Origin of the sequence: Vibrio sp. ABG19 (assembly GCF_029962385.1) — a bacterium.
GTDB classification, from domain to species: domain Bacteria; phylum Pseudomonadota; class Gammaproteobacteria; order Enterobacterales; family Vibrionaceae; genus Vibrio; species Vibrio ostreae.
Genome location: NZ_CP071708.1, coordinates 2821170 through 2936512, shown reverse-complemented (window position 1 = coordinate 2936512; position 115343 = coordinate 2821170). Strand labels below are relative to the sequence as shown.

General features: G+C 48.3%; 96 protein-coding genes, 1 pseudogene and 1 riboswitch (2 of these 98 cut by a window edge). Of the genes and pseudogenes, 41 read left to right on the top strand and 56 right to left on the bottom strand.

What is annotated here, in order from left to right:
- The 6 genes from J0X00_RS19560 to cobB all read left to right on the top strand — a co-directional run.
- Positions 1-1199 carry the 3' end of a formate dehydrogenase subunit alpha gene (locus J0X00_RS19560; protein ID WP_136486421.1) on the top strand. 1657 nt of this gene lie to the left of the window's left edge, so the window shows 1199 of its 2856 coding nt (coding positions 1658-2856); its start codon lies beyond the left edge, outside the window; its stop codon occupies positions 1197-1199.
- A gap of 11 nt (positions 1200-1210) precedes the next feature.
- Positions 1211-1819 (top strand): formate dehydrogenase FDH3 subunit beta, encoded by a 609-nt coding sequence (gene fdh3B, locus J0X00_RS19555; protein ID WP_136486423.1) that lies wholly within the window; start codon positions 1211-1213, stop codon positions 1817-1819.
- 5 nt (positions 1820-1824) lie between these two features.
- Positions 1825-2883, top strand: coding sequence for a formate dehydrogenase subunit gamma (locus tag J0X00_RS19550; protein ID WP_136486425.1), 1059 nt, complete (start codon positions 1825-1827; stop codon positions 2881-2883).
- Complete coding sequence (locus tag J0X00_RS19545; protein ID WP_136486427.1) at positions 2870-3292, top strand: hypothetical protein; 423 nt, start codon at positions 2870-2872, stop codon at positions 3290-3292. The genes J0X00_RS19550 and J0X00_RS19545 overlap by 14 nt, the downstream gene beginning before the upstream one ends.
- A gap of 423 nt (positions 3293-3715) precedes the next feature.
- Positions 3716-4936, top strand: a complete 1221-nt coding sequence (locus tag J0X00_RS19540) for an ammonium transporter (RefSeq protein ID WP_136486430.1) — start codon at positions 3716-3718, stop codon at positions 4934-4936.
- Positions 4937-5151: 215 nt separating this feature from the next.
- The gene (gene cobB, locus J0X00_RS19535) at positions 5152-5889 is read left to right on the top strand and encodes a Sir2 family NAD+-dependent deacetylase (RefSeq protein WP_282477529.1); all 738 of its coding nucleotides are present in this window, start codon (positions 5152-5154) and stop codon (positions 5887-5889) included.
- A 99-nt stretch (positions 5890-5988) separates the two neighbouring features.
- On the opposite strand, the gene J0X00_RS19530 is transcribed toward cobB, so the two are convergent.
- The 5 genes from J0X00_RS19530 to potA form a co-directional block, all read right to left on the bottom strand.
- Entirely contained in the window at positions 5989-7026 is a 1038-nt protein-coding gene (locus tag J0X00_RS19530) for an extracellular solute-binding protein (RefSeq protein ID WP_136486434.1), read from the bottom strand.
- Between the two features lie 124 nt (positions 7027-7150).
- Positions 7151-8182: an extracellular solute-binding protein gene (locus J0X00_RS19525; RefSeq protein WP_136486436.1), complete on the bottom strand. Its 1032-nt coding sequence runs from the start codon at positions 8180-8182 to the stop codon at positions 7151-7153.
- Positions 8183-8270: 88 nt separating this feature from the next.
- Positions 8271-9041: a spermidine/putrescine ABC transporter permease PotC gene (potC, locus tag J0X00_RS19520; RefSeq protein WP_282477528.1), complete on the bottom strand. Its 771-nt coding sequence runs from the start codon at positions 9039-9041 to the stop codon at positions 8271-8273.
- Positions 9041-9898 (bottom strand): spermidine/putrescine ABC transporter permease PotB, encoded by an 858-nt coding sequence (potB, locus tag J0X00_RS19515; RefSeq protein WP_206208419.1) that lies wholly within the window; start codon positions 9896-9898, stop codon positions 9041-9043. Before potB ends, potC begins: the two co-directional genes overlap by 1 nt.
- Complete coding sequence (gene potA, locus J0X00_RS19510; protein WP_136486442.1) at positions 9882-10997, bottom strand: spermidine/putrescine ABC transporter ATP-binding protein PotA; 1116 nt, start codon at positions 10995-10997, stop codon at positions 9882-9884. The genes potB and potA overlap by 17 nt, the downstream gene beginning before the upstream one ends.
- A 352-nt stretch (positions 10998-11349) precedes the next feature.
- On the opposite strand from potA, the gene J0X00_RS19505 reads away from it, so the two are divergent.
- Genes J0X00_RS19505 through J0X00_RS19495 form a run of 3 tightly spaced genes read left to right on the top strand, consistent with a single transcriptional unit; the run spans position 11350 to position 13596 of the window.
- On the top strand, positions 11350-12147 hold the full coding sequence (locus tag J0X00_RS19505) for a hypothetical protein (RefSeq protein WP_136486444.1): 798 nt from the start codon (positions 11350-11352) through the stop codon (positions 12145-12147).
- Complete coding sequence (locus J0X00_RS19500; protein ID WP_136486446.1) at positions 12140-12934, top strand: glucosaminidase domain-containing protein; 795 nt, start codon at positions 12140-12142, stop codon at positions 12932-12934. The genes J0X00_RS19505 and J0X00_RS19500 overlap by 8 nt, the downstream gene beginning before the upstream one ends.
- Positions 12934-13596 (top strand): DUF2987 domain-containing protein, encoded by a 663-nt coding sequence (locus J0X00_RS19495; protein ID WP_282478324.1) that lies wholly within the window; start codon positions 12934-12936, stop codon positions 13594-13596. The genes J0X00_RS19500 and J0X00_RS19495 overlap by 1 nt, the downstream gene beginning before the upstream one ends.
- Before the next feature lie 170 nt (positions 13597-13766).
- Here the strand turns inward: J0X00_RS19495 and ttcA are convergent, their stop codons facing one another.
- The 11 genes from ttcA to ccoN all read right to left on the bottom strand — a co-directional run bounded on the left by ttcA (position 13767) and on the right by ccoN (position 23837).
- The gene (ttcA, locus tag J0X00_RS19490; protein ID WP_136486450.1) at positions 13767-14699 is read right to left on the bottom strand and encodes a tRNA 2-thiocytidine(32) synthetase TtcA; all 933 of its coding nucleotides are present in this window, start codon (positions 14697-14699) and stop codon (positions 13767-13769) included.
- Between the two features lie 140 nt (positions 14700-14839).
- Positions 14840-15787 carry a universal stress protein UspE gene (gene uspE / locus J0X00_RS19485; RefSeq protein ID WP_218563097.1) on the bottom strand — a complete coding sequence of 316 codons (948 nt, stop codon included), beginning with the start codon at positions 15785-15787 and terminating at the stop codon, positions 14840-14842.
- Positions 15788-15922: 135 nt separating this feature from the next.
- On the bottom strand, positions 15923-16675 hold the full coding sequence (locus J0X00_RS19480; RefSeq protein ID WP_136486454.1) for an FNR family transcription factor: 753 nt from the start codon (positions 16673-16675) through the stop codon (positions 15923-15925).
- Positions 16676-16765: 90 nt separating this feature from the next.
- Positions 16766-17440, bottom strand: coding sequence for a sulfite exporter TauE/SafE family protein (locus J0X00_RS19475; RefSeq protein ID WP_218563098.1), 675 nt, complete (start codon positions 17438-17440; stop codon positions 16766-16768).
- The gene (ccoS, locus tag J0X00_RS19470; RefSeq protein ID WP_218563099.1) at positions 17437-17676 is read right to left on the bottom strand and encodes a cbb3-type cytochrome oxidase assembly protein CcoS; all 240 of its coding nucleotides are present in this window, start codon (positions 17674-17676) and stop codon (positions 17437-17439) included. The genes J0X00_RS19475 and ccoS overlap by 4 nt, the downstream gene beginning before the upstream one ends.
- Positions 17677-20049: a heavy metal translocating P-type ATPase gene (locus J0X00_RS19465; RefSeq protein ID WP_282477527.1), complete on the bottom strand. Its 2373-nt coding sequence runs from the start codon at positions 20047-20049 to the stop codon at positions 17677-17679.
- Between the two features lie 4 nt (positions 20050-20053).
- The gene (locus J0X00_RS19460; protein ID WP_282477526.1) at positions 20054-20533 is read right to left on the bottom strand and encodes a FixH family protein; all 480 of its coding nucleotides are present in this window, start codon (positions 20531-20533) and stop codon (positions 20054-20056) included.
- A gap of 83 nt (positions 20534-20616) precedes the next feature.
- Positions 20617-21594, bottom strand: coding sequence for a cytochrome-c oxidase, cbb3-type subunit III (ccoP, locus tag J0X00_RS19455; RefSeq protein ID WP_136486465.1), 978 nt, complete (start codon positions 21592-21594; stop codon positions 20617-20619).
- Positions 21594-21767: a cbb3-type cytochrome oxidase subunit 3 gene (locus J0X00_RS19450; RefSeq protein ID WP_218563102.1), complete on the bottom strand. Its 174-nt coding sequence runs from the start codon at positions 21765-21767 to the stop codon at positions 21594-21596. Before J0X00_RS19450 ends, ccoP begins: the two co-directional genes overlap by 1 nt.
- Before the next feature lie 9 nt (positions 21768-21776).
- Positions 21777-22397, bottom strand: a complete 621-nt coding sequence (ccoO, locus tag J0X00_RS19445; RefSeq protein ID WP_136486469.1) for a cytochrome-c oxidase, cbb3-type subunit II — start codon at positions 22395-22397, stop codon at positions 21777-21779.
- Between the two features lie 12 nt (positions 22398-22409).
- Positions 22410-23837 (bottom strand): cytochrome-c oxidase, cbb3-type subunit I, encoded by a 1428-nt coding sequence (ccoN, locus tag J0X00_RS19440; RefSeq protein WP_136486471.1) that lies wholly within the window; start codon positions 23835-23837, stop codon positions 22410-22412.
- Between the two features lie 259 nt (positions 23838-24096).
- Between ccoN and J0X00_RS19435 the strand changes: the two genes are divergently transcribed.
- From J0X00_RS19435 to J0X00_RS19420, 4 genes are all read left to right on the top strand, one after another.
- Complete coding sequence (locus J0X00_RS19435; protein WP_136486473.1) at positions 24097-24453, top strand: hypothetical protein; 357 nt, start codon at positions 24097-24099, stop codon at positions 24451-24453.
- A 104-nt stretch (positions 24454-24557) separates the two neighbouring features.
- On the top strand, positions 24558-25748 hold the full coding sequence (locus J0X00_RS19430) for an FIST N-terminal domain-containing protein (RefSeq protein ID WP_136486475.1): 1191 nt from the start codon (positions 24558-24560) through the stop codon (positions 25746-25748).
- Positions 25749-25754: 6 nt separating this feature from the next.
- On the top strand, positions 25755-27506 hold the full coding sequence (locus J0X00_RS19425) for an ATP-binding protein (protein WP_136486476.1): 1752 nt from the start codon (positions 25755-25757) through the stop codon (positions 27504-27506).
- Between the two features lie 1480 nt (positions 27507-28986).
- Complete coding sequence (locus tag J0X00_RS19420; RefSeq protein ID WP_136486478.1) at positions 28987-29226, top strand: hypothetical protein; 240 nt, start codon at positions 28987-28989, stop codon at positions 29224-29226.
- 84 nt (positions 29227-29310) lie between these two features.
- On the opposite strand, the gene J0X00_RS19415 is transcribed toward J0X00_RS19420, so the two are convergent.
- Both J0X00_RS19415 and matP read right to left on the bottom strand, forming a co-directional pair.
- Positions 29311-29628 (bottom strand): DUF3634 family protein, encoded by a 318-nt coding sequence (locus J0X00_RS19415; RefSeq protein ID WP_136486480.1) that lies wholly within the window; start codon positions 29626-29628, stop codon positions 29311-29313.
- Between the two features lie 11 nt (positions 29629-29639).
- Positions 29640-30089 carry a macrodomain Ter protein MatP gene (gene matP, locus J0X00_RS19410; RefSeq protein WP_136486482.1) on the bottom strand — a complete coding sequence of 150 codons (450 nt, stop codon included), beginning with the start codon at positions 30087-30089 and terminating at the stop codon, positions 29640-29642.
- Positions 30090-30354: 265 nt separating this feature from the next.
- On the opposite strand from matP, the gene J0X00_RS19405 reads away from it, so the two are divergent.
- From J0X00_RS19405 to J0X00_RS19395, 3 genes are all read left to right on the top strand, one after another.
- Positions 30355-32004, top strand: coding sequence for a Lon protease family protein (locus J0X00_RS19405; protein WP_218563104.1), 1650 nt, complete (start codon positions 30355-30357; stop codon positions 32002-32004).
- Between the two features lie 65 nt (positions 32005-32069).
- On the top strand, positions 32070-32588 hold the full coding sequence (gene fabA, locus J0X00_RS19400; RefSeq protein ID WP_136486486.1) for a bifunctional 3-hydroxydecanoyl-ACP dehydratase/trans-2-decenoyl-ACP isomerase: 519 nt from the start codon (positions 32070-32072) through the stop codon (positions 32586-32588).
- 137 nt (positions 32589-32725) lie between these two features.
- On the top strand, positions 32726-33919 hold the full coding sequence (locus J0X00_RS19395; RefSeq protein ID WP_282476786.1) for an ISL3 family transposase: 1194 nt from the start codon (positions 32726-32728) through the stop codon (positions 33917-33919).
- A gap of 127 nt (positions 33920-34046) precedes the next feature.
- Here J0X00_RS19395 and rmf read toward each other — a convergent pair whose 3' ends face one another.
- From rmf to J0X00_RS19325, 14 genes are all read right to left on the bottom strand, one after another.
- Positions 34047-34220 (bottom strand): ribosome modulation factor, encoded by a 174-nt coding sequence (gene rmf, locus J0X00_RS19390; RefSeq protein ID WP_136486488.1) that lies wholly within the window; start codon positions 34218-34220, stop codon positions 34047-34049.
- Between the two features lie 165 nt (positions 34221-34385).
- Positions 34386-36092: a DUF3466 family protein gene (locus tag J0X00_RS19385; protein ID WP_282477525.1), complete on the bottom strand. Its 1707-nt coding sequence runs from the start codon at positions 36090-36092 to the stop codon at positions 34386-34388.
- Positions 36092-38008 carry an ABC transporter ATP-binding protein gene (locus J0X00_RS19380; protein WP_136486492.1) on the bottom strand — a complete coding sequence of 639 codons (1917 nt, stop codon included), beginning with the start codon at positions 38006-38008 and terminating at the stop codon, positions 36092-36094. Before J0X00_RS19380 ends, J0X00_RS19385 begins: the two co-directional genes overlap by 1 nt.
- Entirely contained in the window at positions 37986-38228 is a 243-nt protein-coding gene (locus J0X00_RS19375; protein ID WP_206208420.1) for a glutaredoxin family protein, read from the bottom strand. The genes J0X00_RS19380 and J0X00_RS19375 overlap by 23 nt, the downstream gene beginning before the upstream one ends.
- Positions 38229-38254: 26 nt before the next feature.
- Positions 38255-40378 carry a bifunctional 23S rRNA (guanine(2069)-N(7))-methyltransferase RlmK/23S rRNA (guanine(2445)-N(2))-methyltransferase RlmL gene (gene rlmKL, locus J0X00_RS19370; protein ID WP_282477524.1) on the bottom strand — a complete coding sequence of 708 codons (2124 nt, stop codon included), beginning with the start codon at positions 40376-40378 and terminating at the stop codon, positions 38255-38257.
- Between the two features lie 529 nt (positions 40379-40907).
- Positions 40908-41453 (bottom strand): cell division protein ZapC, encoded by a 546-nt coding sequence (locus J0X00_RS19365; protein WP_282477523.1) that lies wholly within the window; start codon positions 41451-41453, stop codon positions 40908-40910.
- Between the two features lie 209 nt (positions 41454-41662).
- Positions 41663-42673, bottom strand: coding sequence for a quinone-dependent dihydroorotate dehydrogenase (gene pyrD / locus J0X00_RS19360; protein WP_136486500.1), 1011 nt, complete (start codon positions 42671-42673; stop codon positions 41663-41665).
- Positions 42674-42746: 73 nt separating this feature from the next.
- Entirely contained in the window at positions 42747-47588 is a 4842-nt protein-coding gene (locus J0X00_RS19355; protein WP_282477522.1) for an NAD-glutamate dehydrogenase, read from the bottom strand.
- 185 nt (positions 47589-47773) lie between these two features.
- Positions 47774-47995: a DUF2835 domain-containing protein gene (locus J0X00_RS19350; RefSeq protein WP_136486505.1), complete on the bottom strand. Its 222-nt coding sequence runs from the start codon at positions 47993-47995 to the stop codon at positions 47774-47776.
- A gap of 110 nt (positions 47996-48105) precedes the next feature.
- Positions 48106-50712, bottom strand: coding sequence for an aminopeptidase N (gene pepN / locus J0X00_RS19345; RefSeq protein WP_282477521.1), 2607 nt, complete (start codon positions 50710-50712; stop codon positions 48106-48108).
- Positions 50713-51017: 305 nt separating this feature from the next.
- A complete protein-coding gene (locus J0X00_RS19340) occupies positions 51018-51692 on the bottom strand; it encodes a hypothetical protein (protein ID WP_136486666.1) in 675 nt (224 codons plus the stop codon).
- Positions 51693-52000: 308 nt separating this feature from the next.
- On the bottom strand, positions 52001-54001 hold the full coding sequence (gene prc / locus J0X00_RS19335) for a carboxy terminal-processing peptidase (protein WP_282477520.1): 2001 nt from the start codon (positions 53999-54001) through the stop codon (positions 52001-52003).
- A gap of 17 nt (positions 54002-54018) precedes the next feature.
- Positions 54019-54642: an RNA chaperone ProQ gene (gene proQ / locus J0X00_RS19330; protein WP_136486512.1), complete on the bottom strand. Its 624-nt coding sequence runs from the start codon at positions 54640-54642 to the stop codon at positions 54019-54021.
- Between the two features lie 99 nt (positions 54643-54741).
- Positions 54742-55215 carry a GAF domain-containing protein gene (locus J0X00_RS19325; protein WP_136486514.1) on the bottom strand — a complete coding sequence of 158 codons (474 nt, stop codon included), beginning with the start codon at positions 55213-55215 and terminating at the stop codon, positions 54742-54744.
- Positions 55216-55302: 87 nt separating this feature from the next.
- Here J0X00_RS19325 and J0X00_RS19320 point away from each other — a divergent pair, with 87 nt between their 5' ends.
- From J0X00_RS19320 to rsmF, 4 genes are all read left to right on the top strand, one after another.
- The gene (locus J0X00_RS19320) at positions 55303-57099 is read left to right on the top strand and encodes an ABC transporter ATP-binding protein (protein WP_218563111.1); all 1797 of its coding nucleotides are present in this window, start codon (positions 55303-55305) and stop codon (positions 57097-57099) included.
- Between the two features lie 111 nt (positions 57100-57210).
- Positions 57211-58467, top strand: a complete 1257-nt coding sequence (locus J0X00_RS19315; protein ID WP_282477519.1) for a paraquat-inducible protein A — start codon at positions 57211-57213, stop codon at positions 58465-58467.
- Complete coding sequence (locus tag J0X00_RS19310) at positions 58460-61096, top strand: MlaD family protein (protein ID WP_282477518.1); 2637 nt, start codon at positions 58460-58462, stop codon at positions 61094-61096. Before J0X00_RS19315 ends, J0X00_RS19310 begins: the two co-directional genes overlap by 8 nt.
- 148 nt (positions 61097-61244) lie before the next feature.
- Positions 61245-62669: a 16S rRNA (cytosine(1407)-C(5))-methyltransferase RsmF gene (gene rsmF, locus J0X00_RS19305; RefSeq protein ID WP_282477517.1), complete on the top strand. Its 1425-nt coding sequence runs from the start codon at positions 61245-61247 to the stop codon at positions 62667-62669.
- 335 nt (positions 62670-63004) lie between these two features.
- On the opposite strand, the gene J0X00_RS19300 is transcribed toward rsmF, so the two are convergent.
- Positions 63005-63841, bottom strand: coding sequence for a S1-like domain-containing RNA-binding protein (locus J0X00_RS19300; protein WP_282477516.1), 837 nt, complete (start codon positions 63839-63841; stop codon positions 63005-63007).
- 102 nt (positions 63842-63943) lie between these two features.
- On the opposite strand from J0X00_RS19300, the gene J0X00_RS19295 reads away from it, so the two are divergent.
- Complete coding sequence (locus J0X00_RS19295; RefSeq protein WP_136486526.1) at positions 63944-65293, top strand: hypothetical protein; 1350 nt, start codon at positions 63944-63946, stop codon at positions 65291-65293.
- Between the two features lie 128 nt (positions 65294-65421).
- Here the strand turns inward: J0X00_RS19295 and J0X00_RS19290 are convergent, their stop codons facing one another.
- Together J0X00_RS19290 and J0X00_RS19285 are read right to left on the bottom strand one after the other, a co-directional pair.
- Positions 65422-65904, bottom strand: coding sequence for a DUF4442 domain-containing protein (locus tag J0X00_RS19290; RefSeq protein ID WP_218563115.1), 483 nt, complete (start codon positions 65902-65904; stop codon positions 65422-65424).
- Between the two features lie 165 nt (positions 65905-66069).
- Positions 66070-66957 (bottom strand): putative PEP-binding protein, encoded by an 888-nt coding sequence (locus tag J0X00_RS19285; protein ID WP_218563116.1) that lies wholly within the window; start codon positions 66955-66957, stop codon positions 66070-66072.
- A gap of 205 nt (positions 66958-67162) precedes the next feature.
- Here J0X00_RS19285 and J0X00_RS19280 point away from each other — a divergent pair, with 205 nt between their 5' ends.
- Positions 67163-68221 (top strand): 3-deoxy-7-phosphoheptulonate synthase, encoded by a 1059-nt coding sequence (locus J0X00_RS19280; protein WP_282477515.1) that lies wholly within the window; start codon positions 67163-67165, stop codon positions 68219-68221.
- Between the two features lie 37 nt (positions 68222-68258).
- The gene (locus tag J0X00_RS19275; RefSeq protein WP_136486535.1) at positions 68259-68741 is read left to right on the top strand and encodes a YajQ family cyclic di-GMP-binding protein; all 483 of its coding nucleotides are present in this window, start codon (positions 68259-68261) and stop codon (positions 68739-68741) included.
- A gap of 77 nt (positions 68742-68818) precedes the next feature.
- On the opposite strand, the gene msrB is transcribed toward J0X00_RS19275, so the two are convergent.
- From msrB to J0X00_RS19260, 3 genes are all read right to left on the bottom strand, one after another.
- Positions 68819-69265: a peptide-methionine (R)-S-oxide reductase MsrB gene (gene msrB, locus J0X00_RS19270; RefSeq protein WP_218563117.1), complete on the bottom strand. Its 447-nt coding sequence runs from the start codon at positions 69263-69265 to the stop codon at positions 68819-68821.
- A 177-nt stretch (positions 69266-69442) separates the two neighbouring features.
- Positions 69443-70174: a chromosome partitioning protein ParA gene (locus tag J0X00_RS19265; protein WP_136486540.1), complete on the bottom strand. Its 732-nt coding sequence runs from the start codon at positions 70172-70174 to the stop codon at positions 69443-69445.
- A gap of 19 nt (positions 70175-70193) precedes the next feature.
- Positions 70194-70352: a hypothetical protein gene (locus J0X00_RS19260; protein ID WP_168797035.1), complete on the bottom strand. Its 159-nt coding sequence runs from the start codon at positions 70350-70352 to the stop codon at positions 70194-70196.
- A 304-nt stretch (positions 70353-70656) separates the two neighbouring features.
- Positions 70657-70761: riboswitch (glycine riboswitch) on the top strand.
- A 102-nt stretch (positions 70762-70863) separates the two neighbouring features.
- On the opposite strand from J0X00_RS19260, the gene J0X00_RS19255 reads away from it, so the two are divergent.
- Positions 70864-72246, top strand: coding sequence for a sodium:alanine symporter family protein (locus J0X00_RS19255; protein ID WP_218563119.1), 1383 nt, complete (start codon positions 70864-70866; stop codon positions 72244-72246).
- A gap of 86 nt (positions 72247-72332) precedes the next feature.
- Here J0X00_RS19255 and J0X00_RS19250 read toward each other — a convergent pair whose 3' ends face one another.
- From J0X00_RS19250 to J0X00_RS19240, 3 genes and pseudogenes are all read right to left on the bottom strand, one after another.
- Positions 72333-72971: a LysE family translocator gene (locus tag J0X00_RS19250; protein WP_282477514.1), complete on the bottom strand. Its 639-nt coding sequence runs from the start codon at positions 72969-72971 to the stop codon at positions 72333-72335.
- Positions 72972-73225: 254 nt separating this feature from the next.
- A pseudogene (locus J0X00_RS19245) lies at positions 73226-75127 on the bottom strand (type VI secretion system tip protein VgrG); the annotation flags it as partial.
- Positions 75128-75319: 192 nt separating this feature from the next.
- Positions 75320-75838: an Hcp family type VI secretion system effector gene (locus tag J0X00_RS19240; RefSeq protein WP_136486549.1), complete on the bottom strand. Its 519-nt coding sequence runs from the start codon at positions 75836-75838 to the stop codon at positions 75320-75322.
- Between the two features lie 346 nt (positions 75839-76184).
- On the opposite strand from J0X00_RS19240, the gene J0X00_RS19235 reads away from it, so the two are divergent.
- On the top strand, positions 76185-77669 hold the full coding sequence (locus tag J0X00_RS19235) for a carboxypeptidase M32 (RefSeq protein ID WP_218563122.1): 1485 nt from the start codon (positions 76185-76187) through the stop codon (positions 77667-77669).
- Positions 77670-77742: 73 nt separating this feature from the next.
- Here the strand turns inward: J0X00_RS19235 and J0X00_RS19230 are convergent, their stop codons facing one another.
- The 3 genes from J0X00_RS19230 to hrpA all read right to left on the bottom strand — a co-directional run bounded on the left by J0X00_RS19230 (position 77743) and on the right by hrpA (position 82815).
- The gene (locus J0X00_RS19230; protein ID WP_136486554.1) at positions 77743-78072 is read right to left on the bottom strand and encodes a hypothetical protein; all 330 of its coding nucleotides are present in this window, start codon (positions 78070-78072) and stop codon (positions 77743-77745) included.
- A 224-nt stretch (positions 78073-78296) separates the two neighbouring features.
- Positions 78297-78773, bottom strand: a complete 477-nt coding sequence (locus J0X00_RS19225; RefSeq protein ID WP_218563123.1) for a porin — start codon at positions 78771-78773, stop codon at positions 78297-78299.
- A 118-nt stretch (positions 78774-78891) separates the two neighbouring features.
- Complete coding sequence (gene hrpA / locus J0X00_RS19220) at positions 78892-82815, bottom strand: ATP-dependent RNA helicase HrpA (protein WP_282477512.1); 3924 nt, start codon at positions 82813-82815, stop codon at positions 78892-78894.
- A gap of 183 nt (positions 82816-82998) precedes the next feature.
- Between hrpA and J0X00_RS19215 the strand changes: the two genes are divergently transcribed.
- The 4 genes from J0X00_RS19215 (at position 82999) to J0X00_RS19200 (ending at position 86827) form a co-directional block, all read left to right on the top strand.
- Complete coding sequence (locus J0X00_RS19215; protein WP_282477511.1) at positions 82999-83586, top strand: FMN-dependent NADH-azoreductase; 588 nt, start codon at positions 82999-83001, stop codon at positions 83584-83586.
- Positions 83587-83920: 334 nt separating this feature from the next.
- On the top strand, positions 83921-84289 hold the full coding sequence (locus J0X00_RS19210) for a hypothetical protein (RefSeq protein ID WP_136486562.1): 369 nt from the start codon (positions 83921-83923) through the stop codon (positions 84287-84289).
- Between the two features lie 9 nt (positions 84290-84298).
- On the top strand, positions 84299-86236 hold the full coding sequence (locus J0X00_RS19205) for an alkaline phosphatase D family protein (protein ID WP_282477510.1): 1938 nt from the start codon (positions 84299-84301) through the stop codon (positions 86234-86236).
- 147 nt (positions 86237-86383) lie between these two features.
- Positions 86384-86827, top strand: a complete 444-nt coding sequence (locus J0X00_RS19200) for a TerB family tellurite resistance protein (protein ID WP_136486566.1) — start codon at positions 86384-86386, stop codon at positions 86825-86827.
- A gap of 215 nt (positions 86828-87042) precedes the next feature.
- Here J0X00_RS19200 and J0X00_RS19195 read toward each other — a convergent pair whose 3' ends face one another.
- Entirely contained in the window at positions 87043-87573 is a 531-nt protein-coding gene (locus tag J0X00_RS19195) for a 3'-5' exonuclease (RefSeq protein WP_136486569.1), read from the bottom strand.
- Between the two features lie 450 nt (positions 87574-88023).
- Between J0X00_RS19195 and J0X00_RS19190 the strand changes: the two genes are divergently transcribed.
- From J0X00_RS19190 to J0X00_RS19180, 3 genes are all read left to right on the top strand, one after another.
- The gene (locus J0X00_RS19190; protein ID WP_136486571.1) at positions 88024-88656 is read left to right on the top strand and encodes a DUF2760 domain-containing protein; all 633 of its coding nucleotides are present in this window, start codon (positions 88024-88026) and stop codon (positions 88654-88656) included.
- The gene (locus J0X00_RS19185) at positions 88656-90581 is read left to right on the top strand and encodes an Hsp70 family protein (RefSeq protein ID WP_136486573.1); all 1926 of its coding nucleotides are present in this window, start codon (positions 88656-88658) and stop codon (positions 90579-90581) included. The genes J0X00_RS19190 and J0X00_RS19185 overlap by 1 nt, the downstream gene beginning before the upstream one ends.
- Before the next feature lie 134 nt (positions 90582-90715).
- Complete coding sequence (locus tag J0X00_RS19180; RefSeq protein ID WP_282477509.1) at positions 90716-93529, top strand: Hsp70 family protein; 2814 nt, start codon at positions 90716-90718, stop codon at positions 93527-93529.
- 132 nt (positions 93530-93661) lie between these two features.
- Here J0X00_RS19180 and J0X00_RS19175 read toward each other — a convergent pair whose 3' ends face one another.
- Entirely contained in the window at positions 93662-94627 is a 966-nt protein-coding gene (locus J0X00_RS19175) for a GGDEF domain-containing protein (RefSeq protein WP_282477508.1), read from the bottom strand.
- Between the two features lie 780 nt (positions 94628-95407).
- Between J0X00_RS19175 and J0X00_RS19170 the strand changes: the two genes are divergently transcribed.
- A complete protein-coding gene (locus J0X00_RS19170; protein ID WP_282477507.1) occupies positions 95408-95956 on the top strand; it encodes a hypothetical protein in 549 nt (182 codons plus the stop codon).
- Here J0X00_RS19170 and J0X00_RS19165 read toward each other — a convergent pair whose 3' ends face one another.
- The 6 genes from J0X00_RS19165 to queE all read right to left on the bottom strand — a co-directional run bounded on the left by J0X00_RS19165 (position 95957) and on the right by queE (position 102596).
- The gene (locus J0X00_RS19165; protein ID WP_282477506.1) at positions 95957-97300 is read right to left on the bottom strand and encodes a diguanylate cyclase; all 1344 of its coding nucleotides are present in this window, start codon (positions 97298-97300) and stop codon (positions 95957-95959) included.
- Positions 97297-98316, bottom strand: a complete 1020-nt coding sequence (locus J0X00_RS19160; RefSeq protein WP_282477505.1) for an ABC transporter substrate-binding protein — start codon at positions 98314-98316, stop codon at positions 97297-97299. Before J0X00_RS19160 ends, J0X00_RS19165 begins: the two co-directional genes overlap by 4 nt.
- Positions 98317-98594: 278 nt before the next feature.
- Positions 98595-98819 (bottom strand): hypothetical protein, encoded by a 225-nt coding sequence (locus J0X00_RS19155; RefSeq protein WP_218563131.1) that lies wholly within the window; start codon positions 98817-98819, stop codon positions 98595-98597.
- A gap of 201 nt (positions 98820-99020) precedes the next feature.
- Entirely contained in the window at positions 99021-100964 is a 1944-nt protein-coding gene (locus J0X00_RS19150; RefSeq protein ID WP_282477504.1) for a sensor domain-containing diguanylate cyclase, read from the bottom strand.
- A gap of 263 nt (positions 100965-101227) precedes the next feature.
- Positions 101228-101917 (bottom strand): 7-cyano-7-deazaguanine synthase QueC, encoded by a 690-nt coding sequence (queC, locus tag J0X00_RS19145; protein WP_218563133.1) that lies wholly within the window; start codon positions 101915-101917, stop codon positions 101228-101230.
- 10 nt (positions 101918-101927) lie between these two features.
- Complete coding sequence (queE, locus tag J0X00_RS19140) at positions 101928-102596, bottom strand: 7-carboxy-7-deazaguanine synthase QueE (RefSeq protein ID WP_206208415.1); 669 nt, start codon at positions 102594-102596, stop codon at positions 101928-101930.
- 255 nt (positions 102597-102851) lie between these two features.
- Here queE and yidA point away from each other — a divergent pair, with 255 nt between their 5' ends.
- Positions 102852-103676 (top strand): sugar-phosphatase, encoded by an 825-nt coding sequence (gene yidA, locus J0X00_RS19135; RefSeq protein ID WP_136486594.1) that lies wholly within the window; start codon positions 102852-102854, stop codon positions 103674-103676.
- Positions 103677-103748: 72 nt separating this feature from the next.
- On the opposite strand, the gene J0X00_RS19130 is transcribed toward yidA, so the two are convergent.
- Entirely contained in the window at positions 103749-104690 is a 942-nt protein-coding gene (locus J0X00_RS19130; RefSeq protein ID WP_282477503.1) for an NAD(P)-dependent oxidoreductase, read from the bottom strand.
- A gap of 462 nt (positions 104691-105152) precedes the next feature.
- Here J0X00_RS19130 and J0X00_RS19125 point away from each other — a divergent pair, with 462 nt between their 5' ends.
- From J0X00_RS19125 to J0X00_RS19100, 6 genes are all read left to right on the top strand, one after another.
- Positions 105153-106181: an amino acid ABC transporter substrate-binding protein gene (locus J0X00_RS19125; RefSeq protein ID WP_136486598.1), complete on the top strand. Its 1029-nt coding sequence runs from the start codon at positions 105153-105155 to the stop codon at positions 106179-106181.
- 88 nt (positions 106182-106269) lie between these two features.
- On the top strand, positions 106270-107478 hold the full coding sequence (locus tag J0X00_RS19120; protein WP_136486601.1) for an amino acid ABC transporter permease: 1209 nt from the start codon (positions 106270-106272) through the stop codon (positions 107476-107478).
- A gap of 1 nt (position 107479) precedes the next feature.
- The gene (locus J0X00_RS19115; protein WP_282477502.1) at positions 107480-108577 is read left to right on the top strand and encodes an amino acid ABC transporter permease; all 1098 of its coding nucleotides are present in this window, start codon (positions 107480-107482) and stop codon (positions 108575-108577) included.
- Between the two features lie 22 nt (positions 108578-108599).
- Positions 108600-109355, top strand: coding sequence for an amino acid ABC transporter ATP-binding protein (locus J0X00_RS19110; RefSeq protein WP_136486605.1), 756 nt, complete (start codon positions 108600-108602; stop codon positions 109353-109355).
- A gap of 413 nt (positions 109356-109768) precedes the next feature.
- Positions 109769-110431, top strand: a complete 663-nt coding sequence (locus J0X00_RS19105; RefSeq protein WP_136486607.1) for a Bax inhibitor-1/YccA family protein — start codon at positions 109769-109771, stop codon at positions 110429-110431.
- Positions 110432-110701: 270 nt separating this feature from the next.
- Entirely contained in the window at positions 110702-111031 is a 330-nt protein-coding gene (locus J0X00_RS19100) for a TusE/DsrC/DsvC family sulfur relay protein (protein WP_282477501.1), read from the top strand.
- A gap of 37 nt (positions 111032-111068) precedes the next feature.
- On the opposite strand, the gene yccX is transcribed toward J0X00_RS19100, so the two are convergent.
- Positions 111069-111344: an acylphosphatase gene (gene yccX / locus J0X00_RS19095; RefSeq protein ID WP_136486669.1), complete on the bottom strand. Its 276-nt coding sequence runs from the start codon at positions 111342-111344 to the stop codon at positions 111069-111071.
- Positions 111345-111610: 266 nt separating this feature from the next.
- Here yccX and J0X00_RS19090 point away from each other — a divergent pair, with 266 nt between their 5' ends.
- Positions 111611-112804, top strand: a complete 1194-nt coding sequence (locus J0X00_RS19090; RefSeq protein ID WP_282477500.1) for a class I SAM-dependent methyltransferase — start codon at positions 111611-111613, stop codon at positions 112802-112804.
- Positions 112805-112947: 143 nt separating this feature from the next.
- Here the strand turns inward: J0X00_RS19090 and J0X00_RS19085 are convergent, their stop codons facing one another.
- Positions 112948-113868: an EamA family transporter gene (locus J0X00_RS19085; protein ID WP_282477499.1), complete on the bottom strand. Its 921-nt coding sequence runs from the start codon at positions 113866-113868 to the stop codon at positions 112948-112950.
- A 367-nt stretch (positions 113869-114235) separates the two neighbouring features.
- Positions 114236-115343 carry the 3' portion of a catalase/peroxidase HPI gene (gene katG, locus J0X00_RS19080; protein WP_282477498.1) on the bottom strand. 1067 nt of this gene lie beyond the right edge of the window, so only the last 1108 of its 2175 coding nucleotides appear in the window; its start codon lies off the right edge, out of view; it ends in the stop codon at positions 114236-114238.

The window sequence follows — 115343 nt, the reverse complement described above, 5'->3', positions numbered from 1 at the left end:
TGTTTGACTCCAAACCAGACCATGAAATCATGTATCTGATGGCGAAAAAACTCGGTATCGATGAGCAGTTGTGTAAGCACATCCGGGTTGAGAACAACCAACCCGTTATTGAAGACATTACCCGTGAGTTTAACCGTGGCATGTGGACCATTGGTTACACCGGCCAAAGCCCTGAGCGCCTTAAAGCTCACCAGCAAAACTGGCATACCTTCCACAAAACCAGTCTGGAAGCGGAAGGCGGCCCGGTCAACGGAGAAACCTATGGTCTGCCTTGGCCATGCTGGGGTACACCGGAAATGAAACACCCTGGCACCCATATTTTGTACGACACGTCGAAAACAGTCGCACAAGGTGGCGGTACGTTCCGTGCCCGTTATGGTGTTGAGTTTGAAGGTAAAAACCTGCTGGCAGAAGACAGCTTCTCGAAAGGCAGTGAAATTGAGGACGGTTATCCGGAGTTCAGTGATAAGTTGCTGAAACATCTGGGGTGGTGGGACGATTTGACTCCGGAAGAAAAAGCGGCGGCCGAAGGTAAAAACTGGAAAACCGATATGTCCGGCGGCATTCAGCGCGTTGCGATTAAGCATGGCTGTATTCCGTTTGGTAATGCCAAAGCTCGAGCCATTGTCTGGACCTTCCCGGATCGCGTGCCGCTGCACCGTGAGCCTCTGTACACGCCGCGTCGTGACCTGATAGCTGATTATCCGACTTGGGATGACGCGGAGTCTATCTACCGTCTGCCGACCCTGTATAAATCGATTCAGGACAAAGATGTTTCACAAGAGTATCCGATTATCCTCACCTCTGGCCGCCTGGTCGAATACGAAGGCGGGGGCGATGAAACCCGCTCCAACCCTTGGCTAGCCGAGCTGCAACAGGAGATGTTTGTTGAAGTGCACCCGAAAGATGCCAACGATCTTGGCTTTAAAGACGGTGAATACGTTTGGGTAGAAGGCGCTGAGAAAGGCCGTATTCATGTAAAAGCCATGGTGACACGCCGCGTGAAACCGGGCATGGCGTTTATTCCGTTCCACTTTGGCGGCATCTTCTCAGGTGAAGATTTGCGCGATAAGTATCCGGAAGGCACTCAGCCTTACGTTGTTGGTGATTCTGCAAATATCGCCACCACTTACGGTTACGATCCAACCACCCAAATGCAGGAAACCAAAGTCACTCTGTGTAACATCCGTAAGGCGTAAGGAGCTCAATCATGGCAAGAATGAAATTTATGTGTGACACCAAGCGCTGTATCGAATGTAACGGCTGTGTCACGGCATGTAAAAATGAAAATGACGACGCGTTAGAGTGGGGGATTCAGCGCCGCCGCGTTGTAACACTCAATGACGGTGAACCGGGCGAAAACTCAATCTCTGTTGCCTGTATGCACTGTACCGATGCGCCGTGTATGGCAGTGTGTCCGGCCGACTGTTTTGTTCATACCGAAGATGGCATTGTGCTGCACAACAAAGATCTGTGTATCGGTTGCGGTTACTGTCTGTTTGCCTGTCCGTTTGGTGCGCCGCAGTTCCCTAAAACCTCAGCGTTCGGCGAGCGTGGCAAAATGGACAAATGTACCTTCTGTGCCGGTGGTCCGGAGACAGAACCTGGTTCTGAGGAAGAGCGCAAGAAATACGGTGCAAACCGCATTGCCGAAGGCAAGTTGCCGATGTGTGCTTCACTGTGTTCAACCAAAGCTCTGATGGCCGGCGATGCCGAAACCGTTTCTGACATTTTCCGTCAGCGTGTGGTTGAGCGTGGCGCAAAAGGCGCGGGTTGGAGCGATGGAGAAGATCTGTCTTACGACGCAACAAGGAGTTAATGGTGATGCGACATTTGATGACGCGCGCCATGCATTTTGTGCTGCCTTTGCTGACAGCACTGATGTTTTTTGCTGTTCAGCCTTCGTTTGCTGAGCAGCAAAGCAAACCTGATGTGGCGCAAAGAGAGTTCACGCAACTGGCCGGCGCAGATTACTGGCGTCAGATCCGTAATGGTGAAGCGGGCTATACCACTTCGCAAGGCCCGGAACACGGCGTGTTGATCAGTGCTCCCGGAGAAGCCTGGTACATACTGAAAGAGAAGTGGATGTCACCGGCGGGTGCGATTGCGATCTTTGGCAGTATCGCGATGGTCATCCTGGCCTACGTGCTGATGGGGCCAATCATGCTGAGTAAGCCTCGTACCGGGCGTAAAATTAAACGCTGGTCGCGGCTGGATCGTGCGATGCACTGGAGCATGGCGTTTACTTTTCTGACTCTGGCGTTCAGCGGACTGACTTTAGTCTACGGTAAACATTTTTTAAAACCTTATGTGCCGTCTGAAGTGTGGGGCTTTATTGTTTATTCCGCGAAGCAGTACCACAACTATATGGGGCCGCTTTTCTTCCTGCTGCTGTTATGTATGTTGTTCAAATGGTGGAAGAAATCCCTGTTTGATAAAGTGGACTTGCAATGGTTTATGAAGTTCGGCGGTATGTTTGGCAAGCATAAGGGCACGCATCCTTCCGCCGGCTTCTCTAACGGCGGTGAAAAAATCGTCTACTGGATGCTAATTTTCGTCGGCGCGTTTGTCGCAGCGAGTGGTCTGATCCTTGATTTCCCTATTTTTGGCCAGACCCGACGTGATATGGAGCTTTCTAATCTGGTGCATATGATTTCTGCACTGGTGCTGATTTGCGGATTCATTTTCCATATCTACATCGGTTTGTTTGGTATGGAAGGGGCGTTGGAAGGCATGGTGACCGGTAAAGTCGATGAAACCTGGGCTAAAGAGCATCATGACTTGTGGTATGAAGAGATGAAAGAGCAGGGACAGATTGAACCTGCGGAAACCTCTGTCAACGCATCAACGGTTGATAAGGAGCCAAAGCATGAGACCCGCTAGCCAGAATAATTCGGTGTGGTTTGTTTATATTGCCAGCCTGCTGACACCCTTTACCTGTCTGCTTTCAGGTGTTATCGGGATTATTTACGCGGGCTATCGCCTGGACAAGAATGAAGATGGTGACGTGGCGAATTCACATTACTATGGCCTGATTCGTACCTTCTTCTTGTTTTTGACCTTCTTTGTGGTACTGATTGTCTCGGTGGCGACCACCAATGGACTAATTATGGGGGTTCACCGATATTGGTACGCCCACAGCTGGCTGACGACAGTCGGGTCATTAATCCCATATTTAGGTGCTTTAATCGCCTTATTTGCGATTACGATTTGGGTGGTACGTATGTTCCAGGGCATGCAGCAGCTCAAAAGTAACATTCCTCACAAGCCGTCTAAAGGGCCAAACCTGTAAGGTATGCTTACATCCCAGTCAAACACCCGGCCTTGTCCGGGTGTTTTTTTTTACCTAGTTACGATATCTGTTGCTCAAAATGACATGGCTCGTAAGTGGCAGCCATTTAGCAAACAAGCCAGGTTATTAACTTTATTGCTACATATTTGTGCGCTCGAAATTGGTGCCAGAGATCCAATATGGTGCATTTAAGCTATGGCAATTAAGTGGCAACGCGATATTCGTGCCACTGACTTATTCATTTAAAGCATTATAAAACAATGAATTATCATGTGATTTATGATTATTAACTGAATTGTTTATAGTTGGAACACATTTTGCTCTATGTAACGAAAATTATAATTCGCTCACCAAAATGGTGAGATAAAAATTGAGTAGCACTTGTTTTGTGCGCGTTTATTTTTGCTATGGAGTATTACGAGAATGAATGAAACAGTAAGTCAGGTACATGGTGCCGTACAAACCCTGACCCAAAGTTCAGATACCTTATTTCTACTGCTTGGCGCCATTATGGTGTTTTTGATGCATGCAGGTTTTGCATTTCTGGAAGTAGGGACCGTACGTAAAAAGAATCAGGTCAATGCACTGGTCAAGATTCTGGCCGATTTTGGTATTTCGACCGTTGCCTATTTTTTCATCGGTTACTGGATCGCTTATGGAGCTAACTTCTTTGCTGACGCAGAAACACTGGCTCAGGGGAATGGCTACGAACTGGTGAAGTTCTTCTTTCTGCTGACTTTTGCGGCGGCGATTCCGGCTATCGTCTCTGGCGGTATTGCCGAAAGAGCACGTTTTTATCCGATTTTGCTGGCAACCTTTTTCACCGTCGGTCTGGTTTACCCGTTTTTCGAAGGCATTATCTGGAATGGCAACTATGGTATCCAGGACTGGTTTGCAACCAGTATGGGGGCAGGGTTCCACGATTTTGCCGGCTCGGTTGTGGTGCACGGTGTTGGCGGCTGGATTGCATTGGTTGCGGTGATCTTCCTGGGCATGCGCAAGGGGCGTATCCGCGCGGGTAAACACACTAACTTTGCGCCCTCTAATATTCCTTTCCTGGCGTTGGGTGCCTGGATTTTGTGTGTTGGCTGGTTTGGCTTTAACGTGATGTCAGCACAAACACTCAATGGGATCAGTGGCCTGGTTGCGATGAACTCGCTGATGGCAATGGTCGGCGGTATTCTGGCAGCTCTGATCGCAGGCAAAAATGACCCGGGCTTTATCCACAACGGTCCGTTAGCCGGTCTGGTTGCGGTGTGTGCCGGTTCTGATCTGATGCATCCGTTGGGCGCTCTGGTAACGGGCCTCGTTGCTGGTGCACTGTTTGTATGGCTCTTTACTTACATACAGAATAAAACCAGGATCGATGACGTACTGGGCGTGTGGCCGCTGCATGGTGTGTGCGGTGCCTGGGGTGGCATTGCTGCGGGTATCTTTGGCCAGCAAGCGCTTGGTGGCCTGGGCGGCGTGAGTCTTTCCGTTCAGGTGATGGGTACGTTGATGGGCATTGCGGTTGCACTGATCGGTGCGTTTGCGGTGTACGGTACTCTGAATGCTGTGATGGGCTTACGCCTGTCTGAAGAAGATGAATTCAATGGCGCAGACCTGGCTATTCACAAGATCTCATCGATTAACGAAGAGTAAACGGGAATAGATGATAGAGTCAGTGACAAAGTGCTGTTATGACAAGATAAACGATAAAGAGCAGGCATAGCCTGCTCTTTATCGTTTAAGGCACGTTGACAGTCACAGAACAGGCGAGGGCCACGATAAATTCCGACTATGGTCTAATCCGCAACTCTAGGGTTGTCGGTGTATCGGTGCTAAGCTAGCAGAAAAGTAAAATAAAAGGATGTTGTATGAATTTTCCGTATCGCAACGTTGTCATTCTGACTGGCGCTGGTATCTCGGCAGAATCGGGTATTCAAACTTTTCGTGCTCAGGATGGATTGTGGGAAGACCACCGCATCGAGGATGTCGCCACGCCGGAAGGCTTTGAGCGAAACCCGGAGCTGGTCCAGGATTTCTATAACCAACGCCGGCGCAAGCTGCAATCCGCAACTATCGAGCCCAATGCTGCCCATATCGCCCTTGGCCGGCTGGAAAAAGAGCTGGACGGCAAAGTGACCGTCATCACTCAGAATATCGACAATCTGCATGAGCGGGGCGGCAGCGAACATGTGATCCACATGCACGGTGAACTACTTAAAGCACGCTGTGCGGTGACCAATCAGGTGATCGAACAGAAAGACGACCTCGTCAGTGGCGACTTATGCCATTGCTGCCAGATCCCGTCTCAGTTACGTCCTCATATTGTCTGGTTTGGCGAGATGCCACTGCGTATGGGTGAAATCTATGAGGCGTTAGAACAAGCCGATCTGTTTATTTCGATTGGCACATCGGGCGTCGTCTATCCTGCAGCCGGTTTCGTACATGATGCGAAAATGCATGGTGCACATACAATTGAAATTAACCTGGAACCCAGCGCGGTTGAAACGGAATTTGCTGAGAAACGCTACGGTAAAGCCAGTGTTGAGGTACCACGTTTGGTGGATGAACTGCTTGCCCTGCAGGCGTCCGATTGCAAGCACGCCTGATAAGAGCATCGGGTGACAGATGTAAAAAAGCGGCTCAATCGAGCCGCTTTTGTTTGATAAGCATGAGCTGTCTGACGTGGCCAGACACATCGAAAAGGATCAGTTATTTACTTTTAGCTTCTGGAAGTACTCTTCGTACAGCGCAGCCGCTTCACCAACTTCGTCTTGCCATTCACCACTTTCCATGACCGATTGTGGCGGGAAGATGTTCGGGTCGTTAGCAAACTCTTTTGGCAGCAGTGGGTAAGCCGCTTTTACCGGCGTCGGATAACCAATTTCCATTGCAATTTTCGCGGCATTATCCGGGCGAAGCAGGAAGTCGATCATCTTATGAGCGGCCTCAAGGTTTTTAGCACCGGATGGGATAGCCAGGCTGTCCATCCAGAAAATTGCCCCTTTTTCCGGCCAAATGATTTCAATCGGTGCGCCTTCTTCGCGAGCCATGTACGCAGAACCATTCCACAGCATACCCAGCGACACTTCGCCCGCCAGATAAGGGTTAGCCGGGAAATCTGAGTTGAATACCAATACGTTCGGCATCAGCTTCTGCAATTCGTGGAACGCCGCTTCAATCTCTTTTGGATTGGTGGTATTCGGTGAATAGCCCAACTTACTCAATGCGATGTGGAACACTTCACGTGAATCGTCCATCATCATCAACTGGCCTTCCCACTTGCTATCCCACAGATCGCCCCAGTTTTTCACTGAAGATTTATCGAGCATATCTGTGTTAATACCGATACCGGTCGCGCCCCAGATATACGGAATAGAGTAGTGGTTATCCGGATCGAAAGATTTGTTCAGATAGTTAGGATCCAGGTCTGCAAAATGACTCAGTTTGGAGTGGTCGATCTCCTGCAGCATCCCTTCTTTACGCATTTTTGAAACAAAATAGGTCGAAGGTACTACCAGATCGTAACCCTCGCCCTGAGTTTTCAACTTAGCGTACATGCTTTCGTTGGACTCGTAGGTCGAGTAGATTACTTTAATACCGGTTTCCTTAGTGAAGTCTTCCAGAACTTCATTAGGAATATATTCAGACCAGTTGTAGAAATACAGTTCTTGGTCTTCAGCCATCACGTTACTTGTGAATAGAGTCGCAGCACATAAAGCGCCAGCATACAGTTTACTTTTCATGAGATTTCCATGTTTGCTGTAAGAGCCTAGCCAGGCAAGAGCATGTTTATGCATAAGCGACGATTATAACAGCTCAAACAAAAATAGGCAGCTTAAGCTGCCTATTTCATTCATTTTATTGGGATTATTGACCCGCTTTAAGCTTCATGAAGTAATCTTCATAACGTACAGTTTTGTCGCCAACAGCAGCTTGCCATTCAACACGGTCCAGATCTTCCTGAGACGGGAACAGGGGTGCGATGTCTTTAAACTTGTCGTTTGATGCTTTTACGCCAGTCAGGTAACCAGTGTCGCGAGAAATCTGCTCCGCGATTTCCGGACGTAGCAGGAAGTCGATCATCTTATGCGCGGCGTCGACGTTTTTCGCACCTGATGCGATAGCAAAGTTATCTACCCAACCAATACCGCCTTCTTTAGGGAATACCAGTTTAAGTGGCAGACCTTCTTTTTGCGCTGCCGCTGCAGAACCGTTCCACAGCATACCCAGACCTACTTCACCAGACAGGTAAGGTGCTGCCGGGTTGTCTGAGTTGAATACCAATACGTTTGGCATCAGCTTCTGTAGCTCAGCGTATGCTTCATCAATCTGCTTGTCGTCAGTGGTGTTACCAGAGTAACCCAGTTTACGCAGCGCGATGTGGAACACCTCACGGGTGTCATCCATCAGCATCAGTTGGCCAGCCAATTCAGGCTTCCACAGATCGCCCCAGCTTTGGAAATCATTCGGATCGTACATATCTGTATTGACAGCAAGGCCCGTAATTGCCACTACGTGCGGAATCGAGTAATCGTTGTTTGGATCATAAGGTTTGTTCAGATAGTTTGGATCCAGGTTACCCAGATTCGACAGTTTGGACTTGTCGATTTTCTGCAACATGCCTTCATCACGCATTTTAGATACGAAATAAGTTGATGGAACAACCAGGTCGTAACCTTCATTGTGTGTTTTCAGCTTGGCGTACAAAGTTTCATTTGACTCATACGTTGAGTAGATCACTTTGATGCCGGTTTCTTTTGTAAATTGTTCCAGAATACCGCTGTTGATGTACGGTCCCCAGTTCATAAATACCAGTTCATTGTCTTCTGCCGCGACATTTGTTGAGATCAGCGACAGCGCACACATACTACCTGCCAAAAGAGTAGTCCATTTTTTCATTGACGTTAGCTCCAAACCAGACGTTGCCCAATTAAGGCGTTAGATGAAGATGAAGCAGGAGGAAAGCGCTCTTCCTGCTTCGGTGCTTTTACTTGACTTTTTCCCGGGTCAGAACCTGGGAAAGAATTACCAACGCAAGAGACACAATCAGCATGACCGTTGCAAGTGCGTTGACTTCTGGTGAGATACCGACTTTGACCATTGAATAGATCTTAAGTGGCAGGATCTCATAAGTTGGGCCGGTGACAAATGAACTGATAATCACGTCATCCAGTGACAGCGTGAAGCTCAGCAGCCAGCCAGCCGCAACGGCAGGTTTGGCCAAAGGCAGGATAATCTTTTTCAGAATTACCCATTCGCTGGCGCCCAGATCCTTGGCCGCTTCCAGCATCTGGACATCAAACCCGTTGAGGCGACTGTAAACAGTCACCACAACAAACGGTAAACAGAACGTAATGTGTGCAATCAGCAGGGTAAAGAACCCCAGATTCGCACCCAGTACCAAAAACAGCGCTAACAGCGCAATTGCCATCACGATATCCGGAGACATCATGACGACAAACAACATGCCGTTGACCAGCCCTTTACCCTTGAACTGGTAACGGAATAGGGCCACTGCCGTCAAGCTGCCAATCAGCGTTGCTGCAGTGGCGGAAAACACGGCCACATTCAGCGAGTGCCAGGCGGCTTGCATCAAACTGTCGTTAGCGACTAATGCATGGTACCACTTGGTGGTAAAGCCTCCCCATTTAATGCCGAATTTATTGTCATTAAAAGAGTTAGCAATCAATACGATAATTGGCAAATACAGGAACAAGTACACCAAGCTCATAAAGCTAAATCTAACTGTCTTACCCATTAGTCTAGCTCCACTTTCTTATTCAACAATTTACCGGCACGGTAGTAAGCGTAAAGCATGACCGCCATTGCCAGTGTCAGGGCGATACTGGTCGCCGCACCAAATGGCCAGTCACGAGCATTGAGCACCTGGCTCTTAATCACGTTACCAATCAGCAGGTTCTTCGCACCACCCAGCAGGTCGGCGATGTAGAACATACCCAGCGCAGGCAGCAGAACCAGTAGACAACCACCGATGATGCCAGGCATGGTCAGCGGCAGAATGACCTTGGTCAGGGTCTGCAGTTTATTTGCTCCCAGATCTCGCGCTGCTTCAATGTATGTGCCGTCGAGTTTCTCGATAGCGGAGTAAAGCGGCAAAATCATAAACGGCAGCAAAATGTAAACCAGGCCAATCATCACTGCGGTTTCGGTATACATAAGACGTAACGGAGCATCGATCAAACCAATGCCAATCAGCGCTTTGTTTAAAATGCCCTGGGTCCCAAGCACAATTTTCAGACCATAAGTACGAATTAACGAGTTGGTCCAGAATGGCACGATGACCAGAAACAACATAATTGGGCGCCAGTTCGGCGGCATCTTCGCAACAATGTACGCAAACGGGTAACCGATGATCAGACAAAGAATCGTTGCCACAATCGCCATATAAAACGAATGCAGCATCACTTTGCCATACAGGGGATCCAGCAAGCGGGCATAGTTATCTAACGTGAAAGTCATATCGATTAGATTGGCTTCATCACGAGTCAGAAAACTGGTACCGATAATCATCAGGTTAGGGATGAGTACAAACAGCACCAACCAGCCGACGATTAAGGTGATAATCGCGTTCTGAAGATTAAACTTTTTGCTCATCATTGAGTACCACCTCCCAGCTTTCAACCCAAGTGATCGCGACTTTCTGACCGATGGAGTGGTCCACGTCCGGATCGTCTTCGTTAAAGAATTCGCTTACCAGCACTCGCATGCCGGATTCGAGTTCGACCATGGATTCCAGCGTCATACCTTTGTAGGTACGATCGGTGATATGACCAACAATGCCGTTTGACTCCGATTCTTTGATTTCTTCGATACGCAAATCTTCCGGACGCAGCAGAACCTGCAGCTTAGTACCGTTATTGACCGGTTGATCGAAATAAACCACAGAGTCAACGCCTTCAATCTCAACGCGTACACGTTTGTCATCCAGGCGTTCCCGCATCACAGTGTTAAACACGTTAATTTCGCCGATAAAGCGAGCCACAAACAAGTTCTTCGGTTCTTCATAAATTTCACGCGGCGAGCCGTCTTGTTCGATGACACCATCACGCATCACGATGATACGATCAGACATCGACAGGGCTTCTTCCTGGTCGTGGGTCACGAAAATGAAGGTGATGCCCAGCTGACGTTGCAGTTGCTTCAGCTCGGTTTGCATCTGTTTGCGAAGTTTGTAGTCCAGTGCCGACAGTGATTCATCAAGCAGCAGAACTTTAGGTTTGTTCACCACAGCTCGGGCAATCGCGATACGTTGCTGCTGACCACCAGAAAGCTGATGAGGTTTACGCTGCGCCATTTCTGCCAGACGAACCATCTTCAGCGCTTCCATTACACGCGGTTCAATGTCTGCAGAAGGCACTTTTTGCATGCGCAGACCAAAGGCGACGTTTTCAAATACCGTCATATGCGGGAACAGAGCGTAGCTCTGGAACACGGTATTTACGTGTCTTTGCTCTGCAGGAACCGACGTGACATCTTGATTATCCAGTAGAATTTGCCCAGCATCTGCTGTTTCAAAACCTGCGATTATCCGAAGTACGGTTGTTTTACCACATCCTGACGGGCCCAGAATCGTCAGGAATTCACCGTGATTCACATCAAGATTGAACTCACTGATGATCTCTTTGCCATCAAAACTCTTGCTTATACCAGATAGACGGATAACTGGTGTATCTACTGAATGTCGTTCGTTCAACGTCTGTTTTTCTCCCTATTAAAACCAAGGATTGCTCATTGAGAAATGCTCTATATGCATAGGCTCATAATCGCCGAATCATAATCATCAAAACTACGAAATCAAAGTGTTTTCTTATTCTGAAACAGAAAAAATTTTGCACCTAAAAGTAAAGATTAATTACCATAGGCTTTGCGTGAACTTTGAATGCTTTCAAACGGTTAATTATCAACCATAATGTACAGAAAGCAACACTCATTTGTTACTCAGAGTTTAGACTCTGTAGCATTTCAGTATAATGACTAAAAAATGTATCTGACTTGCTGATTTATTATGTTGACTCGTGTTTTAGCAAGCCAATCTAGGGCCAATTATGAACAATGATATCGAAAGAGATTTCAATTTAGGGGGAACGGTTGAGCAAGCTCTGTCGGGCCAGTATCAACTGAAAATCGGTGATGTACTCAAGGAAGCCTGGAGCCACACCATCAAGCATTTTCTTTCTTTTTCACCTGCGATTGTCATGCTGATTGTGGCTCAACTTGCCATATTTTTCATCGCACTTAAGCTACAAATTGGTGATCTTTCGATTATTAGCGATGTTTTCACCGGGCAAGCCGAGTTCCCGGAAGGGCTGGGGCAGGCTATTTTTATCGCGAATTTCAGTTACGAAGTTGTCAGCGCGCCGATCTATGCAGGGGTGTCACTGATGGCGATGAGTCATGCTGCTGGTTTGGCGACGAAAACACGTCATATCAGTAAAGGGCTGCAGTTTACTGTACCTGTTATTATTGCCACGCTGTGTGGATTGATGCTGCAGGGTATTGCCAGTGCGTTGTTTCCAATCCTGTCTATGTATATTTCTCTTGCTTTTAGCAACTCAGTGCTGCTGATTTGTGAGAAGCACATATCTCCGCTTCAATCGCTGTGGTTGTCACTGCGTGCGGTAAACAAAAAGCTGTTACAACTGGCGGTGATTTATGCGCTGATGATGATGATGTTTATCGCTGCCGTGTTGTTCTACGGTATTGGCCTTGTCTTTGTGTTACCATTTTTCTTCCATGTTAAAGGTATTATTTACCGTAACATGTTTGGTATCCGTTTAAAGATCGTTGCCTCTAATCATAGCGACGATGACCAGAACCAGAATCCACAGGTGTTTGATGCGTAAGATTCTTGCTTTATTGACCGTTGTTCTCATCGCCAGTTGCAGCGTTTATTACGTCAAGCAACATGAGAGCGACACCGTCGAGATGTCGGTAAATTCGGGACAGGCCGTCAGTGATGCGCCGGATTTTAGTGCAATCAGTAATGTGACAGAGAAAAAGCAGTCGTTTTTCTCTTATCTTAAACCGGGTATTGAACTGGAAAATGCCCGAATAGTGAAAGAACGAAAAACTCTGAAACGTATCCAGACCCACTTCGATCAGAATAATGTCACCACCAAAGATAAGCAGGATGCGAAGCACTTGGCATCACTATATAAAGTGGACATGAATGACAACAAAGTCACTGCGAAGTGGCTGAGTGTCATGCAACGCCGGGTGGATGTGTTACCACCTGCGTTGGTGCTGACCCAGGCGGCGAATGAATCTGCCTGGGGGACATCACGCTTTGCAGTGGAAGGTAATAACTATTTTGGTCAATGGTGTTACTCTAAAGGCTGCGGATTAGTGCCTTTGGCTCGTCAGGAAGGCATGACCCACGAAGTCGCTAAGTTCAGATCGGTGCAGGAATCGATTCACCGCTACTTTATGAACGTCAACCGCAACGCGGCATATTATGAGCTGCGTAAAATTCGTCAGCAGCTGCGTCAGCAAGAGCAGGATTTGCTCAGCACAGATACCGCTGAGGCTTTAACCCAAGGCTTGCTGAAGTACTCTGAACGCGGAGCGGATTATGTGACCGATTTGCAGACCATGATTCGCCACAATGAGACTTACTGGCAAAGCGAATGATCAAAAAATCCATATCTACTATTCTCCTGGCCGGGTTCTGTAGCAGTATCCCGGTTACGAGCTGGGCTCAGGAATATATGTTCACTTATTCCAAGCTCTTTTCACAAATGAAAAATAACGTCGAAGATGATCACAAAGATGTCAAAGTGGGATTTTTCTTCGTCAATGCGGATAACAAAACGCTCTGTCGCATAGACAAGGCCTGGATGGAGAAAGAAGCGCACTATGAAGAACTTCATCCTTCCGCGATTAATGAATTGATTGTTCCGTTGGATAACAACTTACGCCAGGCGAATCCTTTGGTGTTTGTCGACACACCCAATGACCAACGTTGTGATTTTTCGATGGTTGTCATGACCAAACAGCCGCTCCAGGGCCGTGTCAGTTACAGTGAAATTGAATCTTTGCTGCCGCAAATGCAGAGCATGTTGGAAGACTTAGGTGGCATGTTTGCCAGTTGGTTTACGCCAGATGTTAGCGGATTAACGCTCGAGTTTGCCAATCACCTCAACAGTGAAATCCAACTGAGTGATGGTGGCGTGGTGCCGATTGTTAACGGTAAAGCGCAGGTCGGACTTGAGCAGATTGGGGAAGAAGGGTGGATGGAATTGCCGCAAATGACCCAGCGGGTATTACCGTACTTACCTAAAGCTCAAAAGTGAAGCCACAAAGTGGTTACTGTTGAGGTCAGTCTGAATGAGTACATGTCAGGTCAAGTGAACTGAACTCGGCTTATCATCAGGTTGATTTATAAAATTTTTCGACAAAAAAGGCTGCATTCGCAGCCTTTTCCATTCATCAGAATGCTAAATCTGATGTTCCGTTTACGGAATCAGATATTAGTGACATCCAGCTTCAGGCTTGGATCAAATTCCATCACTAAATCTTCATCTTCAACCTGTTGTACCGGCATGTCTTCTTTATCAAAGCCGATATCTCCGCCATTGATAACGCCAGATTCACTGTTGATCGATTTGAAGTCAAACAGATCGAAGTCCGCCAGGTGGCTAGGCACTACGTTTTGCATTGCGCGGAACATGGTTTCAATACGACCCGGGAACTGTTTGTCCCAGCCGTTTAACATTTGCTTAATGTTCTGACGCTGCATATTTGGCTGAGAGCCGCACAGGTTACATGGGATAATCGGGTAGCCACGTAGTTCAGAATATTTAATGATGTCTTTTTCACGGCAATAGGCCAGTGGACGAATCACAACGTGCTCGCCGTTGTCAGACACCAGTTTTGGTGGCATGCCTTTCATCTTGCCGCCGTAAAACATGTTCAGAAACAGGGTTTCGAGGATATCATCGCGGTGGTGGCCCAAAGCGATTTTGGTTGCACCCAGCTCTTTTGCGGTGCGGTATAAAATACCGCGGCGCAGACGTGAGCACAGAGCACAAGTCGTTTTCCCTTCCGGTACTTTGTCTTGAACAATCGAGTAGGTGTCTTCTTCAACAATCTTGTACTCAACACCCAGTTCCTGCAGATATTCCGGCAGAATATGCTCAGGGAAGCCTGGTTGTTTTTGGTCGAGGTTAACAGCAATCAGCTCGAAAGAGACCGGCGCACTTTTTTGTAAGCTCATCAGAATATCCAGCATGGTAAAACTGTCTTTACCTCCGGATAAACACACCATGATGCGGTCACCATCTTCAATCATGTTGAAGTCAGCAATCGCCTGACCTGTATTGCGACGAATGCGCTTTTGCAATTTGTTGAAATTGTATTGTTGAGCTTTGGTCAACTCTTGGGTTTGCTCTGTCATCAGCTTGCGGTCTTAATCTTCAAAACAAAATGAAGTGCGTATGATACGGATAAATTTGTCAGATGCTAGTGCTATCGGAACCTGAAAGCAAAAATCCTCAGGGAAACCTGAGGATTTCGGATTATGCAGCGAGATGTAGATTAACTGGCGTGGGTAGGATCCAACGGGCTGATATAACCGCGCGGTTTCAAGGCCAGAACGTCACAGTTAATTTTGTCGATCACTTGTTCCGCCGTGTTGCCGATAAATACCGCTGATAAGCCGGTGCGACCGGTCGTACCCAGAATCACCATCGCGGCATGCAGTTCTTCTGCTGCCTTGGGAATGACATCTTCCGGTAAGCCTTGTTCGACAATCGTGTGCTCTTCATCAATACCATGTTTCTGGCGCAGAGCCTTCATCGATGTGAGATGATGGCCGCGTACGGCATCGGTATATGTCGTCGGGTCAAACTCCGGCAGCTCAATGGTGATGTTTGCTGGCGTAAGCGGATAAGCATTTACCAGATAAGGCGTCGCACCAAGCCGTGAGGTCAGGTTCAGCAACTGATCAACCATGATATCGTTCAAATCGAGATGAGCCTCGACTTCTGAACCAACATGTACCGATGCGATGATATTAGCATCCAGAGGCCACTCAGCATTTTTCACCAACAACACGGGAGTCGGGCACTTGCGCAGCAGATGCCAGTCGGTAGGCGTGAAGATAACTGACTCCAACGCATCGTGTTTACGGGTACCTTTGATCAGAATATCGTGTTCGCCAGCAAAGACTTCGCCAATAATCGCTTCATAAGGGCGATTATGCCACACCACTTTGACTTCAAAGATTACCGAATCGTTAACATAAGGTTGGGCGACTTTGTGCATCCACTGTTCGCGCTGATGAATCACACCTCTGCGCATAGCATCCCGTTCATCTATTGAAAGCATCGATGTCATGTCATAGGAAAAGTCATAGATAGAAAGGAAGAAGGTAACACGGCTTTGCGACTTACTTTTTGCGGCGAGTTGCATAGCGCGGGCAAGAGCAGGCTGTTCATCGTGATTGATGTCAGCGACAACTAAGATCTTGTTATAGATACTCATAACAAAACTCCTTATTGAGTGAGGAGACTTCTTAGATTTACTTTAGCGCACTTGAACAGAGAGGTTGAAGAAATTTAGACAGGAAAGTGGGAGAAGTATGATGTAGCTCATTAAAGAGCTACATCATTGATTTTATTACTTAGAATCTGAAGATACGCCAGCCAGTTCTTTCAGGGCATCATGATTCAGAATAGTGATGTATTTACCTTTCACACTCAGGATCTCTGATTTCTGGAAGCGACCCAGCAGGCGACTGATCGTTTCGACCGTCAGGCCAAGGTAGTTACCAATATCACCACGTGTCATCGTCAGACGAAACTCACGCGGGCTGAAGCCACGTTGCGAGAAACGAGTCGACAGGTTGTATAGGAAGGCTGCCAGACGCTCTTCAGCGTTTTTCTTCGATAGCAGCAGGATCATCTCCTGGTCACCTTTGATTTCATTACTCATCAGGCGCATGATTTGTTGACGCAGTTTCGGCATTTTACCTGACAGGTCATCAAGAATCTCGTAAGGGATCTCACACACCATGGATGTTTCCAGCGCCTGAGCGAAGCTAGGGTGAGAATCTTCAGTAATCGCGTCAAAACCGACTAAATCACCAGCCAGGTGGAATGCAGTGATCTGCTCATCACCTTGCTCTGTAATGGTGTAGCTTTTGATTGTACCTGAACGAATCGCGTACAAAGAACGCAAATCGTCGCCAGCTTTAAACAGTTCCTGACCTTTTTGAATGGGCTTCTTACGCTCGATGATCTGGTCAAGCTGATCCAACTCTGCTTCATTCAGAGTAAATGGGATGCAAAGCTGACTAATACTGCAGTCTTGACAGTGAATGGCACAACCACCGGATTGAACGCGTTTTGCAGCATGCTTTTCAGAAATCATAACAACCTTCACTATTTGATATACATCAATATTTTAGCATCCCTCAATCGCAAAGGATAGATAAAATAAACGTATAGCTAAATCAATCACCTAAATTAAGGTAATCAGCATATTTATGGCACCGTAGCCGGTATAAAAACCATAAGTGATAATAAATACTGCCGCTATATGACGAAATATTTTAGACTGTTGCAACTGTTTTATTTTTGTTGCACCAAATCCGACCAATAACATCGCGGGCAAAGTACCTAATCCAAAGGCCCCCATGATTAATGCGCCCTGCAAAAATCCACCAGAAACCGCGGCCCAGGTCAAAATGGAATAAACTAAACCACACGGCAGCCAACCCCAGATAAAACCGAAGGGTAGAGCGTACCAGCTTTTTTTGAGTGGTAACAGCGCTGTGCCGGCCGGAGAAATGTGTTTCCATACAGATTGTCCAAGCCGTTCCAGTTTCAGAATACCAAACCACCAACGCCCGACATACAGACCAAGACCGATCATAAGCAGTGCCGCCAACAGGCGAAGCCATACCAAAACATGATTCAGAGCTGCCAGGGTAGATAAGGATGCGACGAGACCGCCGATGATGGCACCAAACAGCATATAACTCAGGATTCGGCCTGCATTATATAACAGTAACGGAGTGGCCTGTCTGCCGGCCTGATTGAGAGTCAGTAGGGAAGCGATGCCACCACACATCCCCATACAGTGACCGGCACCGAGTAACCCGATCACAAATGCACCGAGAAAGTCCGGCGTCATTGTTTATCCTCATCTTGTCCCTGTTTTGCGCAGGCGGATGTTTTTTTCTGGTGAGAAAGTGGTGGCGAGGCATTAACTGTAGAAGAATGTGTTTCTTGTTCATCTTCAAATAAAATATTGTGTCCCTGGCGTTCTAAATCTTCAAATTGTTCACTTTTAACCGCCCAAAGAAATATTGCCACTGCCACACAAACCAGCACAATGGCGATAGGAATTAATATATACAAACTTTCCATTTACTTACCTGAATCTTTTAATAAGCGCAGCGAATTGGATACTACTATAATCGAACTGGCAGACATACCCACAACCGCGATATAAGGTGCGACCAACCCCGCAACCGCTAAGGGCAGAATTAACAGATTGTAACCTAACGACCAGGCCAGGTTTTCGCGAATGACACGCCGGGTCTGTATGGCCAGTTTGCGCGCTTCAAGTAACTTATCCAGTTTGTCGCCCAGTAACACCATGTCTGCAGACGCTTTGGCGACATCAGTCCCTCCTCCCATCGCTACAGAGATGTGCGCGCCGGCCAGAGTCGGCGCATCGTTGATGCCATCTCCGACCATCATGGTGATATCATGCAGATTTATCTGATTCAGGCTGGCTAGTTTATCTTCAGGTTTCGCCCCCGATATCACCTGATCAATCCCTAGTTGATCGGCAACAAGTGCCGCATTAGCCTGAGAATCACCGGTTAACAGAGTGATTTTGATGCCTGCCTGATGGAGTTGCTCGATAAACGGACCGGCCTCTTTACGAATCGGATCCTGGTAATAGAAGGTCGCGGCATGTTCACCGTTAATCGCCAGATAAACCGCATTTACGTCCTGGTGATTGTCAGTGCCGAGGACAAAACGGGCGTTACCAATGGCGACTGGCTGGCCATCAAACAGACCTTGCAGTCCTGAGCCAATGACATTACCGACGCCAGTGACAGTAACGTTCTCATCGCGGTAAGGATGGAATGCTGTGGCCAGCGGATGATTCGCGTGTTGCTCTAGCGCGGCCGCAATCGCCAGGCACTGCTGTTGTGACCAGTCCGAATACACGCGGGTATCACGCAGCTCAATTTTACCCCGAGTCAGGGTGCCGGTTTTATCGACGACCAGATGATTGACCTTACACAGGGTTTCAAATACATGGCTTTTACGCAGTAAAAGACCAAAGCCTCCCATGCGGGAAGTCGCGCAGGTCAAGGCGGTGGGTGTCGCCAGTGACAGGGCACACGGACAGGTCGCTACCAGAACCGATAACATGATCCAAAACGCATCCTCGGGATGAGCCTGATGCCAGAATAACCAGGTTGCCGCCGCAATCAGTAAAATAATCGCAACGAAATAGCGCGCGACGATGTCGGCGAGCTCCGCAATTCTGGGTTTCGATGACTGCGCGGCGTCCTGCAAGCGCACAATATTCGAGATCACGGAATCATTTTTTGTCGCGGTCACTTCCAGTTCAAACGCCTCTTCACCATTGAGCGTGCCGGCAAAGACCGAATCACCAGGCTGTTTTACCACCGGGAGTGATTCACCGGTCAACATGGACTCGTCAACGTGGATGCGGCTGGTGAGGATTTTTCCGTCAGCCGGGATATGCTCACCGGGTAAAACCCGAATTTGCTCGCCGGGTTGCAGCGTTTTTACCGGAACCTGTTCCCCATCAAGCCGATTGGCGATAGCCGGTATCAGTTTAAGCAGATTCCCGCTCGCGGCCGCGGCTTTACGCCGCGCACGCATTTCCAGAAAGCGGCCAACCAACAGAAAGAAGGTAAACATGGAGATAGACTCAAAGAATACTTCTCCTTGCCGGGTGACCGTAGCGATGAGACTGGCCACATAAGCAAATATCAACGCGATTGAGACAGGGACATCCATGCCCAGAGTACGGCCACGAAGACTGCGCCAGGCATTGAGATAAAATGGCAAGGCAGAGTAAAGCAGCACAGGAGTGGCAAAAATCAGACTGACCCAACGAAAGTAGTTTTTGAATTCCGGGTCGAGATCGCCAAACGCTTCAAGATAAAGCGCAACAGCCAGCATCATGACCTGCATGGTTGCCAGTCCGGCAATACCAAGACGATAAAGATACTGTTTCATCGTGGCGTGATAAAACGCCTCCTGTTGATCGGCCTCAAACGGGGCGGCTTTATAACCCAACTGGTGAATCCGGTTCAGAATACGGCTGAGCTTAGTTTTTGAGTCATCCCAGCACAGCAGAGCCCGATTAGTGGTGGTATTGACCCGAATCGTCGTCACACCGGTTTCGCTGTTAAGTTGCTTTTCAATCAACCAGGCGCAGGCAGCGCAAGAGACACCATCTAGTGACAATGTCACTTCTTTATGATCGCCATCATCACGTACGAATTCTGCCTGAACATCGCTGTTGTCGTAATGGATCAGTGCCTGCAATTGCTCCGGTACCAAATCCACTTTTTCGGCCGGCGCGGTGCGGAACTGGTAATACGAAACCAGGCCGCTGGTAACAATCGTTTCGGCCACGGTCTGACATCCGGGGCAACACATGTCACGTTGCTCACCAAGAATCTCGACTTTAAAGTCCGTGCCCGCCGGGACATCTTCACCGCAGTGATAACACGAATGACTCATAGCATTAATTCATTAACTGGGTAGGCGATGCGGAAGGGAACGTCACTCGTCCCTGGACCAGCCACTCGCTGTTATGCGGTGTTAATTCAATAAACCACGGTCCCTGTAGTTCACTGTCACGTTTAATACGATAGCGACCCTTCGCATCTGAAGTCAGCAGTATTGAAAAATCACGGTCTGGCAGGGTTCGGTGGGCAAACATCGCTTGCAATGCCGGGAAATGTTCCAGCTGACCTTTATTCAGCTCGATGACAATATCGCTGCCGTCGGAGTATACCGACGCATTAAGGCCCAGTTGTTTGGCAACCTGAATCTTGCTGAGATCGACATTAATGCCTTTGCCTTTTTTATAGTAATCCTCAGTGACCAGGGATACGGAGTTATTGGAAAAAATGATAACAGTAATGACAGTCCAGATAACAACCGTAAGAGGAAGGATAATCAGAAACCACGGCCAGAATTGTTTATACCAAGGCTTTACCATAAAAAAGTTCTCTACAACGTAAGGGAAAGTAATAACTTAAGAGAAAGACAGCCCCTTGAAAAGGGGCTGTGATGTGTTGTTACTTATTGGTCGGAATTACTCAGGCTCCAGACATAAGCAGCAACTAACTGCACCTTATCTTCACCTAAGATATCCAACCAGGCTGGCATAACACCAGAACGACCATTCATGACCGTTTCTGTCACTGCTGCGCGCGAGTCTCCAAATAACCAATCCTGGTCAGTTAGATCCGGAGCGCCGACAGCCGGGTTACCTTTACCGTCTGTACCATGACAAGCTGCACAGACCACGAAGCGTGCTTTACCAGCTTCAGCTTCACGAGCATTCACAGAACGACCAGAAAGGCTCAGCGCATAGCTCACCACTTCCTGTACACCTTGTTCGCCCAATGCATCTTTCCAAGCTGGCATCTGACCGATACGGCCATGACGAATCGTAGTCACGATCGCAGCAGGCTCACCGCCATACAACCACGCATTGTCAGTCAGGTTAGGGAAGCCGGTTTGACCGCGCGCGTCGGAAGCATGACACTGGGAGCAGTTCTGTAGGAACAGACGCTGGCCAACTTTGAGCGCATCCGGATCAGCGGCAATATCTGGAATCGGACGTAATTCAGAGCCGCCTTCCTGATAAGCCAAACGTTTAAACGCTTCACCAAAGTACGCATCGGCGTCATCGAGCTCTTTTGCATACTGCACCAGCGTTTTGCTTTCCTGGGCCGCCGCAATCGACGCTTTAGACTCTTCAAGAGTGCGAACGCGCTGATCTGAACTCTGCCAGCCCAAAACACCTTTGAAGCTACCCAAACCCGGATAGAGAGTCAGGTATATCGCCGCAAATATGAATGTGCTGATAAACAGATAAGTCCACCATTTTGGTAGTGGGTTGTTGATTTCGCGAATACCGTCGTACTCGTGCCCCATATCAACGCCTTCTTCCACGCCCATTTTGTCTTTAAGACACCAAAAGAGCAGGAAAGCACAGCCAAACAGGGTTCCGAGTGTGATGACAGTAATCCAAAGACTCCAGAATGTAGTCATTACTTAGTCACTCCTTGTTTTTTTGCAGGGGGCTGCTGTTCATCAGCAAAAATCAGATTGGCTGCTTCATCAAAGCGAGCCTTACGTTTTTTTCCGTAAGCCCACCAAACAACGCCGATAAAGCAGACAAATAGCACTATGGTCCAAATACTGTGAATAGTACCGATATCCATAATTACCCCTTATTTCATTGCGTGACCAAGAGACTGAAGGTAGGCGATGATGGCATCCATCTCCGATTTACCCTCGACATCTTTTGCCGCATTCGCGATTTGTTCGTCTGTGTATGGCACACCAAACTGATTACGGAAGACTTCCATTTTCTTCTGGGTGTATTGTCCATCCAGTAGGTTGTCTGCCAACCACGGGAAGCCCGGCATGTTAGACTGAGATACCAGTTCACGCGGATCCATCAGGTGCACGCGGTGCCACTCATCCGAGTAACGACCGCCCACACGCGCCAAATCCGGACCAGTACGCTTAGAGCCCCATAAGAACGGATGCTCCCATACACTTTCACCCGCCACCGAGTAGTGACCATAACGCTCTGTCTCAGAGCGGAAAGGACGAATCATCTGACTATGACAAACGTTACAACCTTCGCGAATATAGATATCGCGACCTTCAAGCTGCAGGGCAGTATATGGCTTGAGATTTTCTACCGGCTCAGTGGTTTGCTTTTGGAAGATCAACGGTGTGATCTCAACTAAGGCGCCCCAACTAATAGCGAATACGATGAAAATAGCCAGCAAGCCCACATTGCGCTCAATAATTTCATGGCGATTATTAGAATTAGAACTCATTCTTCAATCTCCTTAAGCCGGTTGCTGGATAGCTTTCAAGCTATGTTTCGGTGCAGAAATCGTCTTATACGCGTTGTACGCCATCAGGAACATGCCTGACAGGAAGATAAAGCCACCAATAAAGCGTATGGTATAGAACGGGTAAGAGGCCTGAACTGACTCGACAAAGCTGTAAGTCAGTGTGCCGTCGGAGTTAACGGCACGCCACATCAGGCCTTGCATTACACCAGAGATCCACATCGCGACGATGTACAACACGGTACCGATCGTTGCCAGCCAGAAGTGAGCATTGACCAGACCCATAGAGTACATACGTTCCTGGCCGAACAGGCGAGGAATCAGGTGATAAACCGAACCGATCGAAACCATCGCAACCCAGCCCAACGCGCCAGAGTGAACGTGACCAATCGTCCAGTCAGTGTAGTGAGACAGAGCATTGACCGTCTTAATTGACATCATCGGGCCTTCGAAGGTCGACATGCCGTAGAAAGACAGTGATACGATCAGGAATCGCAGAATAGGGTCATAACGTAACTTATGCCATGCTCCGGACAGGGTCATGATACCGTTGATCATGCCGCCCCATGAAGGTGCGAACAGAACAAGCGACATCACCATACCCAGAGACTGAGTCCAATCTGGTAGTGCCGTGTAGTGTAGATGGTGAGGGCCTGCCCAGATGTACAGCGAGATCAGGGCCCAGAAGTGAACGATTGACAAACGGTAAGAGTAAACAGGACGCTCAGCTTGTTTCGGAACGAAGTAATACATCATTCCAAGGAAACCCGCTGTAAGAAGGAATCCTACCGCATTGTGGCCGTACCACCACTGAACCATTGCATCGACAGCACCGGAATAAATCGAGTACGATTTACCCATGGACACCGGAATAGCCATACTATTCACGATATGCAGAACGGCAACAGTAATAATAAACGCACCGAAGAACCAGTTTGCTACGTAAATATGAGAGGTCTTACGCTTGACCAGTGTGCCAAAGAACACCACCGCGTAAGAGACCCATACGAGCGCAATCGCGATATCGATAGGCCATTCAAGTTCCGCATATTCTTTACCTGAGGTATAACCCAAAGGCAGAGTAATTGCGGCAGACACAATGATTGCTTGCCATCCCCAAAACGTAAACGGGACAAGCGCGCCACCAAAAAGACGAGTTTGACAGGTGCGCTGAACAACATAATAAGATGTTGCGAACAGTGCACTGGTACCAAACGCGAAAATAACCGCATTAGTATGCAGAGGACGTAAGCGACTGTACGTCAACCACGGCGTATCAAAGTTTAGCTGTGGCCATACTAATTGAGCGGCGATCAAAACACCCACACCCATGCCGACAATGCCCCAAAGAATGGTAACCAGGGTAAACTGACGGACGACTGTATAGTTGTAGTTTTGCTCAAGCTGCTGTTCTTGGCTCATTTTGCATGCTTCCAATGTCTAATTAACTACACTTTACTTCCAACACGACATATGTCGTAATGCGCCCCAAGTTAACAATAAAAATTAAAGCATTTTCATGACCTTAATCACTATTGTTGGCTTTAAAAAAAGGTGCATTTTCAAGCAATAACTATACTGCAATTAACAATTCAATGACAGCGCAGTAACCTTACTATCCGTCTGGATTTGGCCTTTTATTTCAAAACTTTGAAGTTTGTTGCACGAGGAACTCACGAATATGGCAGCTGAAAAGCTCACTAAGCTCAGACTGACTCAAATCGTCATCACATTAGCTATTTTGACCGTGGCTTTTTTTTGGCGAACGATCACATTTCAGGATGTATCTACCCAAAAATGCATTGCGACGCCACAATGTTCACTTTTTGTCGATGGAAGACAAATAACTGTTACAAAAAGTGAAACGGAGCAGGGTGTGTATATTATTCAATCGATCCCGTCCGATTGGAGTGTGACATCGGATCAAAAAATCATCCGCGAGGGCGAAAATATTGAGTTAAAATTTTATGACAACAATTCCAATACAACTGGTGTAATTAATATTAATGATTCTGTAACGATAGAAATCAGCGATTAATTAGTTATAGGATAGAAAAGATATTTCTTTCCATTAGGGTATTTAATTTAATATCATCGCAAGTTGATGTATAAAGAATAAATAACCCTATAACGTATTCGTTCATGCGATTAAAAACAGCATTCACTCATATTTCTAACCCTGCCTTAGCAGTTCAGTACCTGAAAGAGGCATTATTCAGCCCAGAACTTTCAAGTTTAGTCTGTTATTATACTGACGAATATCCGGCTGACATCCTGACGACAGAGTTTGGCAAAGCATTTGCAGATGTTCCTCTTGTTGGTTGCTCATCTTGTAAGGGAGTGATGACAGAGCACGGTTTCCATGCCGGACCGGTGATCGCTTTGATGGCTATTTACGACGGTCCCAACAGCGCATACGGAAGTGCGCTGTTGTCGCTGGACAACGCGTTAACCGATTACAAAACCGTCACGGCAGAGGCCATCAATCAGGCGCTGAAGTCGGCAAACCGGATAGGTGAAATCCCCAGTTTAGTGATTTTACATGCTACTCCCGGCAATGAAGAACTTTGTATTCAGGCAATTGATGAAACCTTTGGTACACCTGTTCCAATCATCGGTGGCAGCCCGGCAGACAGTTATATTCAGCGGCAGTGGTCAGCGATAACTGAACGCGGCACAGTAAAAAATGGCTTATCGCTTCAACTGATGTTTCCTTCCAAGCCCAATACCACCGGATTCAGTGCCGGCTATTCACCGACGGAATTTACCGGTACCGTCACTCGCGCTACCGGCCGCTATATTCACGAAATAGACGGAGAACCCGCAGAGCAGATTTATAAAGAATGGGTCAGTGATCATTCAAGCGTGCAAATATCCGAGCACTACTTGTTTAAACATGTCACACGTTTTCCACTTGGACGAATAGCCGGTTACGTACATAATCGTCCTTACTATAAATTATCCCACCCGGTGCGTATGACGCCAGATGGTGCGATGGAGATGTTCGCGACCATCTCACAGGGAGAGGAAGTGACACTCATGACCGGCTCCAGAGAACAGTTAATTCAGCGCGCATCGCGTGTCGTTGATCAAGCGAACACACAAAACTACCAATCGTCTCAATTACTAGGTTCAATCATTATTTACTGTGCTGGCTCCATGTTGCGTTTAGGCGACGACATTGTGGGTGTACAGGAAAAAATCAAAGCTCAGATGAACGGACAACCCTTCATCTGTCCGTTTACTTACGGAGAACAAGGTCGCTTTACCGGTGGTGAGACAGCTCATGGTAATCTGATGATTTCATCCGTCATTTTTTACGAGTCCGAGTAATCGAACATGGAACAAGAGATCATCGAACAGTTTAATGAAGCATTACTAGAACTGAAACGAAGTAAGGAACGAGAGCAACGCTTAGCGGAAGAAAACCGGGTTATTCTCGCGGCACTGTCAGCGTTCAGTCATGCCGACAACAAGTATCAGATTTTCGAGGAATTGAAAAAGGTACTCAGTCGTTATATTGAGTTCGATGATTTCATTGTGATTTCGAAGCCCAAACATCGTCAGGTATACCTGACGTTTCTTGCGTCTAATCTTGCCTTCCAGGGCAAGGAATGGCTCAATGGCGACAAGTTTCAGCGTGTCCTTGATGGTGAAAGCATTATTTTGTTTGAACCGGGCAAACTTGATGAATTCCAAAATCTGAACGCCTTCCTTAAAGACCAGATTCAGTCGGCATTGATCGCCGGAATCCGTGCACAAACCAGTGACTCTGTTTTGCTGCTACTGGGGAATAGGAAAGGGCAGTTCAGCCTCGAAACCCGCTCAACTTTACTGCGTTTCCGGCCGCTTCTCGAACGAGCCATCAACGATATTGAGCATAAAGAAGAGCTGCAAAAGCTGGTTGATTTAAGAACCCAAGAACTGCAAATTGCTCAACAACAAGCGGAACAGGCTAACCAGTCCAAATCAAAATTCCTGGCCATGATGAGCCATGAACTGCGAACCCCACTTAACGCCGTGTTAGGCCTTATCGATATTTTACGAGAAAATTCAGAGATCTACCAATTGGAAATGCTAGAGCAGATGGAAAATTCTGCCGAGCTTTTGCTGGTGATCATTAACGATATTCTTGATTTTAGTCGCATCGAGTCCGGTCACTTCTCGTTACACTGTCACTGGATTAACCTACGTAAGAAATTGCACCAGGCTCTGGAACATCATCATCAGGTCGCAACTGCAAAAGGCATTCAGTTCAACCTCCAGGCAACCATCCATGATGGCTACGAATACTGGGTGGATGAAGTTCGTTTAACGCAAATATTGTTTAACGTTGTGGGTAACGCGATCAAGTTCACCCAACACGGCAGTGTTGATGTACGTTTGGTCACGACTCGGGATGGGCTCGAGATTAATATCGAGGATACTGGTATCGGCATCGACAGTCAGCGTATTGATAATCTGTTCTCGCCATTTATTCAGGCCGACGATTCTATTACACGTAACTTCGGTGGCACCGGGCTTGGATTAGCGATTACCAAACATCTGGTCGAGTTGATGCAGGGAAAAATCAAAGTCGAGAGCGAGCTTGGTCAAGGCTCTAAGTTTTCTATCATTCTGCCATTAAAATCACGCTCAAGTGATCAGGTCACAACAGTGCTAGTGCCAGACAATGAGCTATCAACCAAAGCTGTTGTAGCAAACGTCGGACAACATATCTTGGTCGTTGAAGATACCAAAACCAACCAGATGGTCATCAAACTGTTGCTAAATCGCATGGGTTACAACGTCACGATTGCGGAAAATGGCCAGCAAGCGATAGATATCGTCACAAGGGAACCGGCGTTTGATCTGATCTTCATGGACATTTCTATGCCAGTGATGGATGGAATTGAGGCGACTCGTATGTTGCGGGCTAAGCAGATATCAGCACCAATCATCGCTTTAACTGCACATTCGATGCATAGTGACCATGAGGTTTGCCTTAGCGCTGGCATGAACGACATCATTATCAAACCAATTCGCAGTAAAGAATTACAGCGAATCACAGATCGTTATCTGCAGTCACGTAATGTCATCAATCCAGTTTAACTCAATGAGAATGAGTCGATCACAAATTTAATTAATTACCATATTGCTAAAAGTTAGAGACTTTTATCAATATGGTAATTATATACTTTATGGTAAATTGGTTATGTTCAATAGAAATCATGCAGATAAGAGGAAAGGGAAGCTACATCAGTGCCGTACCTATATCCATACATACTTAATTTAACATAATACATATAATGCGCACTATGATTGTAAGGGCAACGTTGCTAGTTCTTGCTTGATCTTCGGTAAATTTTAGCCAAATTACCGCTAGTTCGCGGTGAACTACGCACCTGATATTACTTAATCAATTAATGTTGCTAACGATTCAAAATCAGGATTACATCCGTATTCATTACTCTTAATACGATGAGATGCGCCGCTGTGCTTTCTGTGTTTTTAACTCGTGACTCTTTGTTCAAATTCATAACTACAACCCGTGGCTCGTTGTATACCGACCAGGACTTTTGTCTGATCGTTTGTCATGATCACTCATGTTGTCCTCGACGTTGAATCTTCTACTTTTGACTTAATCTGGGTATCTGCCAATCCGACATCAACTCGGTCGCTAAGTTTACGGTTTGCGCTAATCTTCCATTCAATTCTTAATTCGTTCCATCGTGTACAACAGTCTTCAAAACATTGGCCCAGAGTGACCGGTTGCTGCGTTGCTCTAATAACCAACAACGGGTTGTTTTGAATAGATTGAAGTCTTATCTTTTTGTTGGTCTTAGTCATTCTGCTACATAAAGCCTGAACTATTGTGGTTGGCTGATTTTTTCTGTCGGTATCGCTGATAGATCCTAGCGTCATATGCCTGGACGGATTCTTGTTTGTGTCAGATTAGCCTGGCTTGTTATTTGGCGTGAGAGAACCGCTGTGAATATCACATCTGATTTTAAATGCCGAAGTGTTGGCATTCATCTTTCTTAACTTCAGATCTACTCTGATAGCGGAGAAGCAGCAGTCTTAGCTACACAACCAACACCGAAATTAACAATATACATAAAAGTTACAGTGTCATGATTACAGATAAAGCCATCTTCTTTATCCGGATTTTAAACTGGCAACTTCCCTACTTTATTCGCTTGGTTATGGCCAAGTCAGTGACGTTGGGACCGTGTCTCGTAACAATGAAGTTCGGACGGTTTGGCTAGTGGATTCACGGACTGAAACACCTCCTAAACTAAGCAATTTACAACGATGATATTGGGCAGTTGTGTGAGGCGTATTGAGATACGATGTGTTGTTGTTTTAGATTCGACCTTAAAAATAGTTATAGTGCGTCAGATATGGCTATTTAGGTCATATTCATGCTTTTCCAGATAAACCTCTGATAAGCGATTTCACGCCATTTGCTATCATATTGAACAAATCAAAAGTATTTACCCTAGGAGCCTTGCAATCATAGTTGGTTATACTTTTGATATATAATGAATTTTGCTATCATAGCCAGCCACATAGATGATATGAAATTACCATGGCAATAACCATCCGCGATATAGATAACCACCAACTGATGTTATCGCAACTCAAAGAGCTGACTGAGCTCCCTACTATGTCAAAAAGCCTGATTCAGGGCGGCTACCTGGCTTTGCAGTATCACCAACTTTACCAACAGCAACAAGAAGAGAATCAACAGCTGCGCGCAGAGCTAGAAACCTTACGTGCCAAAGTCGATGGTTTTGTCGATGCATTTGAAGCCTTGAAACGACGTTAGACTAAGCTTTCGTCACCCAAAGAAAAACGGCTGAACACAGAAGTGCTCAGCCGTTTAGCATAAATATGTGACCTGGTAACTTAATCAGCGCCCTTTCTTGGTATTGCCGTTACTGCTCTTAAAGCCTTGATGCGGAAAGACATTACGAATGCGCTGCTGAATTTTTTTCGGAACCTGATTCGAGAAGACCAGTTTCATTCCAGTGCGTTGTTGGTAGACTTTCAATTCCCCATCAAAGGGGGTCACCTCACCGATTTCACTAACATTATGTTTAAATGCCGGCGGAAAATGGCCTTTCACATTTTGAATGGCACCATCTTTAAATTTCACTTTAAGTACCGGTCGGTCAACCGCAACCAGCCAGAAAATCACAATCGCAGCTACTAAAATCACATACAGCATATTGCTTACTCCTAGTCAGACAGCAACTTACTCAGGTCTTCTTTCAAGTTAGATACAGTGCGGCTGGCCTTTTCGCTGCGCGATGCTTCACTCAGCAGATATTCAATCGCGTCCGATAAAGTACAGCCTAAGTCATTAGCGCGAACCGACAATTTTTCCCACACACGGTAGTCCAGATCGATCGACTTTTTGCGCGTGTGTAGCTGCTCAGCATTGAAATGGCGTTTACGCTTGGCACGAATAGCCTGCTTGAGTTTATTCTCAAGCTCGGGAGCCATATGCTGTTCAATCCACTCGAGCACCAGGGTTGGCTCATGTTCGATGGACTTCAAGTTCTGAACGGCGGCATCCGCTTCACTGCGATCGATATGGCATGTGATTGCTTCGCCATCTTTCCACTTTTTAATGAGATACTGCCACTTCCAACCACATTCAAGGTTTTCAAGTTGTTGATATTTCATGCCAGGCAATTCCGGTTAACGTTAGGGTGACAGCGTAACCCAGAAGTGACTTAACTTTCAATTCAATCCGCAAAAAACACGACTGGGATCATCAAACTTTCAGTCAGTTACCTTAGATTAAAACGGTGCTGTATGCTGAAGAGTATAGCGTGAGTTCGCTGGCTATTGAGACAAATCGAAAATATCCACTCTGTGTTCATCTTAGCTATTCGTGCATCCGGTTTTTCTATATAATTTGGCTCTTTTTCATCATTTCGACGATTCAATGACACAAGATATCTGGCGTCTGGCGACGCCTCAGTATGACCAGTTCAGCGCTGACTTTTCTCAATACCCGAGCCTGCCATCTGTTTCTCTGTTTGAAACCCAGAGCAGACTTTCTCTCGCACTTGAACGATTCATACATATCAAGGGTTTTAGTCGCATTCTGCTGGTGAACGGGCCTGACAACTCGATTTACCGGACATTAATCAAAGAGCAGCTAGAGCATGCTAATCCGGCCCTGCCGATCATCACTACCGAAACGCTCGACATCAGTGCCATATTCGGTCAGGTGAAAGCGCAACGTGGCGAAATCATCAGTCAAATTCCGGGGTTACTGGATAAAGCCAATCATGGCTATCTGATTGTTTCAGCGAATTTATTGCTGGCAAACCCTCTGGCGTGGCCAATGCTTAAGTCTGCCGTTCTTGGCGACCCGATCTCTCCGATCAACTGCGATCCTAAGTCACCATTGCACACCACGATCAGTAAAAATTACAACATCAAACTAATCGTACTTGGCGATCGCACCCAACTCGGTGACATCGATTATCTTGATGCTGATATTCACTCAGGCCTTTGTCTGTTTAGTGAACTAGAGATGGACATTAAAATCGATACTGATTCAATTCAGAATTACCTCGGCTATCTGCGTTGGATTACTAAGCGTTACACACTGCCTGAGCTGGACAGCGGCGCCATTATCGCGCTGATGACGGCCGGCGCACGTTATACCGAAGATCAGCACTATGCCCCGCTATGCGTGATGTGGCATCGTTCACTGCTGGAAGAAGCGGCCCTGCTGAGCCAGGGACAATTGATTAACAAAGCGCACATTGAACAAGCGCTTGACCAACGCTACTACCGTGAATCTTATCTGCCGCAGCGCGCACTGGATGATATTCTCGATGGCCAGGTCATTATCGAAACTCAGGGCGAACAGATTGGCCAGGTGAACGGCCTGACCGTGATTGAAGTGGCCGGCCACCCAGTTTCGTACGGTGAACCGGCGCGCATCTCCTGTGTTATCCACTTTGGTGATGGCGATATTTCTGACGTGGAACGTAAAGTGGAGCTTGGTGGTAACCTGCACGCCAAAGGCATGATGATTATGCAGGCGTTCGTCAGCAGCGCGCTGGATCTGGATATGCCATTGCCATTCTCCGCTTCGGTCGTATTCGAGCAGTCTTACAGTGAAGTCGATGGCGACAGCGCATCTCTGGCAGAACTATGTTCACTGGTCAGTGCCCTTTCTGAATACCCGATTGACCAACAGATTGCGGTAACTGGCGCAGTCGACCAATTTGGCCGTGTGCAGGCCGTTGGCGGCCTTAACGAAAAAATTGAAGGCTTCTATCGAGTATGCCAGCATAATGGCTTTACAGGTAAACAAGGTGTCATTCTGCCCAAAAGTAATCTAAAACATCTTGCACTTCATCAATCTGTCGTCGAAAGTATTAAGAATGGAGAGTTCAACATCTGGCCAGTATCCAATGTGGATGAAGCGATACCTGTCCTGATGAAGAAGCCGTTCCGTGGTGATGATGAAGAAAGTGTCATCAGCCGAATAGCGGAACGAATTGATAACTTTGAAAAACACGTTCAGCCACAAGGATTTGTGGAACGCGTCAAAAACTGGTTTGTTTCGAACTGATCGGAGTTGTTTGGCGTACACGTGTTCACTAACATGCACCCTATCAAAAATTGGAGTAATTGATAATGCAGAACAAACGTGACTCTTATAATCGTGATGACCTTCTAGCCTCTAGCCGTGGCGAGCTGTTCGGTCCTGGATACCCTCAACTTCCTGCGCCTAACATGCTGATGATGGATCGCGTGACTAAGATGTCTGAAACAGAAGGCGATTTTGGTAAAGGCCTTATCTTAGCTGAGCTGGACATCACTCCTGATCTTTGGTTCTTTGACTGTCACTTCCCCGGCGATCCGGTCATGCCTGGCTGTCTTGGCCTGGATGCGATGTGGCAACTTGTTGGTTTCTTCCTTGGCTGGGTTGGCGGCAAAGGTAAAGGTCGTGCACTGGGTGTTGGCGAAGTGAAATTCACTGGTCAAATCCTGCCTACAGCGAAGAAAGTGACTTATGAAATCCATATGAAGCGTGTTGTTAACCGCAAACTGGTTATGGGCCTGGCTGATGGTCGTGTTCTGGTTGACGGCAAAGAAATTTATGTGGCTAAAGACCTGAAAGTTGGCCTGTTTACAGACACTTCAGCGTTTTAAGCACCTGATTTTATCAAAACCGCTCAAATGAGCGGTTTTTTTAGGTTCATCGCGGATTAGCGGGAACTTAAAACAAAAACGGTAGTAAGTGATAAGGTTACATCGCCAAACACAACCTTACACAAACTACCGTTTTCATGCCGAATCATACTTTCCTATCATCGTTCTGGGAAGGCTTTCATGTCGTAAAGTCTGTACAAACGTCTTCTCTCATCACGATTACTCTCCAACCCAGCACAACTGCTCGATGTTCATGTGGGCAACATGTTCAAGCCATACATGATTATCAGTGGCGCACGATTAAGGAAGCGATGATTCTCGGCGTACCCGTCGAGCTATCCCTACAAACAAGGCGTATCAAGTGCCCTGACTGCGGTATCAAAACCGAATCTATTTCTTGGCTTGAACCTTTTGCTCGCCTGACTAACCGCTTAAGAAGTTACATTGAGCAGTTGTTGCCTCTTCTTCCTATCAAACATATTGCCCAGATGACGGGGGTTCATTGGCATACGATTAAGGCGATAGATAAGCGTCGGCTGCAACATGTGGTGCCAGAGGTTAACTGGGCAGAGCTGAGACAACTGGTCATGGATGAGTTTGCTCTCTTCAAGGGACATCGTTATGCCACTGTTATCGCGGATGCTAAGACGCATCAAGTGCTTTGGATAGGCGTCGGACGCAGCCGAAAAGATATCCGTCCCTTCTTTGAATTACTCGGTGAGCATAGCCAGAACATAGAAGCGGTTGCAATGGATATGAATACGGCTTTCGACTTTGAAGTGCAGCAACATTGTCCTAACGCCCGCATTGTGTACGACTTATTCCACGTGGTCGCCAAATTTGGCCGGGAAGTGATGGATAGAGTCAGAGTTGACCAAGCTAATCAACTCAAACAGGACAAGAAAACGCGCCAATGGGTGAAACGTTCACGCTGGGTTCTCCTCAAAAACAGAGCTAATTTAGACGGTAAGCAGGAGAGCTATCTGAGTGAGATACTGAGCATGAACAAGGACTTAATGGTGACGTATTTACTTGGCTCTCAGCTTAAAGAGTTATGGAGGTGCCAGTCGGAAAGAGAAGCGGAAGACTTATGGGACGTATGGTGGGAGCAAGTTCAAGAAAGCGGGATCAAGCCGCTTATGGACTTCGCGAGAAAGCTCAAACCGTATCTTCATGGCATCGTTGCTTCTGCAAGCTACCCACTCAATACCTGTACGCTCGAAGGGATAAACAACAAAATAAAGTTAATCAAACGAATGGGCTACGGTTACCGAGATATCGATTACTTTTTTTTAAAGATAAAAGCGGCTTTCCCCGGAAAGCCGCGATGAACCTTTTTTTATAGTCAGAACACTTAGTTATAGTGCATTAGATTATACGTATTGAAGTCAAACCCAGTCATTGTGCAAACAAATAAAAAGCCCCTTTCGGGGCTTAACTTCCTGAGTATGTGGAAAATTATTTATAGAGACCTAAAGTTTTATCTTCTCTAGCTTCTCGCCAACCACCTAGCCAATTAGATCGGGCATCCATCTGCTGATACGGGCATTCTTCTTGTGAACGGCCGTTAAGACCCGCTTTGTACCCTTGAGATTGAGCTCGTTCCAGGCGATCACGCTTCTGTCTCTTCATAGTGCAGTCCTCATACAGTAACTTGTGTCTAACTTACAACTATTAAAATAGTGTGGCATTTACATGACCACACTAATAAGAATTGCTCAAAAAACGCACTTTCTCAAGGTAAAAAAAAGCACAAGTCCAGATCTGTGAACTTGTGCCTCGTTTGACAAATTTTTGCTATTTTCTACGGAACCCAAGCAAGCCCAGAACCGCCAGCATCCACAACCCGAAGCTACCACCACTGCGTTCTGTGGTCATCTCGTCTGTGCCACGCGCGCTGATGTCTGCGCTGGTTGCACCAGGGATTGGCATCAGCTTCACCGCAACCGTGGTCTCAGTACCGTCACAGCTCGCATTATACGCCGTGGTTGAGTAGCCACCGTCACACTTAATCGCTGTTGCAGCAATCACGCCCGCATCGTTAATATCAGATGCATCGATAATGCGATACTGGTTGTTGTCACTTGAGTAGGTGCCGCCGTTGGTCAGGTTATCCAGCCACCACCCTTGGTCGTTAAAGAGCGCTCGGCGCTCTTCTACGGTACCAGTACCATTATACGGGTAGATGAAGGCACGCTTACGACGCGGTTTACCGTTCGCTTCACGCACATTCTCCGCGTCAACCTGGCCGACGATTTCGTTGTAGTTATTAATGCCACCCGCTTTACCGCCCGCTCCGTTGAAGAAGATGTCACCACTCAGATAAGAAGCCGATGGCGAAGTCACATCATCCACCACAAACACCCGACTACCGGTCAAACCATTGTCTCCGGTCACACTACGCTTGGATTCGCCAATCGCGACCAGGTTACTGTTCACGCCGGTCAAAATGGTGTTACTGTAAATATAGTCACCACTTCGCAGATTATTTTTACGCACCGTCGCTCCGGAAACAGAGCTGGATGACCAACTCGCTGAATCGGAGACATTCGCGGTATTGACTGAGAACACCGTGGCATTGAGTAGGTTATCGTTTGAGTCCACATCATAAGTATTGTAACCAACCGCATACAGGGTTGAGCCACTAACGACAAAATCTCGCAAACTACCCTGGGCTAAATAGTTGTCCACTTCAGCGCCGTCGACCTGCTCTCCCCAGTTCAGTTGCACCGCCGTTGTTCCATTCCACAGTGCCGCTTTGGACGAATAGTACGTCCCCTCATCATTTGTTGCAGATGTGGCGATGCTACCCACCGTATACGTGCCGTCTGTCTTCCATACTCGGGTCTGCAATCCATCACTGTATTCCGTACCACCGACAAATCCGATTACACTATTACGTCGATATTCTGTGACATTACCAGGTGTAGATGCGATCCCCACCGGTTCACCCGTATCAGTCAGGCTGTTAACCACCACGTTTTGTGTCTCGTCCACCGGCGTCCCCGTGGTCGAGCTGCCAGTAAAGGCGATCGAATTTGGTGTTGTGTTACCGCTCAGTTCGTTGTACCACTGATTCCAGCGTACTGAAGCCCAGGACTCACAAATGGCAAATCTGAGTTCATTATCACAGTAGTTCTCAAAATCATCACGATCCTGGATGTACAGGAATCGGTTATCCATACCAAACGGCACCTCCTCACGGTAGCTCAGGCCATCAACTGCTTCACCGGCACTGGCATTAGACAAGCGCGTTTCACCTGCCAGCGTGAAGTCGTCTGCTGTACAATTGGTCGCATCCGAGTCAAAACAACCTAATGCGGCCTCTGAACCACCGGTCGCCGTTCCGGGCTGAATGGCAACACCAAAGCTGCTTTGATAGTCAAAGGTGGTACTTGGTTCGACTTCCACCACCTGATATAGCGCAGCAGAGGCTGTGCCGGAAGACAGAATCGCGGCGGTAATCAGTGTCAGTTTAAACTTGTTACTTATCATCGGTTTCATTAACTTTCCTGTTGCATTGCCTCGAGCTCTTCCCAGCGCTCGAAAGCAACTTCAAGCTCCTGCTCAGTCGCAGCTAACTTGTCTAAAATGGGTTGTGTCTCTTCGACAGGCCGACCGAAAAACTCCGGGTTATTGACCTGCTGTTGCAGAGCTTCAATCTCCGCTTCTAATTCTTCGAGTTTGACAGGCAACGTTTCCAGTTCGCGCTGCAGTTTATAGGATAACTTCTTCGACTTCGGCTTTGCAGCCGCCGTTTTGGGAGTTTCCTCAACCACTTTCTCTGTCTTGACGGTTTTTTCAACACTGCGCGTCTGGCGTACTTGCTGACGTTGTTGCTGAGCGTCATGGTAGCCGCCAACAAACTCTTCTATCACACCGTCGCCTTCGAAAATCCAACTGGAGGTCACGGTATTGTCAACAAACTCACGATCGTGACTGACCAACAATAACGTACCCTGATAATTGGCAAGCAATTCTTCTAAAAGTTCCAGAGTTTCGATATCTAAATCGTTGGTTGGTTCATCAAGCACCAATAAGTTGTTTGATTTAAGGAAAATCCGCGCCAATAACAGGCGGTTTTTCTCACCACCTGACAATGCTTTGACCGGGGTACGTGCGCGTTTAGGCGCAAACAGGAAGTCTTGCAGGTAACTCAGAGCGTGGCGTGGACGCCCGCCGACCATCACTTCCTGTTTACCGTCTGCCAGGTTATCAATCACCGATTTTTCCGGATCGAGCATTTCACGATACTGGTCGAAGTAAGCTACTTCCAGCTTGGTACCGCAATGGAGGCGGCCGCTGTCCGGTTGCAGTTCTCCCAGCAGCAGTTTCAGCAGCGTACTCTTACCACAGCCGTTTGGCCCCACCAGCGCAATACGATCACCGCGCATAATGTTAAAGCTGAAATCACTGACAATCGCTTTACCATCGATGGCATATTGCAGGTGTTCCGCTTCGAACACAATTTTGCCTGAACGCGCGGCATCATCGATTTGCAGATTAACTTTACCCTGCACTTCGCGACGTTCACCACGTTCTTCACGCAGCTTTTTCAGTGCCCGAACCCGGCCTTCGTTACGGGTACGACGCGCTTTAATACCCTGACGAATCCACACTTCTTCCTGAGCCAGTTTTTTATCGAACTCCGCATTTTGCATCTCTTCAATTCGCAGTTGCTCTTCTTTATCCACCAGATACTTGTCATAGTTACCCGGGAAAGAATTCAACTGGCCGCGGTCCAGATCGACAATGCGGGTCGCCATAGACTTGATAAACGCGCGGTCGTGGGAAATAAAGATAATCGAACCACGAAAATCTTTCAGGAAGCCTTCCAGCCATTCGATGGTGGTCACGTCCAGATGGTTGGTAGGTTCATCAAGCAACAGCACATCCGGATCGCACACCAGCGCGCGAGCCAGCGCGGCTTTACGCTGCCAGCCACCGGACAATTCGGTCAGCTTAGTGTGGCCATCCAGATTAAGTGCATTGAGCACGTTGTTGATGCGGTCTTCAAAGCGCCAGGCACCTGAGTGCTCCAACTGCTCTTGAATGCGCGCCAATCGGTTGATATTCGATTCGGTTGGCTCGACCGCCACCAGATCCAGCAGATCCTGATAGATCTTGAGCTGATGTCCCACTTCTGCCAGGCCACCAGCCACGTAATCATACACATTGCCCTGTTGGTCGCGCGGCGGATCCTGCTCGAGACGTGACACGACGACATCCTGGGTGACCTGCATTTTCCCGTCATCCATTTGGACTTCGCCGGCTAACACTTTCATCAGCGTAGACTTGCCTGCCCCGTTACGGCCTACCAGACAGACGCGCTCATTTTCCTGCAGCGCAAAATCTGCATGATCAAGCAAAGGGTGATCGCCAAATGCGAGTAAACCGTTATGAATGGTAATTAATGCCATTATCTTCTAACCATTGAGTTAATTCGTTGAGATCAAAAGGCCAATTCAGCTCTGAATGTTGATATGCGAGGACAGGAATAGTGACCCCGTAACGAGAAAACAGAGCGTCGTCGAACGCAATGTCGACGACCTCTACATGATGAGCTGCATTAGCCTGCGTTATTAATTGATATGCCATTTCACAAAGGTGGCAGCCTTCCGTACTGTACAGTGTAATCATATCCATTGTGCCAACCTTCTGAGCTGTTATTGCTGATGAGTCACCAGCCAGCAGTTGTGAATGTGTTTGTTGCGTTCAAAGTCCAGCGGCAGTGTCTGAGAAGAGATGTTATTCGCTTCCAGCCCCAATGCTGCCAGCTGTTCCAGATCCATCTTAAAATGGCGCTTGTTGTTGGAGAACACAATGGTTCCGTTCGGACGCAGAATGCGCTTCAGGTGTGTCATCAACTGGATATGGTCGCGCTGAACATCAAAACTCTGCTCCATACGCTTGGAGTTAGAGAATGTCGGCGGGTCAATAAAGATCAAATCGTACTGACCAGTTGCTTTCTCCAGCCATTGCAGGCAGTCAGCCTGAACATATTGATGCTGACGCCCTACCTGGCCATTTAATGCCATGTTCTCTTTTGCCCAGTCCAGGTAAGTTTTCGACATATCGACCGTCGTGGTCGATTTCGCACCACCTACAGCAGCATGCACTGTGGCAGAACCGGTATAAGCAAACAGGTTAAGGAAGTCCTGACCTTTGGCCATCTGGCCCAAACGACGGCGAGTCAGTTTGTGATCCAGGAACAGACCCGTATCGAGATAGTCGTACAGGTTAACAATCAGCTGTACGCCATATTCGTGCGCATGCATCTTCTCGGCCTGCTGACCCAGTTTCTGATACTGATTCGTGCCTTTTTTCTTCTCACGAACTTTCAGCACCACACTATTGGCGTCAACGCCGGTAACCTGAATCGCTGCACGAATAATATCGGTCAGACGACGTTTGGCTTTCTCTTCCGGAATATTCTTCGGCGCCGCGTACTCCTGAATCACCAGGTGATCAAGATAGACATCAATCGCCACGTTGTATTCCGGCAGGTCCGCATCGTAAATACGGTAACAATCCAGCCCTTCACGTTTAGCCCACTTACCAATTTTGCCGATGTTCTTCTTCAGGCGATTAGCAAAATCCGGCGCAATCAGGCTCTGTTGTTGCTCGCCCTGTTGTTGAGACGCTTCACGTGCAGAAATACTGTAGTTCTTCTGATGACATGGCAGTGCACCGTTATTCATCTTGAACTGTTTCTCAGCCCGCATACGCAAGCAGCTTAGCAACTCATCGGAACTGGAGAAAATCGATGCCTGACAGCCGCCAAACTCCGCTTTCAGTTGGGCACCAAAGGCAGTATACAGCGCAATCAGGCCCGGATGAGTACCAAGTCGCTCACCATATGGCGGGTTACACACAATCACGCCTTGCTCGAAACCGGCCGGACGTTTAACCGTCGCAGCATCGCCTTCCGCAAATTCAATCAGCTCACTGACACCAGCGCGACGTGCGTTGTCTTTAGCAACCTGTACAACACGCGGGTCGTTATCGAAACCAAAAAACTTAGCGTCAACTTTCTTGACGCCTTTACGTGCCTGAACGTTAGCTTCGGACTTAATGGTCGCCCAAAGCTCCGCATCAAAATCTTCCAGTGCTTCAAAGCCCCATTTTTCACGCTTTACACCGGGTGCAATATTGGCGGCCATCATTGCCGCTTCAATCAGCAAGGTACCAGAGCCGCACATCGGGTCGAGCATTGACTTGGTCGCATCCCAACCGCTACGCAAAATAATGGCAGCAGCCAGAGTTTCACGCAGCGGTGCTTTACCCGACTCCGGGCGATAGCCACGTACATGCAGGCCGCTACCAACCATATCGATCCCCAGCAGGGCTTTGTCTTTATGCAGGCGAACGTGCAGACGAAGATCAGGTTGATCTTTACTGATCGACGGACGAGGCAGATTTTTCTTCTCGAAACAATCAACGACCGCGTCTTTGACTTTCATCGCACCGTATTGGCTGTTACGAATCTCGCGGTTGGTACCATTGAAATCAACCACGAATTTCTTCGAACTGTGGAAATGGTTAACCCAGTTGATTGCAGTCGCCGATAGGTAGAGATCCATATCGTCCTGACAAGTGAACTCTGCAACCACACGTACGAATCGAGAAGCGAGGCGGCTCCATAAGCAACAACGGTAAATTTGCTCCTTTGTCGCCTTAAATTTCACCCCTGCCTGGACTGGCTTGGCGTCGGATATGCCTAAATTTGTTAATTCTTCGACTAACAGGTTTTCAAGACCGTTCGAAGTCACCGCTAGATACTGATTCATAGTGCTCTTTAACTGGTAAAAATGGTTTCAGATTATAACTGACATTAAAGGTCATGCCTAAATCTAAACGAATCATTTCTTTAAAAACCTGCCTGGTTGGCGAATAGAGCAGCAATAACTCCTTTCGTTATCCAACAACCACTCTGCCTTCCAATCGAGCATTATTTGACCTGGTTATCAGCCTTAAAGCGATAGTGAGTATTTATTCACGCCCAACTTGGTCTATACCAAACAATAAATATGACTGTAATTTAGTTACAAAAGCAGGGAAAACCGGAATAAACTGGTGAATTTACACTCAGTATCAGGCAGAAAAGACGTCACTTCAGCCTTGCAGACGGGAAACTAATTAGTGAAAAGTTTGAACTTGAGCCCAATTTTTTGGCAGCACTAAGTCAAGATAAGTGAACGAAGACGGGTCAAAGCAGGAATTTCAGGCAAAAAAAATCGGCCTGAAGCCGATGGGAAATATAAAAAGAAACGAAATAAAGTAGGGAAACGTTTGTGATGCGGAGCTAAGGGTAGCTGATTAACCAACCAGAGCCATGGTCGGTTCCGCAACAAAAATATGGTTGGCGTTGGCCATGCGGTCATGCATGACTTTAATCACCTGACCGAATTCAAGCTGTTTACTTCCATTCAGTACAAAGGCATCTAAATCAGCTAAAGCACACAAGCTGGCACTCTCTCCGACTTCCAGAACAATGAAATAGCCCTGATTATAACCGTTAACCAGGCTGACGATGTCCCCTTCCTCAGGTACAGACTCCTCGCCCTGGTAATCAAAGAACCAACTCTTAGGCTGAACCGGTTTATGAAAACGCTTGGCCGCCACACAATACAGGGCGAGTTCAGCTTTACGTGGTTCGCTTAAATCAAGGCCGCTGATGCGTTCCTTGTATGTTTGATAGTCTGATGCGTCATCAACACTAAAGTGATTATCGGTGAACCCGCAGTCCACCAGCAGGTTGCGACTGAGATTGGTACGGAATACCATCTCCTCGCCCAGGTCCAGCATCAAATAGCCTTCGCTATCTGAATAGTACCAACTCCATTTGTCACTTGGTTTAAGCATTGTTCCGATTCTCAATTTATTAATTTTCAAACGATTAGGTAAAACGCTTAATTACCTTTGCCAACGAATTACTCTAATTCTAAGAACGCAACAGTAAAAAAAAAGAGGAAATGATTATCTCATTCCCTCTCTCGTCACCTTGTCACTTCTGACAAAATGATCTTGCGTGTCAGTATCTTGCTAAGATTGGTTGTGCCAGCTTGACTTGCTCACAGATTCTTAACGATGTTGCTGACCAGTTTCGGACCGTGATAAATAAAACCACTGTAGACCTGAACCAGTTTTGCACCCGCCATCAGTTTCTCTTTAGCGGCAACAAAAGAATCAATACCACCCACACCAATGATCGGAATCTCATCACCCAGTTCTTTATACAGACACTTGATCACTTCCGTACTGCGCGATTGCAGCGGACGACCACTCAGGCCCCCTGCTTCATTGGCATTCTTCATCCCTTCCACTACGGAACGATCTAAGGTGGTGTTAGTTGCAATCACACCATCAATCTTATTCTTCAACAGTGACTGACAGATTTGCTTAAGCTCTTCATCGGTGGAATCCGGTGCGATCTTCAGTGCCAGCGGAACATATTTGCTGTGCTGAGTCGCCAGTTGTGCCTGACGCACTTTCAATGCCGCCAGCAGTTCATCCAGTGCTTCACCATATTGCAGTGTACGCAGTCCCGGTGTGTTCGGGGATGAAATGTTAACGGCGATATAACCTGCGTGCGGGTAAACCTTATCCATACAGATCAGGTAGTCGTCTACCCCTTTCTCGATTGGCGTGTCTTTGTTCTTACCGATGTTGATACCGATGATGCCGTCGAAGTTGGATTTCTTTACATTCTCAACCAGGTGATCCACACCTTCGTTGTTGAAACCCATACGGTTGATGATGCCCTCTGCCGGGATCAAACGGAACAGACGAGGTTTGTCATTACCAGGTTGAGCGCGCGGAGTGACCGTGCCTACTTCAACAAAGCCAAAACCCATTGCGCCAAACGCATCGATACATTCACCGTTTTTATCCAGACCAGCTGCAAGGCCTACCGGGTTTTTGAAGGTCAGTCCCATGCATTCGACAGGACGGTCAGGAAGGTGTTGACGATAGAAGAGATCGAGAGGTGTACCAGTGAAACGTTTGAAATTTTGAATGGCGAGTTCATGCGCCTTTTCAGCATCCAGTTGAAAAAAGCCAGCTCTGGCTAAGCGGTAAAGCATTGTGCCTCCGAAAGAAAAAAGCCCCGATTAAACGGGGCGTTATTATTGACGTATTTGTCTGACAATTCAATTGTTATTCGGTTGCCTGACAGTTTAAGTTGAGCAGCATCAATTCCCGCATCGCTACAGAGAACTTAGCAAACTCATGCACAGTACCGACTTTGAACTCATTAAGTATGTTTTCCCACCGGTGCAACGACATCTCGTTCGCTTCGATCCAGCCGTCCAGCAGGGTCATCACATCATTACACTCGGTATCACAGCCACAATTAAGTACCTGAGCCGTGAGCTGGCGTTGTTGCCAGTCAAGATCTTCGCGGAACGCCGCACGGGCAAGGGCCTGCCAGTTATTGTCGACCGCCTGACCATTGATCTGTTTCAGGAACCAATGCAGTGAGAGTCGATCGCCAAGGTTGAAGTAAAGTTTGGCTGTTTGCTCAACACTTTTACCACTTTCACGGGACACTGTAGATATATCCAGTACTGAGTAGAGGCTCGACAGACGGGCAACATAATGGGCCAGTTCAGACTCTACGCCCTGTTTCACCCAAGCTTCTGCCATTGCACTGTGTTCAGCCACTTCATCAGCCACCAGCAATTGGTCCAGTTGTTTGGCGATGGCTTTTACATCGGCCTGATAACTGTCAATCAACATCTGCACGGAAGGCTTCGCGGTCCGGTTACGCAGGAACCAGCGCGACAAGCGACGCAGGGTGCGGCGTACATGGAACATCACATCATACTGTGCTTCACTGCTCGCTTTGTTATCCAGCTTGCGCGCTTTATCCAACACAGAATCGAGTTGGTAAATTTCGCGTGCGGCTGCATACGCATTAGCAATATCAACGACGTTAGCCCCTGTCTCTTCCTGCAAACGGGTAATGAAGTTACAGCCCATCTCATTGACCATCTGGTTGGCCAGAGCAGTCGCAATGATCTCTTTACGCAGCGGATGGTTGTTCATCTGCTGAGAAAAGTCACGGCGTAACGCAGATGGGAAGTAACGAACCAGCTGAGTGGCATGAAATGCATCATTGGCGATGTCGTCACACGCCAGTTCGTCTTTCAGCACCATCTTACCGTACGCAACCAGCACGGCCAGTTCCGGACGAGTCAAGCCCTGACCCTGTTTTTCACGCTCAAGCAGAGTTTCATCGTCCGGAATATATTCCAGACCGCGATCCAGGTGACCGGCTTTTTCCATATGATGGATAAAGCGAATTTGCTCTTTTACTGCGGCAACACCTTGCTGCTCTGTCACAGAAATCGACTCAGACTGGGTGTAGGCGTCTTCAATTACAATCTCACCCACTTCCTGTTCCATCGATTCCAGGATCTGGTTACGCTGCTTAATAGTCAGATCGCCATTCGCTACTAAGCCGTTAAGGAAGATCTTGATATTGACTTCGTTATCCGAACAGTCCACGCCACCAACGTTATCAACAAAGTCGGTGTTAACCCGGCCGCCGTTCAGCGCATATTCCACCCGGCCTAGCTGGGTCATACCCAGGTTACCGCCTTCACCAACAATCCTGGCTCGCAATTCGCCGCCATCAATGCGCAGCGCATCATTGGCACGGTCGCCAACATCAGTATTGGTTTCCCGTGATGATTTCACATACGTACCGATACCGCCGTTCCAGAGCAGATCAACTTCCATTTTCAGGATCATCTTGATCAGCTCATTTGGCGCGGCACTGGCTTTTTTCGTACCGAGCATTTTCTGAATTTCTGGTGTCAGGCTAATCGACTTCGCTTTGCGCGAGAAGATACCGCCACCTTTAGAAATCAGCTCTGCGTTGTAGTCTTCCCAACTGGATCGCGGCAGATTAAACAGGCGCTGACGCTCATGCCAGCTTGATGCTGAATCCGGATCCGGATCAATAAAGATATGCAAGTGGTTAAACGCAGCCTGCAATCGGATATGTTGTGACAACAGCATGCCGTTACCAAATACGTCACCGGCCATGTCGCCGATACCCACAGCGGTGAAGTCTGTGGTTTGGCAATCGATACCCAGTTCACGGAAGTGGCGTTTGACTGATTCCCAGCCACCTTTCGCGGTTATCCCCATCGCTTTGTGGTCGTAACCGTTTGAGCCGCCCGAAGCAAATGCATCACCAAGCCAGAAGTTATATTCTTCCGATACCGAGTTCGCCAAATCAGAGAAGGTCGCTGTACCTTTATCAGCGGCGACAACAAGATACGGGTCGTCTTCATCGTGGCGCACCACATTCTTCGGTGCGATCAGCTCGCCTTCGATAATGTTGTCAGTGACATCCAGTAAGGCGCGAATAAAGCGTTTGTAACAGCGCTGACCTTCCGCGAAGATCTCATCACGGGTCGTCATCAGGTACTGTTTCTTACACACGAAACCGCCTTTTGCTCCCACCGGCACAATCACGGTATTTTTAACCTGCTGAGCTTTCACCAGACCAAGAATTTCGGTACGGAAGTCTTCCTGACGATCAGACCAACGCAGACCACCACGCGCCACTTTACCGCCACGCAGGTGGACACCTTCAATGTCCGGTGCATAAACAAAGATTTCAAACGCAGGTACCGGGGCAGGAATATCCGGGATCTCGCTTGGTTTCATTTTCAAAGCCAGCCACGGTTTCGGCTGTTTGTGCTCGTCGGTCTGAAAATAGTTGGTACGCAGCGTGGCACTGATCATCTCCATATAACGACGCAGAATACGATCATCATCCAGGCTTTCGACGTTATCGAGTTGTTTGGTCAGTCTGGTCATTAAATCGGCCTGACCTTTAGCTGCGCCTTTGAACTTCGGATCAAAGCGGCGCAGGAACAGATCCACCAGCCCCTTGGCCAGTTCCGGATAATGATTGAGTGTTTCTTCAATGTACTGCTGACTGAACGGGAAACCGACCTGACGCATATAACGTGCGTAAGCGCGCAGAATCGACACTTCACGACCGGTCAGTGACGCACCAAGAACCAGACGGTTGAAACCGTCATTTTCCAGGTTACCATTCCAGATCGCCGCAAACGCCTGTTGGAAACGATCGCGCGCTTCACGTAGATCAACCTGCTTGTCGCTCTTATGCAGCATAGAGAAATCAAGGATCCAGTAGGTCTGACCGTTTGATTTAACGACCTCATACGGTGACTCCCCGATCACGCGCAACCCCAGATTTTCCAGCATCGGCATCACATCCGACAGATGGATAGGTTCATCGCGATGGTACAGTTTCATGCGTACCGCTTTAGAATCCTTGCTCTCTTCCTGCGGTCGATAGAACAACATACCGAGCTTGTTATCTTCATCCAGAGATTCCAGCGTCTCAATATCCGCCACCGCTGAGCCGGGCATCATGTCTTCTTTATACGAGCGCGGGAACGCATGCAGGTATTGCTTCGACAGAGGCAGACCTTTACTTTCGCCCAGATTCGCCACGATCGCTTCGGACAAGCGATCATCCCAACTCGTAGATGCTTCCATTAAGTTTTGCTCTATTTTCTTCACATCAACGTTCATGTTGTTGTTGTCCACACGAACAATGTAATGAGTACGGGCCAGCGGGCTTTCTGAGAAATAAGTGGTGAACTCCACTTCTTGCTGACAACCGAAATAATGTTTGAGAATGCGCTGCGTATGGCGACGCAGTTCGGTGTTGTAACGCTCTTTGGTCACATACACCATGCAACTGAAGAAACGGCCAAACGGATCTTTACGCACAAACAGACGGATCAGGTCGCGATCCTGCATCTGGACCACACCCATACCCACTTCAAGCAGCTCTTCTTCACGCGCCTGCAGCAGTTCATCACGCGGGTAATTTTCCAGAATATTATGCAGCGCTTTGTAAGCGTAGGAACCCACCCGATAACCACTGGCTACCAGTATCCGCTCGACCTTTTCGCGGATCAGAGGAATACTCTCGACTGCCTGGTTATACACGGCTGAGGTGTAAAGGCCGGTAAAACGGTGTTCGCCAATCACTTTGCCTTTGTCATCAAACTTTTTAATGCCGATATAGTCGGTATAGGCCGGACGGTGAATACGTGACTGTTTGTTGCCTTTGGTCAGAATGAGCAGAAACGGCTTTTTCGCTTCCAGACGTGCCGAATCCGGGAAATTCGACAACTTCACGCAGCGCACCCGACTGGCCAGAGAGAACAGGCCAAGGCCCGCTTCTTCGGTCGGACGTAGCTCGGTATCACCTTCTGCATTGACCAGGTCATACTCTTTGTACCCCATGAAGGTAAAGTTGTGATTACCCAACCAACGCAGAAATTTGAGCGTTTCTTCATAACGATCAGCGTCAACCGGAATACGATCTTTCTGCTGCTCGAGAGAATGGATGACCTGTTCCAGTTTCGTCGCCATGGGTTTCCAGTCCTGAACCACCAAAGCGGTGTCATTCAGAATGGCCAGAATCTCATCCTTGAGTGCATTCATTTCTTCCTTGCTGCTCAGCCGGTCCACCTCAATGTGAAACAACGACTGCAGTGGCCCTTCGCCCTGATTGATGTTGTCAATCGAACCATCTGCTTTGCGGGCAATTTGAGTCGGGCCATTGAGCATCAGGTGAGCCGTCAGTTCCAACCGGCTTAACGCCATCTTAATCGAATCAACCAGAAACGGGCTGTCCGGCACCACAATCTCAACGATGGTATGCGTGGACTGCCAGCCCTGCTTACTGACGGTTGGGTTAAACACCCGAACCGAGCGCTGCGAAGGCGATTGTTCACTGATGTGATGCCACAGGCTGACTACAGCACCATAAAGGTCGGATTCATTACGTTCAATCAGATCGTCCTGAGCGACGTTACTGAAGAGATGTTGGGCGAGTTGGGTGACGAGGGGTTGATGAGCAAGCTCAAGTTTGTCTTGAATCAGTTGATACACTTTTTCAAGCAGAACCGGCATTAAACTTTCACGCGCGGTCATAGGCGACTCCAGATATTAGAATTATATGCTTGTAAGGTATGCAGTAAGCATAGTGCTTACACTTGGTGATGCATGGACTATTGTAAAAGTTTTATTGATAAAACGTTAATGGTTTTAGGGCCAGAGCGCGGTGAAATGTTTGAGAATGTGACTGATGTACCTGTTTAAATAACTACAAAAATCCTTTATGGCAGAACTTCTAGCTTTACGAACTTATTATTGTGGTCAGTTGTCAGACGGAATCGACCTTTTACTCCAATCTGACTCAGAAATGGTCGGAAACGACTGGCCGGTAATTGCAGACGCAACCCCTGTTCTGTCACAACCAGTACCTGGCTGGCGGCGCCGCTGTAATGGGAAAGAAATGCCTGATAGGAAATATTGAGTGAAAAAAAATAGTGCTTCACGTTCAGAGCTCTACGGATACCAATGGATTAATAAACTAAGCAACAAAAACAAGTGGCACCGTAGTGCCACTTTTCATCTCAACCGGCGGCAAACAGAGCCGGATTAACGCTTACTGTTCCAGCGCCTTGGTCACTTTCTCGTACAGATCACGCGCCAGATTATCCATCGCTTTCAGCCCTTCCAGCTCGGCTTTGATTAATGCCTGACGTTCTTCATCATAACGACGGAACTTCAGCAGCGGATCGATAAGACGCGAAGCGACTTGAGGATTACTGCTGTTCATTTCACGCAGAATCTCACCGGCAAAGCGGTAACCTTCGCCGCTCTTAGCATGGAAACGGACCGGGTTCATGTTCAGGAAAGAGCCAATCAGGCTGCGAATCCGGTTTGGGTTCTTCATGCTGAACGCTTCATGACTCATAGTGGCTTTAATCACTTCAAGCGCGTTATCTGCCGGGTTACAACCTTGCAGCGCAAACCATTTATCCATCACCAGACCATCGTGTTTCCATTTAGCGCTGTAATCCGCCATCAGAGTTTCACGACACATCAGGCCGGCAATGTTGGCGGCTGCCATCGCGGCCATGGTGTCGGTCATGTTGTTGGCTTGCTGATATTGCGCTTCGGCCAGGGTATTACCCTGCTCAGTAAAGGCCAGATACGCCAGACACGTATTGCGCAGTGCACGGCGACCAATCGCGGCATGCTCAATCGAGTACTCGTCTTGTTTGAGCACATGATAGGTCGCGCTGAACTCATCCTGCATTTCTGTTGCCAGAATCACTTTCAGTGCTTTCAGTACGTTCGCAATCGCATCCACGTCAACACGCTTGTACCAACCCGACACTTCATTATGGCTTGGCAGGGACAGCATTTCCGCAACAAACGCCGGCTCAAGTTCATCACTGAGCAGAACGCCACGAAATGCATCCACAACTGACTCAGGCAGAGTGACGTTGTCACCATTTTGCACACGCTCGATGTTGGCGCGGATATATTTCGCCAGCAGCATCTGACCGGCATCCCAGCGGGCAAACTCATTGCTGGCGTGAACCATCAGGAAGGTCAGTTCGTCATCACTGTATTGGTAATTCAGTTTCACCGGTGCGGAAAACTCACGCAGTAAAGATGGAATCGGCTGCTCTTGCACATTTTCAAACACAAAGGTCTGTTTGGCCTGTTTCACATCCAGGACATGTCCAACCCGCTCGCCATTACATTGTAACGGAATGACCCGGCCATTTTTTGCATACAGTTCAACGTCAAATGGAATATGCAGCGGCTGCTTCTCCTTTTGATCCTGTGTTGGCTCAGTGACCTGCTCTACCGTCAGGGTGTAAGTCTGTGCCGTGGCGTCATACTCACTGCTAACCGTCAGTTCCGGTGTTCCGGACTGGCTGTACCACAAACGGAACTGCTTAAGATCCACGCCAGACGCGTCTTCCATCGCCGCGACGAAATCTTCACAGGTGGCTGCGGTACCGTCATGACGTTCAAAGTACAGTTTCATCCCTTTCTGAAAGCCTTGCTCACCCAGCAAGGTGTGCATCATACGAATCACTTCGCTGCCCTTTTCATAAACGGTCAGGGTGTAGAAGTTGTTCATTTCAATCACTTGATCCGGACGAATCGGATGTGACATCGGGCTGGCGTCTTCCGCAAACTGCGGCCCACGAATAATACGGACATTATTAATGCGGTTTACTGCCCGTGAGCCCAGATCAGACGAAAACTCCTGATCGCGGAATACCGTCAGACCTTCTTTAAGGCTGAGCTGGAACCAGTCACGACAGGTTACGCGGTTACCAGTCCAGTTATGGAAATATTCATGACCGATAACCGCTTCAATCCCCAGATAATCGGTATCGGTTGCGGTTTGCTCATTCGCCAGTACGTATTTAGAGTTAAACACGTTCAGGCCTTTGTTCTCCATCGCGCCCATGTTAAAGAAGTCAACCGCGACCACCATATAGATATCTAGGTCATACTCGAGATCGAAACGCTCTTCATCCCATTTCATCGCGTTGATGAGTGACACCATCGCATGATTAGCACGATCCAGGTTACCTTTGTCGACAAAGATTTCCAACGCTACGTGACGACCGGATTGAGTGGTGTACTGGTCGCGCAGCACGTCAAAATCACCGGCAACAAGCGCAAACAGGTAAGCAGGTTTGGGATGCGGATCTTGCCACGTCACCCAATGACGGCCATTATCACTGCTACCTTCAGCAATTTTATTACCATTGCTGAGCAGGAACGGATACTGGGCCTGGTCTGCTATCACTGTGGTGGTGTATTTCGCCAGCACATCCGGACGGTCGAGATAATACGTAATACGACGGAAACCTTCGGCTTCACACTGAGTACAGAAAGCACCTCCGGATTTGTACAAACCCTCCAGTGCGCTGTTCGCTTCGGGATTGATCAGCGTAACAATCGTCAATTCACATTCGGCCGGTAGCGAGCGAATTTCTAAACCTGCTTCCAGCAAGGTGTAATCCTGCCAGTCAGCGCCATTAACTTGCAGCGCTTTTAATTCCAGTCCTTCTCCATCAAGTGTCAGCGTCGTAGTCTGACCCATTTGTTTGACTTGAGACACCGCGCTCACTGTGGTTGCAGTATCATGCAGATCAAACGTCAATGCGATATCAGTAATGGTATGAGAAGGCTCTTTATAATCGGTACGATATTTGGCCTGTGGATTTTGAGCCATGGTCGGAATCCTTTTGACGTAATAAGATGTGACTAATTGAGGGGCCAGAACGCGGGTTAAGCAATGCACTATCCACCCTGAAAACAATCGTCGCTGCCCATAACGATATCGATCTTAGGCCTGTCAGCGCCAATAACAACCCCCACAATGCAAAAACGAGGTATTTTCACCAAATACCTCGCTCTCTTCAGGCTAATCCCTGCCCGGATGCTTTATTTTTAGTCAACCCGCTTTGTTGCAGTCCAAGTAAGCACACGCCGCTTAACCGCATCACCATCGGCAAGCTAAGTGCCTCGTATCCCACATTATCTGACCCTATCCAGTACGGCGAAGACAGACCCGTTTTCCACTTCCAGCGTCAGTTGGTCATGGTTAAGGGTAAACTGTGTATCGTGTTCACCATCTTCAAACATCAACACAAGATGATCGCCTTCCGTATAGAACACACCCTGATGGAGAGCTTCTCCCCCTTTGCCGCCACTGGCCCGAAACAGAAAGACGAAATCCGGTTGGAGAATTAAATCAATACTTTGCAGGTCTCCGGCAGACAAATCATTACCAGATAACGAAGTACTCGACCAGATTCCCGCCAGAGAGTTAGACAAGGCTTTCGTAAATAGCACCCCATTCAGATGAAGCAGATTATGGCTGCTTTTATACTGGTAAACTTGCGGCTCGTCAGAGTTAAGACCGAGAATAATGGTATCGTTACTGGCCGAATACAGGCCTTCCCAGTGGTCGACACTGTAGTCTTTCTTCTGGATATCAATCGAAAAGGTATAGTCAGATTCAAAATTGAGCCGAATAGCCAAGTAGTTCTCTTTTGATTCCTGTGGATTAGGATTAATCAGATACCAGTCACCCAGCAAAAACGGCTGGTCAAACTGAGTTAAATCCCGGTTGTCTGAATCGCGCACGCTAAAGGCTGAGCCAGAAAACAACAAGCTCAGACAAGCGATCATTATCGCTAACCATTTCATCACGCTTCCCCTCACTTAAAAATATACTTTTCTTTAAGCTTAGGATCGCTACAGTAATAACGCGAAATTATTTGATGTAAATCACAATTACAACCAGATTCAATACTTTACCGACCGTTTTATTGAGCAGGTAACCAATTTGATTTTGTCTTAGTTGAAATTCGTCAACTCTATCCATCAAACCCTAGTGGTTCTTTGGTAAATGCAAATTGCGACATATGAAAACTCTGCCATTTGCCGTCACCTGGCTTTTTGACAATAAAAAAGCGGACTCGAAAGCCCGCTTTTCATTTTATTGTCACCGTCAATTAAGACTGCTTAATCATATCTACCATGATGGAGACAGATTCATCCAGATACGCATCTGGTGCTTCATAATCCTTCGGCACATCTTCGAGTTTCTTGTATTCAGGTTTACCCAGCGCTTTCTGGCGAACGTTAATGCGATCCAGACGTTCCTGATCCGCTTGCTCACTCTCCTGCTTACGTACTTTTTCATTCAAAGACAAACTATTATCGTCTTTTTCAGCTTTGTACTTAGCGATATCTTGCTGAATAAAACCAAACTCGCGGTCGGTCGCGATACGCTTCTGGTGCTGTACATTGAGCGCTTCAATCTGCTTATGGAAATCATGTAACGGGCTGTATTTAGCCTGATCAATGCTATCCCATGGCAGCGCGTTATCTTCCACGCTCTCACCGGTATCTGCAGCGTCGATAGCCGTCGGGAACGCAATGTCCGGGATCACGCCTTTGTTCTGAGTACTTCCGCCATCGATACGGTAGAACTTCTGAATGGTATACTGGACGTAGCCCAATTCTTTATCGAACAAATCATAGATATGATTGAGCGAACGATGCTGTTGTACCGTGCCTTTACCATAAGAGTTTTCGCCCAGGATAATCGCACGACCGTAATCCTGCATCGCCGCGGCAAAAATCTCAGAAGCCGAAGCACTGTAACGGTTTATCAATACCGTCATCGGACCGCTGTAGCTGATTTTGCCATCGGTATCGCTGTTCACATTTACCCGACCATAGCTGTCACGAACCTGTACAACCGGGCCACTGGTGATAAACAGACCAGATAATGCCGTTGCTTCGGTCAGTGCGCCGCCGCCGTTATTACGTAAATCGACGATGATGCCGTCCACATTTTTCTCTTTCAGCTCAGCGATCAACTTGTCCGTATCCTGAGACAGACCAACGTAGAAACTCGGAACTTCAAGCACACCGATTTTCTCACCGTCTTTGTCGATGATCTTCGATTTCACCGCACGGTCTTCAAGACGAATTTTATCACGAACAATTGTGACAACGTGACTTTTCGCTTCCTTACCTTCCGGCAAGATCTGCAGCTTCACCTTGGTACCTTTCGGCCCTTTGATAAGCTCCACCACATCGTCCAGGCGCCAACCGATGACGTCAACCATCTCCTCGCCATCCTGACCGACACCGATAATGCGGTCACCTTCTCCCAACTGTTTACTGTTAGAAGCAGGCCCACCAGCCACGAGCGAGCGAATCACCGTGTAGTCATCGGTCATCTGCAGCACAGCACCAATGCCCTCCAGAGAAAGATTCATCTCTGACTGGAACTGCTCTGCATTGCGTGGTGACAAATAACTGGTGTGCGGATCAACCTGGCGGGCAAACGCATTCATGTACAACTGAAACACATCTTCACTATGGGTCTGGGTCAGACGCTTAATCGCGTTGTTATAACGTTTTTCCAGCGTCTCTTTGATCTCAGGCCAGGTCTTGCCTGCCAGTTTCAGATTGAGTGCGTCATACTTGACGCGCTTACGCCACAACTCGTTGATTTCTGCCAGATCTTTCGGCCAGGCCTCTTTCGAGCGATCGAGCTCAATGGTCTCATCACCATCAAACTTGATTTCGTTATCGAGCAGAGACAGTGCGTACTGAAAACGTGCAAAACGTTTCTCCATCGATAAGTTATACAAGTCAAACGCGATCTGGTTATCGCCCGCTTTCAGTTGATCATCAAGTTCGACGGACCAGGTTTTGAACGAATCAATATCCGCTTGAGTAAACAAGTTGCGATTGTAGTCCAACATCTCAAGATAACGTTCAAAAATTGCTTTAGAGAACTGATCGTCGAGAGTGAAATGCTTGTAGTGAGAACGAGTAAATCTGGATGTGACTCGTTTACTCGCCGTTTCATGCTGAACTTCTGGAGCAAGAAGAGGAAGGTCTTCTTTATGGAGTTTGGCTTCGAGAGCCTGAGCTGAAGACGCTGCCAGCCAGAGGCCAGCAGCGATCAGAGTTAATTTTGAACGGCATTTCATGCGTAGGAGATTCTCCTTTATGCGCGCAGGTGCTCCGCTTTCACAACCATTTGCAGGCCGTTGCCGAGTTGAACACGCACATCTTCCTTATTGATTTCAACAATGGTCGCAGCCATGTTGCCTTTACCCATGTTCACGTTCACTTCTTTACCGACATTCAGTTCATCAGCATTCAGAGCACGTGTCTCTACTGGTTTTTTGTCTGCTTTTGGTGCTTTAGACTGAGGTCGACGTGCCTGAGGCTTCTTCGCCTTAGGTTTTGCTTTCGCATCATCACGCGCCTGTTTAGCCTGCTCTTTACGACGAGCTTCTACACGAGCCTTGCTCTCAGCTAACGCAGCTTTCGCGTGTTCTACATGTTGCTCTTCTAGTTCACCACATGCATTACCATCGAGATCGACACGAACCGCACCAGCTTTAACGCCGTGCAGGTAACGCCAAGATGACGTGTACTGTCTTAACGCTGCACGAAGTTGAGTTTTGCTTACTTTAGGGTCATCGCTGAGACGATCAGCAAGATCTTGAAAAATACCAATTTTAAGAGGCTGTGCCTCACCTTCTAAAGTAAAGCATTTAGGGAAACATTCAGCAATGTACGCAATTACTTCTTTGCTGTTTTTTAACTTTTCAGTGTTTTCCATGAGGATTCCTGGTTATTGCGGCTGGTCCGCGAAGCATTAAATTCAAATATTTCGGTATTATAGTGACCTGAATACGAAAAACCACAGGCAACAACTAAATTATGCCTTGTTCGCGTGTGAATTAAGCAGCTTTTCTACTTCAGTCATCAAAAACGTGAGTCCTTCTTCATCAGTTTCAGAAAAACGACCAATACTTGGGCTATCAATATCAAGCACGCCGGCGACTTTACCATCAATAGAGAATGGAATTACAATCTCTGAGTTGCTCGCCGCGTCACAAGCAATGTGACCTTCAAAGGCGTGAACATCGTAAACACGTTGTACAGTGTTAGTTTCAACGGCAGTTCCGCACACACCACGGCCAACAGGAATACGAACACAAGCTGGCTTACCCTGGAAGGGACCTAGTACCAGTTCATCGCCATGCATAAGATAGAAGCCTACCCAGTTAAGGTCTTCCAGTTCCATGTTTAGCAAAGCACTTAAATTCGACAAGTTGGCGATAAGGTCTGGTTCTGATTCCAGTAACGCGACAGCTTGCTTGGTTAAGCGGTGGTAATGTTCTATTTTCATAATAACTTCCGGTGGAAAAATAAAGACTTCATTTAAGGTTCTACGTAGAATCACATCACAGATTAAATAGGATGCATTCTCACTACAATGACGTATACCAGTGACACTATTAGCCGTTCTTGGCTCATAACTCAAGTGAAAAGACATAAGTCTAAGTTGTTGTACGCAAATGCGATTGCGATTGTCGCAACTTTAATCAGCGTACCCATTCCTTTGCTTATGCCCTTAATGGTGGATGAAGTTCTGCTGAACCAACCATCGACCGGTATTGAGCTGATGAACCAACTCTTGCCAGACGGCTGGCAGACGGCCACCGGTTACATCATGTTTACCCTGCTGCTGGTGGTGCTGATGCGCGCGGCCAGTCAACTGCTCAATATACTGCAAAACCGCCAGTTCACCCTGGTTTCCAAGACCATCACGTTCCACATGCGCAGCAAGATGATCGATAAGTTGGGGCGGATCAGCATAAAACAATATGAAACCAAGGGCAGCGGCGGTATAAACGCACATTTAATCACCGATATTGAAACGATCGACCAATTTATCGGCACTACGCTGAGTAAATTCCTGATCAGCCTGCTCACAGTATTGGGTACTGCGATTGTCCTTTTATGGCTCGAATGGCGTCTGGGCCTGTTTATACTGCTGGTTAACCCAATAGTCATTTACTTCTCCCGTATGCTGGGCAACAAGGTAAAACACCTTAAACGACGTGAGAACCAGGCGTTTGAGCGCTTTCAAAACCGTTTAGTTGAAACGCTGGATGGTATTTACCAGCTACGTGCGGCCAATAAAGAGCGGGAATTTCTGGCCCAGCTCACCAAACAGGCCGATGATGTTAGGCGTCATGCCGACAAATATGCCTGGCAGTCAGAAGCGGCCGGTCGCCTCTCCTTCTTACTGTTTCTGCTCGGCTTTGAACTGTTCCGTGCCGTCGCGATGCTGATGGTGGTGTTCAGCGACCTGACAATAGGCCAGATATTTGCGGTGTTTGGCTACCTGTGGTTTATGCTCGGCCCGGTTCAAGAGCTGCTCGGCGTCCAGTTTTCCTGGTACAGCGCTAAAGCGGCCTTAAAACGCATTAACGATTTACTTGAACTCGAAGAAGAACATCGCCCGCCAAGCAAGGTCAACCCTTTCAGCGAAGAGCGGGAAGTTGAGGTGACCATCTCGCACGTCGATTTTACCTACGATGGTGAACACAAAGTGCTCGACGATTTAACCCTGACAATCCCTGCCGGTAAAAAAGTTGCTCTGGTGGGAGCCAGCGGCGGTGGAAAATCGACCCTGATTCAGTTGCTGATCGGTGTCTACCGACAAAATTCAGGCGAAATTCGTTATAATGGCGAAACCTGTGATGACATCAGCTTTGATGTTATCCGGGAACAAATTGCGGTCGTGATTCAACAACCTGTACTTTTTAATGATACTTTGAGGCATAATCTCACGCTGGGCAGCGATTATGATGAGTTGTCGCTGTGGCGCGCACTGGATATCGCTCAGATGCAGGACGTGATCAGCAAACTGAATCACGGTCTCGATACTCAGATTGGCCGTAATGGTATTCGTCTCTCTGGCGGTCAGCGTCAGCGTCTCGCGATCGCTCGTATGGTTCTGAGTAACCCAAAATTCGTCATTCTTGATGAAGCCACCTCTGCCCTGGACACCGCAACCGAAGCGGCTCTGCATAAAGCTTTAACCGAGTTTTTGAAAGGCCGGACAACCCTGATTGTCGCTCATCGTCTGTCAGCGGTTAAGCAAGCGGATCTTATCTACGTTCTGGAGGACGGACATGTCACTCAGTCCGGCACCCATGGAGAACTGGTTGAACAAGAAGGTTTGTATCAAACGCTATATGGTTCTATTCAATCACACGCTTAGTCAAAGCGCCGTTCTTGCAGGTCAGCAACAGCCTGATGTTCAAGACATTACATCACGTGACGCCGTCACTATCGTTTGCAGTGAGCGATGCTCATCGTCGGGAAGCAGCCGATGAAAATCAAGTCACTGACCCAGCATAATACCGACAGCCGGACTATCCGGCTGTGTCAGGGCTGCGAGTTGCCGGTTGACGTGGTGGATATCCAACATGGCCGCAGTGCCTATTGTCCGCGCTGTGGTACTCAACTTTATCGTGGCGGCAGTCCGTCTTTATCAGGCAATCTGGCGATTGCCATCACCTGTTTACTGCTGTTTATCCCGTCCCAGTTGTTTGACTTTATCAGCATCCGCCTGGTTGGCGTAATGATTCCGGCTTCATTGCCGGCAGGCATTGTCGCCATGTTTGAAGAAGGTTATGGCGTGTTGGCTGTACTGGTGCTGTTTTGCAGCACTCTGGCGCCACTACTGGTCTGCAGTTCGGTGGTCACCGCTCATCTCGCCCTGCACAAGCGCTGGTTTCAACTGCTGCGCTATTCGCTGGCCATGATCCACCATCTGAAATCATGGTCTATGATTGATGTTTTCCTGATTAGCATCGCGGTCTCCTGCTTCAAGCTGAAAGACTTTTCTGACATCTTCGTCGGCCCAGCTTTATATAGCCTGGTATTACTGCAGCTGTTTACGGTATTGCTGATCAGTCGCATTAGTGTGCGTCGTTATTGGGAAGCCTGGCAGCCGGAAATTGAATACCCGCTGCATAATAAACAGATACACTGCCATAACTGCCATCTGTCCCAGTGTGAATCGAGTCACTGTGTGCGCTGTCACCATGCACTGCACCACCGTCGCCCACGTTCCATTGAGCGTACCTGGGCTTATGTGATTGCGGCCGCGGTGGCGATTGTTCCGGCCAATATCATTCCGATTTCGATATTACTGACCAATGGTCAGCGCCTGGAAGACACCATATTTTCCGGCGTCGCCTCGCTGATTAACAGCGGCATGATAGGCATTGCGGTGATCATTTTCGTTGCCAGTATTGTGGTACCAGTGGCAAAAATTGTCGGATTGATTTATCTGCTGCTGGCCATCCGCTTTAAGCGCCAGGTGTTTCACCGCCAGCGTATGACCATCTATTACGCTATCAAATGGATAGGTAAATGGTCCGTGATGGACCTGTTTGTGATTTCAATCATGCTGACCCTGGTGGACCGCGGACAGCTGTTGAATTTTACCCCCGGTTACGGCGCTGTAGCATTTGGTATGGTTGTGGTACTGACCATGCTGGCTGCAGAGAGCCTGGATCCGCGCTTAATTTGGGATAATTACCCAAGCGCCGTTTCTAACAATGAGTCTAAAGATGAGTAAAGAACAGTCGACCCAACCCTCATACTCACCAGATATTCGTCGTAATAAAGGAATATCACCGTTATGGATTCTGCCCATACTGACCATGATTCTGGCCGGCTGGCTGGTGCTGAAAGCCATTCATGATGCCGGTGACCAAATACAAATTTACTTCGCCGATGCCCAGGGGCTGGTATCCGGGCGAACCACGATTCGTTATCAGGGTCTGGAAGTCGGTATGGTGCGTGACATCAAGCTTTCGGCCGATTTATCCAACATCTATGTCGAAGCTGATATCTATCCGGAAGCAACCCGCCTGCTCTCTTCTGAAACCCGTTTCTGGCTGGTAAAACCAACCGCGAGTTTATCCGGTGTATCCGGACTCGATGCGCTGGTTTCCGGTAACTATATCGCCATTCAACCCGGCAGTGACGTCGAGGGTGATAATGATCATCCGAGTGAGTACCGTGCGCTGGACTCAGCCCCGTCCGATTTACTGGCCGACAGCGGCCTGACCATATCTCTGAAAGCGGCGGATTTGGGCGGTATATCGGTTGGCTCACAGATCGTCTACAAAAAAATTCCGATTGGCGAGGTCTACAGTTACCAGTTAGACGAACAATCCAAATCGGTCATCATTCAGGCTTCAATTCAAGAGCAGTACCGCCACATCATCACCTCCGAGAGCCGATTCTGGAACGTCAGTGGTGTCGGGGCCAAAATTGGTTTCAACGGCGTGGATGTGCATTTGGAAAGTCTCAGTGCACTGATCGGTGGCTCGATCGCGGTGGATTCACCAGACGACGGTGAGCCCGTTGAGCAGAATACCCAATTCAGGCTCTACAAAGATTTGCAGACTGCAGGGCGCGGGATCCCTGTGACCATCAATCTGCCTGACAACAACAACATCAACCCGTCCGGTTCACCAATCATGTACCGCGGAATTGAAATTGGCCAGATCACCAACCTGCAGCTTAAAGATGATCACATTGTCGCGTCCGCCGCGATTCAACCGGCCTTCAGCGATCTGCTGACCAGCGGCAGTCACTTCATCCTGGAAGAGGCGAAAGTATCCCTTTCCGGCGTCAAAAACCTCGCCAATCTGGTAAAAGGCAACTACCTGACTCTGGTGCCGGGTGAAGGCACCAGAGCCCGTAAGTTTACCGCCATCCACCAGGTCGAATTTGACCAGAAGCAGTCGAAATCGATTTCTGTTTCCCTGTATGCCGACAGCTCATTTGGCCTTGATACCAATACCCAGATTCTCTATCGCGGCGTACCTGTGGGAACAGTTACCGATGTTGAGCTAACCGAAGATGAAGTGAAATTCACCCTGCTGATCGACGAACAGTATGCGCACCTGATTCGATCGCGCAGCCGCTTCTACGTCACCGGTTCAGCCAATGCCGAGCTGACCGAATCCGGTCTGAGTGTCTCAATTCCTCCGGCCAAACAGCTGCTGACCGGCTCAATCAGCTTCGTCAGCGAAGGCAGTGAAAAAATTGAGCACAGCTATCGTCTGTATCAAAGCCGTTCTCTGGCTGAAATCGCCAAATATAATCAGTCTGGCTCACAAAAACTGACGCTGTTTGCGCGGGAACTGCCACCCATCAGCGCGGGGAGTCCGCTACTGTACCGCAATATGAAGGTCGGTGCGGTCTCTGACTTTAAACTGACCCAGGACGGGGTGCAAATTGAAGCAACGATCGAAAACCAGTACAAACATCTGCTGACAGCCCAAACCGTATTCTGGAACCGTTCTGGGGTTGAGATGGATGCCTCTCTGTCCGGTATTAAACTTAAAGCAGCACCACTGCAGACCCTCATCAAAGGTGGCATTGCCTTCGACAATATTAAGGGCGTAGAGAATAAAGTGGGCAAATTGTGGAAGCTCTATCCCGATTACCAACAGGCACAGAAATATGGCGAAGAGATTGAACTGACCGCCAGAGGCGACACAGGTATTTCCGTTGGCACAGCACTTAAGTACAACGGCGTCCAGGTGGGTGAAATCACCCAAGTGACTCCGGACTTTGCCTCAGATGATATTGTGCTTAAAGCGCGTATTCAGCCAGACTACGCGCCGTACATCGCGCGCAGCGGCTCAGTGTTCTGGGTTGCACAGGCCAAATTCGGCCTGAAAGGAGTGTCCAATCTGCAAAACCTGCTGACTAAATCGATTGAGGTTAAGCCTGGCCAGGGTGCGGCAAGCAAACGCTTTGCGCTGGCCGCGATCCCTTACCAGCCACCAGGTCTTATCCTTACTCTGCAAAGTGAAAGCCGCGGTTCAGTTGATGTCGGTACACCGGTGTTGTACCGGGAAATGGAAGTTGGCCGGGTAACCGAAGTTAAATTGGGCAACCTTGCCGATCGGGTTATCTCAACGATTGAAATTGATGCCCAGTACGCCTATCTGGTGCGGGAAAACAGCGTGTTCTGGAATACTTCCGGACTGGACGTCTCCATCGGCCTGACCGGGGCCGACATCAAAGCAGGTACTGTGGACAGCCTGTTACGTGGTGGTATTACCTTCTCCACGCCGGAGCAAAAACAATTAGCGCCTGCCGCAGGCAAAGGACACACATTCTACCTCTATCCGCAGGCACAAAAAGAATGGACCAGCTGGCGTCCAGCCATCCCAAGGCCTTAACCAGTTAAAGAGTTCGATGACAAAAGGCAGCGCTGAGCTGCCTTTTTGTTTCCCTGCCACCTGCCCTAAAGCAATCCACACCGAAGCTCGCATCAGACATCGCGTTAGGTATATAATTCGGCTCCAAATTCCAGACTGAGACCCTGTTTTGCACTCGAATATCGCATTACCTGAAGAATTTCTCGCCACCATCGCTGAGATCCTGCCCCCGACTCTGAACATGGAGGACTTTGTTGCAGCCTGCCAACGCCCGCTGCGCAAAAGTATCCGGGTTAACACGCTGAAAATCAGCGTGGACTCCTTTGTGCAACGAGCACAGGAGAAAGGCTGGTCACTGGAGCCGGTTCCCTGGTGTGATACCGGATTCTGGATCGAGGCCGACGAAAGCGTGGTTCCGCTGGGTAATACCGCAGAGCACATGGCCGGCTTGTTCTATATTCAGGAGGCCAGCTCAATGATGCCGGTTTCAGCGCTGTTCACGGACGCTCAGGACGAGTTTAATGCGGTGCTGGATATGGCCGCTGCGCCGGGTTCCAAAACTACACAGATTGCCGCACTGATGAATAATCAGGGCGTATTGGTTGCCAATGAATTTTCCGCCAGCCGGGTCAAGGTGCTACACGCCAATATCGAGCGATGCGGTATTCGCAACGCCGCGTTGAGTAATTTCGACGGCCGCGTGTTTGGTGGCTGGCTGCCAGAGCAGTTCGATGCTGTATTGATCGATGCCCCCTGCTCAGGTGAAGGCACCATACGCAAAGATGCCGATGCGATGAAAAACTGGAGCAAAGCCTCAGTGTTGTCGATCGCAGAGACCCAAAAAGACCTGATAGAGAGTGCGTTTCAGGCGCTGAAACCGGGCGGCGTGCTGGTTTATTCCACCTGTACCCTGAGCACAGAAGAGAACCAGCAAGTGTGCTGGCATCTCAAAAACACCTATGGTGATGCTGTTCAGTTTGAGCGTCTCGATAACCTCTTTAGCGAGGCCGACAAAGCCATCACTGCTGAAGGATTCTTACATATTTTCCCGCAGGTGTATGACTGTGAAGGCTTCTTTGTGGCTCGAATCAGAAAACTGGCCGCAGTTGAAGCACCGGCCGTTCAAAAACGCCTGGGTAAATTTCCATTTGAGAAAGCAAGTCACAAAGTCACTGCCGACATCACTCGTCAACTGCAAGAGGCACTGGGTATCACCTTACCGATTGCGAGCAGTGTCTGGCTGCGTGACAACGATGTGTGGTTATTCCCGGATGCCCTGGAGCCTATGCTGGGTGAACTGAGATTTTCCCGTATGGGGATCAAAATCGCCGAAGCGCATAAAAAAGGCTATCGCTGGCAGCATCAGGTTGCCACCACGCTGGCAACCGGCAATGAAACCCAGACAGTACAACTGACCACGGCAGAAGCCCGTGAATGGTATATGGGCCGTGATGTTCGCCCGGAGAGTCAAAGTGGTCAAGGCGAAGTGATTGTCTGTTACGGTAACGATGTGATTGGCTTAGGAAAATGGGTTGGTAACCGAGTCAAAAATGGTCTGCCACGAGAGCTGGTCAGAGATAAAAACTTATTCTGACCGGTAAACATCAGCACAATATTCTGCACTATTCGCGCGAAAAACTGAGTCTGTACTACACTTAACGTAAAGTAGTCCTGACGTTTGTTCAGCAGTTTCAGACTCGATAAATAGCGCAGGCTCTGCGGAGCCATTCCCCTGGGCCCAAACGCCTTACGTTTCGGGCCTATTTTTTTTGTGTTCTGCTGCGTGCACAGACTGACTGATTAAACTGACCTGCTGACTAAGCGAGCCGTATTATCACAATAAAGCACTGATGCCATAAAAAACGGCCGCCATACAGGCAGCCGTTAATGCATTTTGATATCCCAGAGCATTCACTGTGGCCGAAACCATCAGTCAGCCAGACGGATCCCGTCCTGCTCAATCACGATCTTGCCCTGCTTAAACAGGCCACCGATGGTTTTCTTGAAGGTGCCTTTACTGGTGCGGAAGGTAGCGAAAATCGCTTCCGGGGTAGATTTATCACTCAGTGGCAGGAAGCCACCTTTCTTTTCAAGGGTTTCAAGAATTTTACTGCTCAGGTCATCCATTTTCGCGACGCCGATTTTCTGCAGCGCCAGATCGATCTTGCCATCTTCACGGATATTCTTGATGTAACCTTTCAGGCGCTTACCGATAAACAGCTTGCCGAACACATCTGACGGGAAAACCATTCCCCAATGTGCGCCGTTGACAATCGCTTTGTAACCCAGCTCTGAACGCTCAGCGATGATCAGATCAACCTGCTCGTTACGCTGATAGGTGGCCGGCGTTTTATCCAGCCACTTATTAAACTTGGTCGTACCAACAATGCGACCAGAGGCTTTATCTGTGTAGACATACACCAGAACGTTTTGCCCGGCAGTAAAGCGCTTACGCTGTTCACTGAAAGGAATCAGCAGACCTTTGTCTTTAATTCCCCAGTCCGCAAACGCTCCGGTGCTGTTCACACCTTCAATTTTCATCAGGCCCCATTCACCCACCTGGGCGATTGGTGTTTCTGTCGTCGCTGCCAGCTGGTTCTCTGAATCGAAGTAAAGGAACACATCAACAAAGTGCCCCACCTCTAGGCCTTCCGGCACAAAGCGGTTTGGCAATAAAGTCGTACCAAATTCACCAGCATCAAGAAAGACACCAAAATCGGCAATTTTTACAACTTCTAGACTATTAGTCTGACCAACGTTAATCATTTAAAACTGTCTCACATCAAATTTGCAGAGATTATACGTGATCTCTGATATGCTTTCCCCCATTGAACAGAGAAAATTGAGCAATTTTTTCAGGAGTTTTCATTGATCACTGTCGATAAACAAGATGCCGTTACCCTTAAGATCTCTTCCGAGATGTCGGACAGCAAGAAGCTCGATCTGGATATGTATCTGTTTATTCCCGGCGAATTAGGTTTAACGCCGGAAGTGATGTCCGAGGGAGAGTTTTTCTACAGTTCCATTCATCAAAAACGGTCTTACTACAGTAATAAAATTCTGTTACCGCTGGTGCACAGCCGTCTGGCGCAACGCGGCCGTCTCTCTTCTACCCAGTACCGAGTCAGTCTGAGTTTGTTCGCCTATCAGTATGTTATTGCGCTGGACAAAGCGGTCAACCAGCTCAATGAATCAAGTGACAATGTCACTTCTGATGAAGTGGATACGGTGATTGAGTTGTCGCTCGATATTCTCAAACGTTTACGCCGTAATATTCCTTACGAAGAAACCATCAAACGCTATTACGCCAATATTGATAACTACTTGTCCTGGTATACCGAGCAGAAGTTTCTCTCTATGGTGGCCAAATTAAGCCGCAATTCTGAATACAAGACGATTAAAGATCGCCTGATCACTCTGGTCGAGAAAGAACAGGCTCACCGGGCACTTAATCACTACAACTCGGAAAAAGCCGACACCGACATTACCCGCTTAAGCAATAAAATGCGTCTGCTGCGACGCCTGATTGAACATCCGATTATTCTGCGGGAAAAAGTCACCTCACTGGGTAAAAATATGAAGCGTGCGGTAAAAGGCATCGCCACTGGTTTAGTCATGGTCGTGGTAACCATCACGGCAATTACGGCGCGGGATTACTGGGGCGAAATCACCGCTTCATTCATCATCGCCATGTCGTTCATTTATGCCTTGCGTGAAATTTTTAAAGACGATTTACGTGACATCCTATGGCGCGTTATTCGTAAAGGGAAACCGAAATGGCGCCGTCGCTATTTCGATCCGACCACAGGTAAAGAAGTGGGCCAGAAAGACGAATGGCTCGACTACAAAAGCTTGGCACAACTGCCGGACAGCATACAAAACATTCGCAAGAAACGTGTCGTGCAACGTGAAGAGCAGATCCTCCACTACCGCTCGCAGACCGAGATGTCGACCTCCCATTTTATGAGCGGTTATGAAGCGACACGAGAGAGCATACTCATTGATTTGCGTACCTTGACCCGCTTGATGGATAAAGGTTCCAACCGTATCTATCAGCTAAACAACGGTCAGGTAAGCCGTGAGTCGGTTGAGAAACGTCATCTCATCAATCTGATCGTCAAAGAGCGTAACTACAAAGACAAGCCGCGCTATTATCGCTGGAAAATCGTGTTAAACCGAAGCAAAATCGTCGATATTGAAACCATCGAGCTCAGTTAGCATCACAGCATACCTGCTCAGTGAACACGGTTTAGCGGGCAAGAGAGGCAATCATAGTGACTCGCCTGTGATCAACCATAGTGACTCGCCTGTGGTCAATCATAGTGACTCGCCTGTGATCAACAGAGTTATCCGCTCTTCACGGCTTTAAGGGATAACGTCAGCCAGAACTCCGCCATCGCTTCATCACCATGCAGCGATGGACAAGTGGCGGTAATTTTTACCGCCTGATTCACTCGCTGACCCGTGGCCAGCGTTTCGTCCAGCATGGCGTCAATCAAAGGGCCATCGTCGCAGCGAAAGCAGACATCGGCTTCAGGCCTTTTGAGAAATTTCGCCTCGACTTCTTTAAACGCAAGTGACACCGTCACTTTTCGTTGCTGCGCTTTATACATAGCAAGAAAGCCCCCCGCCACATCTGCGCCAACGGCCAACACGCCAAAATACATGCTGTTGAGATGATTGCGATTGCGCCGTTTAAGCGGGATACGGACTATGACTGAGTTATCGTCAAGCGTGAGCAGTTTCGGCCGGCAATACCAGATGAGCGGCACTTTCATAAAGCCGAAATAGTTAAGGTAAAGATTCGCTTTGGTGAGAGCAGAGAGCATAGGACTGACCTTACTAGTTGTGGTTATAATTATCGTGACAACTTCAGTTGTCAGACCAGTTCACTTTAGCGCTGCATTATTGTCAATCTGTATGGTTAAAAAACAAGAAGCCAGCCGTATTTGGCTGGCCTCGTTGCGCATCCTTATCAGATCTCAGGTCGCGTTTCAGAAGTTAAAAATCGCTTCGGCCTGGGTATTTTCAACCAGGTAATTTTGTAGCTTGAGGTGGGTTTCCAGTGCTGTCGTGACAATCAGTACCGGTTTTTTAGCCTGCAGGGCCGCTTTAAACACAATGTCAGCCAGCAGGGTTACAGATTCGCTGTCCGGATTGTACAGGTACGACAGTGCCGCATTGTCCTTATCAAGCCCCAAAGTAAACTGAGTCAAGGATTCCCAGTCAATCACTACGCCATCGAAATATTGCAGCAAACGCTCAGCGACCATAACACTGGATGGCACACTGCAGCTGTAAAGCACTTTAAGGCCGTTCAGGCCGCGCGGCAGCCCCTGCTCAGCCAGACGGTCAATGATAGTCGCTGCATCACTTAAAGTACGAACAAAAGGCACGACAATTTCAATATCCAGCCCCTGGTTACGCAGCTGCTTGATCACCTGACATTCCAGTGCAAACGCCGGTGCATACGCTTGAGATGCGTAGCGGGAAACACCGCGCACACCCATTGCCGGATTCACTTCATCGGTTTCCAGGCTGCCGCCAAGCAGCGCCTGATAGCCGTGGCTATCTGCCGAACTCAGACACACGCGCAGCGACTGATGATGAGGCTGAACCGCCGCGCCGATTTTTTCCACCAGAGTGTCGACAAAATGTTCGGCAATACTTTTACCGCCCAGCATGGCTTCCAGTGAACTTTTTTCCAGTTCAGACAAACTATCAGTGCCCGTGACCAGAGCCGGATGATAAAAGACGCTCTCGGCAATGAGCTCAGATAAAGAGACAAACAGATAAGAGCTTGGTGCCTGTTCGGTTGCTTTTGGCAAGGTATTTCCCAGAGCCAACTGCTCATGGATGGTTACGTTGTGTTCTAAACTCATTACTGCTCCGTTTATCATTATGTTGTACATGTCGAAAATACCTAGAGAGCCGCAGAAAAACAAGCCCACAACTCAATATTTATTGATTATTTTTGCATAAAATTTCACTTTACAGGAAATAGAACACCTCTTATCGCTTAACAGTTTATTATGCCCCCTAAATTCGTTATCTTTACTGCCTCGCAATAAGAGGACAGGCTATCCTATGCCATTACAAACTGATGAATTAAGAACCCAAGCGCTGGGTCCGATGCCTACTCCGGCAGAACTTAGCCAAGCCCACCCGATTACGGATGAGGTTGCAGAGCGAATTGCCAACTCCCGTGGCCAAATTGAACGCATTCTTTCCGGAGAAGATGATCGCCTGCTGGTGATTGTCGGACCTTGCTCTGTACACGACACTGAAGCGGCGCTGGACTATGCACAACGCCTGAGTGCCATTCAGGGTCAGTACGCGAACGAACTGTTTATCGTGATGCGTACCTATTTCGAGAAACCACGTACGGTTGTCGGCTGGAAAGGCCTGATTACCGATCCAAACCTGGACGGCTCTTACGCACTGGAAACCGGTCTGAATAAAGCACGCCAACTGCTGCTGAATATCAATAAACTGGGCCTGGCCACAGCCACTGAGTTTCTGGATATGATCACCGGCCAGTACATTGCTGATCTGATTAGCTGGGGCGCGATCGGTGCCCGTACCACTGAATCCCAGATCCACCGTGAGATGGCTTCTGCATTATCGTGCCCGGTCGGTTTTAAAAATGGTACCAATGGCAATGTGAAAATCGCCATTGATGCGATCCGTGCCTCTCAGGCCTCACATTACTTCTACTCGCCGGATAAAAACGGCCGTATGACCGTATATCGTACCAGCGGTAACCCATATGGGCACGTGATTCTGCGCGGTGGCGACAATGGTACCAACTATGATGCGGCCTCTGTAAATGAAGCATGTGCAGCTCTGGCTCAATTTGATCTGCCACAACGTCTAGTGGTTGATTTCAGCCACGCTAACTGTGAAAAGCAGCACCGCAAGCAGCTTGATGTCGCCAAAGACATCTGTCAGCAGATTGAATCCGGCAGCCACAAAGTGGCCGGCGTCATGACAGAAAGCTTCATTGTGGAAGGCAACCAGCCAATGGACGATCTGGACAACCTGACCTATGGTCAATCTATCACCGACCCATGCTTAAGCTGGCAAGACACCACCAGCATGCTTGATATGCTGGCTCAATCTATTAAAGTGCGCCGTGCTGGCTGATCAGCCGCATCGGTTAATTTATTAAGGAAAAACTAACATGCCTTCTTTCGATATTGTTTCAGAAATCGATACTGTTGAACTGCGTAACGCGGTCGATAACTCAAACCGAGAGCTTGCGACCCGCTTTGACTTTCGTAACGTTGACGCCAGTTTTGAACTGAAGGATGAAACAGTAAAACTGGGCGCTGAAGGTGATTTCCAGCTGCAACAGCTGATGGATATTCTGCGTAGCAACTTGGCTAAACGCGGCGTAGACCCACGTTCAATGGAAGTGAAAGAGTCTGTTCATTCTGGTAAGAACTGGTACAAAGATGTCCTGTTCAAACAAGGGATCGAGACTGACCTGGCGAAAAAAGTGGTGAAACTGATCAAAGACGCCAAACTGAAAGTTCAAGCGTCGATTCAAGGTGATAAAGTTCGTGTCACCGGTAAAAAGCGTGATGATTTGCAAGCGGTTATGGCGCTGCTGCGAGGGAGTGATCTGGACCACCCGTTCCAGTTTAATAACTTCCGTGACTAACTCACTGACCAATAAAAATCCAGCCTCAACGCTGGATTTTTTATTACAGATAACTCGTAATCACCCAACTCATCCGGTTACCCAGACTGCTTCTCTATCGCCACCGCATTAACGCAATAGCGCAATCCGCTTGGTGGCGGACCATCCGGAAAAACATGCCCCAGATGCGCATCACAACTGTTGCAACGCACTTCTACCCTTGGCGTCGCTAGTTGAGTGTCGATATGATACGAAATCGCATTCTTGGTCGCCGGTTGTGAAAACGATGGCCATCCGCTGTGAGAATCAAACTTTGTTGCTGAATCGAACAGTAAAGTCTGACAACACACGCAATGGTAGATCCCGGGCTCAAACTGCACACACATGTCTGAAGAAAACGGACGCTCCGTGCCATGCTCTCTGGTCACGTAGTACTGCTCTTCCGTCAACTCAGCCTGCCACTGCTGCGGAGTTTTCTCAACCCGGTGTGAAGGCGCCAGATTCCCCTGCTGCGCTAATTCCACCACATCCTTCCAATTCAGCATATTTCCCCCTCGGTTAGCCTTTTGCACCAACCGTGTGAACAGTGAATTTGTCAGACTGCCTAAAAATCTCATCAGTCCGTCTTAAAAAAATAGCCCATCATCGATGAGCTATCACACATTGTTGCGTTACGCACACGTAAAAAATAAACAGTACCTAGCGAAACAGTATCTAGCGCTTCAAAGCCCGATCTCTTCCGATAAGGCTTTAATCTGCTCCAGATCCATGCGACGCACGCGGATCATCTGATCAATCTCACTGACGCGCGAATTGGCCTCATCCTGCTTATCACATGAGTCAGACTTAGCATCCCAGGAAGCCCCTTCAAGATACGCATCGCAATCATTTTTAAGCGTTTTAATTTTCGGCACTAAATCATCACGCTCTTTTTGCAGCGATTCCAGTTCCTGTTTGATTTTTAACTCTTTTTGGAACAACTCACGCGAACGTTCAAACATCGTTGCCTGCATATCTGCCTGACGATTTAACTTGTCGTTCTTCTCATCCGCTTTAGCCAGATCTTGCTTTCGGTTAGACAATTCAGCTTCCAGCGAAGCATTGACTTTTTCCAGCTCGGTCACTTCTCTCTGTAATTTGGTGAGCTCTGCTTTGTTCTGTTCACGCTGATCGTCCAGCGCAGCCTGCAACTTCTCCTGCCACTCTTGGTTGAGTTTTTCAGTACTGTCCTCTACCTGAACTTTCTGATCTGCACCGTCTTGCTGCGCCTGTTTATACTGAGTTTCCAGCGCCTGATAGGTGGTTTCCCATTTGGAAGCAGTCACCGAAGAGCCGACCAAACCGCCTAAAGCCAGACCCAGTGCAGCGGCAATACCGATATAGAGATAACTGCGTTTATCGCGCTCTTCAATCACGACCACATCGTCGTTGTCGTCTGAATGTTTTTGGTTCAAGTTTTACTCCTAAATCCCATCAGCGAATGAGTTCAGTCACCACGACCGAGATCGTATAAATTACCAAAGCGGCGACCAGTGTCACGACGATGCCTTTTTGCGCTTTTTCGCTGGTACCATAGCGAATCAGAAAAAAAGCTAAGGCAATCAATACTCCGATTGTGATCAGTCTGATCATAACTCACCCCTTTATCTATATCTCTTTATACCACTTATAGCGTATCAAAGGTCAGAGAAAAGTTTAATCCGGCACATCTTGACCAAGAATGACGCATTCCATTGAATTTGTAGATGACATCACACTTTGTTTTGGCTAATATTCTCGGGCAAATTATCTAACCATATAGATAATTGTTCCAATGAAGACTGCAGGAGAGAGGTTGTTAACCTATTTTCAACAAATAGGCCAGACATACCCGCCGAAGAAGTAAATCTTTCAGGTGCTTTATTCTTCCCCAAGAAGAATAGCGAGGACTGTAGTTGGAGGAACCTCTGGAGAGAACCGTTCAATCGGTCGCCGAAGGAGCAAGTTCTGCTTATCCACTAAGCAGAGTGAAACTCTCAGGCAAAAGGACAGAGGAGTGAAAGGTTATCCGGGACAGCCTGTCTGTTACTGGCTATTCGCATTTTGATCAATGAGATCCGCCCTTTCTCTCTTCTCCTTAGATTTTGTTTATTAAGGGGAAAATATGACCAACCTTCTTTCATTATTACAAACTATTGATAGCTTCGTATGGGGCCCACCTCTACTTATTCTGCTGGTCGGAACCGGTATTTATTTCACTTTTCGTTTGGGCCTGTTGCAATTCCGTCATCTTCCGACCGCACTGAAAATGGTATTCAGCCGTGATAAATCTGAGTCCGCGCAAGGCGATGTGTCCAGTTTCGCTGCGTTATGTACGGCTCTATCGGCCACAATCGGTACAGGTAATATTGTGGGTGTGGCAACCGCAATCAAACTCGGTGGCCCGGGCGCCCTGTTCTGGATGTGGCTCGCTGCTCTGTTCGGCATGGCGACTAAATATGCTGAATGCCTTCTGGCGGTAAAATACCGTAAAACCGATGCCAACGGTCAGATGATTGGCGGCCCGATGTATTATCTGCAATACGGTGTAGGTTCAAAAGTACTGGCGGTCCTGTTTGCGGTATTCGCACTGGGTGTGGCGTGCTTTGGTATTGGTACGTTCCCGCAAGTTAATGCAATTCTGGACGCTACTGAAATTTCATTTGGCGCATCCCGTGAAGCCTCTGCTATCGTTCTAACCCTGCTGGTGGCCTTTGTTACCATTGGTGGTATTCAGTCGATTTCCCGCGTTGCCGGCAAAGTCGTACCAGCTATGGCAGTATTTTATGTCATCGCCTGTCTGAGTGTGATTGTCACCAACGCCGATCAGCTGTTAAGCGCTCTGCAACTGGTACTGACTTCCGCATTCAGCTCATCAGCAGCGACCGGCGGTTTCCTGGGCGCAAGCATCATGCTGGCCATTCAGTCCGGTATTGCGCGTGGCGTCTTCTCCAACGAATCTGGCCTTGGCAGCGCACCGATGGCAGCGGCGGCAGCCAAAACCAACTCTTGTGTAAAACAGGGCCTGATCTCGATGACCGGTACTTTCTTCGATACCATCATCATCTGTACCATGACCGGCCTGGCTCTGATCCTGACAGGTGCGTGGCAAAGTGATTTCTCTGGTGCCGCCATGACCACACACGCCTTTGCCGTGGGCCTGAACTCAGAAACCATCGGCCCGATGCTGGTGTCGGTTGGTCTGATGTTCTTTGCGTTCACGACGATTCTGGGCTGGAACTACTACGGTGAGCGCTGTGTCGTCTTCCTGTTTGGCACCAAGGCAGTACTGCCATACAAGGTGGTGTTTATCGCTCTGGTCGCATCAGGCGCATTCCTGAAACTGGATATGATCTGGGTGATTGCCGATATCGTAAACGGACTGATGGCGATTCCAAACCTGATCGGTCTGATTGCACTGCGCCACGTCGTGGTTGAAGAAACCAAAGTATTCTTTGCCCGACATACCCGCTCTGAACAAACATCACTCGCCTCACAGCAATCATAATCGGGCTGCGGCATCGTAAAGATGCGATTGCAGCGATCAAAAAAGCGCTCGTTTGAGCGCTTTTTCGTATCTGACTCAGACCTAAATTATGCTGCATCTTTTTCCAGCAGTAACTTTACGCCAAGTGCCACCAACACCAAACCGGTCGTGCCTTCCATCCAGCGCATAAAAGAGGCATTTTTAAGTAAGTTCTTGGCTGAACTTAACGCGCCCGCCAAACCGCATTGCCACACCATCGCAATCACAAAGTGAATGGCTGCCATCAACAGAGATTGCAGTAACGGCGAGTATTCCGGATTGATAAACTGAGGCAAAAACGCAAGATAGAACACCGCGGTTTTCGGATTCAGTACATTGGACAGAAAGCCCTCACGCAGCGAGCGTTTCACACTCAGTTCGGTGTGTGACAGCGTCGCCACATTCATGCCCTGCCCGGTTTTCAGCAAGGTACGCAAGCTAGAGATACCGAGCCAAATCAGGTACGCCGCACCAATCATTTTCATAATGTGAAACAGTTCAGCCGACTGAGTCAGGATCGCAGAGATGCCAATCGCGGAAAACGTCGCGTGCACAAACAAGCCGGCACAAACCCCCAAACTGGTGACACAACCATCAACCATACCGGCGCGGGAGGTATTACGAATCACCAATGCCGTATCCAGGCCCGGAGTTAAAGTAAGAATAGTTATTGCGATAAGAAACGCTTCAATGTTCTGGATGTACATATCAATCCCTGAAAATTCACAAGAAAGAACCTTATACCGTAAAGCGCTTGAACTGTCTTTAACAGATTACCATCAACTAAGAAAAGCCCTGCGATCATCTCAGGGCTTCAGCAATTAAAGCTCGACAGTCAGATTAATATCGCCAATAGCAAAGCGTTCAGTTCAAATGATCGATTCCGCTATCCTTTAAGAATAGCTATCGTTTAAGAATAAATGACCTGAGGCAAAACCGGGGACTGCGCTGCCTCGCCGCTAAATCCGCTGCCACTGCCGGCGCCACCGCCTGAGTTGAGGTTAACGCCGGCGCCGGAGAGATGAACACCTGCCGGATCAACTTTGACAAAACTGCCGCCCGCTTTAACCGTGATTTCACTGCCCGCTTCAATCACCACTTTTTGGCCCGCTTTAATGTGTACTTCACTGCCTGAGTCATTCACCCAGACACTGCCAGCTTTAATATGCAAAGAACCATCGATGATCAGAGTTCGGTTGCCGGTTACGGCTTCGCGCTGTTCATTGCCGACGGTCTGGTGCTGATTGTTTTTGATCTGGCTAAAGCTATCGTTTTCCACCGTCAAATGCTGATCGTGCTTCACCACAGTGGTGCTGTCATTTTCCACCACCGCATCGAAATCTTTCTGGGCATGCAGATAAATCTGTTCACTGCCCGCCTGATCTTCAAAACTGAGTTCGTTATAACCTTCACCCTGATGCGTTTCACTACGCAAAATGGTTTTCGTTTTATGATCCGGTAACAGGTAAGGTGCCGTGTTAGTCGCATGATAGGTACGTCCGGTTACAATCGGCTGATCCGGGTCGCCATTGAGAAACGAGACGATAACTTCGTGGCCGATGCGCGGTATCGCCACCATACCGTATTGACTGCCTGCCCATCCTTGAGAGACTCGAACCCAGCATGAGCTGTGTTCATCCCCATTCGAGTAACGATCCCACGGGAAATGCAGTTTTACCCGGCCGTATTCATCACAGAAGATCTCTTCGCCTTCCGGCCCCACCACCATCGCCATCATCGGGCCATCCACCTGAGGTCTTGGCTGAGGCCGGGCACGCCAGGTCACATGGCCCGGAATCAGAGTAAACTGATTCGCATAAGTCGTCGCGCCGCTTCCCGCCGCTTCTTCCAGAGCTTGTGGTTGAGCGCCCTGGTGAAAAACACTGACCACCAGCCAATCCCGGTTCATTTCATCATCAGAATGGTCTTCGAGATCAAACCGGGTTCCGGCACGCAATAGCGGTTGATTACTGGTGCCGCTCGCTATACGCGCGTCACGACGTAAATACTCAAGGCGGATTTGGCTGAATGCTTTACCATTCACATCATCTTTGTAGCGTCCTGGCGCATCAAAATGCTGATAACCTGCCCGCTGATATTGCATTTCAGTGCCGTCAGCACTGTGGGCAAATGAGTAGGCCGGTTTTTTAAAGCTGTAGTCCTGCATACAGACCTGGCTGACTTCACTTTGTGTATGCTGGTTCAGGCCTGATATGTAAGGGCTGTCCATCACGCCACCGGCTAACGTATTGTAAGCAACCGGATCCGGTAGTTTAGGCAAGCTGTCGGTCGCATCGCTGAACACCAACGTATGCTTCCCTTCTTCATGGATGAAACTGTACACAAGGCCCTCTTCCGCGGCGAGGCGCAGTAAGAAATCGAGGTCAGATTCACGGTATTGAACGCAGAACTCGCGTTGACTGCACTCGCGGGTCAACGCAAAGGCGTAATCATTAATGCCCATTTCCTGCAGTAATACCGACAATATCTCCGGCACTGTTTGCAGTTGGAATATGCGACTGTTGTGACGCAGAGACAGACGTTCTAAGGCCGGAACCAGAGTCAATGCATAAAAGCTGTGGTGATGCCCGGTATCTGCCTGAGTAAACTCACGCACAATGCCGTTCACTCGCTGTACCAACTCTTCGTCCCGATACATTCTGAGTTCAGCCTTTTGGTCAACGACCATATCCGCGCTTAAATTCGCTTGCCGGCTGGCCAGTTGCAGACGAAAACGAAAGCCATGACATGCGTCACCGTTGATCAGTTCACTGGATAAGGTTTCGTGTCCATCAAAGGCACGCACAACCAGTGTGTCTTCTTCCAGTCCTTCCACATGAATCTGATACTTTAACGTTGCCATTCTGCCATTCCTTGATATTTGGTAAAAATTATCGCGAGAATTCAATAAACCCTAAACGCAAAACACCCGACGACCATCTTGCATCAGGCGGTTCGGGGATGCTTTGTGCTTAGCGCTCAGAAGTTGCCCGAAGCAGCGGGCAACATTATTGACTCGTAACGTCATGCAAACGTTACTTGATTCGAGCGTAACTTACGCTTCGATTGGCTTGCGCCAGTCATCAGAACCTGAAGTCCCTGCGTTAACGTGATCCCAGGTAATCTTACGGTATGACATCGCAACCGTCAGATTCTGAGTGAAGTCCGCTTTAGCCGGATCCTGACAGTGCGGCATTTCACAATGGATATCGACAATAGAAGCGTTCTCCAGTTTCGTCGTGAAGAAGTTCTCTTGCTTACCTTCGATCGAAGTACGGTACCACTTCAGCTCAACATTCGTCATTTTTTCACCTGATGCCAGCGCGTTGTAAAGCAGAGGAACGGCTTTGTTCAGTGACACAGTGAAAGTAAATGGTTTGTGGACACGCTGGCCTGAAGGCTGACCAGATTGTGGATCAGTCGGTACAGTCACGTTATGGTCAAAGTACTGAACCAGCATCTGGTCTTCGTGGCCTTCGACGAAAGAATCGCCGATTGAATCAGCAGTACATGCGCCTGCAGTGATAAGACCCTGGGTTTGACCTTCAATTGAGATATAACATGGAGTTGGCATTGCTCATTCCTTTATGACGATGTAATAAAAGTCGTTGTTCATGAGCAAGTGGTGAATCAACAACCAAAGCTTATTCATAAACAAAGATAACTTTGCGCTCTGGCAAACAACTGCATTCAGCGCGGATACACAGATTAAGGAGCAAAGTCGGTGCCAAAAGTGACACCTATAAAAATCAAAGAGTTATAGTTTTACAGTTGGTAGTAGAGCAACATCCTGCCCCTGCTCAAGCAACTTCTTGCTTGGCGGGTAAGATTTCACTATGTCAAACACCGACCTGAATCACTTGTTAATCTGTTGCACGTTGATACACTTCCTGCACATTTTGTCTCACAAGGTCATTTCTATGAGCGCATTCAATAAGTTAGTTAAGCATTCCCAAAAGGTTTCTCATTTTAATCATCTGTCCGCGATTTGCGGCTGGGATCAGGCTGCGGTTATGCCGGTCGGGGGTGCAAAAGCCCGCTCTGAAGCGATGGCTGAACTGTCTGTACACATTCACGGCCTGATGACTCAACCTCAACTGGAAGACTGGTTTGCTGAAGCTGAAACCGAGTCGCTTAATCAGGAACAACATGCCACGCTGCGTGAGATGAAACGCCAGTGGCAACAAGCCAATGTCCTGCCAGAAGCATTAGTCGAAGCTAAATCGCTGGCCGGTTCTAAATGTGAGCACGCCTGGCGCACACAACGTAAAGAAAATGACTGGCAAGGTTTCGAGAAAAACTGGGCTGAAGTGGTCAGACTGTCACAGGAAGAAGCGCAGATCCGTGCCGAATCCACCGGTACAACGCCTTATGATGCCATGTTGGATATTTATGAGCCGGGAACTACCAGTGAAGCGCTGGATCGCGTATTTGCGGACGTAAAAACCTGGTTACCGGGCATGATCGATGATGCCATTGAAAAGCAGCGCGGCGACCTGGTTCTGGAACCAAACGGGTTCTACCCGACTGAGCGTCAGAAAGCGCTGGGGCTGGATGTGATGAAACTGCTTCAGTTTGATTTTAACCACGGCCGCCTCGATGAAAGTGTCCATCCGTTTTGTGGCGGTGTCCCTTCGGATGTTCGTATTACTACCCGTTACAATCAGGATGAATTCATTCAATCACTGATGGGAATCGTCCATGAAACCGGCCACGCACGTTATGAACAAGGGTTACCGCGTCACTTAGCGGGAACGCCGGCCGGAGAAGCGCGTTCTATGGGAATTCATGAATCCCAGTCTCTGTTTTTTGAAATGCAGCTAGGCCGCACTCCAGCCTTTATTGATCATCTGGCTCACTTGTCTGCCGAGCATTTTGCTGCTCACAATGACCGCGTATTCCAGGTTGCGAATATTCAAAAACTGTATACCCGGGTGAAGAAAGACTTTATCCGCGTTGACGCCGATGAACTCACCTATCCGGCCCACGTCATTTTACGCTACGAAATAGAGCGCGATCTGATGAATGGTAATATCAAACACACCGATGTGCCCGAGCTGTGGGACGAGAAGATGCGCGCCTCGCTTGGCCTGAGTACCAAGGGCAATTACAAAAACGGCTGCATGCAGGACATCCACTGGACTGACGGCGCATTCGGTTACTTCCCGAGTTATACCCTGGGCGCGATGTACGCGGCGCAGTTTATGGCAGCAATGAAACAAACCGTAGACGTTGATGCCGCGATTCGGAGTGGCGATCTGACTCCGGTTTTCACCTGGCTGTCAGACAACATCTGGAGTAAAGGCAGTACACTCACCACCGATGAACTAGTGAAGCAAGCAACCGGTGAGACTCTGAATGCCAAGCATTTCCGCACTCACCTGACCCAGCGTTATCTGGGCTAAAGTAAACGACTCGGGTAACACGATACCGGTTACCCGAGTCCGGTATTGTTCGTCAGAGTATACGTCGGCTAAATCACCCGAGCCGCTTGTTCCACTTGCCGCCGTGTTGAAGGCGGCAATTCTCTTCGCTGTCGAACCGTACCTGTTTCGCAATATCTTTGACTTGAACCTTGATGGCGGCTAACTCGCTTTTCAGCACCTTCAACAGACTGGCTTTATCAGCGTCGTTTAAGTGCTGATTGGTGTCGAATACGCAGACAATGGTCAGTGAACGCGGAAAATCAGCGTAGTTGACTAAGTGAGTCAGCCACTCAAAGCCTTGATGGCTTTGTTTCAGGCTTTCACACACATCCGTCAAGGCAATACGCAGTGCGTTGTCTAGCTTCTTATCGTTTTTTTTCATAAAGATTTGGCTTGTCCTTCTCGCTTCATAACGCCGCGTGACAAATAGCAGCGCAGACTTAAAGCGAGCCTTTTATACAAAGGCCGCATTTTAAGCGATTCAGAACTCAGGGTAAAATTACCAAGCATACTCAATATAGTGGAATATCGTTTCACAGCAGATAGCCCAATATTCAGATATAAAAAAACCAGCCATCACAGGCTGGTTTTTCAACGCACTACTTCTTACAGGAAGTGGAACGTCGCATTCAGGCTGAACGTGTCGATGCTGCCGTTATCCACTTCATATTTGTGGTAGCTGGCACCAACGGAAACTGGACCCATAAGGAAGTATTCAGCGCCAACACCGTACATGATATCGATATCGTCATCTTTGTTACCGTTCACTTCTGTTTCCCAACGATGCAGACCACCACGCGCATAAACGTGCAGAGGACCGAAATCGATACTTGGTTTCAGAGCAACATACACCGTTGAGGCATCAAAGCTGTTGCCATCAACATCAAAGTCGCCAAAATCTGTGTAACCCGCTTCCAGGCCAACGATTGGCAGAATACCGGTACCCACGTGGATGTTGTAAGACGTACTTTCATCGCCTTTGTAATCGGCCTGACCCACAGAAGCACCGCCGTAGATCCAAGAGTCAGCCAGCGCTGTTGAAGATGCACTCAGTAAAGCAAGTGCCAGTAAAGTCTTTTTCATGATTAACCTTCTCATTGTTATTAGGCAATGCTCCCTGCGGTGATTCATTGCCACGTTGAGCCAAATTATAGTGATACTGATAATCTATGCAAATAATATGCCCGGCTTTCAACCACTTTTAGCACGCATCAATGGCATTTTTAACCCGTTTATCCGAAACCGGATACGGTGTGCCTAATTGTTGAGCAAAGAAACTGACCCGTAACTCTTCCAGCATCCAGCGAATTTCTTTCACGTTATCCGGAATCGCTACACCTTTCGGAATCTTATTGAGCAGCTCTTTGTAATCCTGAGTCACCGACTCAATCTTCAGCATATGCAGGCGATCTTTATTCGGGTCAATCGGCAGTTTTTCCATCCGGCGCTCAATCGCTTTCATGTAGCGCAGAATATCCGGCAAGCGTTTCCAGCCACATTCTGTGGCGAACCCTTTAAAGATAAGCCCTTCAATTTGCGCTTTGATGTCAGACAGCGCAAATGCCATGGTAAAGTCAATTTTGCCTTTGAGACGCTTATTGATGTTATACGCCGTAGTGAGGATCGTCTCGACCTGCTGAGCAATATCGACCACAGTGTCACCCAGCTCCGCACGGACAAACTCTTTCAGCGCCTCAAACTCTTCAGGCTGCCACGCCATACCACCACGCTGCTCAATCAGCTTATCAATACCACAGGCAATACAGTCATCGATCAGATCCATCACCTTGCCGTACGGGTTAAAGTACAAGCCAAGCTTGGACTTGTTCGGCAAGTTCGCATGCAGATACTTAATCGGTGACGGCACGTTGAGAAGGATCAGGCGGCGCTGACCTTCACGCATCGCATTGTGCTGCTCCTGCTCCGTTTCAAACAGCTTGATCTCCACACTGTCTTTGTTGTCGACCAGCGCCGGGTAGGCTTTGACTTCAAAGCCGCCACGTTTTTGCTGATAAACGCGTGGCAATTCACCAAACGACCAGGTGTGCAGATCTTTCTGCTCAATATCGTCGTCGGCCACTTGCGACAGCGTTTCCTGCACCTTCTCTTTCAGGCTTTCTTTCAGCTCATGCAGATCCTGGTGCTCTTTCAGCTTACGGTTGCGATGGTCAACGGCACGGAACGTCATGCGCAAGTGTTGCGGCACTTGTTCCCAGTTCCAGTCTTCACGCAGCACTTCCACACCGGTCATACGGCGCAGTTCGCGCTCCAGAGCGCCCAATAACGGCCCCTCCATCGCTTTAGCTCGCGCCAAAAAGGCGTCGGCATAGTTAGGTGCCGGCACAAAGTTTTTGCGCAGTGACTTCGGCAATGACTTGATAAGGCTCATGACCAGTTCATGACGCAGCCCCGGGATCTGCCAGTCAAACCCTTCCGGTTCAATCTGGTTCAGGATCGGCAACGGAATATGCACCGTGACACCGTCACTATTTTCGCCCGGCTCAAACTGATAGCTCAGCTTGAGCTTGATGCCGTTCTGATGCCAGAAATTAGGGTAATCCAGCTCAGTAATATGGCTGGCATCGCCTTTGAACAGCATCTCTTTTTCAAAATTGAGCAGATCAGGCGTCGCTTTACCGGCCTGTTTCCACCAAGTGTCAAAATGTCGTCCCGAGACAACCTCGGTATCAACACGCTGATCATAAAACTGGAACAGCTCTTCATCATCAACCAGAATATCGCGGCGGCGTGATTTATGCTCCAGCTCTTCCACTTCCTGTAGCAGGGCGCGGTTTTGTTTAAAGAAAGCGTGTTTGGTTTCCCACTCGCCTTCTACCAACGCACTGCGAATAAAGATTTCACGGCTCAGCGGCGCATCAATGTTACCGTAATTCACCAGACGCTTAGGCACGATCGGAATTCCGTACAGCATCACTTTTTCGTACGCCATCACTGCAGCGCGTTTTTTCGACCAGTGCGGCTCGCTGTAGCTGCGCTTAATCAGGTGTTTCGCCAGTGGCTCAATCCATTCCGGTTGGATCTTGGCCACCATACGCGCCCAGAGCTTAGAGGTTTCCACCAGCTCGGCCGACATGACCCACTTAGGCTGTTTTTTGAACAAGCCAGAAGCCGGAAAAATGTTGAAACGAGCATTGCGCGCGCCTTGATACTCGTTTTTCTCCGGATCTTTTGTACCGATGTGCGACAGTAACCCGACCAGAATCGCACTGTGTACGCTCTGATAACTGGCCGGCTCATCATTCAGTTTGAAATCCATCTCACGCATTGACTGATGCAACTGGAAATAGACATCCTGCCATTCGCGAATACGCAGATAGTTGAGGTAATCCTGCTTACACTGACGACGGAACTGATTGCTGCTGTGTGCTTTCTGCTCTTTTTTGATGTGTTCCCACAGATTCACCAAGGTCAGGAAATCCGACTCTTCGTGGAAGAAGCGGCGGTGCTTGTCATCGGCCGACTGCTGTTTATCACTCGGACGCTCACGCGGATCCTGAATCGACAGACCGGATGCAATCACCATCACTTCTTTCAGACAGCCAAAACGCGGCGCTTCAATCACCATACGCGCCAGGCGCGGGTCAATAGGCAGACGGGCCAGTTTACGGCCAATCTCAGTCAGGCGCTTTTTCGGATCTTTGGCTTTATCGTTAATCGCGCCCAGTTCTTCGAGCAGACGCACACCATCCTGGATGTTACGTTTATCCGGCGCTTCAACAAACGGAAACGCTTCAATGTCACCCAGCCCTAATGCGGTCATCTGCAGAATTACGGACGCCAGATTGGTACGCAAAATCTCCGGGTCGGTAAATTCCGGACGTGACAGGAAGTCCTCTTCTGAATAGAGGCGGATACAGATCCCCTCTTCGACACGGCCACAACGGCCTTTACGCTGGTTAGCACTGGCCTGAGAAACCGGCTCAATCGGCAAGCGCTGTACCTTAGTGCGGTAACTGTAGCGGCTGATCCTTGCCGTACCCGGGTCAATCACGTATTTGATGCCCGGCACCGTCAGTGACGTTTCCGCCACGTTGGTCGCCAGAACGATACGGCGTCCGGCGTGCGGCTGGAAAATCTTGTTCTGCTCACCGGCCGATAAACGGGCATACAGCGGCACAATTTCGGTGTCGCGCAGCTTACGTTTGCTCAGTGCGTCCGCGGTATCACGAATTTCACGTTCACCGTTCATGAAGATCAGAATATCGCCCAGGCCTTCATCGCACAGTTCATCCACCGCCTCGAAAATGCCTTGCAGCTGGTCACGATCGCTTTCATCTTCACCGGCCAGCGGGCGGTAACGGGTTTCCACCGGATAGGTCCGACCGGAGACTTCGATGATCGGCGCGCCACTAAAGTGGTGAGAAAAACGCTCCGGATCGATGGTTGCCGACGTGATAATAACTTTCAGATCGGGGCGACGCGGCAGCAGCTCTTTGAGATAACCCAAAATAAAATCGATATTGAGGCTGCGTTCGTGCGCTTCATCGATGATGATGGTGTCATACTGATTGAGAAAACGGTCGTGCTGGATTTCTGCCAGCAGAATACCGTCCGTCATCAGTTTGATTTGCGTCTCGTCAGAAATCTGATCGTTAAATCGCACCTTATAGCCGACGAAGCCACCCAGTTCGGTTTCCATCTCTTCTGCGATACGGTTCGCTACCGAGCGCGCCGCCAAGCGGCGTGGCTGGGTGTGGCCGATCAGGCCAAACTTACCGCGTCCCAGCTCAGCACAAATTTTCGGCAGCTGAGTGGTTTTACCTGAACCGGTTTCACCTGCGACGATCACAACCTGGTGCTGTTCAATCGCTGCGGCGATATCTTCACGTTTCTGGCTGACTGGCAGAATTTCGGGATACTCGATTTTTACTTTATGTGCGCTGCGTTGCTGCACCACCATCATCGACTGAGCGATATCGAGGGCAATTTCGTCCAATGCCGCATCACGTGCCTGCTCGTTTTTAATTTTACTGGCACCGGAAATACGTTTGTTGAAGCGAAAACGGTCTTTGATAAGGCACTGATTCAGTGCCTTTTTCAGCGACTGCACATTGTTGGATTTGGCAACCGCGTTCTTTTCTGTGTTGGGCTGTGACTGAGTCAAAGCAGGTCCTATTCATTTTTCACTTAAAACTGCGCGGATTGTATCACAGAGTTATGCCGACGCAGGTATTTGCAGTCGTTCAATTTTTTTGAATGAGTTCAGCAAATCCACCTACTTAAGATGTCGCGAGTATCTCATTATTATCACTTCCCTAACGTGTTACCTCCAATTAAGGAACTTCTTATGTCTCGTGTACTTGCACTTAAATCCAGCATCCTTGGCGAATATTCTCAATCAAGCAAACTGCTCGATGCTTACCTGACCAAATTTGACCAAAACGAACTGACCGTGCGTGACCTGGCGGCCGAACCTCTGCCAGTACTGGACTTCGCAGTCGCAACTGCGCTGCGCTCAAGTGAAGATCTTTCTGAAGAGCAACAAGCTGTTGTCGCGCTGTCTGACACTCTGATCGCAGAAGTCAATGCAGCGGACACTCTGGTAATTGCTGCACCAATGTACAACTTTACCATCCCAACGCAGCTGAAAAACTGGATTGATCTGATTGCGCGTGCTGGCGTTACTTTCAAATACACGGAATCAGGTGTCGTGGGTCTGTTCGAAAACAAAAAAGCAGTCGTGATCACCACTCGTGGCGGTATCCATAAAGATTCAGCGACTGACGTGGTAACGCCTTACCTGAAAACAGTTCTGGGTTTTGTCGGTATCAGCGAAGTTGAATTCGTGTACGCAGAAGCGCTGAACATGGGTGAAGAGCCGGCAGCAAAAGGCATTGAAGCAGCGAAATCTCAGCTGGACGCCATTACTCTGTAATTTCTGCCCTGTAATTTATACTCGGCCATTTTGCCGAGCACCAGCGCCTGAATACCCAGTATTCAGGCGCACAAGGAAAAGTGAAGCCCAAGCATCTATTCACTTTGCTGACTAAAAGGCAACGTAGTCATACGCTGCCTTTTTATTTATCTGTTGCCAGCTATCGGATTCCGACTCTTTGCCAACCGGGGAAATGTTGCCCATTCACTCTGCTTTTTCTCACCATTTACGCTCGATCACTCACTTATTGTACAACTGATGAAAATAACTCTTAGTTTTCAAGCAAATTGGCCGCTAAAATAGTAGCTAACCCCATTTTTTAACTGACAACACTGTGAAAGTATCTGAATTCAAAGCCCTGCTAGACGCCTTACCCGCAGACTGCGACCCCGATATAGTGATGGGAGAAGTTTGGCTGCCTGAACAATTAGTGGCAGCGCAGCTGGATCAAAAACTGCTATTTCTGGAATTTGATAACGCGCCGGAAGAAGGTCAGGGTGACGAGGAAGGACGCGGATTTGTCGAGCATGAAATCGAACTGATCCGAGAACAAATTACACAGCTTTTACAGGAAGATAGTTCACAGCACGATAGAATAGAGGCAATGTTAGGTATGCTTCTGGTCGCGCATGAACGTACCAGCTCGGAATTCATCGAGATGCTGGGTACATTGCAAGAGGAACAGTTGCAAAAAGAGCTTTAGGAGCCGGAATTGACCCGATACCATCATCGCCGCTTACCCTTTGTCCTGGCTGGTCCGATCGTCAGAAAAGCGACTGCAAAGGAGCTGGTTATCTGGCTTGCCACCAGTCAGGCGCCCGAGGGCGAGCTGCAACTGTACGACGATAACCAGAACTCTGTGCTCTCCCAGCCGCTGACTTCCAGCGATAGTTATCAAATCGGCGCTCATGCCTGGGTCACCCTTCTCCACATCAGACACGATTTTAACGTACCGGCCAAATACCAGTACGACATCACCACGCCGGACGGTCAGCTTAGCGAACTGTGTGCCGAGCTACTCTATGACGATGAAACCCGCTTTACTTTGTGGCTGAGTGGCCAGGCTGATTACGTACTGCATGGCTCATGCCGTAACCCGCATCACTTCGCCAAAGACGCCTTGGTTGTTGCCGATGAAAAAGTCGCTGCGCAGCTCCCTGAGGAGCGTCCGCACCTGTTGATGATGAGCGGAGATCAAATCTACGCCGATCACGTCGCCGGACCGACTCTTTTCGCGGTACACAGCGTCATTGAGCGGCTGGGTCTTTATCAGGAACGCTTTGAACAATCACAGGTTGAAGCCTGTCATGCACCGGTCAAAGACAGTCATGAGCTTTATCAGCATCCACACTGTTTTTACCAGCGCAATAAGTTGCTGCCTCATTCCATCGGCGAACAGCGCTTTTTTGATCGGGTGCTGCCACGTAAGCCCACCCCGATCTTCAGCTCTACCGATAACGATAACCATCTGATTAGTTTGGCCGAGTTTTTTGCTATGTATCTGCTGACCTGGTCACCGGTGTTATGGCAGGACATCGGTTTTGATGATAGCCCGCAGCTACAACTGGCCAAGACAGAGCATCAGATTCCGGCCAACAAACAACAAGAATGGCAAAGCGAGCTGAAACACATCCGGACTTTCTATGCCGGCCTGACACATACCCGGCGACTGCTGGCTCATATTCCGACCTACATGATCTTCGATGATCATGATGTCACTGATGACTGGAATCTGACCGTAGGTTGGGAGCAAGCGGCCTACAGCAATGCCTTTGCCAAACGCATTATCGGTAATGCACTGATCAGTTACTGGCTGTTTCAGGGCTGGGGCAACGAACCGGATAATTTTAACGACGAATTTCACCAACTGGCCCAGAAGTATTGTGCCCAGCCGGACAGCCAGCACCAGGATGACTGGATTGATGCTCTCTATCCATTCGAGAAATGGCACTACACCACCGACACCAGCCCCAAAATGGTGGTGTTGGATACACGCACCCGGCGCTGGCGCTCTGAGTCACGCATGAATAAGCCCTCCGGCCTGATGGACTGGGAAGCGATGATGGAATTTCAGCAGGCGCTGCTCGATGAAGAGAAAGTGATAATTGTCTCTGCCGCCCCTATGTTCGGGGTCAAGTTCATCGAAGCCCTGCAAAGGCTGATGACCTGGCTGGGTAAACCACTGGTGATTGACGCAGAAAACTGGATGGCCCACCCGGGCAGTGCCAATACGCTGGTGAGTATTTTTACCCACACCAAAACACCATCCAATTACGTCATTTTGTCCGGTGATGTGCACTATTCGTTTGCTTATGACATCCAACTGCGCTCACGTAAATCGAGCCCGAATATTTTCCAGATCACCTGCAGCGGTATCAAAAATCAATTCCCGGAACCCTTGCTGTCATTTTGTGACACGATGGACCGCGTACTGTACAGTCCACGCTCACCGCTGAACTGGCTCACCAAACGCAAGCGTCTCAAAATCAGGAAACGAGCGCCGAGTTCAGAAAAAATCAAACGATTAGTGAACTCAGCAGCCCTCGGCGAACTCAAACTAGATAAAAGTGGTAAACCACATTTGGTCTCTATTTTGACCAGCAGCGGTGAATCGATTGATTTCCTGCCGACTAAAGATAGCCATGAATAGCTAAGCAGAGAATAGCTAAGCAGAGCCATTCATCGCGATAAAGTTGAGAAAACAAATCCCGTGTTTTATGGTTTCATCATCATCAAACACTGACTCTCAAATTCGATCAACTATCATAAAATTACAGCAAGACAAAAAGGCTTCACTATGTTTAATGCGATCACATCCATGTTCAAACAACTGCTCGAAGGGCAGGATCTCAGCCAGCAGAAAACCAGCCCGAACCTGGCTATTGCCTGCCTGCTGAGTGAAGTGGCCGGTGCCGATCATCAAATTGAAGAGCAAGAGCAGAAAGCCAAACTGACGTTGTTAAAACGTTTACTCGATTTAGATCAGGAGGAAGCACAGCAACTTTTAACCCGTGCGGACGAGCAGATTAGCCACTCGGCGTCGCTGTATGACTTCACCTCTCAATTGCGTGAGCTGACTCAAGAAACGCGTTTTGAATTGATCAAAGCGATGTGGGAAGTGGCGCATGCCGATGGAGAAATCGACCCGTTAGAAGATGCGGTCATTCGCAAAGCCGCTGAACTGCTGTACGTTGATCACAGCCAATTCATTCGCGCCAAGCTGATAGTGACCGGCAAGTAAGCGGGCGACTCGTGCCCTCATAAAAAAGCGCAGTGCCGAAGCGCTGCGCTTTTGAGCTTTCTATTTTATGTATCGGTTGATGCCCATCAAACCAAATAACGTTGTCAGTCTGAACTCACTGCAATCACCTTACCGGTCAGCTGTGACAATACAATGACAGATGAATGAACGCCTGGTTAAACGAATCATCAACAAAAAACGTGACCAAGGAAAGATTACAGCATGACTAAGGCCAGTTTGGCCAGATTATAAGCATCGACGTAACCGGAGTGCTGGCGCCCTTCCCATTCAATACCTTTCGCTTCCTGTGCCGCGCGGTGACCAATGCGTTTGTCTTTAAGACGATTCTGCATCCGGTACAAGGTTGCCAGATTGACAAATTCCTTAAATGGAACTTCAATGCCTTTTGCACGGCACTCATTGATCAAAATCTGATCATCACGGCCCCAGGAAGCATAAATTTTGTTGGTGCCGCCGAAATTCTTCACCATCGACTGGATGACAGCCGCCAGAGGGCGTCCCTGCTTTTCAATTTTACGCGGGGTAATTCCGGTCAGTTCGACACAAAATAACGACACTTCGTCGTGCTCAGGTTTGACGTAATACTGCGCGCGTTTGACAATTTCACCGGCAGTCAAATCGATTTCAGCCAAACCGACTTCAATGATCTCACCCGTTGTGCCGACTCCGTTTTCATTCCAACAGCACATTTCCAAATCGAAGCACACCACACGGTTATAGTTCATTGCCACATCTAGTCCCCAGTCGAAAATTCAAAGCGCGCTATGTTACCCAAGTCTGAGATAAAACTCGACGCTCAATCGGCAATTTAATCTGCAATTGAGAGCCTGGCCCTCGCTCATGGCGAGTTTTTATACCAACTTGGTGGCTAATAGATCATCTTTCTGGGCAATACTCTCCTGTCGAGCGACCTAAAATGGGTCATCAGAGCGCTCAGCTTAAGCTAAGGAGGAACCTCCAACTCTTAACGTGCCGCAATTAGCGTCGCTCAGAGCTTAAATTTTGGTTAAAATTTAAGCCATCAAACCGGGAGAAAACCGAGATTCCGGCTTTTGTGCAAGCCTTATCCCTTGAATATGGTAATATCCGCCCTTATTTTTTACTAAATTCTGACTATTCTGTGCAATGAATATTGCAATCGTTCATTGCCTATACACATCTACAGAGATTTCATCATGAACTTCGATTTAAATATGATTCCAACGACCTTCGATATGCTTCATGCTGGTTTAACTGCCACAAGCGTTTTGCTGTTAATCGTGGCGGTAGCACGCAAGTCTAAAGTAATTGAGAAAGTGGTTGAAAAACCGATTGAAAAGATCGTTGAAGTCGAGAAACCGGTCGAAAAGATTGTCGAAGTAGAGAAAGTGGTTGAAGTTGAAAAAGTGGTTGAAAAAGTGGTGGAGGTCGAGTCCAAACTGGCTACTGCGTCTACCGATTCGGCCATGCAGCTGCTCTCTCTGTTCCAGCAGGAAGCTCGCCTGATCGATTTCCTTCAAGAAGACGTGACCAGCTTCTCTGATGAAGAAGTGGGTGCAGCAGCACGCGTGATCCACTCTGGCGGTCAAAAAGTACTGAAAGAATACGTGACCTTGTCACCTGTTCGCAGTGAAGAAGAAGAGTCGCGCATTACTATCGCTGAAGGCTTCAACCCACAAGAAGTTCGTCTGACCGGCAATGTCACCGGCAATGCACCATTTACCGGTACTCTGGTTCACAAAGGCTGGAAAGCCGATGCGATGACGCTGCCAAAACTGGCGCAAAATTACGATGCTTCAATCATTGCACCTGCGGAGGTGGAGCTGTAATGGAACATAATCAAGCATCACAAGCACCAAAATACAGCGTGGGTATTGACCTGGGGACCACACACTGCGTGTTGTCTTATGTTGATACCCAAAATGAAGACGCCCGCGTTGAAGTGATGGCGATCCCGCAAATGACCGCACCGGGCACAGTCGAAAGCCGTATGCAACTGGGCTCGTTTTTGTACCAGCCACATGAGCATGAGATGGCGCCTAATGCACGCCGTCTGCCGTGGACAGAAGAGCCAAAAGCTCTGGTCGGTGCGATCGCGCGCAACCTGGGTGCCAAAACACCGATTCGTCTGGTTTCCAGCGCAAAATCCTGGTTGTGCCATGGCGGAGTGAACCGCCGTGACGCATTCCTGCCACAAGGCAGTCCGGAAGATGTGGCTAAGGTTTCTCCGCTACGTGCAACAGAACTGTATCTTGCTCACCTTAAAGAGGCGTGGAATCACCTGCATCCGCAGCATGACCTGTCTGAACAGGACGTCACCATCACCGTACCGGCCTCTTTTGATCCGGCGGCGCGAGATTTAACCGCTGAGGCGGCACGCAATATCGGCCTCGCTCATCTGACCCTGCTGGAAGAGCCGCAAGCGGCGCTGTACAGCTGGATCGATAACAGCCAGGACAAATGGCGTGACCAAGTCAACGTCGGTGACGTCGTACTGGTAGTCGATATCGGCGGTGGTACGACTGACCTTTCGCTGGTCGAAGTCACCGCAGACGAAGGCAACCTGACCCTGAACCGTATCGCAGTCGGCGAGCATATCCTGCTTGGCGGTGACAACATGGATCTGGCGCTGGCCTATCGTCTCAAGATGAAACTGGCTCAGGAAGGCAAAGAACTGCAACCGTGGCAGGTGCAGGCGATGACACACGCGTGTCGTGATGCCAAAGAAGCTCTGCTCAACGATGCTGAATTGCAGGCTGTACCGATTGTGGTACCTAGCCGTGGCTCAAAACTGATGGGTTCGACCCTGAAAACTGAACTGACTAAACAAGAAGTGCAACAGACTCTGGTTGACGGCTTCTTCCCTCAGGTCAGCGTTGCCGACCAGCCGGTACAACGCTCGCGCGGCGCTCTGACTCAGATGGGTCTGCCGTACGCACAAGATGCCGGTATTACCCGTCACATCGCCGCGTTTCTGGCTAAACAAGCCAATGCGCAAGGCCAGGCAAATTCGGAAACTGCACCGTTTAACATGGCAGGTATTCCGGGTATGCCGGCAGCCAGTATCGAGTTTATCAAACCGACCGCTATTCTGTTCAACGGCGGGGTATTGAAATCTGACCTACTGGCACAACGTCTGCTCAGCACCATCAACCAGTGGCTGACCGATGCGGGCACTGCAGCCGCTAAACGCCTGACTGGTCTGGATCTTGACTTAGCCGTTGCCAGTGGCGCGGCGTACTACGGCGCAGTTCGCCGTGGCCAGGGCGTACGTATCCGCGGCGGTATTGCCTCGGCTTACTACGTGGGTATTGAAAGCGCAATGCCGGCAATTCCGGGTATGGCGCCTCCGATGGAAGCACTGTGTGTGGCACCGTTCGGGATGGAAGAAGGTTCCGGTGTCGCTGTACCAAGTCAGGAATTTGGTCTGGTGATCGGTCAGCCGGTGCATTTCCAGTTCTTTGGCTCCACGACTCGCCGTGAAGATGTGGCCGGAACTCACCTCGATTACTGGGCACCGGAAGAACTTGAAGAGCTGCCTGAAATTCAGGTCACTCTGCCAGTTTCCGAAGGACGTCGCGAAGGCGAAGTTGTGCCGGTGACTCTGGCATCACGCGTAACCGAACTGGGTACCTTGTATCTAGAGGCCATCGCCTCTGACAATGGTCAGAAATGGCACGTTGAGTTTGATGTGCGTGAAGGAAACGACGCGCAAGAGAGCAACGCGCAGAGTAGCGACGCTCAGCAGCAATAATGACAAACGGCACCTTAACGGGTGCCGTTCATCTATCTCACACCCGCCCTTGAAAGTGGTCAGCCGTTAAGCGTATTTCCGCCGGCTGCCTTGAGTGTCCGCCTTCACCGTGCCGGGTCTACACGAGGTTAATCATGACAACTCCAAGTTTTCTTGTTGGGATCGATTTAGGCACCACCAATACGGTCGTGGCCTTTTGTGAACTTAGCGACGATCTTGAAAATGCACCGGTTGAACTGTTTCCGATTGATCAGCTTATCGGCCCCGGTGAAGTGGTTCGTAAACCCCTTTTGCCCTCTTTTCGCTATCATCCGGCACCAGGCCAGGTAGCTGGCAGCGATCAAACCCTACCATGGGAGCACGAACCGGTCGCCGGTGATTTCAGCAACGTGATTGTCGGCGAATGGGCGCGCGATCTGGGTGCTAAAGTCGAAGGCCGTCAGGTCTCCAGTGCCAAAAGCTGGCTATCACATCAGGCCGTCGACCGTGAGCAGGAGATCCTGCCGTGGGCTGGAGCCAGCGATGTCGACAAGGTTTCCCCTGTCGTTGCCAGTGCTAGCTATCTGAATCATATTCGCCAAGCCTGGAATTATCGTCACCCTGGTAACCGCCTTGAGCATCAGGACGTGGTCGTGACCGTACCGGCTTCGTTTGATGAAATCGCGCGTAAACTGACTCTGCAAGCGGCAAAACTCGCTGGCCTGCATAATATCGTCCTGCTTGAGGAGCCTCAGGCAGTCTGTTACGACTGGTATGCGCGCCACAAAGCGACTGCGGCACAGCAGTTGGCAAATCTGCCGCTGATCCTGGTGTGTGATGTTGGTGGGGGTACCACCGACCTGAGTCTGATTGAAGCGAAATTTATCGAGGGTGAACTGACGCTCAATCGCATCGGTGTTGGTGAGCATTTGATGCTTGGCGGCGATAACCTTGATCTGGCTTTGGCCCATCTGGCGGAATCCCGTTTTCATCAGGGGAAAAAACTGACAGCTTCGGCACTGACTAAACTGATTCAGCAAACCCGCCAGGCGAAAGAAAACCTGCTCTCATCCCACGCACCGGAGACGGTTAAAATCACAATGCTGGGCAGTGGCTCAAAACTGCTCGGCGGCACTAAAAGCATAGCGTTAAGCAAACAAGAAGTGCATCAGATTGCTCTGGACGGATTTTTCCCGATTTCTGAATTTTCTGAGTTGCCGGATAAGCGCCGCAGCGCGGTGGTCGAGTTTGGACTGCCTTACGTTTCCGATCCGGCGGTAAGCAAGCATGTAGCGGAATTCCTGACTCAGCATCAGGCCGTCGCTCATGCGGCTCTGGGTAAGACCGATAACCGTTCACCCGCCGTCCCGGTCGGCGTGTTGCTCAACGGTGGTGTGTTTAACAGCACACTGATCACCGGGCGTATGTTGCAGCTCTTGGCTCACTGGCGTGGTGAACCCGTTACTCAACTGGATAACCCGCACCCCGACTGGTCTGTCGCACTGGGAGCGGTTGCGTTTGGTAAAGCGCGGCGTGGAGCCCAGCTTAAGATAGGGGGTGGCTCTGCCCGCTCCTATTTCCTGCACTTACAGGAAAAGAACAACATGGGCAAAGCCCTTTGTCTGCTTGCCAAAGGGACGGAAGAAGGTCAGGAAATCCGTCTGACCAGCCGCCGTTTTTCTCTCACCCTGGGAGAACCGGTGCGTTTTAATCTGCTGACCTCAACTCATGATGCACTGACGGAAAACGTGGCGGTACAGAACGGGGTTTTAGTGGCAGTAAATCCGGATAAATTCCAGCCACTGCCTCCCTATATTACTACGTTACAGGGTGACGAAAATATTCAATTACACGCCAACCAGAAACAGCGGGTGGAGGTTCAGTTAGCCTGCCAGCTCACAGAGGTCGGAACACTGAAAATAGAATGTGTTTCGGTCGAAGACGAGCAGCAGCGCTGGCTGATGGAGTTTGAAGTTCGCCACAGTAACCAAGACGGCGACGATGATACACCGAAAACCAACCCACGCCTCGAGCAGGCACAGCAGCTGATCACAAAGACCTACAGCGGTAATAAGAGCAGTGCCGATGGCAACGCCATTAAAACCCTGAGCAAAGATCTCGATAAGTTGCTCGGCAAACGGGATGACTGGGATTTCTACACGCTGCGCAGTGTGTTTGACACTCTGGCACAAGGCCGTAAGCGTCGGCGCCGTTCAGAGCAACATGAGAAAAACTGGCTGCGCCTGGCCGGATATACGCTGCGCCCGGGATTTGGTGACGTGACCGACAGTTGGCGAGTTGATCAAATCTGGAACCTGTACCAACAAGGTATTCAGTTCGCCAACCATCAAGGCTGGACCGACTGGTGGGTATTCTGGCGCCGTATCGCCGGGGGGCTCAATCAAGAACAACAAGAAACAATATTGGCTGATATCGCCAAATACCTCCATCCTGGTGCGGCCCGCAATCCGAAATCCGCAAAAGAAGCACAGGATAAAGGGTATGAAGCCATGGTCCGGCTGGCGGCGTCATTGGAACATCTGGATGTAGAAGATAAAGTGCTGCTGTGTACCTGGTTTATCAATAAGGCACTGAACCAGCCCCAGTTTGTCTCTGCGCACTGGTGGGCCGTCGGTCGTCTTGCTGCACGTACTTTATTGTACGGCAGCGCACATAATGTTGTTTCCCGTGAGCAGACCCAACAATGGTTACCAAAACTGCTGGCTGAAAACTGGCTGAAAGAGCCGATGATCGCGTTTGCCGCAGTGATGATGTGTCGCAAGACCGGAGACCGGACACTGGATATTGCCGATGATTTACGAAATCAGGTACTGGATAAACTCAAACAAAGCAAAGTGCCAGACTCCTGGATCCACCTGGTAGAGGAAGTGTCTGAGTTGGATGAAAATGAATCCAAACGAGTATTTGGCGATGCGCTGCCAAGCGGTCTGACCCTGCTGCCACACTGATCAGCAAAAGATAGAATCTGCACCAGTGAAATGCCGAGCGAGAACCATAAAGCCGGAGCGTTATATTCCGCTCCGGCTTTATTGAATCCCCCGACATCGCCTATCTCGTCCGGGCAATGCGACTTTTAAATGCTAAACCAAAGGAACCAATCGGTTACGTCCAGTTTCTTTGGCATCATACAGCGCAATATCCGCCATCTTCAATGCACGTTGCAGCTCACTCGAATGGCTGACTTCCGCAATACCGATACTGACCGTCATCGCAATATCCAGTTCACCGGCAATCAGATGATTCCGGCTCACTTCTCGGTGAAAATGCTCGAGCCGAAGCTGATTGGTTGCCTGATGACCCGCCAGCATAATAGTGAATTCCTCACCGCCATAACGTGCGACTAAATCACCTTTAAACTCGCGAGACAGAATGTCGGCAATATGGCACAGGGCCAGATCACCGGCATCATGACCATAACGGTCATTGACCTGTTTAAAGTGGTCAACATCGAGCAAGGCAATTGTCCAGGTGTTTGAGCTGTTATCCAACTCGCTACTCGCTTGCTCCATGAAATAACGTCGATTATACAAACCGGTCAGTTCATCATGCACTGCGCGATAATGATGCCACTCAATTTCGTCATAAAAGAAAAGAGATAAAATAGAACCCAGGCTGACGATGGTCAGTAAATTCTGGCCGACCAGGACACCACTCAGAAAATAAATTGTCGAATCAAACAATTGATACAATGTCGCCGGTAAAAAAACAAATAAACTGGAAAGCACCAGACAAAACGTCAGCAGTTTTTCACCACCGCTTTTTTTGTTCATATGGCGAAATGCAAACCAGGCACTGTAGAGGTGGACCGCTGAGAAACTAACAGCAGCCAGATTGACCCGCCACTCAAAATGTTGCGGGAAATTCTTTAGCAACCAGAACTGAAATGCGGTGTACACGAAAGTATGCAACGCGGCAAATACAAACCATGTGCACTTAGCCGGATACTTAAACCAACTCATTACACCAAACAGCAGCATATAAGTGACGGCCTGGTACAGAAAGTTGTTGCTTAGTACAACCCATTCAATCGAGACCCAGCCACGCATCTCCGTGGTACCGAAAGCAATTGAAAAACATAAAAAATAGGCGGAAAACCACCCTGCCGTCGACACTTTATGATTATTGAGCTTTCGTCTCGATAGCAAAAGAAACAGACAAGCAATAACACTGCAAATGGTATTATTCAAAATGCTCGCCAGTTTTAGCACGTCAATATCAAGCAAAGTTATTCACTTCCATTTTTTACGAGGCCAGGCTCGCAGTCATCAGTTTTAGCGTTGTTTTAATCATTGTGAACCGCACAAAAGCTAACTTTGGCAACAAAGTACCGACGTTAAGATTGCCCGCTAATATTAACCCATTTAATATATGTTGATAATAACATCTCATTCAATAAGCCTATTTTTTGTGCAATTAAGTCTCGCAATCCAGGCACAAAGCGTAGTAGAATACGCGCCCTCGCTTCATCACGCAGAACAAAAAGTCGACAATTCACACACAGTATATGAAGCGGTATACCCAAACATCATGGAGTTGCAGGTAGGCGGTAAATGAGTAAATCCCTATGAGCATAGAGACATTATGTGATTGGGGTGAATAAAAGCAGCCAGCACTGCTGCAGCTTCAAGTAGGAAGGGTATATAATAATTATTTCGTCTTGGCAGGAAAAATAATCAAGGCTTTGTCCTGGCTCAAGATATCTGAGCTGAAAACGTTTTAATTTGAATTATGGCTTATGAGAAATTACGGTGTGATGTTATCTGACGTCAGAACCGCAGCCGATATGCCACAGTTATCTCTTCACTCGTTAGATTATTGTACAGTCAATGAATCAAGATAAATTTACTCATATCTATCGTCTGCCCGGGTCGTTGCAAATCCGGATTGCCAAGTGGCAAGCGACGTTTAGAGGCACTTCAGACATCGTTCTGCATAATGCGCTGATTGAGCGTAATAAGCAGTATCAAAAACCGGGCTTTCTGCCCCGGGGGTGGTGTTTGTCTCCGTTTTCTGAAGACGATATTTCAATTACCCATCACGGTAGTTATATTCAAACCACCATATTGACCATGCTGGATCGAAAAGTGGCCTATAAGCGAGTCTATTTATCACGTATGCCACTTGAACAAGCTGAACCAGCACTGCTTGCATTTAAGCTGGAATGGATGCACAAATACAATCGTGTTTTGAAAAAATACAACCAGATCAAAAAGAAAGAGTTTCTCCAATTTGCACGTGAGGAAGTGGAAACACTATACCCATCGCTGCCGAAAGGAGAGTTTGACCGTAACTTGTGGAATCGGTTGGTGATATCTGAGCTTGGACCGGAGAAAAAATTCTCTAATCCTTATTATGTTGTTAAAGCAGATTTTTGATCATCCGATTTGAGAACCATCGAAATTACGGTCGAATTTCATCTGCGGACAAAAAAAATGGCTCCCGCTGGTTAATTTCGCCTGATACATAGCTTCATCCGCTACACGCAACAGCTCAGCCATATCCTGACTCTGGTCAGGATAGAGGCTGACACCGATACTCACACCGACCGACAGGCTTTCTCCACCGATGTCCATAGGTGCACTCAACTGCTTAATCAGCCGTTGCGTTTTTTCCGCGACACCATGAAAGTCTTTGATTAAATTCAGGCACACCACGAATTCATCACCGCCCAGCCTGCCACTAAAATCAGACTCACGAATATTCGCTTCCAACCTGGTGGCGATTCGCGTCAATACTTCATCACCGACATCATGCCCTTTGCTGTCATTAATCTCTTTAAATTTATCCAGATCGATAAACAGCACGGCAAGTTTGACTTGTGTACGTTGGGCATGCACGATGGCCTCGTGCAGATGTTCCTTGAACGCTCTGCGGTTCAACATACCGGTTAGCGGGTCTTTTTCTGAAAGGAATCGCAGTTGCTCTTTTTGTTGTTCAAGCTTGGCGGTCTGCCTGGCGACCTCTTGCTGCAACTCCTCACGCGTGATAATCGAGTTGCGTAAAGACTCTTTCATTTTGTTAAAGAAATGAGCCAGTGCCACAAACTCAGAATCTTGCTGTTTTAGCTCCAGTCGGCTGGCCAAATCACCTTGCGCCAGTTCAGTAATGCCCTCTTTAAACGCCGCGAAACCCGCTTTGACTCGTTTAAGAATTAAAAATGCAACGACACAGACCACGATGCCAAACACTAATAAATGAATCGCGCTGAGCATTAATGATGAATGTTGGTTATCGGCACTTTGAGTAAGCACGACCTTTTGCAGGTAAAGCAGCTCTTCGGTCATATCCTGCACCAACATGTTATATCTAGAATGAAGAAGCTCACTGGAAGCAATAAAAGATGTACTGCTCCTATGCTGCTTACCAAGGCTCAGGCCTAATGCGCGTTCTTTCTCCAGCAACGCCGCCAGACTGTCATTCATGCGCGTCAGATTATTGATATTAATGGTGAGGTCGGACTGACTCGCTAGCTTACGAGCCAGATTTTGCTGGGCAATGTAAACTTGCTCCAGGCTATTTGCGTCATCGTACTGCAGAAATATCCATAACTGGCTGCGAAGCATGTCGACACTGCGTTGGATTCGCATTATCTGTTTCAACTCTTCATGGGTGTTATCTTGCTCCTGATGCAGATTGTCGAGTGAAACCGCAATTAACACCACCAGCATGGCTGTGGCACAAAATAGTAAGGTCAGTTTACGCGAGACAGAATTTATCATTTAAAAGACACCTCTGTCTGCAACACCCGCTCAAGAGGTTCGGATGAAAAATATCCCCGGTAATCTGGGAGCTTCCCTTTAACCAGTTTATTTTCAATCGCCCATCGTGCCTGAAGCTGAATATTAGATAATAGTGCATTACCTAAAGAGAGACGGAACGCATAATCCTGCCATGACCATTCAAGTTGATGAATGGGCACATTCAAATCTTTAGCAATCCACTGCCTTGATTCATCCGGATTGTCATGTATCCAGGCTATCGCTTGCTTGAGCGCTTGCAGCAAAGCAACTGAATGAGCCTCTGACTGTTGGGCGTGCTCCTTCATCGCCATCAGGTTGAAGGAAAGGTTATAAATCCCTACGATCCCCAAATTTATTAATTCAGAAGCAGAGGTCATTTCTGTGCGATAACCCCACGGTTCCCAAACCGAGATGGCATCGACATTAAAACCAAACAGAGCCTGATTCAGTTGATCGGGGCTCAAATATACTTTTTCCAGAGGCATTTCTTTCAGATTATTAGCAATCAGGATGGAGTCAAAATAAAACTCGCTGGCGCTGGCTTTTACTACACCCACCCTCTTACCGGCTAAATCACTGAGCTTGGACACACCACGGTTGGGAACCGTCAGCAACTTTAAATCGTTGTCGGAGCTGACAAAGCTGGCCAGTAAAACAAAGTCACTACGTTCAAAGCTTTTGAACATAGCAACCGATTCTGACGCTGTCGCATAGTCGACTTCTCCGGAAAACAGTGCCTCAGCACATTGCACACCGCCACTACAAGGGTTCAGCACAACATTAAGCCCCTGTTGCTCAAATAAGTTAAGCTGGTCGGCGATAAAAAATGGTGCAGACAGAGGCGTTTGAGAAACAGCTATGGTTATAGTCGGGAGCTGAACAGAAGAGGTCCCTTTGGCAGCACGCCAGAAAAAATAGACGAATACAACAATGATAAACGTCGCACATGTGCAGACTAAAATAAGCGACTTTAAGCGTGAATATCGGCGACTCATCCAACCCTGCCTCTGACAAATTTTGTTTTTAGTTATGCTGGCCCTAAATAGCAGTGTAGCTGGTTATTTGTGAACTGTGAGCAACAATCTTCACAAACATTTGAAGTTTTTGGCCGCATTAATAGCACGTTAATCATGTTTGTTCATGTTATTGAAAAATAGATAAAAAAAAGCGCCACTTATCGCATGGCGCTCTATATATCTTTAATTTTTATCATTTTAAATAGATGATGTGTTTGTTAGGTTGACAGAATACTTCATCAGACAGACCTGAATCATTAATGCTCTACGTTATTTGAGTGGTTACCAAATTCAACCTGCTGATAAATATCTGCGAGTGTTTTAGGCCTCGCTGAGACATTTTTACGACGTCGTTGCGGCTCAAATTCCTGTTCAACCTGTTTGAGCGTTTGTTCATGCTCTTTTGCTGACTCAATAAATTCAGGATCGGACATCGCCTTCTGGCGCAGGCGGTTGACGCGTTCGAGTGTATCCCAAAACATAAACACCTCCTTTACCACTGTGTATACATACAGATTAGTAAAGCAGTATGGAAAGTCAATAACCACTGTTTATTTACACAGCCTAAAGGGTGTAAGGTTTTCAATACAAAAGAAAAAACTGTAAATTTTCGCAAAAAATTCAAGATAGCGCTGAAGCGCTTAACTGCCTATTCAACACCATTACCTAATGGACGCAATTGCCTATTGAACACAATTGCGACCGCTGGCTTTACCGCGATACAACGCACGATCCGCCCCTTTCAACAACCCAAACGAGTCCTGCACACCGCTGCTACTGGTCGCGACACCCAGTGTGATGGTAATTTTAATTTCTTGCCCGTGATAACGAACCGTAAAGTCTTCTACCAGCTTCCTTAACTTGTTGGCTATCGATAGCGCAGATGTGTAGTCGGTATTGGGTAACATGATATTGAACTCTTCCCCGCCCATTCTGGCCAGAGTGTCATAAGGTCGAATGTGCTGTCTCAGGTGCCCGGTGACCTGTTGCAACACCGCATCCCCGGCATCATGGCCATATTTATCATTAACCTGTTTAAAGAAGTCAAAGTCGACAGCCAGAACAGAAACAGGTTGCTTCTCGCGTACACTACGTTGCAGTTCATCATGTAATTCAGTCATGAAATAACGCCGATTGTACGTCCCCGTCAGAGCATCGGTCGTCGATTCTTTTTTAAGCTGTAACTCGAGCTCTTTTTTTTCAGAAATATCGATAATCTGGCCAGACCAAATGACTTTACCTTCACTGGAGGAAGTCGGAATAGAATGGCCATACAACCAATGCAATTTACCATCAATCTCTACCCTGAATTCGCATTTCCAAGCTTCCAGGGTCTCTTTAGATTGCAAAGCACTGGCGCGCACCCTATCTACATCCTCCGGGTAAATAGCATCAAATACAGCGGTAGAATCAACTGCCGCTTCCTCCGGGGTAACGCCAAACATATCCTTCAACTTCTGGCTGGCGTAAGGAAAACGACTCGTTCCATCCGGCAAGTATTCAAATTGGTACAAGACCGCAGGTGATACTTTCGCTAACGACTGAAGGTGGTTGTTTAATGACACAAAGTCCGTGATATCAATGATTGAACCCAACACTGACGCACCGCGCTCATAATGAGAACTCATCATTCGCGCGCGATCAGCAAGCCAGATGTAGCGACCATCCGCACAACGGAAACGATATTCACATTCCAGAATCGAATCATCACGTCGGGAACGCCACTCTGCAACTCTTTGATTATAGTTAGCAATGTCTTCCGGGTGAATATGATTACGCCACCAATGCACCCGATTTATAATCTGTTCATGGCGGTAGTTAAGTAACGCTTCTACACCCTGCGTGATGAACTGAACCTGTTCATCATCGTCTGCGGACAGCTTATAAATAACGGCCGGACACAAGTCCATGATCATGTTGAGATCATGACTCAGCAGTTCACTCTGAGTCTGAATCAATTTATAACCGGTGATATCTATGTGTGCGCCAAGTATCCACTCTGGTTCACCCTGTTCCGTGAACGAAACGATTCGCCCGTAATCGCGTACCCAGACCCAGTGACCAGCCTTGTGACGCATGCGGACTTCGCATTCGTAAAAAGGAGTCTCGCCGTGAAAGTGAGCCTCAAGTGCATGCTGGGACAATTTCAGATCATCCGGATGAGCCAGTTTGGTCCAGGTATTAATATCTGTCGGTTCTAGCTCAGAAAGATGGTAACCAACAATTTCCGCCCAGCGATCGTTAAACCGGGTCTCACCGGTCTGTACATTCCACTCCCAACTGGCTATCTGGGCACAATCCAACACATGTTTCATGCGCTGGATACGTAAAGCGGAGGGGTCCGCCGCATCTTCAAACTGGAGGAGAAATTGAGGATCACCTTGAGACGCTGTGCTTTTGAGGGTTGAAAGGGTCCCGGTATAGAGGATGCCATCAATCACTGATGTCACTTGCAGAGGTTCAACAGAAGGGAAAAAAGCCTGTATATCTTTTATAGCCAACGGTTCTTCACTACCAGTGGCAGTGAGATAGAGTTGGGATAAAGGCCCGCATGAGCCAAATTCGTTGGGAGAAAAACTCATCAACTCTCCCGTCCAAGTGAACAGCAGCGTTATTGTTCCTTTCACAGCAAGGTTCCTACTCAGTCACTTATTGTTACTTTTATCTATAGTAGTGTAGAAACCTATAAAACTCATACGAATGCCGTTCTGAATGATGCTAATTTTGCCAGCGCTTTCACATTCTCATATTGGAAACAACATCACATTGCGATCGATACATAACGCAAACCAAAAACAACGGGCCGATACTTTGTCTACAAAGATATCAGCCCGTTACTGTGTTTAATTTGTCTTGTTAATTGCTGACGCAGTTTACCTACTGGTTCTGCTTACTGATCCTGTTTACTGACCAGTGCCGCCATGACCGCCTCACGATTTTCTAGGTAATCATTCAGCCCCGCTTTACGCAGGTGACAAGATGGGCAATCACCGCAGCCGTCACCGATGATGCCGTTGTAGCACGTCAGTGTTTCATTGCGTACCAATTCCAGCGCGTCATTTTGGTCAGCCATCGCCCAGGTTTCCGCCTTATTTAGCCACATCAGTGGCGTGCGGATCTCGAGCTCACGATCCATTCCCTGCACTAATGCGTTATTCATCGCTTTGACGAAATCGTTACGACAATCAGGGTAACCAGAAAAATCGGTCTCACACACGCCGGTGATAACGGATTGTGCGCCGATTTGATAAGCGTAGATGCCCGCTAAAGTGAGAAACAGAATATTGCGACCTGGCACAAACGAATTTGGCAGACCATTTTCCTGCAATTCATGGGATACCGGAATATCATCGCGGGTCAGTGAGCTGATCGCCAGTTCATTAAGCAACCCCACATCCATGACTTTATGTGCGGCGACACCCAGTTTCTTTGTCAGCGCCTGAGCCACTTCAATCTCAAGCTTATGGCGCTGGCCATAGTCGAAGGTAATCGCATGGACTTCGTCGAACTCCTTAAGGGCCTGGACCAGACAAGTCGTTGAATCCTGACCACCACTAAAGACGACCACTGCTTTTTTCATGAAATTCACCTTATGCAATGCTGAGATATTTGTGAGTCTGAATAGATAAACGCCAGTTCCGCGCAATACAAGCGTCGATACACAGTTGTGTTGCTCGTGGTTTCTGGCTGATCGGCTGCAGCGCAACCACGGTTGATGATGGAACGTTAGCTCGTGCAAGCAGCTCTTCGAGATTGGTGATGTCTTTTTCAGTCGCCACCGGATGCTTAATTTCATTAGCACGCAACAGCGCCGAATCCACGACAGGAAGTTTACCTTTCATCGCCACTTTAGGTGACACTGTCACCCAGGTATTAGCACTGGCTTTGACTTCAAACGTACCGCTGGTTTCAATCTGGCAACGACAACCGATCTGCTCAAACGCCTGTGTTAAAGGCACCAGATCGTAAATGCAAGGCTCGCCGCCGGTGATAACGATATGTTTAGCCGAATACCCCTGTGAACGATAACGCTCGATGATCTGCTGAGCTGATGCGCTGCACCAGGTTGGATTGTCTTCGGTTTTTACCAAAATTTCATCAAAGGAACGCTCTTCGGCAGGCGTTGCATCCCAAGTCTGTTTGGTATCACACCAAGCACAACCCACAGGACATTCTTGCAGACGAACAAATACTGCAGGAACGCCGGTGAATACACCTTCGCCCTGGATCGTCTCAAACATTTCATTCACTTTATACAAGGTAATTTTGCCTAAACTTGCTAACTAAAAATTACAGGTCGCTGACCTTAAAGTATGCGTCGATGAAGGTCAATTCAAAACACTGCTGCGATCACAAAAATCATGGGATTAACTGGAGTGTTTTATGCTCAGCGATCCATATGGACAGTTCAAAAAACAAACTGAGTTTCGAGGTTCATTTTCACTCAAAACGCGCATTATGTCATATTTTAGGTATAATCTGGCGTTTGGACAGGTAAAGAATTTAGGTAAGACATGTATAAACTGATTGCGCTCGATATGGATGGCACCCTTCTAAACAGCCAGAAGCAAATTTCCCCACGAACCAAACAGGTAATTACTCGGGCTCGTGAGCAAGGCATTCGTGTTGTGCTGGCGTCAGGTCGTCCAATTGATGGTATCCGCAGCAAACTTGAAGAGCTGGACATCCGTTCCGAGGACGACTTTGTCCTGCATTACAATGGCTCGATTGTTGAAAACGTGGCAACTGGTGAGGTTATTTATCAGCAAATTCTGACCGGTAAAGACGCTAAAACGGTTGCTCGCCTGGCTAAAAAAATGGGCGTAAACACGCATGCATTCAGTCAGGTACATGGCCTTATCACGCCGAAGAACAGCAAATTCACCGAAGTGGAAGCCGAAATTAATGGCGTCACTATCACTGAGATGGATTTCGAACTACTGGAAGATGATCACCCGATCATCAAAACCATGATCGTCGCTGAGCCTGAGCTGCTCGACAAAACCATTGCTAATCTGCCGCCGCAAATGCGCGAACAGTATACTGTCGTGCAGAGCGCAGCCTACTTTCTGGAGTTTTTGAATACGGCCAGCAACAAAGGCGTGGGCGTGAAAGCCATTGCCGACCATATAGGCATCCCTGCAGAACAGGTAATTTGCATGGGTGATGCAGAGAATGATCACCATATGCTTAAATATGCCGGCCTGGGTATCGCGATGGCTAACGCCATGGAAGAAACAAAAAAAATCGCCGACTATATTACTCTGAGCAACGATGAAGATGGTGTTGCAGCAGCGATTGAGAAGTTTGCGCTTAACAAAGAAACCTGCGAAGCATAAGCCTATCTCCAAACCAAAAAAATTAAGGCGGGATTGTTTCCCGCCTTTTTATTCGGCCTGCAGCCTTTGCTGTTAACTCTTCTCGCTGCCTTCAGCAAGGACACGCTGCTGCCCTTGCAGTAAGGTGTATTGCTGCGTCCCCTTAGGAATCAGTACACAGACCCGTAACTGTTCCTGATGCGCTTGTTGCAGACGTTCTCCCAGTTGCGCCGCACTGGCAAATGCTTCCCTTTCAGCATCACGACGACACAAATCGATGAACTCAAAACGGCAGCTTGGCGTGTGCAGCACCAGCTCAGCCTGTTGCATATAACGTAACGCTTTCAGCGGCAATAGTTCTACATCAGACCCGCATTCAATCCAGGTCACTTCGCCTTGCTGTGGCATTGGCTGTCTGATCAGTTGGGTATAGGCACTTTCCAGAGCTTCACGATTCTTGGCATTTTTTACCTCTGGCAACGCAAAAAATTGCTCCCAGAATTTGCGCCGTTCATCAACCGTCGGTAACGCACTTTTGATCGAGTTGCGTTTAGAGGCACCGAAATCTGCCAGCAGGCTCAGATTTTGCGGCAGTACAGCTTCCAATGTCTCACGCACGTTGCGAATCAGCACTGGCGAGGCACCGCCACTAGAGATGGCCAGTTGAATCCGTCCTCTCTCAATCATCGATGGCGTGATGAAATCGCAATATGGCTGATCGTCGACAACGTTGACTAAAACACCGATCGATTTGGCATCTTTATGCACTTGATGATTAAGGTCGGGATTATCAGTCGTTGCCCATACCTGAATGTACTCTTGAGTAAGTATTGTCGAGGTATAGAAGTTTTGAATCCATTGGCATTTGCCCTCATCGACTAAGGACTGCAGAGTCGGGGCAATTTGCGGGGATACAATGGTCACTTTGGCTCCGGCACGTACCAGGGCATCAATCTTGCGGCACGCAACTTCCCCTCCGCCCACCACAAGTACCGGTTTATTTGCTAAGTCCAGAAAAAGAGGAAAATATCGCATTTTATTTTGACCACAATCTAAATAACTATTCGTTTTATGCTACCAAAAACGGTGCAAAAAAATCACTACCATCGGGAGATGAAAAAATTTATCACCAAATTTTCTCACAAAACCAGAGATTAACTCCAAATTAACCCACTAAGAATGCGTGTTAATATTAAGTTAACAGTCAATAACGTATAACCATCCTGATGCACTATCGGTGTGCTCAGTTGCACTATTTACAACCGTGCAACATTTAGCCATTCTAACTACAGCTCAGGTAAACACTCTCAAACCAAATTCTTTTCTAAATTATACATTTGAGAAAATTCAATTCCTTACCTACGCTTATAAACGGTTGATTTTTAAACAGGCGATCGCCGCCAGAATACAACCGAAATCTAATAAAAAACATTACATTTTGTGAACCCTACTTGCGGGCTCACTTGGTCAAATATGGATCATACAGGAAGGATACAAATGGCAAATAAACTAACACTTCTCGCTTCCGTCGTAGCGGCATCTACTGCCATGATGGCGAACACCGCATCAGCTGCTGAAAGCACCCTGGATAAGGTCTTAGAGCAAGGCGTCCTGACTTGTGGTGTAAGTACTGGTCTACCGGGCTTCTCAAACCCTAATTCCAAAGGTGAATGGGAAGGGATCGATGTTGAATATTGTCAGGCTTTGGCCGCTGCTGTGCTAGGTGACAAAACTAAAGTTAAATACGTACCTCTGACCGCAAAAGAACGCTTCACTGCTCTGCAGTCAGGCGAAATCGACGTGCTGTCCCGCAATACGACCTGGACTCTGCATCGCGACAGCGCCCTGGGCCTGAACTTCGTTGGCGTTAACTACTACGATGGTCAGGGCTTCATGGTCAAAAAAGACCTCGGTATCAGCAGCGCCAAGGAACTCGACGGTGCATCTGTCTGTGTTCAATCAGGTACAACAACTGAACTCAACCTTGCTGACTACTTCCGTAACCAGGGTATGAGCTATAAGCCAGTAGTATTTGATACTGCAGCGCAAACTTCGAAAGGTTTCGATGCTGGTCGCTGTGACGTGCTGACTACCGACCAATCTGGTCTGTACGCACTGCGTCTGAACCTGCAATCTCCAGATTCAGCCATGGTACTGCCAGAAATCATTTCTAAAGAACCTCTGGGGCCAGTCGTGCGTCAGGATGATGACAAATGGTTCAACGTAGCCAAGTGGACACTGTTTGCTATGGTTAACGCAGAAGAATACGGCATCACTTCGCAAAACGCTGATGCAATGCTGAAATCAGATAACCCTGAAGTCAAACGTATTCTGGGTGTAGATGGTCCGAAAGGTTCAGGCCTGGGTATTCGTGACGACTGGGGCTACCAGATCGTGAAACAAGTCGGTAACTACGGTGAAAGCTTTGAGCGCACGGTAGGTAAAGGTTCGCCTCTGCAGATCTCCCGTGGTGTCAACGCACTGTGGAATGCTGGCGGCTTTATGTACGCGCCACCTATCCGTTAATGCAGAGTGTCCGTAAATAGACATTGACAACCTTTGGGCGGCTTAACACGCCGCCCTCAGTCAAAAATGGATATGAGGTTATCGCTGTATGAAACCTACCAATACTTCTGTGCCAAAGTCAGCGGCCCCTGCTGCGGCTAAGAGCACAAGCTTACTCTACAATCCCACTTTCCGCTCGGTCGTTTTTCAGATTATTGCTGTGTCCGTGCTGGTTCTTTTTTTCTACACCATTGTCAGTAATACGCTGAATAACTTGGAATCACGCGGTATAGCGACCGGTTTTGGTTTCCTTGACCAACCGGCAGGGTTCGGGATCGGCCTTAGTCTGATCGACTATGACGAAACCTACTCCTACGGACGTACATTTGTTGTAGGCCTGCTCAACACGGCGCTGGTGTCGATTCTAGGTATTATTTTCGCTACCGTCATCGGATTCATTCTGGGTATCGCCCGTTTGTCATCCAACTGGCTGGTCAGCCGGCTGGCAGCGGTATACATTGAAACGTTTCGTAATATCCCCCTTCTGCTTCAGATCTTCTTCTGGTATTTCGCTGTGTTACAGGCTCTGCCGTCACCGCGTCAGAGTATGAGCCTGGGCGAAGCGATCTTTCTGAACGTTCGGGGGCTGTACTTCCCGGCACCGGTTTTTGAATCCGGATCCAATGTGGTAGTGATTGCGTTTGTTTTGGGCATTATTGCCACATTCGCTATCGGGGTTTGGGCTAAAAACAAACAAAAGCTCACCGGTCAGCAAACGCCGATGGGGCGCATCGCACTGCTGCTGTGCATCGGTCTGCCAGTGATTGTCTACTTTATTATGGGTATGCCAATTTCTGCGCAATATCCAGAGTTAAAGGGTTTTAACTTCCGTGGTGGTATCAGCATCATTCCTGAACTGGCTGCTTTATTGGTTGCATTAAGCGTTTATACCGCTGCCTTTATCGCAGAAATTGTCCGTTCCGGTATCAATGCGGTTAGCCATGGTCAGACCGAAGCGGCCATGTCGCTGGGCTTACCACGCGCTAAAACCTTGAAACTGGTCGTCATTCCACAGGCACTGCGCATCATCATACCGCCACTAACCAGCCAATATCTGAACCTGACCAAAAACTCATCACTGGCGATGGCGATTGGTTATCCGGATTTGGTGTCTGTGTTCGCCGGCACCACGCTGAACCAGACGGGTCAGGCCATTGAGATCATCGCCATGACCATGGGTGTGTATCTGGCACTTAGCCTTATCACATCAGCATTGATGAACCTGTATAACCGTAAAGTTGCTTTGGTGGAGAGATAAGATGACAACACATCAGTTTCAACCTAGCTTACCGCCACCAGCAAACACCACAGGTCTGGTTGGCTGGCTGAAGAAAAATCTGTTCAATGGTCCGGTTAATTCGGTGGTTACTCTGATTCTGGCTTACTTTGCCATCTCAGGAGTCTGGTCCGTACTGGATTGGGCAATCATCAAGGCTGACTGGGTCGGTACGACACGTGATGCTTGTAGCCGGGATGGCGCGTGCTGGGTTTTCATCAGCGTGCGCTGGGATCAGTTTATGTACGGCTTCTACCCGACGGAAGAATTATGGCGCCCTCGCCTGTTCTTCGCCACGCTAGCTATCTTCGTCGCATTACTTGCGTATGAAAAAACGCCAAAACGTGGCTGGTTATGGCTGTTCTTTATCTTCGTCTACCCGTTCATCATGGCCACATTATTGTACGGTGGAGTCATGGGACTAGAGGTGGTAGATACCCACAACTGGGGTGGTCTGCTGGTCACGCTCATCATCGCTCTGGTCGGTATTATTGCCTCTCTACCCATTGGTATCGTGCTGGCACTCGGCCGTCGTTCAGACATGCCGGTTATTCGCAGCCTGAGCACGGTTTACATCGAAGCCTGGCGTGGTGTGCCGCTTATCACGGTACTGTTCATGGCTTCGGTCATGTTGCCGCTGTTCCTGTCTGAAGGCTCAGAAACAGATAAATTGCTGCGTGCCCTGATTGGTGTGGTGATGTTCAGCTCCGCCTACATGGCCGAGGTTATCCGCGGTGGTTTGCAGGCGATACCAAAAGGTCAGTACGAAGCTGCTGATGCTCTGGGTCTGAGCTACTGGAAGAAAATCGGCCTGATTATTATGCCGCAGGCATTAAAAATCACCATTCCGTCGATTGTGAATACTTTCATTGGTCTGTTCAAAGACACCAGTCTGGTGCTGATCATCGGTATGTTCGATGTGTTGGGCATCGGCCAGGCCGCCAATACCGATCCGGACTGGTTAGGTTTTGCCACAGAAAGTTATGTATTTGTCGCGTTAGTGTTCTGGGTGTTCTGTTTCGGCATGTCGAGATACTCAATTTGGCTCGAAGGCAAACTCCACACCGGCCACAAACGATAAGAAATGATTCAAGGAACGTATTATGACGCCACAAAACTCAAATGAAACCATGATCTCTATTAAAGACATGAACAAGTGGTACGGCGAATTTCACGTACTGAAAAACATCAACCTGGAAGTAAAGAAAGGCGAACGCATCGTTATTTGTGGTCCATCCGGGTCAGGGAAATCGACCATGATTCGCTGTATCAACCGCCTCGAAGAACACCAGAAAGGACAGATCGTTGTCTCCGGTAACGAGCTGACTGAAGATTTGAAAAACATCGAAGCAGTGCGCCGTGAAGTCGGTATGTGCTTCCAGCACTTCAACCTCTTCCCGCATCTGACGGTACTGGAAAACTGTACCCTGGCGCCTATCTGGGTGAAAAAGATGCCAAAAGATGAGGCCGAAGCGATTGCGATGAAATTCCTGAAACGGGTAAAAATCCCTGATCAGGCGGATAAATATCCGGGCCAGCTTTCCGGTGGTCAACAGCAACGCGTCGCCATTGCACGCTCTTTGTGCATGAACCCGCAAGTGATGCTGTTCGATGAGCCAACATCAGCACTCGACCCAGAAATGGTGCGTGAAGTACTCGATGTTATGGTGGAGCTGGCTGAAGAAGGCATGACCATGTTGTGTGTGACCCACGAAATGGGTTTTGCCAAAGAAGTGGCTGATCGGGTGATATTCATGGATGCCGGCGAAATTATCGAAGAGAACAATCCAAAAGATTTCTTCGAAAATCCACAATCTGACCGGACACAGGCATTCCTTGCGCAGATTCTGCATCACTAAGTTGCTGACATGACTGGCTTGTAATCAAGCACGTATGCAAGTCGCAGACTGATGCAAATACCCCTTAAAGAGGCGAACAATCGCCTCTTTATTTTTTTGCGGCTATATCAATTTTAGCTCCACATTCACTTGGCATATCGTGCTATCAGACCCCTCATTTCATTACAGCTGAGAATACAAAGCGACATTAGCGTGATGACTAACAATCATTTTTAAAAATAATATTATCAATCATACAATTAGTGATACGAAGCCAACCAAGGTGGTAATAGTGTGTTACAATTTGAACCCACAACAATTCGCCGTTTTTGGTTAAAATTTACGGTACGTGGATGCGGCAGAGACTTGAAAAATGGAACTTTTGCCCGCATAAATGGCCATATAAACATCACAACCTTTCTATGAGGAAGATTATGAACAGTCCTATGTATTCACGCACCTCGTCTTATGACAGTGCATTACAAACTAACAAGGTGCTGAGAAACACTTACGCACTGCTTTCAATGACACTGCTATGGTCTGCGGTTGTGGCTGGTATCTCAATGACGATGAACCTTCCTCGCCCAGGAATCATCATCATGCTGGTCGGTTTCTATGGCCTGCTTTATCTAACTGAGAAAAACCGTAACAACGGCATGGGTCTCGTTTTCACATTCCTGTTCACCGGTTTCCTTGGTTACACCATAGGTCCAATCCTGAACATGTACATCGGTGCAGGTATGGGCGATGTGGTTCTAACCGCTCTGGGTGGTACAGCACTGGCCTTCATGGGTGCGTCTGCTTATGCACTGACCACGAAGCGTGACCTGTCATTCCTGGGTGGCGTACTGATGGCTGGTTTTGTTGTTCTGCTGATCGGTATGGTTGCAAACATCTTCCTGCAAATGCCGATGCTTCATCTGGCAATGAGCGGCATGTTCGTGCTGTTCTCAACCGGCGTAATCCTGCTGACTACTCAGCAAATCGTACGTGGTGGTGAGACAAACTACATCTCAGCGACGGTGTCACTGTACGTGTCGATCTACAACCTGTTCATCAGCCTGCTAAGTATTCTTGGCATCATGAACGACGACTAAGCCTTTGCTGGCTAAGTGAGTTGCCGAATTGGAATTCGACGCAGGCCCAAGTTGCGGAAGATAAATATCGGTAACTAAAAAGTCTATCAAGCCCGGGAGCTCTGCTTTCGGGCTTTTTGTTTTACTTATGGCTGAACCACCGAAAAAATTGAACCGCTGATGAGCGTTTGGCAAGGCTCATGATACTGCATGATAACAAGCCGATATTAGAGCTTGAGCAAAGTCATTCCCTTCGCTACCCTTAGCGCAAATCGTTCACTGGATAATAATATGTTTGAATACAACGGCAAAACTATCGACACCGACTCCCAGGGCTACCTGCTTGATTACACGGTGTGGGAAGAAGGGATGATTGACATTCTGGCCAAGGAAGAAGGCATTACGCTGACCGATGCTCATCTTGAGGTCGTGCATTTCGTGCGTCGCTTCTACGAAGAATTTAACACTTCGCCAGCGATTCGTATGCTGGTGAAAGCGATGGAAAAAGAGCACGGCCCGGAAAAAGGTAACAGCAAATATCTGTTTAAGCTGTTCCCTAAAGGCCCGGCCAAGCAAGCAACCAAACTCGCCGGCTTGCCAAAGCCTGCCAAATGCTTATAAGCGCCATTTGCCAAATCGTGAAATCCTGTAAGCCAATTTACAGGATTTCAAACCCCCGATAGTTTTTATCGGTGACACACTCGGTACGCTCTACCCGCTCGACACTGGCGGTTCTTGGCCCTTCCTGCAGCCATTGATATAACTCTTCAACCTTATCGTGGTCACCACATGCAATCACTTCCACGTCACCACTAAACAGATTTTTCGCATAACCGGTTAAACCCAATACCAATCCCTGGTGCGCGGTGTGGTAGCGAAACCCCACTCCTTGGACGACGCCCGACACAATAAACTTATCGCATTTGATCGACATGTTGATCTCATCCCGTTCTGATTCAAAATCCGGCTGCTTGCCACCATCCCTGGTAAAGAGCCGTTTTAATATCTTCATTATCATACTGCTACGCCATGCACACAGAAGTTAATCTGCGAGCTAATTATTCAACCTATTCAAGGATAGACAATTTTATCCTGCTCCACCGTGCTTAATCTCAAAGACTATTTTTCATCTGTGTTTGCTTTTCTGCAGCAGTTCCATGAAAATACCCGCCCTTTTCTAATAATCATTTGAGTAACGCAATGACTCCTGCAATCTATCTGGTCAAAGGTCGTGAGAAATCTTTACGCCGCAAACACCCTTGGGTGTTTTCTCGTGGTATCAGCAAAATCGAAGGCGAACCTGGCCTGGGTGAAACCGTTGATGTCTATACCCACGAAGGCCAATGGCTTGCCAAAGCTGCATACTCTCCGCATTCTCAAATCCGTGCCCGTGTCTGGAGTTTTGAAAAAGAAGCCATCGATCGTGCATTTTTCGTCAAACGTATTCAGCAGGCAAAACTGCTGCGTGAAGACATCATTGAGCGCGACGGTCTGACCGGTTACCGCCTGATTGCCGCTGAATCGGATGGTCTGCCAGGCATCACCATCGATAAATACCAGGATTACCTGGTATGCCAACTGTTGAGTGCGGGCGCTGAACATCAGAAAGAAGCCTTGGTTGCAGCACTGGTTGAGTGCTTCCCGCAATGTAATATCTATGAGCGATCAGACGTAGCTGTGCGTAAAAAAGAAGGGTTGCAGGAGCGCGTCGGCGTGCTGCATGGCGAAGAACCGCCTAAATCTGTGGTGATTGAAGAGAACGGGGTTAAGATCAGTGTCGACATCGTTGGTGGTCATAAAACCGGTTTCTACCTGGACCAGCGTGACAGCCGTCAGCAGTCAATCAAATACGTGAAGAATAAAGAAGTGCTGAACTGCTTCTCATACACGGGCGGTTTTGGCTTGTATGCCCTCAAAGGCGGAGCGAAGCGCGTTATCAACGCCGATGTATCTCAGCCTGCGCTGGATACCGCTAAATTCAATGCCGAGCTGAATGAGTTCGATATCAGTAAAAAGCGCGCCGTGTTCCTCAACGCCGATGTATTTAAACTACTGCGTGAATACCGTGATCAGGGTACCCAGTTTGACGTCGTGATCATGGACCCACCGAAATTTGCTGAATCAAAAGCTCAGCTTAATGGTGCGTGCCGCGGCTACAAAGACATCAATATGCTGGCGATGCAAATCCTCAAACCAGGCGGCACGCTGCTGACCTACTCTTGCTCAGGCTTAATGGATCAAGTGCTGTTCCAAAAAATCATCGCCGATGCGGCGCTGGATGCCGGTCGTGACGTAAAGTTTGTTGAACGCTTCGAGCAAGCGGCTGATCACCCGACCGATACCGCTTATCCGGAAGGTTTTTATCTAAAAGGTTTTGCTTGTAAGGTGCTGTAATTTATTTGAGTTAATAGCAATATCCGAAAAAAGAAAGGCTTCCGCGCATGGAAGCCTTTCTTTTTGATGACAGCCAGAGTTTCTGTACCGTCTTTACTGTTGACACCGTAAGTATGACTGAGATACTCGTTTTCTATTCTTGCTTAAATACGAGAGTCATATGCGGGGTCAAGTGGCCTGTCCCTGGGTTCACTGGATTGTGTTATCAGACACAGACAAATTAAACCAATCCCAACCCATCCGATAAACGGGATTATTTCACCCACCACCAGCACGGCAAGCACTGCGGCGACCACAGGCTCAAACAAAGTCAGCAACGTCGCGCTACTGGCCGATACAGAACGTAAACCGTAACCAAAGGCCAGATAACCAACAAACATCGGAATAAAAGCCATATAGCTGATAACCAGAATATGAGTGGTACGGGTAAATAGCTGCTCACCGGTAAACCATAATGACGGTAATAAAATCAACGCCGCCACACAGAACAGACTACCCATCGCGGCATCGGAGCGAATCCCTTTATCAATCATGTTCTTGGCGACCCAGGAATAATACGCATAAGATGCGCCAGCGATAATACCCAGCCCAATCCCGATGTATTTATCCATGTCAGAAGCAACGCTGCTGTCAGTGGCGGGTTTTGACAGACACAGCAAAACCATCCCAAGTACGCCCAAAAACAGGCTGAACAACCAGCGACGATTGAGGGTCTGCGCTTGGCTAAGGAAACGTTCAAACAGAGCGGAAATGAAAGGAGCAGAAGCAATAGTAATAACCGTTCCGATGGCGACACCCGCCATTCGCATCGAGGAATAAAACGCCAGTGGGTAAATTGCCACGGCAATGCCACCGGACAGCAGCCGCTTTTTATCCTCCAGCAGTTGATGCCAGCAACGACACAACTGTCTGCGTGCCAGCAGAGCTTGCAACAAGCCGCCAACTCCCATGGCAAACGCACCAATTGCTAACGCACTGACCTGCGGTGCAAAACTGGCTACCGTCCCTGTCGTTCCCCATAACAATGCTGCCAGCAGCACTGCCCAATGTCCGCTTTGCTTCACTTACCCGCCTTTTCTGTTCTATTCGTCTGTTTTAATTGATAAAGCCAGCCGTTTGTACGTCCGAATAGACATTACCATTCTAATCGTATGATAACGATTAACAATTAATACCAAGATTGTCCTTTCTATCACAATAATTCTAACAATACAGCCTGAAATACAATTGGTGCCTTTAACCCGTTGACACACTGTCGGTGTTAGCCAACGGATTTAAAATCTCTGACATCCGTGATAGATTGCCCCTTGACTAAACAGAACCAGATTCGTCACTTGAGTTTACATATATAAGAAGACTCCCCTTGGGGAGTCTTCGCGGTTGTCTGGCCAAATTCAAATTAGATTTGGCCCTTTGTCATGCTAAAGCTAATCACATCAGATCAAAGCGGTCTGCGTCCATCACTTTAGTCCAAGCCGCGACAAAGTCATTGATGAATTTCGCCTGGTTATCATCCTGAGCATACACCTCGGCATAAGCACGCAAGATAGAGTTGGAACCAAACACCAGATCGACGCGGGTTGCGGTCCATTTCGTCGCACCACTCTTACGCTCGACAATATCATACGAGTTACGACCCGTCGGTTTCCAACGGTATGACATATCCGTCAGATTAACGAAGAAATCATTGGTCAGTGTGCCAACCCGGTCAGTAAACACGCCGTGTTCACTACCAGAATGGTTGGTACCCAGCACGCGCATACCACCAATCAATACTGTCATCTCCGGTGCAGTCAGTCCCATTAGTTGCGCACGATCCAGTAGCAGCTCTTCCGGCTTCACCACGTAGTGCTGTTTCTGCCAGTTACGGAACCCATCCGCCAACGGTTCCAGTACGTCAAAAGACTCGACATCGGTCATGTCTGCACTTGCGTCACCACGGCCAGGACTAAACGGGACTTTAACATCAAAGCCAGCCGCTTTTATGGCCTGCTCGATGCCGACGTTACCCGCCAGAACAATCGCATCAGCCACACTGATGCCTGCGTCAGCTGCAATACCTTCTAGCACCGAGAGCACTTTTGCCAGACGCTCAGGCTCATTACCTGCCCAATCTTTCTGCGGTGCGAGGCGAATACGTGCACCATTCGCGCCACCGCGGTTATCGGAGCCACGGAAAGTACGGGCACTGTCCCAGGCTGTTGCCACCATGTCACTCACATCCAAACCGCTTGCTGCGATTTTGGCTTTAACAGCATCCACATCGTAATCACTGCGCCCAGCAGGAATCGGGTCCTGCCAAATTAGATCTTCCGCCGGTACATCCGGACCAACATAACGAGATTTAGGTCCCAGGTCACGGTGAGTCAGTTTGAACCAGGCACGAGCAAATACTTCATTGAAGTAATCCTGATCTTTGTAGAAACGCTCGGAGATCTTGCGGTATTCCGGATCTTCTTTCAGCGCCATGTCAGCATCCGTCATCATCGGATTGCAGCGCACCGATGCATCTTCCACATCGACCGGTTTATCCTGGTCA

Bases quoted from the DNA above. Each gene is read 5' to 3' on its own strand.
- fdh3B (WP_136486423.1), top strand. From the start codon at position 1,211: ATGGCAAGAATGAAATTTATGTGTGACACCAAGCGCTGTATCGAATGT.
- J0X00_RS19550 (WP_136486425.1), top strand. From the start codon at position 1,825: ATGCGACATTTGATGACGCGCGCCATGCATTTTGTGCTGCCTTTGCTG.
- J0X00_RS19545 (WP_136486427.1), top strand. From the start codon at position 2,870: ATGAGACCCGCTAGCCAGAATAATTCGGTGTGGTTTGTTTATATTGCC.
- J0X00_RS19540 (WP_136486430.1), top strand. From the start codon at position 3,716: ATGAATGAAACAGTAAGTCAGGTACATGGTGCCGTACAAACCCTGACC.
- cobB (WP_282477529.1), top strand. From the start codon at position 5,152: ATGAATTTTCCGTATCGCAACGTTGTCATTCTGACTGGCGCTGGTATC.
- J0X00_RS19530 (WP_136486434.1), bottom strand. From the start codon at position 7,026: ATGAAAAGTAAACTGTATGCTGGCGCTTTATGTGCTGCGACTCTATTC.
- J0X00_RS19525 (WP_136486436.1), bottom strand. From the start codon at position 8,182: ATGAAAAAATGGACTACTCTTTTGGCAGGTAGTATGTGTGCGCTGTCG.
- potC (WP_282477528.1), bottom strand. From the start codon at position 9,041: ATGGGTAAGACAGTTAGATTTAGCTTTATGAGCTTGGTGTACTTGTTC.
- potB (WP_206208419.1), bottom strand. From the start codon at position 9,898: ATGAGCAAAAAGTTTAATCTTCAGAACGCGATTATCACCTTAATCGTC.
- J0X00_RS19505 (WP_136486444.1), top strand. From the start codon at position 11,350: ATGAACAATGATATCGAAAGAGATTTCAATTTAGGGGGAACGGTTGAG.
- J0X00_RS19500 (WP_136486446.1), top strand. From the start codon at position 12,140: ATGCGTAAGATTCTTGCTTTATTGACCGTTGTTCTCATCGCCAGTTGC.
- ttcA (WP_136486450.1), bottom strand. From the start codon at position 14,699: ATGACAGAGCAAACCCAAGAGTTGACCAAAGCTCAACAATACAATTTC.
- uspE (WP_218563097.1), bottom strand. From the start codon at position 15,787: ATGAGTATCTATAACAAGATCTTAGTTGTCGCTGACATCAATCACGAT.
- J0X00_RS19480 (WP_136486454.1), bottom strand. From the start codon at position 16,675: ATGATTTCTGAAAAGCATGCTGCAAAACGCGTTCAATCCGGTGGTTGT.
- J0X00_RS19475 (WP_218563098.1), bottom strand. From the start codon at position 17,440: ATGACGCCGGACTTTCTCGGTGCATTTGTGATCGGGTTACTCGGTGCC.
- ccoS (WP_218563099.1), bottom strand. From the start codon at position 17,676: ATGGAAAGTTTGTATATATTAATTCCTATCGCCATTGTGCTGGTTTGT.
- J0X00_RS19465 (WP_282477527.1), bottom strand. From the start codon at position 20,049: ATGAGTCATTCGTGTTATCACTGCGGTGAAGATGTCCCGGCGGGCACG.
- J0X00_RS19460 (WP_282477526.1), bottom strand. From the start codon at position 20,533: ATGGTAAAGCCTTGGTATAAACAATTCTGGCCGTGGTTTCTGATTATC.
- ccoP (WP_136486465.1), bottom strand. From the start codon at position 21,594: ATGACTACATTCTGGAGTCTTTGGATTACTGTCATCACACTCGGAACC.
- J0X00_RS19450 (WP_218563102.1), bottom strand. From the start codon at position 21,767: ATGGATATCGGTACTATTCACAGTATTTGGACCATAGTGCTATTTGTC.
- ccoO (WP_136486469.1), bottom strand. From the start codon at position 22,397: ATGAGTTCTAATTCTAATAATCGCCATGAAATTATTGAGCGCAATGTG.
- ccoN (WP_136486471.1), bottom strand. From the start codon at position 23,837: ATGAGCCAAGAACAGCAGCTTGAGCAAAACTACAACTATACAGTCGTC.
- J0X00_RS19435 (WP_136486473.1), top strand. From the start codon at position 24,097: ATGGCAGCTGAAAAGCTCACTAAGCTCAGACTGACTCAAATCGTCATC.
- J0X00_RS19430 (WP_136486475.1), top strand. From the start codon at position 24,558: ATGCGATTAAAAACAGCATTCACTCATATTTCTAACCCTGCCTTAGCA.
- J0X00_RS19425 (WP_136486476.1), top strand. From the start codon at position 25,755: ATGGAACAAGAGATCATCGAACAGTTTAATGAAGCATTACTAGAACTG.
- J0X00_RS19420 (WP_136486478.1), top strand. From the start codon at position 28,987: ATGGCAATAACCATCCGCGATATAGATAACCACCAACTGATGTTATCG.
- J0X00_RS19415 (WP_136486480.1), bottom strand. From the start codon at position 29,628: ATGCTGTATGTGATTTTAGTAGCTGCGATTGTGATTTTCTGGCTGGTT.
- matP (WP_136486482.1), bottom strand. From the start codon at position 30,089: ATGAAATATCAACAACTTGAAAACCTTGAATGTGGTTGGAAGTGGCAG.
- J0X00_RS19405 (WP_218563104.1), top strand. From the start codon at position 30,355: ATGACACAAGATATCTGGCGTCTGGCGACGCCTCAGTATGACCAGTTC.
- fabA (WP_136486486.1), top strand. From the start codon at position 32,070: ATGCAGAACAAACGTGACTCTTATAATCGTGATGACCTTCTAGCCTCT.
- J0X00_RS19395 (WP_282476786.1), top strand. From the start codon at position 32,726: ATGCCGAATCATACTTTCCTATCATCGTTCTGGGAAGGCTTTCATGTC.
- rmf (WP_136486488.1), bottom strand. From the start codon at position 34,220: ATGAAGAGACAGAAGCGTGATCGCCTGGAACGAGCTCAATCTCAAGGG.
- J0X00_RS19385 (WP_282477525.1), bottom strand. From the start codon at position 36,092: ATGAAACCGATGATAAGTAACAAGTTTAAACTGACACTGATTACCGCC.
- J0X00_RS19380 (WP_136486492.1), bottom strand. From the start codon at position 38,008: ATGGCATTAATTACCATTCATAACGGTTTACTCGCATTTGGCGATCAC.
- J0X00_RS19375 (WP_206208420.1), bottom strand. From the start codon at position 38,228: ATGATTACACTGTACAGTACGGAAGGCTGCCACCTTTGTGAAATGGCA.
- rlmKL (WP_282477524.1), bottom strand. From the start codon at position 40,378: ATGAATCAGTATCTAGCGGTGACTTCGAACGGTCTTGAAAACCTGTTA.
- J0X00_RS19365 (WP_282477523.1), bottom strand. From the start codon at position 41,453: ATGCTTAAACCAAGTGACAAATGGAGTTGGTACTATTCAGATAGCGAA.
- pyrD (WP_136486500.1), bottom strand. From the start codon at position 42,673: ATGCTTTACCGCTTAGCCAGAGCTGGCTTTTTTCAACTGGATGCTGAA.
- J0X00_RS19355 (WP_282477522.1), bottom strand. From the start codon at position 47,588: ATGACCGCGCGTGAAAGTTTAATGCCGGTTCTGCTTGAAAAAGTGTAT.
- pepN (WP_282477521.1), bottom strand. From the start codon at position 50,712: ATGGCTCAAAATCCACAGGCCAAATATCGTACCGATTATAAAGAGCCT.
- J0X00_RS19340 (WP_136486666.1), bottom strand. From the start codon at position 51,692: ATGAAATGGTTAGCGATAATGATCGCTTGTCTGAGCTTGTTGTTTTCT.
- prc (WP_282477520.1), bottom strand. From the start codon at position 54,001: ATGAAATGCCGTTCAAAATTAACTCTGATCGCTGCTGGCCTCTGGCTG.
- proQ (WP_136486512.1), bottom strand. From the start codon at position 54,642: ATGGAAAACACTGAAAAGTTAAAAAACAGCAAAGAAGTAATTGCGTAC.
- J0X00_RS19325 (WP_136486514.1), bottom strand. From the start codon at position 55,215: ATGAAAATAGAACATTACCACCGCTTAACCAAGCAAGCTGTCGCGTTA.
- J0X00_RS19320 (WP_218563111.1), top strand. From the start codon at position 55,303: ATGACGTATACCAGTGACACTATTAGCCGTTCTTGGCTCATAACTCAA.
- J0X00_RS19315 (WP_282477519.1), top strand. From the start codon at position 57,211: ATGAAAATCAAGTCACTGACCCAGCATAATACCGACAGCCGGACTATC.
- J0X00_RS19310 (WP_282477518.1), top strand. From the start codon at position 58,460: ATGAGTAAAGAACAGTCGACCCAACCCTCATACTCACCAGATATTCGT.
- J0X00_RS19300 (WP_282477516.1), bottom strand. From the start codon at position 63,841: ATGATTAACGTTGGTCAGACTAATAGTCTAGAAGTTGTAAAAATTGCC.
- J0X00_RS19290 (WP_218563115.1), bottom strand. From the start codon at position 65,904: ATGCTCTCTGCTCTCACCAAAGCGAATCTTTACCTTAACTATTTCGGC.
- J0X00_RS19285 (WP_218563116.1), bottom strand. From the start codon at position 66,957: ATGAGTTTAGAACACAACGTAACCATCCATGAGCAGTTGGCTCTGGGA.
- J0X00_RS19280 (WP_282477515.1), top strand. From the start codon at position 67,163: ATGCCATTACAAACTGATGAATTAAGAACCCAAGCGCTGGGTCCGATG.
- J0X00_RS19275 (WP_136486535.1), top strand. From the start codon at position 68,259: ATGCCTTCTTTCGATATTGTTTCAGAAATCGATACTGTTGAACTGCGT.
- msrB (WP_218563117.1), bottom strand. From the start codon at position 69,265: ATGCTGAATTGGAAGGATGTGGTGGAATTAGCGCAGCAGGGGAATCTG.
- J0X00_RS19260 (WP_168797035.1), bottom strand. From the start codon at position 70,352: ATGATCAGACTGATCACAATCGGAGTATTGATTGCCTTAGCTTTTTTT.
- J0X00_RS19255 (WP_218563119.1), top strand. From the start codon at position 70,864: ATGACCAACCTTCTTTCATTATTACAAACTATTGATAGCTTCGTATGG.
- J0X00_RS19250 (WP_282477514.1), bottom strand. From the start codon at position 72,971: ATGTACATCCAGAACATTGAAGCGTTTCTTATCGCAATAACTATTCTT.
- J0X00_RS19240 (WP_136486549.1), bottom strand. From the start codon at position 75,838: ATGCCAACTCCATGTTATATCTCAATTGAAGGTCAAACCCAGGGTCTT.
- J0X00_RS19235 (WP_218563122.1), top strand. From the start codon at position 76,185: ATGAGCGCATTCAATAAGTTAGTTAAGCATTCCCAAAAGGTTTCTCAT.
- J0X00_RS19230 (WP_136486554.1), bottom strand. From the start codon at position 78,072: ATGAAAAAAAACGATAAGAAGCTAGACAACGCACTGCGTATTGCCTTG.
- J0X00_RS19225 (WP_218563123.1), bottom strand. From the start codon at position 78,773: ATGAAAAAGACTTTACTGGCACTTGCTTTACTGAGTGCATCTTCAACA.
- J0X00_RS19215 (WP_282477511.1), top strand. From the start codon at position 82,999: ATGTCTCGTGTACTTGCACTTAAATCCAGCATCCTTGGCGAATATTCT.
- J0X00_RS19200 (WP_136486566.1), top strand. From the start codon at position 86,384: ATGTTTAATGCGATCACATCCATGTTCAAACAACTGCTCGAAGGGCAG.
- J0X00_RS19195 (WP_136486569.1), bottom strand. From the start codon at position 87,573: ATGAACTATAACCGTGTGGTGTGCTTCGATTTGGAAATGTGCTGTTGG.
- J0X00_RS19190 (WP_136486571.1), top strand. From the start codon at position 88,024: ATGAACTTCGATTTAAATATGATTCCAACGACCTTCGATATGCTTCAT.
- J0X00_RS19185 (WP_136486573.1), top strand. From the start codon at position 88,656: ATGGAACATAATCAAGCATCACAAGCACCAAAATACAGCGTGGGTATT.
- J0X00_RS19180 (WP_282477509.1), top strand. From the start codon at position 90,716: ATGACAACTCCAAGTTTTCTTGTTGGGATCGATTTAGGCACCACCAAT.
- J0X00_RS19175 (WP_282477508.1), bottom strand. From the start codon at position 94,627: ATGCGTGGCTGGGTCTCGATTGAATGGGTTGTACTAAGCAACAACTTT.
- J0X00_RS19170 (WP_282477507.1), top strand. From the start codon at position 95,408: ATGAATCAAGATAAATTTACTCATATCTATCGTCTGCCCGGGTCGTTG.
- J0X00_RS19165 (WP_282477506.1), bottom strand. From the start codon at position 97,300: ATGATAAATTCTGTCTCGCGTAAACTGACCTTACTATTTTGTGCCACA.
- J0X00_RS19160 (WP_282477505.1), bottom strand. From the start codon at position 98,316: ATGAGTCGCCGATATTCACGCTTAAAGTCGCTTATTTTAGTCTGCACA.
- J0X00_RS19155 (WP_218563131.1), bottom strand. From the start codon at position 98,819: ATGTTTTGGGATACACTCGAACGCGTCAACCGCCTGCGCCAGAAGGCG.
- queC (WP_218563133.1), bottom strand. From the start codon at position 101,917: ATGAAAAAAGCAGTGGTCGTCTTTAGTGGTGGTCAGGATTCAACGACT.
- yidA (WP_136486594.1), top strand. From the start codon at position 102,852: ATGTATAAACTGATTGCGCTCGATATGGATGGCACCCTTCTAAACAGC.
- J0X00_RS19130 (WP_282477503.1), bottom strand. From the start codon at position 104,690: ATGCGATATTTTCCTCTTTTTCTGGACTTAGCAAATAAACCGGTACTT.
- J0X00_RS19125 (WP_136486598.1), top strand. From the start codon at position 105,153: ATGGCAAATAAACTAACACTTCTCGCTTCCGTCGTAGCGGCATCTACT.
- J0X00_RS19120 (WP_136486601.1), top strand. From the start codon at position 106,270: ATGAAACCTACCAATACTTCTGTGCCAAAGTCAGCGGCCCCTGCTGCG.
- J0X00_RS19115 (WP_282477502.1), top strand. From the start codon at position 107,480: ATGACAACACATCAGTTTCAACCTAGCTTACCGCCACCAGCAAACACC.
- J0X00_RS19110 (WP_136486605.1), top strand. From the start codon at position 108,600: ATGACGCCACAAAACTCAAATGAAACCATGATCTCTATTAAAGACATG.
- J0X00_RS19105 (WP_136486607.1), top strand. From the start codon at position 109,769: ATGAACAGTCCTATGTATTCACGCACCTCGTCTTATGACAGTGCATTA.
- J0X00_RS19100 (WP_282477501.1), top strand. From the start codon at position 110,702: ATGTTTGAATACAACGGCAAAACTATCGACACCGACTCCCAGGGCTAC.
- yccX (WP_136486669.1), bottom strand. From the start codon at position 111,344: ATGTCGATCAAATGCGATAAGTTTATTGTGTCGGGCGTCGTCCAAGGA.
- J0X00_RS19090 (WP_282477500.1), top strand. From the start codon at position 111,611: ATGACTCCTGCAATCTATCTGGTCAAAGGTCGTGAGAAATCTTTACGC.